A 107,255-nucleotide genomic window follows, 5' to 3' on the forward strand; every position below is an offset into this window, starting at 1 on the left:
TAAGGATTACATAGAATGTATGGACATTTTTTAATAGTTTGTTTTTTCAAAAAATTTATTAAATAAGCAATGTCCATATCACGTTAAATAATTCATGGACATCTTTGCCGATAATGTCCATGAATTATTCTGAAATTTTCTTCAGAATAGATTAGGTTGATATATACCAGTTACCTTTATCAGCTACCTAATAATTATGGGTAGTCCACTAATTACACTTAAAAATTTCAAATCTCAAAATAAGATGCTAAAAATTCACTAATCGGTTTATCTAACGCCGATAACCAATCATGTAGTTCTAATACATCAATTCGTCTGTCCAAGTTTTCAACTTTAGCTATGTATGACTGTGGCTTTTTTAAAGATGTAGCAAGTTCTACCTGAGTTATATTTTTCAACTCACGTATTTTGATTAATTCTTTGATCAAATTTTTGTATCGAGGGTCATGTATTGAGCTCATAGCTCAAGATGTTGTACTATTAATGAAAATATCCCAAAATAGGATATTTCCTTGTTCAATTGTTTAATCGGTATATCTATATGTCTACAAATCATCAGCTAAAAAACTGTTTGTTTGATTTTTTGTCAGATAGAACATTTTCAGGTTATGAGTTCAAAGACTTAAGAGGACTCTTTATCTTTTTTTACCCTGAATTTAGCTCAAAAAGATATTATGCAAAAATTTATCAATTTATTAGGGAGCTTGTTTCCGTAGATTTAATATTAGCTGATACATCTACTTGTACATATAAATATTCCTCTAACTACACCCGCTCCGAATTACTAAATTTTAGAGAATCAAATGACTCAGATCACGTTAAAAGCAAGTTGCTAGTCGAATATGATAAAGTTTTGAAAAGTATTGATCACCTTCGTAACGAATTACATATTTACGAGTTGTATCTTGATAAGTTCCCAATACTCTCAGAGATTATTATGAAATTTATCATTAAAAAACAAAAACAAATGTCACTTTTGGAATGTGAAATTAAAGCAATTAAAACTCTATTAGAAGCCTGTTAAAGGTTCTAATAGAGTATCAAAATCATAAAATTTTGTTCTCAATTTGATCTAAAATACATATCAATCGTCTAAAAGTAGAAGCATCTCCTTTAGACTTTAAATTATCGAATTCAGTAGAAAGGTAGCTTTGTTTTAATAAATAACAATTCTGTTGAGTTGGATTATTGATTAGCCATAGTGCCAAAAAGTCGATTCTCTTATTTAAGGAGCATTCAGATTCACCGACTTTTTCCAAGGCTATTATTTCTTCAAATGTCCATGCTTTATCAAACTGTCTTGTTACAGATGTTGGTATTTTCTTTTTATAGTGCTCAATGTCAAAGCCTAAAAGTTCTTTCAGCGTTGATTGAATATTCGTCTGTGTTTTGTATATTGGATTTGCCTTGCTGTATTTTTGGACAGGCAAATAAGTTCTATTCTGCTTAGAAAGTTCTGGAAGCACTTGAGTTAAAATATCAGAATCGCTAAAAGGTAAATGATCTAAGATAATATCTTTTAGGATATCCCAACTATTCACACCATTTAATCCAATGCGTTCACCTGATTCATTTTGAGCAACCCCAACACCGACTACGAATTCTAGTTCTGAATTTTCAGCAGTTGCTTCATCGAAATCTTTTACGGCAATACGTCTGTCCGCATCTTCAGTAGTCTTTACAATATTGTAAATTTGCTCTTTTAAAGCACGTAATAAGTGAACTGGAATTTTCCTTTCTGAATGTTGTAGAGCTTTATAAATTTTAGAATAGTCATGAGTCCGAATATGGGTGAAATATAATTTTTTTGAACCAACCGTCATTAGTACAGATTCTAATTGGTCTTTTTCATCATCAGGTCTAGTAACAAAAATCAGATTCTTTGCCAATCTTTCTAATTGCTCCTGAGATTCCATCATGTCTGCAATTAAACCTAACAAGTCAGTAATATTGGTATCAGTAATAGAATAACCTATAAATATGACAGGATTTTCTAAGAATATAGATAGTAGCTTTGCTGCTAAATATGCATTTTTACTATTAAAATTTTCATAATCATTTTTTGTCAGTACTAAGCTTGAAAAATTACTACAACACCCATGTATTTTAAAAATTTCACCAATAGATTGAGGATTTCTGAAAAATAAGTCTGATTGACCCACATATACATTTAATTTTGGAAAAATAGTTTCAAGCAACCTATCCCAATTTGTTGTGATAATTCCATCAATGACTACTTCTGAGCTTAACAATTCTTTTAACTCAGGATTATCGCTAATTTTTGATTCAATTTCGACATTGTTCAAATATTGACTAATTTCATATTTGAGAGGTGTTTCGATAGCATGAATCCAATTTTTAGATTGGTAGATTTCAGGTTTATCTTTATTTGATTTCCACCATTCAGCAGCAAAATCTCCTGCTAATGCTAAAGCTGCACTTGGATAGTCATTACCTGATGTCCCCAAATAGCTATCAAATGGCATTGAAGTGGAAAATTTAGTTAATAAGCCCTTCCAATCTGGAAGATCTAGATATCGCCTAGAAAAGCCTGAACCAATAAACAAAAATGGGGCAGAAATTGATTCACTCAGTATTTCAGCCAGTTCTTTTTCTATATCTAATTCTTGTGTCATATCCTTACCCTATATTGTTTATTAATTAAAGACTGGCATACTTTTTAAAATTTTCCGCTTGTTCGAAGATTTCTTTATACACTTCATCATGATCAATCGGTGGATAGCCATATTCAGCAAGCAATACAATCAGATCGACTTTTAGTTCAGCTCGAATATCTTCTCGATCACTCCAGTCAGGGTAGCTAGATTTATCATCTACTACTGCTTTAACCGCTTTAGCTAAATCTAATAGCTGATTTTCAGGGTAAGTGAAGTCATATTTCACCGCCAAAGATTGAAGAATGTCATAGAATGCTTTCTCTTCAATGCCAATCCCAAGATCGGCAAATGAACCCATTTCTTGCTTTAAATCTTGAAGTAGATTCATGATTTCATTTGAAAAGTCTTCAAGAACGCCACTGACCAAAATACTGTCTTCTTTACGTTCGTTATAGCTATCAACCAAAGCTTTGAAGCGTTTAGAGAAATCAATAGATTTAGTTCTGTTTACCTGTTTGAATTTACCAATAGCTTTAGCTAATAATTTTTGCAGCAGTTTAATCTTGGTGTTTGGGAGCTTAATTTTTTCTAGCTTAGCTAAGTAATCATCTCCAAAAATATCGACCTCAGTAGATTCATCTTCACCAATCTTGAGAATATCGTCCACTCCGTTAGCCTCTAATGCATCAGCAATCATTTTCTGTACTTGAAGATTCATTTGAGCAGTATCAGGAGCATCACCCCTCGTTAACTTAAAGACGATAGAACGTACAGCTAAATAGAAGTGAATGAGATCTCGTTCATCCTGACTAATCTTTTCTGAGCCATTGCAAACGTCATACGCTGCCTTTAAACGCTTCACAAGCTGCATAAAACGATGTTCTAGCTCTTTGGTAAGCTGAACATGCTCTGATGCCTTATTTAAGCACTGAAGCTGTTTTAAAGGCTCTCCTGAGAAATAAGGGGAGGTATCAAATTTATTAAATAGATCCTTCAATAATTCTAGATGATCTTTGACAACAATGATGGATTGCTCAACATCTTCAAAGTTTTTTGCATCAGATTTATTGTAATGAGCTAAAGCCAATTTCATTTGGTTTTTAATACCAATGTAATCGACTACCAAGCCTTTCTCTTTACTTTCAAATTTTCGATTCACACGAGAAATCGTTTGAATTAAGTTATGTTGTTGAATCGGTTTATCAATATAAATGGTGTCTAGGAAAGGAACGTCAAAGCCTGTCAGCCACATATCGACAACAATCGCAATTTTGAAGTTTGACTTCGGATTTTTAAATTGTCGGTCATGTTCTTTGCGATCATCTTTAGTACCACACAGATCATAAAGTGCTTTCTCATCATCTTTATGTCTTGTAGCAATTAGCTTGATTTTCGCATTTGGCTTGATTTCTTTTCTTTCTTGTTCAGTTAAAGCGATACCATCGGCAGCTTCTTTGACTTCAGCCCATTCAGGTCGAAGCGCAATGATTTCTTGATACAGATTAAAAGCAATTTGTCGTGATGCACAAACAAACATTGCTTTACCCATGATTGTAGAGCCTTCACTCACGCGGGTTTCATAATGGTTTACAAAGTCTTCAGCAATAGCTTTAATTCGATCTGGATTACCCAAAATTAACCGCATATTTGCCATAGCTTTCTTACTTTCTTCAACGGCATAAGTTGAAGCACCATCATTTTCTTGACACTTTTTATAATAGCCTTCAATTTCTTGAAGTTTTTTATTGTCTAGCAATACTTTCGCAGCCCGACCTTCATATACAAGTCTTACTGTAATCTCATCTTGTACTGATTCACTCATCGTATAAGAATCAATTACATCACCAAATACGTCTAAAGTCGCATCAATAGGCGTACCTGTAAAACCAACATAGGTTGCGTTAGGCAAAGAATCATGCAAGTACTTGGCAAATCCGTATGTCTTCTTAACACCATCTTCAGTTACACGGATTTTTTGATCTAGATTGACTTGACTGCGGTGAGCTTCATCTGAGATACAGATGACATTTGTGCGTTCAGTCAATAGCTCAATATCTTCGGTAAATTTATGAATAGTTGTTAAGAACACACCACCACTTTTGCGACCTTGAAGTAACTCTCTGAGATGCTGTCTGCTTTCAACGCTTAGAATTGTTTCATCACCAATAAAGCCTTTTGCATTGGTGAATTGAGCTGAAAGCTGATCATCTAAATCTGTACGATCTGTAATAACCACAATAGTTGGGCTTTCAAACTCTACACTTTTCATAATCAAGCGTGATAGAAAAAGCATTGTGAAGCTTTTACCGCATCCAGTTGCGCCAAAATAAGTACCACCTTTACCATCACCTAACGGCTTTCGATGTGTCTTAATATTTTCAAATAACTTATTCGCAGCATAATACTGAGGATAACGACAAACGATCTTATCGTCTCGCTTAGTTGTATCAGGGAAATAAATAAAGTTACGAATGACATCTATTAATCGTTTAGGTTCAAATAAGCCTTCGATCATGGTATGCAAGGAGTCAATACCATTCTTTTCAAGGGTTTCATCACCTATAACTTTGCGCCATGTATAGAAAAACTCATAAGACGCAAATAAAGATCCCATCTTTGTATTTACCCCATCACTGATTACACATAAGGCGTTGTATTTCATGAGCTCTGGGATATCACGTGCATAACGTACAGTTAACTGTTGATAAGCATCATAAATTGTTGCATCTTCACGAATAGCACTTTTAAACTCAAAGACAATTAAAGGTATACCATTGATATAAAGAATACCGTCAGGAATTCTTAGTTCGTTACCTTGAACTTCCATTTGAGTAATAAACTTAAAACTATTATTTTCGATGTTTTCATAGTCTATCAATCGAATATATAAATCTTTTTTAGAACGATCTTCTCTTTTTAATAAAAAACCATTACTTACTAAATCTAATATTATTTTATTTGTTTCATAAATATCAGAAGCAGGCAGTTTAGTTAATCTTATAGTTATATTTTTTACTTCTTGAGGGGTTAAAGAATCATTTTTATAAACATTTCTAATAAACTGTTCGAAATCATCATAAAAAAACACATCTTCACGAGATTTAGAAGAGTTAACAAAATTTAAATGATCTATATTTCTTAACTTTAAAAGATTCGTAATAACTAGCTCTAGTTTATTTTCTGTAAAACTCATGTCCCCCCCTATATTTTACTAAGATTTAGTAAAATTAAATCTTTAATCTTATTCAAAGAATTAATTTGATTATTTAAAATATTTATGTGCCTATAGATACGGTCAAAATAAAAAGATGCCTTGCTTTCAATATTTTTAGGAGGTAAAACTGTTTTTATCTCATAAAGCATGTCATAGCTTAAAAAAGGCTGAGTACTACCTCGAGTCTGCGATTTAAGATCTTTACTCTTCAGTGTCAGATATCCAAAAATTTTTCCATAATTTTCATTTATATTACACATGACACCATTATACGTCACATAATGTTTTCCAAAAGCATATACAAGAGAACCACAAGAGCCAATGTGACCGATCACTGGGGCATCCTGATTATTAAATTGATCATAGTAGCCAATAATTCCATTACTACCATAAACTGGATAAATTCCTCCATTACTTGGATTATTATTACCTTTACCATATTGAAAACTATAAATATCTTCTAAAGTACCACTACTCCAATCAAAAGGAATTTCACTTTCTAAATCATCATCCCAAATAAATTGTCCTTTTGAATGCTTATAACCTTTAGAATCTAGATTAGAGTCAATGAAATTCATTGGAAAATTAAAATTAACAAACCATTCTCTGTATAAATGATAAGAAGTTTGTTCAACTGTGCTTAAAATTCTTTCTAATAATGAAATCCTATTGCTCACAACAAAATATTCATGATAAATTTCTTTTTGTTTTTCAAGAGGAATATATGGGAAATTTAAATCACAAAAACTATCCCAACTGAATCCACCTCGAACACTACTATCTGTAGTGAACCAACAGTTTCTATCAAATTCCTCTCTGCTACACCACATCATCAAATAGTTAAGATCTAAATGATTATGATCTATTATTTCAAAAACTATGTAAGCAGGAGAAACTATAATAGGTTCTTCTTCTTTCCATAATCCAATTGGAAGCATTTTATCACGCCCCACATGCATTGGATTAAATGCAAATTGTCCTTTTTTGACAACTTTATATTTCGATAAATCAGTGCCGTTAATATTAGCTACCGAAGGCATAAATTCTTTCTCAATATTAATGCCTTTTAGATTCATAACTTTTAAGTCTGTATTGCGATTACTAACCTGACGAACATAATCACCAATTTTTTTATAATTTGATTTCATAGCCCAGCTCTTTAAATACGTTCAACAAATCTTGTTTTGACTTTTCTTCAGCTTTTAAAAGCTCAGCAAAATCTGATCTAAGAGCTAACATTTTTTCATCAAAATCAATATTTTCATCACGGTTAACGAATTCGATATATTTACTTGGTACAAGTGAATAATCTTTAGATGCAATCTCTTGAAGTGATGCTGAATAGCAATATTCGGGAATATCTTGGTATTCAACCTCAAATAATTTTTGTTGCCACGTATGGAAAGTTTCTGAAATTTGTTCAATATGCTCATCTGAGAATTGAATAAATTTCTTCTCGAACGATTCACCAATTTTTCGTAAATCCATAAAGAGTACTTCATCTTCACGATCACGGTATTCACGAGTTAGGTCACCATGAGGCACAGAGCGTTCTTTTTTATTACGATTCAATATCCATAAAGAAACACTAATATCTGTTGTGTAGAACATTCGCATTGGTAATACAGCAATCGCTTCTACCAATTTATTTTCAATCAGCTTTTTACGAATCTCTTTCTCTGTGCCATCACCAGATAATGCACCATTGGCAAGAATGAAGCCTGCAACACCATTTTGAGAAAGTTTAGATACCATGTGGAGAATCCAACCATAGTTGGCATTCCCTGTAGGAGGAACTTCATAGCCATCCCAACGAGGGTCTTTAGTTAACTCATCTGCTCCACGCCAATCCTTTTGGTTAAAAGGAGGGTTTGCCATAATGAAGTCAAATTTTTGATCAGGATGTTGATCCTTTGCAAATGTATCGCGAGCCGCTGCACCAAGATCAGCACTAATGCCACGAATCGCCAAGTTCATCTTAGCAAGCTTATAAGTAGCAGTAGTTTGTTCTTGACCAAAGATAGAAATATCTTTTCTATTACCTTTATGGTTTTCTACGAATTTAAGAGATTGAACAAACATACCACCTGAACCACAAGCAGGGTCATAAACACGACCTTTGTATGGTTCAATCATAGATGCAATCAGCTTAACGATACTTTTAGGTGTATAGAACTCTCCTTTACCTTTACCTTCTGCTAAAGCAAAGTTTCCTAAGAAATATTCATATACACGACCAACGACATCTTCATGTTGGTTGGAGATTGTTTGAATGTTATTGATCTCATCAAGTAATGCAGCAAGCTTACTCACCTCTAGATCAATACGAGAGAAGTAGTTATCAGGCAGTGCGCCTTGAAGTGCTTTATTTTTCTTCTCAATGTTATGCAGGGCTGTATCAATCTTCAGAGCAATATCTTCTTGCTTAGCATTTGCAATGAGATAGCTCCAACGAGACTCTTCCGTTAGATAAAAGACATTATCTTGATGATAAAAAGCTTCAATCTCTAGGAATTTCTCAGCATTTGCACCATGCTTTTCGGCAATCTTTGTACGTTGAGCTTCAAAAGTATCACTCACAAATTTCAAGAAAATTAGAGATAAAACAATATGCTTATACTCAGAGGGCTCAACACTACCACGTAGTTTATTGGCACTATCCCATAACGATTCTTCAAAACTTTTTACTTTGGATTTGGTAGGTTTCTTAGCCACAGAATATATTCCTGAAATTTGTGTTTCAATTAAAGCAAATTACTAATAAAAATAAAATTAACCACAGTGTATTTGTTGCCAATTCAACAGTTTCTAATCAATCTTTCCATTTGGATTCAAAATGATCTTTAAGCTTTAAAGCCTCACTTTCATCCTATATTACTTCTCATAAAGGATTAGCTTGATATGACTTCAAAATAGCAAGAGGATGTTTCTCTAGATTCAGCATTTTTTCAAGTCACTCATTAATACTAAGCACATGAAATTACTAGATATATTAGAAATCAATTATCTACAATTTTCTCTAATTGTAGTGATAACTCAATAATCGTTAATTGTGCTTCTAGTAGCTTAGATACAGCCTCATCTCTTTCTTGAGTTAAAATTTCAATTCGGTTTTTTAATACAGGAACTTGATCATTAGTAGCTGAATTTTCCTTTTTTTTAGCAGAAAAATTAGTGTTTTGTGGATTTTGATCTATCCATTCTTGAATTTCATTAACAAGACTAGGATATCTCGATTTTCTAAGAGCTGAAGGGTCAACACCTGCTTCCTTAGCAACATTGTTTTGTGAAACTTTTGATCCTTTTGGCAATATATTAGGTTTATTAGTTTTAAGCCTAATAAATGCTTCATAAAACTGAAGTTCTGCTTTACTCATTTGATTGAATGACATAAATTGCTTTCCGAATTGATGCTAATTGTTCAGTCTGAAAGACTGTCGAGATTGATTCTTTTTCCAGTTTCTTAATCTTCTCAAGATACGACTGTTCAAGTTTAAGCATAGTATTAACTTTTTTCTTATCAAGAAGAACGGCATCACAAGCCAAGGAATTAGAACCACCCATACATTGCACAATATTCGATATCCCACCATAAGGGCATGGTGCACCTGTTTTTGTACATCCACCTAAAAAAGTTTCTCGATAATTTAGATTGCCTTGTTCAGACATTCTTAGAAGTTGAGTGTGATCTTTTTCGCTAATAGCAGAAATTATCTGAGCCTTTCTCTTATGTCCATGTGGAGAGATGAATTTTGGACTATCCAATTCCATATTTTTTCGGACATTATTTTGATGCCATTCTTCCAAGTATATCTGACCAACTGCATCGTCCAACTTGAACTTTAATTTATAGTAGTTGTTGGCATAATATAAGCTCATAATCGTATTAGCATGCTTAAGTTGATACTGCAAACTCTGCTCAGTGATAAGACCTGATGCTAGCATATTTACAGCACCTGTTCTTCTTAACTGATGCCATGCAAAGTGCCATACTTTACCAACTTGATATATTTCTATATCTAAGTTAGGGGTCATTTTACATGCTATATTGAAATCAGCCTGCGTTATTTGGAATTCCTCTTGCTCAAAAATTTTATCAAATGTACCGATTTGATTAGCATAACCAATGGTTGATCTAATTTGCTCTAATCGCTCATTTTTCCCTCTACCGCTACCCCAAGGTTCAAATACTGGACTATGTAGATAAGGTTTATAGTCATTGATATCTTGCAGGATTCCAAATAACTCTTTAGCACAAGAAAATCTTAGCTCACAAATAATTTCTAAGGCTCTTACAGCTTTTTCAACTGATGGTGATACCACCCAACTAGCCTCACCTTTTTCAGTTTTGGATGTAATTCCGTGAATGAGACAAATTTCTTGTCCATCTATGATTGTTTTGGAAAAGCAACCATACCTCAATAAGTAAGCTTCCGAAATTCTCATTAGTGAAAAATTAACGATATATGCGATACTTACAAAACTTACCATACTAAGATATTTTGAAAGATTGGGGGCTTTAGCCGTATTAGAATCGAAGTCAGTCCATTTTTGAAGCATTCCTGTGACATTATATTTATTAAATTTCTCATTAATAAAATTTCTAGTTTTATTATGGTTATCTACAAAGCAATTAAATACAGAAACCACACCATCACTAATAGAGAGAAAATCATCAATACAATTTTCCAATCTTTCTAATTGATACGCCCATATACGAGGTGGAATATAAGGAGTCTGATTTGAATCATTCACAACAAGATATTTTGAAAACTTTCTAAGTGAGTCTTCATCTAGTATGGTAAAACCAATATCCTTACTAAGAGAAACGAGTTCCTGTAGCCCTATAGCTCGTCTTTTTCCTTTGTATTGTGCAGCAATTTCCTCATAAATTTCCTCATGGTTTCTCAATTCAGAAATTAGAATATTATGTTTTGAACAGACATAGAACAGAGGTTTTAAGATGGTGCAACGGTTTACTATTGTAATAGCACTGACCTTTGGGCTTGCACCCCACAGCCAATATGCAACTATGATTTTAAACAACTGAATATTATCTTTATCAATAATATATCCCTTAGTCTGGTTGCTACCAAAGTTAAATTTCATTGGTTTTATACAGTAAGGTGTAAAATCCCAAATATCATCAGAAAAAACAGAAATTACATTACCTTCTTTATCGCAAGTTATAGGAGTATTATCAAGAGGTAACCAATTATCCAAAGTATAATTTGGCATAGCAGGTGTAATAATGTCAGAAATAATATTTATTGATTTTAAAAACATCTCTACACCATCTCTTGTAAAAGTAAGATGTAATCCATCCAATCAGGATGATATTCTCCCGATTGAACTTCCATTTGAGCTTTTACTATCCATTTTTCTTGTGTTTTACTTAAAGATTTCAATCTATCAATTTTTTCGTTGATACGTTCAATAAGAAGTTTTGCTGGATGGTTTTCAAGAGATGGATTTAATGTCATTTCAAGACGTTTTAAATGAATATGAGATATTAATTTAAAACAATAATCATAACTAATGACATCTTTGTGATAGACACAGAATAAACAACCTTCAGGATTCACACAGTCAGGTTGAGCAATGTTACTTTCAGTCTCAATACTTTGTGGATTTTCACAATTATTTGAGCACAATCCGATAGCTAATTGTTTGAGATTTTGGCTATTGAAACTACTTAATTCTTTTAGAGCATTTACTTTTTTTACTTTCTGATAATTTTTCCTAAAAGTACCTTCTTGATGAGACATCAATTGAATAACATTTGAAGCGTCATCTCCATTTTCAAATAGCCAATTTGCTTTAAACTTACGCAATTGTGTGGAAGATACATATTTAAAATCTATATCTTTGCAAAAATTTCTAACTACATGTAATTTACGCTTAGTTTCTTTTGCTATAAGTTTTTCCCTAGCCATAAAAGGAAAGAGGCTGCTATCATCACAAAAGCCAACGTCTTTCACCCACTGTAAATATCTTAGAAAAATATCTCTATAGGCTTTGTGACACCTGAATGTTGCCTCGCCTTGTTTGCGATTTTTATAGACTGTAAAAACATGATATTCGTCATCCTTAATCATCCATCTAAAATTAGTTATCTTTAAATCAAGAGCTTGTGATAAATTCATATTGGTTTGACTGATAAAAATTATCAACTCTGCTTCAATACGAATATTTATTAGATTGCTTCTTCTATATTTATCTAGTAACGATTCATTTTCAGATAACGCACGTCTACGCTCTAAAGCTAATCTTTTATCTTTAATTTTTTCATAATTAATATTAACCTCCATTAAATTACCTTTTAAATAAGCATTTTTATCATTTGGTAGTTTTATTAATAATGGTAATTCACCTCTGACCGCTTCGATAGTTAATTGATCAACTAAAGCCTTTAACAATTTACCAAAGGCAAAAGCATCATGCTCACTAACTAGTTCAACTTCTTTTTTTTGAGGTCTTTCGGTTAAATTTGTTCTCAAAAGTAAAGTTTTTGTTTTAGGATATTTCTCTAAATTCTGTGAGCTTACAAGAATATTTGCAACTACTGTATATTTCTTATAAGCACTGTACTCATCTTGATTATTTTGTTGAACTGCTAATATCCCATGATTAACCCAATCAATAAAACATTCAGCAATATGCTCTTTTGAAATATACTTGTTTTTATACTCGCACCACCTTACGAATAATGACAGTTTCTCTAATTCAGAAATAATCGTTCTTTGAGATATACCAATTGTTATTCTATAGTCAAAATATTCAAATAAGTTGGATACAAACTCAATCCTTTCACTTAATATTTCACCGTACTTATTGGCTTTTATAGAATTCAAGACAGTTCTTCTATTTTCTAATGCTGCACCTTTATAAAGAAATACAGATAAGTTCCACTCATTTGAGTGTGAGCCATAAGAAAGCTTGTTCAGACAAAATGAAAGAGATTCCATTTTCACAACCCCAAAAATGCCTTTGTATATTCATTAGATATTTTTGCAAGTTGTTTGTTTTGCTCTATGAACTTTACATATTTCAAAGTCGTTTTTTCATCTTTGTGTAGACAGCAATCCCTTACTAACTGAACTGCACTAGTCACATCCATTTTCTCTAAGCAATATTGCATTAAGACTGTTGCAAAAGTTGCTCGAGTTCGATGAAAATAAAAATCCTTAAATTCATAAACTCCATTTTCTAAAGCAGATTTTCTTAGTCTATGAATTGCGACATTGATTGACTTTCCTTCGTTACCTAAATACTTATTCCCCCTTGAGGTTAAAAATAAATTCACAGAATTTTCCACTTTTTTTATTCTTTTTAAACGTCTTACATCATAAGCATATTCAAGAAGCTCATTAACCAACTCAGTTGGAATAATTATGTTGCCACTTTTTGAAAACTTGGTTTGTACTGGTGGAATAGCATCTAAACCAATTCTTATAGTTGCCATGGACATATCATCAAGATAAGAATAATTCTCAATAGTAGCCAACTTGAGGTCTGTAATACTTCCAATACGCATACCCGTGAAAAAACCAAGTTTAAGCATTAAGTAAATTTCGATTGGTGCATGTGTTTTAGCGTATTCTAAAATTTTTGGAACATGTTTGGGATTAATTGGTGATACACCATCCTCTAAATCTATATTTGAACTATTTGCTCTTAGTGGAATAGCTAAATCTGTTGTAAGAACATCGAATGAGTGCTCAAATCCAAACTTGTTAATTACAGTGATTTTCTTAAACTTATTTTTCCAAAGTTCAATATCTTTATTTATTAAGTTATTACGCTGAATCCAACGGTAGAATTTAATTACGGCACGCATTCTATGGGTGGCTGTGGATGGTGCTAGCTGTTGGTTATTTCTTTGTTTAATTAAATATCCTTTAAACACAAATACACATCTTTCACTTTTTTTGTTTGGGAAATGCCACCATGTCAAATTGTCTTCGGTCTCCAACCAAGAAGCATAAGCATTGAGATGTTGCATATCTGTTTGGATTGTTTTTAGCTGGACTCGTTCATTAACCATTAAGTCATAGGCATATAAATTGGCAACATCCCAAGCTTTATTATTAGACCAATAGATTTGTGGAAGATTTTGGGATTCAAGATTAGTAGATTCTTTGAAGATAACTTGATTATCTTTGACAATTATATTTTGAGGTTTGATTTTAACATTTTCGATCCTAGACATAATAATTTATCTATTCAATCATCATGTCCATACTTTATTAAAGTAATACTTAAATGTCAATGAAGAAATGTAACCCTTACCACATGCCATAATAAGCTTGCCACGATCTGCCTCAGCTAATCCATATTTGACTGCCGACAATGCGGGGCGTTGATGATCTTTTAAACTATTTTTTTTACGAAATATAGGCTTCACATTTGAATCAAAATTAAACTGTGACCAGTCAATTAAACTGCCTTCTAAATCTAATAATGAAATAGTTGCAACAGGTGGATTTGCATCCACTAAAGTTGATTTAGCATTATCAGTCCAATCATCCGTTGAAGCTACAATGTAGCGATATGCAAAATAAGATTTACCAGAGCCGCCTAAAAAGCTATCAATATCTTTCTTCTGAATTTTTGTAGTGTTGTAATTTTTACATTGGATTGGATGGAACTCACCATCAATAGTTACCGCAACAAGATCAATACCATAGTCACGTTTATCAGTAACTTTTAACTTTTCACCGTACTTTTCAACCCAACCAGAATATGACAAAACTTCTGTATAAATTTCGGCATATTTAGGTTCATTTAAGAAATATTGAATCATCAAATTCTCAAATGAAGTACCTTTATCTCTATTTGTAAGGCTAATTGTTTCAATCGATTGAAGTAAATTTGTTAAAGCTGACATTCAGACCAAGCTCCAAATTATAAAGTGCTTTTATCACTTAAATTTTAAAAATGTATTAATGTGGAATTTAACATATTTTAAAAAAAAGCATTTAAAAATATGAGGTTTTTGGACTTTGAAATAGTTTTTAGTGTGAAGAACTCTTGAATGATAGATCAGGCTACCTAAATTAAACAAACTGTCTCCGATAAAACCAGTACAGTTCAGCCAATAATGAAGCCAATTACATTCATACCAACAACTTAACAAAAAATAAGGGAGCCGAAGCTCCCAATCATTAACGACTCGCTAACTTAGATTCAATCCATTGATTGATTTCCCAAGCTGACCATCCAACACGACCAACAGTTAAATTCGTCTGTTTGGGAAATGTTGGATCGTATTGCTTATGACGCTCATCCATAATGTTATAAATCGTTGCGCGACTTAACCCTGTAATTCGCATAACTTCTTTCAAGTTGATAATCTGATTCATCTGAAAAGTTTGACCTGTGAACGCATTCATGATGTTTACTCCTAATCACTGATGCGAGCGGTGATTCGCTCAGATAATAGGGCAGTCCAATAAAATTTTACTGAGTCCAATCCCATCTAATTCACAGCCCGTACATTCTGCTGTAAACCTTTCTGAATATCTTGTACAAAGCCCCCTCCTTGATTGAATCTAGGCTTAGCCCTACCTTTAGGCTCAGGCTGTACTTGTTCAGATTCAACAATCTCATCCGTATAAAACTCCTCCACCAAATCCAACCCCTCCTCACTATTGACCTCAAATCGTGCATTGCTATAGCCTTGCCGTGCCATTTGATCTAAAGCCTGTTGATTAAATCCTGAAGCTTTGCTTTGTTGGTCAATGTCTTTTGCTGTTTGAATGGCTTGTTGCAGATTGACACCATCCCTGAGTGTCAAATCCACGTAATACACAGGTGTACGATAGCTTTGTGTGGTGGACTTGCCTCTCAAGGTCAATTGCAACGGTAGGCAGGACAGTAAGCCATTGGATGCAGCATGGTAATAACTCAATCGTGCTGCCAAGGTGCGAATGCTATTAAAGCCTGTAGTCCTAAAAATGAATGTTCCAAGTTCATCCGATTCATCTAAGTTGACATGCAAACGCCCATAAGGCTTACAGTTACCCCCTTGTGCCAAAGGACAGAGATCAGGTGACGGACATGGATGTTGCTCAACCCCTTGATTGGTCAACCGTTGACAGGTTTCACCATTGCCAACACACATGGGACGTCCTGTCTGACGATCAAATAAGCTGTACTCAGCCCGCAGATTAAGTTCAGGATCATTAAAGATCATCCGCACAGGAATGGTTCTAAGTTTCTGGTTTTGCGCTTTGGCACGAAGCTGTTCATCTAAGGGATGCTTCACCCATCCTTCTTTGCCTTGGATTTGGCTGGTAATGGTGAACTGGTCATCCTTTTCGGGCAGTCGTTTGCCATTCTTTTCTACCACTTTACCAATACTGATTCTGCCGAGTATGGGTGGCGTGATTGCTAAACCTTTGATCATGGTGATTTCCTCTTTTGTGTAAATGAAATTTGCATAAAAAAATCCCATACGCTGAGGCATGGGATTTTGGTTTGTGGGGTTGGATATTTTGCTTAGGCTAAATCGCTTTCAATCATCATTGGTATAGATGTTGAAACGTCGTGAACCTTGTTTGCTTTGTGGAAATTGATTCAGATATTCAGGATACTGTTTCAGTAAAGCCTTGCTGTCTAAGCTGATTGAGTCTTTTGACTTTTTCCACGTCACTGAGCCTGCTAAGAATGTTGCGCGTTCTGCCTGTTGCATCTTGGCTTGAAGTTGATGCTTCAGCAGATCGAACTGCTCCTGATGCTTTTCGATTTGGTTACGTGCTTGAATCAACTGTTCAAACTGTTGATTGGCATGTGTATCTTCGGATAAGTCTGTGGTGCTGAGTGGCACATGTTCGGGATAAAGCAGTTGCAAAGCTTTGGCTGCCGATTCACTGGCATCGGCTTCAGGTGGCATATCCTTTTCCACACATTCCCAGAAGTAACGCTCTGCATTGATGATGTGTTGAATCACCGATTCAGAACGAGTCACTTTAAAAATGCGAGTTTCATGCCCACAAATCAGTACACAAATATGGGCTGCTTTCTTACCTGTCACCGCCAATTGATGTTGTACCTGACACAGCACGTATAAAGGCACACCATCTCGCCACAGTTTGGCGCCATATTCCCCTGCGGTTTTACACTCTAAAATTTGCACATCTGCATCACCTGTTACGGAGTAATCCAAGTTGGCTAACATGAAGTGTTTATCAGCTTCAGGATGTTGTAACACTGCATTGACTCGACGAACTTTATAGTTGGTGTGCATGCTGTAGTATTCAGCCACTAAAGGTTCAAGCTGTTTCCCCCAGTACAAGGGTGCATGTCCCTCGCTTTCATCTTCAATCGATTGTTGAATCCGCCCTGTTTTAATCATCCACAGTTCCAGCATCGACATATAGGGATTGAGTCCACAGGCTGCGGCACAGTCACTACTACCGATGCCTTGCCGACGTACTTCTAACCACTCGGCTTGGCTAAGTTTCTTGGTATCCACAAAGCGTTTGGCGGTAAACAGTTTGGGACGATTGGCATGGATATTAACCATTGGATTCGGTGTTACGTTCAGCGGGGTGTTTAGTGCTGTATTCATGATCATTTCCTATTTTGTAAATTGCGGGCATAAAAAAGCCACATCTGAAGATGTGGCTGTGAGTTATCTAAGATGTATTGGTTAATTGATTTGTTAGGTTGGTTGGGCTTAAATGTTTGAGCTCAGGCAATCATTCTTAAAGCCTGTTCTAAGCCACGTTGTTTTAAGCCTGCCCCCGCACCAAACCAAGCTGAATCCAGTCGATGATCCTGACTCATGGCTCGACGTTCGTGATCGCAGAATTCTGTGATCGAACACAATAAGCCATAAGCCGTGTCTTTAGCTGAACTGAGTTCAGCCCCTCGTCCATGCCCGTTAAACATGGTCATGACTTTAGACATCGCTCGTCCATTCGGTTCGGCTTTTGTGGTCTCAGTCTGATTAGCAACATTACGATAGAACTGAATAATGCTGTCATCCTGTTCGGCAATACTCAGACTGGTATTGTTAAACACGGCATCAAAGTAGGCTGCGGCTTCCTGTTGGGTGACTTTACGTTGACTCAGTTGCTTCATTTCGTACATGTGTTCTTCCCATGCACGCACGGAAATACCCAGTTGCTGTTTAATTTTCTCAGCATCGAATTTGGTGCTGTGTGGCACTTTGACCACGCCTGCACTGCTATTTTGTCCTTTCAGAGCAATCGCTAAAGTGTTATTACACACCACTCGAATCGAAGTAAATTGTGCTGTAGTGGCGAGTGTTCCATCACAAGCAGTGGCAAGGAGAATATAGCCATTGCTGACATCTTTACCCTTGAGTGATGTTGTTTGCCCTGTACGTGCCAATGCCCAGAATTTCTTGCCACCTTTCAGTACGCCTGCGGTTTCCAGTTCAAAGCCTGATTGTTCAGTCAAATCTTTGTAGAAATTTAGGATTTCCATGGGTTGGACTTCCTGATAACGCTGACTGACTACGGATAGCGGTGCATGGGTATCGGAACGATATAACACCCGTTGTTCTTCATAGGGCATGATGATACTTTGCCCTCGTTCATTTTGTGCCATGTAGCTGACATTGGAAGATTCAATCCTCCAGTCCATGCCTGCCTGCTGTGCCCAGACTTCAATCGGTTGGTTCTGCGTGAGTTGGTTGCCTAAGCCATGCCAAGGGGTTTCGCCTACATACGCCATTTGTTCAAGTTGATGTACCATAGATTTTGTCCTTATAAACAAAAAGGCTGCTGGACTTCATTCCAATCAAGGGATGAAGTCCAGCAGCCTGATTCAGATTAGTCTTGTGAATATGCTTAATTGAATCCTGCGTGTAATTGGACTCAATAAACGCATTCTGTGTATTGATTCATCTTTATGTTATATAAGTGAAATTTATTTCAATCTGTTCAAAATCCTCGACGATTCAACTGTATAGTGCGTGGTGCGTATGTAGAATAAATATCGCATTCAGCTTATTGCGGTGACATCACAATTTCTCGGCCATCTTTCAGTACCGCAACCACCTCTCGGACATTACGTGGATCACAATTTAAGAAGAAGCGCATGGTTTTGCCGTACAGAATAGGATTGGCACCATCACGGTAATCTGCTCTACAGTTCCCCCGATTCACCACCACTCGATCCAGTGTAATGCTGTCAGAAAGCGATATTAAATGTAGATAGGCTGTTTCAACCTCATGCTTTCCACCAAAGACCTGATTCTTAATTTCAATCCGATATTGCATTGAAGCATCGCCTTGGTCGGATGGTGCTTGCTGTGCGTCCTTCTCCGCTTCTTGTCTATTCAGGGTTTCCCACTCCTCCCAACCCTTGGCAATAAATTCTCGTATTTCCGTAACGGGCGTTACTTCCAAATTACTCAGGTAATAACCTGCTGTAGCTGCCGTTTCTTCACTGGGTGATTTTTCTAGGGACTCTAAATCCTGTAGTTCTTTCTCAGTCAGTTTTTCTGTTTGAAGCTTTGCTTTGACTTGCTCAGTTTGAACTACGCTATTCTGCGCTCGTGCTGCTTCTGGTTGCTTTTCACAACCGACCGTCAACATGGCGATGGTTGCCAACATTATGATCTTTTTCATTTTATCTCTTCCCCCTGTTCCCCATATGCTTAGGTATTCACATCAAGGTGCTGGTCTATCCATACATTGTTGGTAATACTTGTCTTTGAAGACTTGTTTGGTTTTTTCAAAAGTCGCTGTCCCACCGCGACCATATTCGAAGGCATCATGAATCATTGGTCTGAGTTGTTCTCTCAGCTCATCGTTATCACCTGCGAGCATATAGGTCGCTTCGGCAAAACCACCGTAGGTCAAGCGCGCCTGCATCACAGTTTCAGCTACATTGGCTTCTTCCTGACAGGCTTTTTCTTGTTTGGAGCTACAGCCTGTAAGCAAAGCAACGACAATGATGAAAAGTAATTTTTTATTTAGCATGTTTCTACCCTCTGCATTTGCCCACGGTATAACCTCTGGCAAAGTCCAGACGACGTCTGTCTTCATCATTGCTGATTGGTACTGTAAAAAATGGCTTGCCGTATTGTTCACGAATGCTGTCATAGCGACAGCTACAGGTTTCTTCATTTTCAACTGCGGTTTTAATGGCAGAATTTGGATACATGCATTGTTCGATATAGGCTTTACGGTCTTTGCTATCCGTAGATGAACAGGCAGATAAAATAGGTAAAAGGAATACAGCAAGCATGCTGAATGTTTGAATTCTCATAAAGCTCCCCCCTCTGGTATTGTTCTGTATTGAAATCAAAATTTAAGACACAACGACGCATGCTCCCGAGTCAGGAAGATGTGCGAATATGAATAAAATGAGACGAAAAAATCCCATCAACTGCTTAGTAAAAAGTCAGTTGCTTGAAATAGAATTCAGTACAGTAAGGGAATTTTTTGAATGACCATGACGGACTCCTAGATGTAATAGAAGTTCTGCCGAATCACTGCTATTTGATTATGGTGGCAGAACGAAAGGGGGTTAGCAGACTGATCATCTAGTATCAGCACGCGCGAACGCGTCCCCCTCCCGTTCTACCGCAAAGGGGGACGAGAAGGTTTCGCACAAGACTTATACTCAGGAAGAATATAAGTACCTGATACGCTAGATGGATCGGTCTGCTAAAACCGACTGACAATGTAGGTCAGCATGCTAAGAATAATGGTGAGGTGGATTTAAGTCAATTCAGATGGTTAGGGATACAACTAGTTTTGTATTTCTAAATTTTATTTCTACTAACAAAAATTGTGGAACAATGGTTAAATATGAATCGTGGAACCTAAATAATCATGAAAAAGTCGTTCCAGTTCGCCAAATCCTAGAACAATTTCAACTAAGATATTGATGTTTATATGAAAAATTTAAACATTTCGTATAAGGTGTATTATGTTAGTTTTTAGGAATACCTAACATAAATATACTAGAGGCTTTGTAAATAGGGTAGGTAAAATAACTATTTAAAAACCATATATAATTTTTGACCACTACAACCATCTATTCTTGATCTAGTTTTAAAAAAACTATAATGTGTAGTCACTGAGGGTTTTTAATTAGGAATTAGATGTCTTTATTACAAGAAATTCAAAATGATGTGACAAATTCAAACGTTAGTGTCTCTAATTTATTACGTAAATGTAAAATTTTAGCCTACAAGTTAGGAAATGAAGATTTTAAAACTTGGGTTGAATATGAACTTAATGGCTATCCTAAAGATAAGAAATTTTTACCTAATTACAGAATACTAAAAAATGTTTACTCAAAAGGTCACTTTTCAGGTTCTTTTGGAAGTGGGTTACAAAATGCAGACGTGCCTACTTTTAATTTACCAAAGGAGTTACAAGAAAATTTAACAACAGCTAATTTTTTCAGTCCAATTGCTACATTAGAAAATTTAACTACTACTACTGCTAGTACATTATCACAAGAATGGGGAGCAACGGTTTTAGCTTTACATGGGAATAACATGTATGAAGGTTATGTTTGTATGCAAGCATGGAAAGTAATCCCAACATCATTTGTTATAGGCATAGTAGATACAATAAAAACTAAAATATTAAATTTTGTATTGGAAATTGAAATGATTGATAAAAATGCTGGTGATGTAGCTATAAATTCAAATCCTATTCCTCAAGATAAAATCAATCAAATTTTTAATATCAACATCACTGGAAATGTTCAAAACTTAGCCTCAGGTAATAATCAAAGTACAATTGATCAAAAGGTTTTTAGTGATGATATTTCTCAAACATTGTGATGTATACTGAATTAGCAGGAGAATGAAGTTATACAACTTCATAGCTAAGTAATATGAAAGCAATTATCGCATTACAAAAATTAGTTTTAGATCCATCATCTCAAATCAGCGATATATTAAGACATGCATATTTAATTGCTTGTAAATTGAATTTGGATGATTTCAAAAAATGGTGTGAATTAGAATTAAATGGCTATCAGTCTATCGATGATTCCAATATTCCTGAATATAGATATATTTTTGGTTCTTTATGTTTAAAAAATTCATTATCTGGACAAACTGCAATTTTTAATGCTGAGGCAATATTTTCTGGTCAAATTATAAAAGATGGCATTTCTTTTTTTGAAGGTGCGATTAAAAATAAATCAGATAGCGTCACTCTTGAGGTAAAAAGTGATATAGATAAAATTCTCAGAAAGAACAACCCACAGTGTCAAGAGAGTCATTTTATATTTCAAATTCGAACGAGTAAAATTCCTTTTCAAAAAGCATTAGATACAATTAAATTTAAAATCCTAGAACTATCCTACCAACTTGAACAAGAAGGAATTTTAGGAGATGATTGGGAGTTTACAGCAACTGAGAAAGAACATGTCTTAAATGTTAATTATAATATTGGGACTGTAACCCATATGGCAAATCATAATATAGATTCATTCATTGATAGAAATTAAATACCGAATTATGAGTTATTAAATAAAGTTATGCTACTTCAGAATGACCTAATACTTGGGAAAAAAATGACTACTTCCTCTTCCGTTATTAAGCTTCAACAATTAGCTTTAGATCCAAATATTCCTATTAATGAACTTTTAAGCAACGCATACGTAATTGCTTTAAAGCTAGATATTAATGATTTTTCAGCTTGGTGCCAAAAAGAACTTCATGGGTACCAAGAAGATGATCAGATTCCTGCTTATAGGATTTTTCGAGGCAATATGTATGCCTCTGATTCATCAGGGTATAAACCTGTTGTTTTGTCAGGAGAAAATGCAGAATATTATGAAATGAAAATTATTCGTGATGCAATTACCAATCTACAAAGCCTTAAGTCAACTAATGAAAGTCAAATTCTTTTAAAATTAGACCCTGAAATTGAAAAATTTTTTATAGAAAAATTTACCCAAGATGATAGACAACGATTTAGTCGTTTAGGTCTTACAAACAATCCATATTATGACTTAGTTGCACCAACTTATATGCCTGTTTTAGCTATTAGTAAAGCCCAAATTGAACATGTTTTTGTAATTATACGAAATACTATCTTAAATTGGTCTTTGTCTTTAGAAAAACAAGGTATTTTAGGTAACGGTTTAATCTTTACTAAACAGGAAAAGCAAATGACACAGCATGTTAATTATAATATTGGTAATGTCGGAAATATGGCTAACCATAATGACAACTCAACAATCAATCAAACATCAACAAATACTGTACAAGTGATCAAAGGCGATTTTAATTCTTTAGCAAGCAAGCTAAAAGATTATGGTGTTGAGGAAACGGATATTCAAGATTTAAGAAATGTTATTGATGTTACACCAACTCCAACATCTTCTGATGAACTAGGAGAAGGAGTTACTAATTGGCTTGGTAAGATGTCTTTGAAAGCATTAAAAGGGTCTTTGAAAGTTGGAAAAGATGTTGCGATGGGAGTTCTAGTTGAGGCTATCACTACTTATTATTGTGGTTAATTAAATGCCCACATAACACTTGACAGTAAGATGCTTTATTATCAAACCATCAAGTACAACACAAATGATTTAAATGAATTAAGGTAACATCCAAATTTTACCTATAGGAGTTGAGCCGAGTATGACTCAATTCCTTTAAAAGCCCCAAATAGCTGTTTTAGCTAATAATGTATAACTCTATCCTACTGTATTGAGGTGTATAGCCTTTTACTCAATCAACATGAAGAACAGCCAAAAGCCCTCATACCTTTCATACGGACTCTAAGACGTTGCTCAATCTTTTCAGCAGTCATACGAGCTAAATAGCTATACACAGCTTTAAGCCTTGCTAATCCCATTGGATCGCCACGACTGATCATACCCAGCCCATTCAAATACTTGTAACGTTGAACTTCTTGAGTACATCCTGTATTTACTCGCTGTGTGTCACTGTCTTCCAAATCTTCATCTGCATGTTTATTCGTATGACAATTCCAATAATAGCCAAGCCCTTCCGTGATTTCATCCATCCATACTCTACCCACCCATCTAGCGAGTTTACAGTCATACGTAGATGCAGAACCATCGTAGATCAAAAACAAATGAACATGATAACTCCCTAGCGGAGCCTGCTCTAAACACCAAGCATTCAGTTTCAGGTTTTTAAAACACGTATGCTTATTTGCCATACGGCTACGAAGCGTTTGAACATGCAGATTAAACATTTCAATATCAACCATATGCTGTTTATCCACGTCATACTTCAAATCTACCCTGACAATGAGATTACGGCTATAGCGGTGAAATAATATCTCTACCATTGTTCGAAGTTTTCCAAATCTCCTCTTAACACCAAACTTATACTGGCGAAGATCACTCAGAACCTTTTTCTTATTAACTTGGAATGACCAGCTATAAGCATCTAATAACCAATCACTGATTTCTAAAAGCGATGCATAGGTGTATTGACCATCTTGCATTTGCTTAAAGTCATAAAACTCATAGCTAGCTAAGAATTCAAATAAACCAACATAGTCTGCATACACATGATTACAGGAATAGATCTGTTCAAAGGCATCTAGCAATCTAACCAGTTCAAGTAGATCTTTTCTCTTTAAACCATCATTGATAATCCTCTTGGTAAAAGATTCAATTTCAATCAGTAGTCTTGGTTCATGGAGAGTATGTTGGTAAAGGTTCATGATGAGTAATTCCGTAATATGCTCATCAGATCAGGTGTTTGAGTATTTTTTAATTCTTAATCTTTAGTTATATAATTCATATATATAATAATATTTACTACAGCTTTTCAGACAAGAAAATGCCCTAGGATTCATTGGAATATAGAAACATTTCAATCTATTTATCCTTGGGAATGTTAGGAAATTGAGCATTTTCAGCAAAGCTAAAGTTATTCAACGCTTATGGTCAAATCTTAAGGAGAAATCACGCAGAACATACGCAATCAATCATGACTATTGGCTGTCCTCTGTGGTTGAAATTTTCTTAGCTTTGGGTTCCTGCCCTTTCGTATAACGTTTGATTTTCTTACCGTTTTCCATGTCCACCCATAGTATGAAAAAGTCCAAAAAGTAAAAATAAGGTAAATAGTATTTCAGGAAGCTATTCCGAAGGTCTTTATCAATGGTTTCAATCTTTAAGACTTCATGCCTTAACTCGGCCTTTGGAGCAAAAATATTGCAACTACGCATGCTGTAATGTATTTCATTCGCTGAGTTACTCAGTTTCTTCTTTTCGTTATAGCGTGCGATAAAATTAGCCAAATACTGCTTTAACTTCTCTGGCAAATTGACATCTTGCAGTTTGGATTGATATTCAAAAAACAAGGTTAAATCTGCATAAGTTTGTCTGCTCTGCCGCTGTACACATTCATATTGATCCCAACGCAACAAATAGCCTCTAAGCCAACTTAGTGGTTGTGCTGACTGACCTACTCGTAAGAATTCAGTCAGAATCGAGGATTGCTCTGTTTGATTCAAACTTTTGTTTGGGATATTCAATTCAATCTGTATACGCAAGGCATAAACATCTTTGGCTAGCAAATAACGAGTGTACTTGGTGAGTTTTTTAAAATTGCCATCTAAACTTGTCTTAGTTTTTATAAAATCGTGATGTAATAGTTCATTCTTTAAAATGCTCATTTTTTCATTGAGTTGAACCATGATTACGTCATTCAATGGCTGTAATTGAAACTCTTGCAACACACTCCAATTTGCCTGCAAAAAACTTAAAAAGGACAATACATTTTGAGATCGAAATGGTGCGCTTGATAGGTTTTGAAAAAGGTCTGGCTCATCAAGTAAAGTTTTAAAAATACTCAACCACATCCGTCCCAATCGAGTGTGCATTTTTGAATATTCTTCAGGTGAGAAAGTACCTAATAATGCTTTATTCGGAATAATAAATAATTCAGGTTTTACTGCTCTAAGGGTTTCACAAAACACTTCTATTCGCCCCAACAGAGGACCTAATGTTAAATGTCCACCGTCACTCCCTGACAAGTATGGATATACAAAGTAAGTGAGATCAGCATAACTCAAATATTGCTGCACAGGTTTTGCTAAATGTTTTCGATGAGCAAAGATCCTTGTATCCTGCTCACTTAGGTCATTGAGGGTACAATAGTCTTTGGATAACGACTCTAAATTCTTATTAGAGGTAGGTAGAGATGATGACTGCAGAGCCAGACATCCATTTATTATCTGGTGTGGGTTAAAACCTAAATTAAATTTGAAAACCTGTTCTACAGCAAAGAAGCAACTAAATATCCAGTACCAACTTTCGTTTACGGCCGCTACATCACTTTTTTTGATTAAGCCAACTGCCTTTTTACTAAATTGCTTGCGAACAACATCATTCCAATTTCTAACAGTGTACTTATCCGCCAAAATAGAAAAAATACCTGCCAACTCTTTCTTGAATTTTAGGATAAATGTATTCTCAGGAAAGTACTTGGTTTCCTTAAGAATCAAGACAAAATGTAAATTCAAACCAAATTCCTGACTTGGCTCTATTCTAACCAAGTAATGAATAAGTGTGTTTAATCCATCAACTTTCTGCAAGATCGCTTTTATTTTACCCTCATAGTCTAAATACAATTTTAGGTAATCATCCTCCCTCTTTGGCTGGTCTCGATGAATTGTCACATCGAAGCAAAAGACATAAATCTGCTCATGTTCATCTAAAGTTTTTTTGAATGTTTGCTCATACGACTCCTCATAAACACCTAAGCCAAATTGTTCATCAACAGAAGAGTCTGTTAATACTTTCGGTTTCAATTTTTCCAAAAAATCAAAGAAGACATCAAGCTCATAATCACCAACTTCACTTGGTACAAGCGGATGAGAATCTATACACAACCTCATTGCACTTTTCCCTAGATGCATATTCAAATTTCTAATTATTCTTCGGCTAGGTAAATCAAGCGCATGACTCAACCCCAAATATTGTGAAATTTTTCTAAAAACAAAAAAGTCTAAATGATCCTTTTCAGTTAAAACATTACGAGGATATCTGAGGCTATTAATCCCTTTATTCAGTTGTACACGCTGCTCGTTCGTCAAATATGGAAGTTTATCAAGTGTTGGTTCCTGATCATTTTTAAGCATCAGCAACAACTGATCATAATTTTCCAACAGATCAATTGTCTCTCGCAAAATAACAATTTCATGTTGCTGATTTCTTTTTGACACTCGTTGAAATGACAAAGGATATTTATAGCGAAGCATCTTATACAAATCACTCTTTGTTATTCTTTTAAGAAAATGGTACTTTTCCATACTAATCCTTTATATTTAGAAGACTATAATAAAGTCTTAATTTTATTAATCAGTATTTATTTTACATTAAAATCATTATTTTAATAGATCATTATTCACTATAAAAAATGAATATTAATTAACACCAAAAACAACAATTCTACGTATAAAAACTGGCTATATCCGTTATTGCTTGGAGTAAAGAATAATAGAGGCCTAAGACCTGAACCAAGCTTTCAAAAAGTAAGTGAGTTATGCTTTTAAAGTATGGTAGAGAGCAATCAAGAAATTTGATAAAAGATAGACTTTGCAATTGATGCAAATTAGCTTAAATGGTTATTGTTTATTATTTCTAATCAAAATAAAAAATTTCAGCAATAATGTACCCCACATTCAATAGAGGTACATGAGTATAAATGAGCTCATTAAGCATTAGATTCAACTCATTTATTGAGCCGAATATATGTTATATTTAGCTCATCTTGGAAAGATTCTAAGTGGAGACTAAGATGCAAGATTGGATTTGGCAAAGTGAAAACTGGGTAAACTTCACATGGGACGATGAAATCATCTTTCCCAAAACCAGACAGATTCATCAAAAAATTGGAATTTTACTTGGGCAAAGTCAACATGATTTAGCCAAAGAACAATTCACCCTAGATACTCTACTTGCCAACCTTGTAGCATCATCAGCGATTGAAAATGAGACCTTGAATGTTTATTCATTACGCTCCTCACTTGCTCGTCGTTTGGGTGTTACTCTTGAACATCCTTATCCAAGTTCAGACCGATCTGAAGGCTTAGCCAACATCATGCTGGATGCTCTTAACGACGTAAAGCAACCGCTTACTGTTAAACGTCTTATGCAATGGCACCAATGGCTTTTTAATGATCCTGATTGGACAATGCAGCGTTTACGTATTGGTCAACTCAGAGGTTCAGAACCAATGCAGGTTGTCTCTGGTCGATTGGATTATCCGACAGTTCACTTTGAAGCACCTCCTAGAGAAGGACTAGAAGAGCGTTTAGAAGCTTTTATAAATTGGTTTAATCATAGTCTAAGCAATGCTTTGCTTGACCCGCTACTTCGTGCAGGCATTACTCACTTATGGTTTATCACACTCCATCCTTTTGATGATGGTAACGGTCGTATTACCCGTACCCTCACAGACCTTGCATTAGCACAAATGGATGAACAGAGTATTCGCTTGTATGCAATGTCTCCCGTTATATTAAATAAACGCAAAAGTTACTATGAAATTTTAGAACAAACCCAAAAAAATGATTCCAATATCACCAATTGGCTTGTCTGGTTTTTAGACACCTTAAATGACAGCCTTGAAACGACGCTAAAGCAAATTCATCGAACATTGTTAAAAAGTCAGTTTTGGCATAAGTATTCAAACTTAGATCTCCATGAAGGACAACGCAAGGTATTGAATCGTTTATTAGATGGTGGCGAAAATGGCTTTGAACATGGTATTAGCGCCTCACAATATCAAAAGGTTGCTAAAGTCAGTAAAGCAACGGCTACTCGTCACTTATCTAACTTGCTCGAAAAAGCGTGTATAATCAAGTTGGAAGGTGGTGGGCGCAATACTCGCTATCAGATCAATACTCAATTATAAATAGAGTGCTTTTATTTTTTACGGTATATTTTGCGGTAAAATTAATTTAATGCATAAATTATTAATTTAAAATTCAATTAGATAATCTAATAGTTCGAGTCCCGCAGGGCGCACCATTTTATGGTGGATTTTAGTCTTTAACGCTCTAAATTAAATATAAACGGAAAATAGACCTTATATTTTTAGCCAATCTAACAAACCTACTCCCTTAACCACATTCAATATTTAACAAATAGAAAAAAAGTCTATTCACGACAATTTTATTAGGATGAAATCAAATGACCATTTGACATCATTAAGTCATAATTTTTGCCATACAATAAGCTTAGATACAGCAATCTTTAAATTATTCTAAAAGTTTTCAAATCAATTGCTCATCTCTGTTTCTAAAACAAATCAGAAATAAGCTTTGTTAACGATTAGGTTCATATCTATTTTGTATATATTCTTTGCAGAAAATATGATCTACTGATTATAAAAATAAAATATACTTAACAAAATATGTTGAGTATATAACATGAAAACATCTTTACTCATCTCTTCACTTCCTACGCAAAACACAACGACACGTATGAGGGTATGGAGATCTCTTAAGGCAAGTGGTGCTGCAACCCTTAGAGATGGAGTCTATGTACTCCCAATTGCACATCGAGAGAAATTTGATGCTATTGCCAATGATGTTATTTCTGAGCAAGGTACTGCTTATATATTCCATACAGAGTCACTTTCAAATCTTGATCTTTCGAGTATGTTCAGTCGAAAAGAAGAATACGATTCTCTTTATAAACAACTTACAGCATTAAAAGGCCGCCTGACCAAAGATGCAAAGAAAGAACTGCTCAAGCAAGTTCGAAAGCTCAGAAAAGCAGCCAATGCGCTTATAGAAATTGACTATTACCCAGATGAAACGCAAACACAGGTTTTACATGAACTTTCTTTATTAGAACTTTCTATTGCACGTTTGGGTGAGGTGAATGAACCTCATGCAATACAAACCCACATTCAACTTTTAGACAAAACAGCTTATCAAAACCAGCTTTGGGCAACGCGGAAAAGACCTTGGATTGATCGCCTAGCCTCTGCATGGCTGATTAAGACTTTTATCGATGCCACACCGACCTTTATGTGGTTAGAAACCCCCACTGATTGCCCCGAAGAAGCCTTAGGTTTCGATTTTGATGGCGCGAGGTTCAGCCACGTCAATCACTGGGTCACTTTTGAAGTTCTTTTACATAGTTTTAATTTAGAAACACCAGCACTCAAGAAAGTTGCTGAAATTGTGCATTACCTTGATGTCGGCGGGATTGAACCACCAGAAGCAATAGGGATTGAAAAAGTCATGCAAGGTCTTCGAAGCCAAATAAGCAATGATGAACAATTATTTGAATTATCCAATCATATTTTTGATGGCCTCTATGCCAACCTATCCAGAGAATAATCATGGAACAAGAACGGATTACATCCCCCGAAGCAGAAATACATGCTATTCCATTTTGGCAAGCCTTTCTGTTTTGGCTTAAATTAGGGTTTATTAGTTTTGGTGGTCCCGCAGGTCAAATCGCGGTCATGCACCAAGAACTGGTCGAACAAAAACGTTGGATTTCCGAGAAACGTTTTTTACATGCACTGAACTATTGCATGCTCTTACCAGGCCCTGAAGCGCAACAGTTAGCGACTTATATCGGTTGGTTAATGCATAGAACTGCTGGGGGTTTAGTTGCAGGCATTCTTTTTGTACTACCATCACTTTTTATTTTAATTGGCCTTTCATGGGTCTATGTCAAATTTGGTGATGTTCCTATTATTGCTGGACTGTTTTACGGTATCAAACCCGCAGTCGTTGCTATTGTTTTTCATGCAACACATCGAATTGGGAGTCGATCACTCAAAAATAAATTCTTATGGTTGATTGCAGCACTTTCATTTATTGCGATTTTTTTCTTCAATTTACCCTTCCCTTTAATTGTGTTATCGGCTGCGATCATTGGATATCTGACCAGTAAAAAGTATCCAACTCTATTTTCCAGTGGCAAAGCTCATCAGCAGAGTAAAAAAGATTATGGGCGTGCGTTCATTGATGATGATACACCTACGCCCGAACATACCATATTTAGCTGGAAACGTTTGGGCAGTATTTTACTGATGGGAGGGCTACTGTGGTTTCTTCCGATCCTAAGTCTAAGCTTAACGCTTGGGTGGAATCACGCCTATACGCAAATGGCTTGGTTCTTTACTAAAGCGGCCCTGCTCACCTTTGGCGGTGCCTATGCCGTATTACCTTATGTTTATCAAGGTGCTGTTAACTATTACGGTTGGTTAAGCCCAACTCAAATGATCGATGGCTTGGCATTAGGCGAAAGCACACCTGGGCCTTTAATTATGGTGGTTGCTTTCGTTGGTTTTTTGGGGGCATTCAACCATGCCCTCTTAGGTCCCGATCATCTATTCTTGGCAGGTGCGATTGGAGCAACAATCGTGACTTGGTTTACCTTCCTATTTTCCTTTATTTTTATCCTCGCTGGTGCACCGATTATAGAATCGACACATAATGAGCTCAAATTTACTGCGCCCCTAACCGCTATTACAGCAGCGGTTGTCGGCGTGATTCTTAACCTCGCACTATTTTTTAGTTATCACGTACTCTGGCCAACAGGATTTAGTGGCTCTTTTGATATTGTTGCTGCTTCAATCGCACTTGCAGCCCTAATTGGACTGTTCTATTTTGAGTTGAAAGTCATGTATGTCCTTGCTGCTTCTGCGTTAATCGGCTTACTTTGTTTTAGCTTTCTTTAATGTATATCAATTGAATGAAGGCCTTCTTTTGTGGGATGTGATTGAATCAATTCCACACTATTTTTAAGCCCCTTATCTTCTATTATTGAAGTTGATCGTTAGGATTCACCCAGAAAACGCAATCCCACGCCTGCAATAGTAAAAATATACTTTGGGTTCATCGCTGAATCTCCGATTTTGGTTCGGAGTTTTTTCACCAAGATTCGAAGATAATGGGTATCTTCTTCATGCGTGATGCCCCATAACTCCGTCATGATTTGTTTTTGCGTGACAATCTTCCCCTGATGGCGAATTAGCAGTGCTAACAGTTGAAATTCCTTTTTGGTCAGAACAATTTCTTCATGGGCTAACTTCACCACATGTTCAGCCACATCCACAGATAATTGACCATCATCAAACACAATGTTCAATCCAGATTGCTGTGGTTTATTGCGAAACATCACCCGAATACGCGCACATAATTCCTGAATGCTAAACGGTTTGGTGACATAATCGTTTGCGCCTGCATCGAGCAATTTAATTTTTTGATTTTCATCAGGGCGTGCAGATAACACAATCACAGGAATGTCCGACCAGAGTCTCATCTCGGTCAACACCTGCTGTCCCTCCATATCAGGTAAGCCCAAATCTAAAATCAGTAAATCCGCACCACGGGTTGCCAAAGTCTCTAAGCCTTGCATGCCATTTTCAGCGACATGTACCTGATAGCCTTGTGCGCGTAAGGCAATGTCCAAAAATTTTCGGATTTGAGGCTCATCATCAATAATCAGAATTGATGCATTCGGATGGATTGTTTGTGGCATAAAAATGTTTTTAGTCCTGATGTAACGGTAATCGTATGCGAATTAAGGTGCCTTGACCATCTGTTCCTCCAAAAGCTTCGATACTGCCCATATGAGCGCCAATAATGGCTCTGACAATCGCTAGCCCTAAACCTGTTCCGGTTTTCCCGCGATCACCACGCTGCATGGTATAGAACATATCAAAAATTTGTTCACGTTCATCTTCAGGAATGCCGATCCCCTGATCGATAATGTCAATTTGCAGAAATTGTTGCTCTTGCTGAATCTTTATTTCAATCGGAACATTCTCTGGTGAGAACTTGGCTGCATTTTCCAAGACATTAAAAATGGCTTGTTCAATTAAAGCAGGATGCACATACAATTGCGGAAGTTCTTCCGCCAAAGCAACCTCGATTTTCACCTCAGGCTGATAGCGTTTCAGTCGTTGCATTGCCGAGCCAATCAACTCATCCACACCGATCCAAGCACGACTTAAAGTCAACCCTTGATGACCTAATCGAGTCATATCCAACAGGTTTTGAATATAACGATCCAGTCGTTCACCCTCAATGTGAATGGTGTCTAATAATTCATGCCGATCACTTTCAGGCATTTGTTCACCATAATATTTAAGCGTATCTGCTGAGCCAATCATCGCGGCTAAGGGTGAACGTAAATCATGCGATACCGAAGAAAGCAAGGCGGAACGGAGCTTTTCCGTTTCAGCCACCACACGAGAATTTTCTAACTGTAAAGACAGCTGAACCCGAGCAACAGTTTGCGCAATGTCTTCAATCATCAACTCAGTTAAACGTTGCAATTCAAAACTGATGGTTTGAGCGTTTTGATGAAAGCGAATTGCAATCACCCCATATTCTTTCACCAAATTTAACGGAATAAACCACCAATCAGAATTGGTCAGGGTATTGGTAAAACGCCCACAGGGTTTCGCATTCTTTTGTGTCCAATCTGCGGCAATCTGATCTTTTTCATTTAAAGCAGAGAAATCGCCTAAAGACTGATTTTCAACTTTTAACCAGACCGTGGCATTTAATGAAGTTTCCAAATGTTGTTTGGCGACATTTAACACCTGTTCAATATCTACACAGGTCGATAGCTTGCGCTCTAATTCTTGTAATTGTAACGAGACTGAATTTGCTGCGCGTAAACTCAACACCTGAGCACGTAATTGATTGGCTAAACGCCCGACCAGTAAGGCTGAAATAATGAACGTGATAATGGTAATCACGCCGCGTTCAGCACTGATCATAAAGGTAAAGCGAGGTTCGATAAAAAAGTAGTTGTAGAGTAAAAAACAGATGAATACGCTGATAATTGTAATCAACATGCGGGCCCGTATTGCAACCAATAATACAGTCACAATAAAAATCAAGGCTAAGTCGCTATACCCAATAAAATGATCACTGATTGCCGCCACAATCAGTCCTAGCAATACAATGAGAGTACTTTCAAACACTTCACGTTGAGTAAATGCCAAGCCTTGTTCTCGCCAAGATGAATGAGCTGTATCGTTCGGGCTGGTCTGATTATTTTGAGCTTTTAAAGGTTGAACAAAAGTGATTTCAAAAGGATGCTGTTTTTCTAACAGTTGGTCAGCAATATGATCTGAAAATAAGCGTTGCCATAGCGATTTTTGAGGGCTTTTTCCGAGTAAAATATTAGATGCACCATAATCATAAGCCGCCTGTAAAATAGTCGATGCAATATGATTGCTATAGAGTAAATAAGTATCTGCACCAAGCTTACGTGCTAGATTAAAGGCTTTAGTCACTGCAAAGGCTTGGGTCGTTTCAACCTTACTTTTTTGAATCGAAATGACACTCCACGTTGCATTGCGCCTTTCCGCAATCCGATGCGCACGGCGTACCAAATCTTCAGAGAATTCAGAACCATCTATCGCCAACATCACATGATTTTGAATCGGAATAATCTGCCCTTGCGCAACAAATTTTTCTCGATAATCAATATCGACCTGCCCTGCAACAGTTTGAATTGCCAGATCACGTAACGCCGTCAAATTCGCAGCTTTAAAAAAACCTTGTAATGCATGGGGTGCAACATCGGCGAAATAAATCTTGCCATGATTCATCCGTTCTAATAGTTCGGGAACAGGTAAATCAACCAGTCGAATATCTTTCAAACGTTTAAGTAGTGCATCGGGGACAGTTTCAGTTACCCGAATCCCCGTAATTTGAAAAACTACATCATTCAGACTTTCCAAATGCTGAATATTTAAGGTGCTATAGACATCAATGCCTGCATCCAACAACTCATTGACATCTTGCCAACGATATTCATGCCGACTATTGGGTACATTACGATGGGCCAATTCATCAACAAGCACAATTTGAGGCTTTAATTTAAGAATTTGGTCGAGATCCATCTCTTCCAACATTCGCCCCTGATATTCCACAGACTTTCTTGGAATAACATTCAGCCCTTGAATCAAAGCTTCGGTGTCAGATCGACCGTGGGTTTCCACCACGCCAACCACCACATGCTGCCCTTGTTGCATCAATTCATGCGCTCGGGTCAGCATGGCATAGGTTTTCCCCACCCCAGGTGCTGCACCCAAGAAAATGGTCAAACGTCCAGATTGTTCACGTTGACTATGTGCCAACCATGCATCTGCTTTGTTATTACGGTCGATCTGCATAATTACGCTCTATCAACGTGTGGTCGATGACAATTGATCTAAGGCCAAATTTAGCTGTAACACATTCACTCGGGCTTGCCCATATATGCCGAATTGTGCAGGCTGAGTTTGTTGTTGTACCAAATCACGAACTTGCTGCTCAGGCAAATGACGTTGTTGCGCCACTCGCTTCACCTGTAACAATGCACTCTCAGGTGAAATATCAGGATCAATCCCACTACCTGATGCAGTTACCATCTCGTTCGGCACGTGTTGCTTAGTAATCTGATTATTTTGGGCAAATTGTACTGTTCGCTCTTTAATTTGTTTTTGCAAATCAGGATTAGAGATTGCCAAATTACTGCCTGCCATACCATCGACATTGTAACTTACCGCACTTGGTCGTCCATGGAAATATTGTTCACTAACAAAGTTTTGCCCTACCAAACTTGACCCCACTACTTTACCATTCAGTTCAATGACACTGCCATTGGCTTGTTTCGGAAAAATCAACTGCGCAATAGAGACGCTTGCTGTAGCGTACAACATGCCTGCAATCAAGAAACCAACTGCAACCAAACCGAGGCTTGGGCGTAAAACTGAATGAACAGGATTCGATAATTGAAGATTTTGTTGGTTCAATTGCTCATGCTTCAATAAAGTATTCATATCTCACTCCTAAATCCACAATGACACAATAAGGTCAATGAGCTTGATCACAATAAATGGAAAGATCACCCCACCTGCCCCATAGATCAACATATTACGGCGTAACAATTGCAGCGCACTGGCAGGTTTGAATTGAACGCCTTTGAGTGCCAATGGAATGAGCATTGGAATAATCAAGGCATTAAAGATCAAAGCGGAAATCACTGCACTGCTTGGACTACTAAGTTGCAAAATATTCAATACCCCAAGTTGTGGAATTGCCACCGCAAACAATGCAGGTAAAATGACAAAGTACTTAGATACATCATTTGCCAAAGAAAAAGTGGTTAATGCTCCACGAGTAATCAATTGTTGCTTACCAATTTCGACCACATCTAGCAATTTGGTTGGATCAGAATCTAAATCCACCATATTGCCCGCTTCTTTGGCTGCTTGAGTACCTGAGTTCATAGCTAAACCAATATCTGCCTGTGCCAAGGCTGGTGCATCGTTGGTGCCATCACCCACCATTGCGACTAATTTTCCTGCTGCTTGTTCGTTACGAATACAAGCCAATTTATCCTCAGGTCTCGCTTCTGCAATATAGTCATCCACCCCTGCTTCGGCCGCAATTGCAGCCGCAGTCAATGGATTGTCTCCTGTGACCATAATGGTTTTGATGCCCATCTCACGTAACAGTGCAAAACGTTCTTTAATGCCTTGTTTGATCACATCCGACAGTTCAATCACACCCAAAATATTGTGATTCGAAGCCACTACGAGTGGTGTTGCACCTTTAGAAGCCACTTGCTCTACACGAGTTTTAAGCTCAATGTTGTCTTGAATATTTTGATGGGTAAAGTTAAGAATGGCATCGACAGCACCTTTACGAATCGTTTGTCCAGTTGCTAGATTTACTCCTGAAAGACGAGTTGAGGCACTAAACTGAATGAATTCGGCATCTTTCGGCTCTTGGATACTTTCACCTAATTCTTTCCCAAGGCTGATGACCGACTTCCCTTCAGGCGTTGGATCAGCAAAAGAGGTCAGCATCGCTGCTTGGCGTAACTCACTGGGTGTCACACCTGCCAATGGATAAAAAGCAGTAGCTTGGCGATCTCCATAGGTGATCGTGCCTGTTTTATCCAACAGCAACACATCAATATCACCCGCAACTTCAACCGCTTTACCTGATTTGGCTAAGACATTGGCTTTTAAAGCACGGTTCATCCCTGCAATCCCAATTGCAGGCAGCAAGCCGCCAATCGTGGTTGGAATTAAACACACCAACAGTGCAATCAGCAAAACCATACTGATTTTGATCCCAACCATTGAACCAATAAAAGGTAAGGTTGCCACCACTACAATAAAGGTGATGGTCATAATATTGAGTAAGATACTCAGTGCGATCTCATTCGGTGTTTTTTGACGATTAGCACCTTCAACTAGGGCAATCATACGGTCTAGGAAGCTATGCCCTGCCTCATTACTGACTCGAATAATAATTTCATCTGACAAAACCTTAGTTCCACCAATCACACCTGAACGGTCAGTATTGGCTTCACGCAGTACGGGCGCAGATTCACCTGTAACGGCTGATTCATTAATCGTGGCAAAACCCTGAATAATCTCACCATCCGCAGGAACAATTTCACCAGCTTTGACGACAACTAAATCATCCTTTTTCAGTAAATTTGCAGAAATCACTGTCGGTACGGCATTCAGGTCGGCAATTCGATTAGCCGTTAAGTTTTCACGTGCCTGACGTAAAGATGCAGCTTGTCCACGTCCCTTAGCTTCTGCAACCGCCTCGGCATAATTGGCAAATAAGACAGTGACCAATAAAATCAAGCTTAGGGCTAAACCAAAACCTAAACTGGTATTTCCCATCAAAGTGGCAACAAGGGTTAAAACTGTTCCCACCCACACACATGCCATCACTGGATTTTTAAACGCGTGTTGAGGCAGCAATTTATGGAAAGTTTGCTGAATAATTTCTTTATTCAAGATATCCATCTGTTGTGTCGCATTTGAATGTTTCATTGTGCTTGCTCCACGCTTAAACTTTTATCGATAAATAGTCAGCAATTGGCCCAATCACCAACACTGGCATGAATTGCAACAAGGTCAGAATCAACACGATCCCGATTAAAGTCAGGGCAAAGGTTGGAGATTCGATCTGTAAAGAACCTTTGCTTTCGGCTGCTTGCGGTTTGGTTGCTAAACTCACTGCAATCAAAACAGGGATAATCAACACGCTATAACGCCCTGCCAATAACGCCACACTGGCACTTAGGTTCCACCATAAAGTGTTATCGCCTAAACCTTCAAAGCCCGAACCATTATTGGCATAGGCAGAAACATACTCATAAAACACTTGGCTAATGCCATGAAAAGCTGGATTTGAAGTCCCTGTCATGGATGGAAAAGCAATGGCGATGGCCGTCAAGCCAAGAATCACCACAGGCTGTAATAGAATCACCAACGCTAATAACTTAATTTCAGTGACTTCAATTTTTCGACCAAATAGTTCAGGAGTACGTCCTGTCATCAAGCCTGCAATAAATACTGCCAGAAACAGGTAAATAAAGAACTGTAATAGCCCACAACCAATCCCGCCCCAAATGGCATTGATCAGCATATTGCACAGTTCAACCAATCCCGTTAAGGGTGAAGCCGAGTCATGCATCATATTGACCGAGCCGTTATTCACTTGTGTGGTCAAACTGCCCCACAGTGCAGATGCTTCGGCTCCAAAGCGAGTTTCCTTACCTTCCATCCATGCCATATTTGGAATTAATGAGGATTTTTCTGTCCACAGGGTGAATAGTGTTGAAGACAAAGACATCAACAACATGCTGCCAAAAATCATCCACATCAGTTTTTTACGTTGAATAAAGCGTCCCACCATAAACACCGCTGAAAGTGGAATCAGTAAAATCGCAATCATCTCAATCACATTGGACAATGGGGTTGGATTTTCTAAAGGCACAGTACTGTTTGGTCCATACCAACCACCACCATTACTACCCAGTTGTTTAATCGCCACCATCGGGGCAACGGGACCCAATGGAATATGTTGAGTTCTGACTTCTGTGCTTTGCTCTAAAACCTGCGCTATTGGACCCGCAGAAAGGGTTGCAGGGACACCCTGAAAAGTGAGCAGCAAAGAAAAAATAAATCCTAGTGGAATGAAGAATCGAAATAAGGGACGGATGATATCCATCCAATAATTGCCCAGATTAATGCGATTCCATTTGTTTTGCTCTGAGTCTTCTGCTTGGGCTGATTGTAAAAATAATGCTCTTAACATGGCGACCAGTAAGGCAAGCCCCATTATTGGCGACAAATATTGCAATCCTACAATCACGGTCATTTGTGATAGATAAGACAATTGTGCCTGCCCAGAATAATGCTGTTGGTTGGTATTGGTCAGGAAGGAAATAGTAGTGTGTAAAGCCAAGTCCCAATTCATATTGGGAATATGGTCTGGGTTCAATGGTAACCAGGCTTGAGTCATTAAAATAGCGACACTTACCCCCAGCAATAAAATATTGCTCAGAACAAAAGCACCCAAATATTGTCGCCAGTTCATCCCGCTGCGCTTGACGCCGAGTACCGCATAAATCGGTTGCTCAATCCATTTAAAAAAATGGTCACTTTTCATTGGCTTGACTTGCATCACATCCGCAAGATAAGCACCAAGCGGATAAGCCAGCAACAATGAAAAGACAAATACAGTAATAAATTCCCACATAGCAAATGCCATTTAAAATAGGTCATCATTAGTATGGAAATTGAGGGCGTAAATTCTCTATATTGAAAAAAGTCAGCTGCGTAAATTTCGCGTAAATTTTTAAATGATTCAGATTAGGGATAAAAAATTGACTTTAAATAAGAAGGGAAAAATCATCAGTGAACTAGCGCAGAGAATGTCTACAATCGGCACATTGGTTATTACTCATCACCAACAAAATGTTAGAACAAAGGGGTGGAAAGCTAAAAATCAAAATTTCAATGTTAAAAATACGCTCTAATCTGTTCTGCATCATTGAAAATATCTATATTACAGTTTTTACCCAAGATTTTACTTGAATAACTTCTGCATCTGCTTAGTCGCATCAAAATCACATATTACATCTGTTTAAAATTAATCGAATAATGACACATTCTTCATGTTTGAATTTGAAACCAAGCATTCGCTTGAAATGAATACTGAATTAAGCAGAATGGAGGGCAAACCAAATGATAAAAAATTATTTATATAAATTACTTACTCGAATATAGGTTCATCCGTTTAGAGCAAACTGAATTCATGTCTAAAATACCAGAACATGAATCAAGTTTGCTCAAAGCGTTCAATATTTTTATGATTTAGGAACAGTATTCATCACGCTGATTTTCAATCAGAGAAAGCGCAGCATTCCATGCTTTCAGCATTACCATCTCAATAATGTCCGCCTCAAATTGTTGTGCAGTATGTTGACGTACCGCTTCTGACGGAACATGTAACTCTGCTCCACCTGCCATGGCTTTAATTTGTGCCTGACACGCACGCTCTAAAAAATAGATTTCATGGAAAGCACGCTGAATGCTATCACCTGTGGTTAATAATCCATGATTACGTAAAATCATGGCACGATTTTGCCCCAAATCTTTTACCAAACGCTCACATTCCTCTGTACACAATGCCACGCCTTCATATTCGTGATAACTCACTTTGTTATAAAATTTTAGGGCATGTTGAGAAAGTGGTAATAAACCATGTTTCTGAGCAGAAACCGCAATACCATCTGCTGTGTGAGTATGAATGACGCAATGCACATCTTTACGTGCATGATGGATGGCTGAATGAATCACAAAGCCAGCCGTATTCACCATTTTACCTTGGTCATAATCTGCGACAGTATTACCGTCATAATCAATCTTAACCAAATGCGAAGCCGTCATTTTTTCAAATGGAATACCATATTGATTAATGAGGAAATGACCATCTTCATCAGGTACACGCAAACTGATATGTGTATCAATTAAATCTGTCATACGGAAATGTGCAATTAAACGGTATAAGCCAGCAAGCTGGCAACGTGCTTCCCATTCCGTTTCAGATACGACATCTTTTAGACTTTTCATTGTTTGTAAACTTGTCATCCCTTAATCCCTGTTTTATATCGCTGACTCATACTTGAGTGAATTAGAAAAAATAGTGTCAACCCATTATTTCAAATAAAGTTAGTTCTTTATGCTTTCACTGACCGAACCTTCAAATGAATCTTTCGCTTCTTAACCATTCTGCATCTGTCCATCGACACTTTAATGAGCTATCGCAGTAACAATCCATGCTTAAAAACATTCTTTATCATAGCGTTGTTTGAGTCTTGAACGATTCTGCTATTTTTTAATCTTATTGTCTTTGAATTGGCATCGTCATTCGTATTCTTTTACTGTGGACATGATGCGTATTACTTTTATGTGAATATAAATTGCCCTTTATCCCTCAATAGCAAAATAAAACATCCGCCTTTAAACTTGAAAATCTAATGTCTAAAACAGAGTCATTAAATTGCTGTGAAATCATTTACATGTTAAAAATAAAGGACTTTATAATTTTATATATGAATCCCAATGAATAAATATATTGCTGCAACTTTCATCTGCGCAAGTGTGATTAATCATGCTGCATTTGCCACTTCTCCACCCGCTCCAATTCAACAGCAAAAACAAATCGCTGGTTATTACCAATATCAAGCGGGTGATGTGCAAATCACTGCTCTTCTTGATGGTACAAACTTTATGTCACCGACTCTTTTTAAGAATCTGCCTGAAAAAGAAGTCCATGATATTTTAAAGAAATACTATGCCGACCAAGCTAAAGGCATACAAACCTCTATCAATGCCTTTTTAGTCAATACAGGCAATTCACTGGTTTTAGTGGATAGCGGAGCTGCGAGCTGTTTTGGTTCACATTTAGGTTCAGTCGTAAACAACTTAAAGGCTTCTGGCTATAAACCAGAACAAGTCGATACGATTTTACTTACGCATTTACACCCAGACCATGTTTGTGGGATCAGCAAAAATGGTGTTGCCAACTTCCCCAATGCCACAGTTTACGTATCAAATGATGAAGCCAATTTCTGGCTCAATCCAAAGCAAGTCGAAAAACTACCGAAAGAGAAACAAGCAGGCTACTTAGGAACTGTAGAAAAAATTCAGCAAGCTATAGCCCCTTATCAAGCTAAACAGCGTTTTAAAACTTACAAACTTGGCGATAAGATTCAGGGTTTTGATGTAATAAATACTGCTGGACATACCCCAGGGCACTTCAGTTATGCGCTAAAAACGAAAGATGAAACGGTGGTATTTATTGGTGATATTGTGCATTCACATACTGTGCAATTCGATAAACCTGAAACCGCTATTGAATACGATATTGATCCTAAACAGGCCGTTGCGACCCGCTTAAAGCAGTTTGCTGGATATGCAAAAAATGGGGAAACCATTGCTGCACCACATTTACCATTCCCAGGAATTGGACACATCTATTCAGTAGATGGAAAAAGCTATCAGTGGATTCCTGTGCATTTTAAGGACTAGTCTATAACTGAACCACCCTCTCCGTTTAGGAGAGGGTCAACGGTGTAAAACTGTTACTTCATTCCAAAAATAAGTTTTAACCCAAGTAAAGTCATAACCCCACCTGCTACACGGTCAAAAATCGCTTTCGATTTTAAATAAACTTTCCGTGGACCTTCTGCTGACAAAGCAACTGCCACCAATGAATACCAACCTGCATCAATAAAGAAACACAACATCGGTAATACGACATAAAAATAGGTCGGAATATCTTTTGGCAATAAAGCGGTGAAAATACTGGCCAACACAATCGCAATTTTTGGGTTACTCATTTGTGTAATTAAGCCCAATCGGTACGCTTGTTTATAGCTCATTGGAGCTGTTTCACCATTCGTGGTTTCCATTGGCTCCTTAGCATGCTTAATAATTTTAAATGCCAGCCAAAGTAAATATAAACCACCACAGATTTTTAAAGCGAGATATGCCGAAGGCACGGCTAATAGAATGGCTTGTAAACCCATCACCGCCAATAAACCGAACAACGCTGCACCTGTTCCTGTACCCAATGCAGTAAACAAACCGTGTTTACGCGAAATCGCAATTGAGTTTTTCGCCACATAAATAAAGGTCGGCCCAGGGCTAATTGCGCCTAACATTAAAGCTAAGGTAATTGAACCTAATATAATGAGCGATTCCAAAGCGCACCTCGATGCATTGGGATAAAAATGGGTGCATTATTTTAGACAAAATTTGCACCAAAACCTATCAAAAAATGTGTTTAGCGCAATAAAAAACACTTTAAATCGTATTATCTCAAGCGCCTCTGTTCCCTTTAGTGTTGTTATTTAAATACACATGTAAAGTATTTATTAATGCCAAAACAATGAGCTCAATTAGATTAATTATTCAATATAATATTTATTATCATATACTTAAAATTATAACACAGGAATTTTACATTTTAATCTAATTGCTTTTTTCCCCATAAAACCATTTTTTTAATCAAAATTTCACATTAAATTTTCACATTTCTTTCCTAGTATTTTTACACCAACAATCACATACTAAAAATATGGTTTTAATTTACTTTCTGATAAAAATGACACAAGAGGGTTGATCATGCCGAATAAAAAAACATTCGACGCTAAACACACACATCTCTGGATCGTGGGGGGTGGCATTGCAGGTATGGCAGCAGCAGCCTTTGCCATTCGTGATGCGCAAGTCCCTGCCCAAAACATTCATATACTAGAAGAATTAAACCTTTCGGGTGGCTCGATGGATGGTGGTCAAACTCCTGAAGCTGCACATGCATGGGTTACACGTGGTGGACGGATGCTGACTGATGAAACCTATTTATGTTTATGGGATTTATTTTCGAGTATTCCCTCTTTAGAAAACCCAGACATTTCTGTACGTGAAGAATGTCGTGAGTTTAATGAGCAAGTGAAAACCCACGCCAATGCACGATTAATTGACGCCAAGCATAATATTTTAGATGCGGAAAAATTAGGTTTAAGTAATTTGCATCGAGCTCAAATGCTACGCTTATTAGCATCAAAAGAAGAGCGCATTGGCAGCCGCCGTATTGATGAGTTTTTTGATGAATCTTTTTTTCAAAGTAATTTTTGGCGCATGTGGCGAACCACTTTTGCCTTTCAAAAATGGCATAGCGCAGCTGAATTAAGACGTTACTTCTTACGCTTTATTCAAGAACTGCCTCGCATTCATACTTTGGCTGGGGTAAAAAGAACCAAATATAATCAATATGATTCGATGATTCTGCCGTTACAGCGTTGGTTAGTTGAACAAGGCGTTGATGTGCGCTTTGGCAATTATGTCACCGATGCTGATTTTAGTACGGATGAAACCACACAAGAGCGTCGTGCGACCAAACTTTATGTCACATTACCTGAAGGCAAAGAAGAAATAGAGCTAAAGCAACATGATCTTGCCATTTTTACATTGGGTTCAATCACTGCCGACTCACGTTATGGCAGTAATGATGATGTTCCCGCATTAATTCGAGATCGCCAAGATCATGGTTGGCGTTTATGGGAAACGCTTTCCAAAAAAGCACCTGATTTTGGACGCCCTATGAGTTTTTATGGCAATGTAGATGAACACAAGTGGGAGTCATTCACGCTAACCATGAAAGATGATGTACTGCTTAAACGGATTATTGACTATACAGGCAATCAACCTGGTACAGGTGCGTTAATGACATGGTTTGAATCAGGTTGGCATTTGTCGATTGTGGTTCCCGCACAACCCCACTTTGCCAATTTGCCACAAGGGACTTTTACCATATGGGGTTATGGTTTCCAAATAGATCATCAAGGTGACTACATCGCTAAACCTATGAGCGCATGTACAGGCAAAGAAATTTTGACTGAATTAATTCATCAATTAGGTTTCGAGGACATCTTAGAACACGTACTTGCTAACACTGAGGTCACAACAGTCATGATGCCGTATGCGTCAGCCCTATTTGCTTGCCGTAAATCTGGAGATCGTCCTTTCGTGATTCCCAAAGGAGCCCAGAATTTTGCATTCTTGGGGCAATTTGTAGAAATTGAAGATGATGTGGTCTTTACTGTCGAATACTCTGTACGCGGCGCCATGCTTGCGATCTATGAATTTTTCGGCGTAGAACGAGACATCCCTGAAATCTATAATGGTTTGCTCGATCCTAAAGTTGGATTAAAGGCTTTAGAAGCGGTTTTCCACTAATCATTTAGATTAAAAAAAAGAGCGTCTTTCTGATGCTCTTTTTTCGTTTCATCTGTTTTGAATCACTCTTGCCTTCTCAAGTTCAGTGAAACTCATCAAGCTACCTATCACACTAAGGTTGCGAATGATCGACATGAGACCTTTGGTCACGCGCAACCGATTGATAATCATGATCAGCTACAGGCACTCCCCCAATGACCATGGTTCTAACCATCGTTTGAGGTTTATTCAGCTCATCTTTTGCATCACAAGCTGTGAGCAACCCTGTCAGAATACAGATCAGCATCAAGGATATTTTGTTCATCACATCCCCTTTTTTTCTTTCTTATTGTTTATTCAGCATAGCACTTTTATTTTTCCAGTCCTATTAACTTTGTTACAACTTTTATCCTTCGACATGAGCAGTTTTAAGGTATTTAATTTCTTTTAAAAATATTAATTATATATAGTAAAAACAATAATATAAGCAAATTAAATTAGAAACCTATAAAGTCACTTACAAAATCTTACAGGACTGAATATTTACAACGGACATTTTTGTCCGTTAAATTATAGTACTCCCAAATCAAATGAAATAATCACCATGACCAGTCGTCAACAGCGTGCTGCACAAAACCGTGAAGAATTACTCGAAGCCGCGATTCAGGTTTTTCGCACTCATGGGATAAATGCACCGCTACAAATGGTCATTGATGCAGCCAACGTCGGACGAGCAACTTTTTATCGTAATTTTGAAGACCGTCGTGCGTTGGCGATTGCACTTATGGAACAAGCTTTGGAACGGCTTGCACTCCGTGCTGAAGCATTTTCTCAGTATGACGATGGCTTTATTCGTTTAATTGAAAACCATGTCTACAACTTACCTTATTTAACCGCACTGATGGAATATTGGCGGGTGATTGATCGTGATGATCCCATCATGGTCGATATTTACGCACGTCGCGATGCAATTTTACAGCCTTTGATTGATCAAGCCATTCAGCACGGCGTGTGTCGCCCCGATTTGACCACAAAAGATTACGCCATGATTACGGCTATTTTAAGGACTTCATTTCAAGGACTGACTGATAAAGAGCAACAACAACTTGCGCAACGTGCGATTGAGCTACTCCTCAATGGTATTCGATCATAAGGGGCTCCAATCATGACACAGCCCCCACGCCTCCTCGAACCTGCGCCAAACTGGACGCCTGAAGAAAAGCCAACCCTACCTGGTTCCCCAGCCGTAATTGCTCACTCCAATACCAAACGTATTCTATATTTTTGTATTGGCTTGTTTATCGCACTGTCTGCGAGTCTGAGTAATGGTTTTATTACCGCGAATTTGCCCTTAATTCAGGGTGAATATGGACTCACTCCTTCTGAAGTGGCTTGGATTCCTGCTGCTTATGTCATGGCAAACGTCAGTTCTAACTTAATTTTGTTTAAAGCCCGCCAACAATACGGTTTACGTCTCTTTTCTGAAATTGGCCTACTCATTTTTATTGTGGTTTTGGTTTTACATGTCTTTGTGCATACCTTTGAAATGGCAGTGTTGGTACGTTTTATTAGCGGCATGGTTGCAGCACCTCTCAGTTCTTTAGGTATGTATTACATTATGCAAGCCTTTAAGCGAGAGGATTTTGGTCGCAGTATCTATTTGGCTTTAGGTTTTCAACAGCTCGGTATTCCCTTGGCGTGGATCATTTCTCCATACCTCATTGATGTGAATAACTGGAATGTCCTATACACCTTTGAAATTGGTTTAGCTCTGTGCTGTTTCGCAATGGTGGTGTCTCTTAAATTACCCCGCAGTTTAAGAGTAGCTGTTTTTGAAAAACAGGACTTTTTCACCTTTGCTCTGCTTGCACCCGGTTTTGCCTTTTTGTGTATCGTGTTAACCCAAGGACCAATCTTGTGGTGGTTTGATGTGAAATGGCTGGCTTACCTTTTAATTGCAGGATTCAGCCTAATTGTGCTTGGTTTGGTCTATGAGCATTATCGGGTCAATCCACTGATTATGACCCGTTGGCTGGGTACATCATCCACGGTGCGTTTTATCATTGGTGCCTTTGCAATTCGCTTCTTAATGTCAGAGCAAAGTTATGCTGCGGTAAGTTTTCTCAAAACCATGGGCATGGGACCCGATCAATTTGTTCCGCTCTATATAGTGATCTTTTTAGGCATTGTGTCTGGAACCTTATTTAGTGCGATCACCTTTTCACGTGAACGGATTATTTGGCACTTGCTGTTAGCCGAAGTTTTGGTATTGATTGCTTGTGGACTGGATTTCCATCTCACTAGCGATGTTCGTCCTTCCAACTTTTATGGCAGCCAATTTTTGGTCGGCTTTGCCAGTGGCGTATTTATTGGTCCATTGCTGGTTACAGGAATTTTAAGTGCCATGCAAAAAGGCCCCACCCATATTGTCACGTTTATTGTACTTTTTTCAGCAACCCAAACTTTTGGTGGTTTAGTCGGTTCATCCTTTTATTCCACCTATCAACAGGTTCGAACCCAAAACTACCGTGCCGAAATCATTCAGCAGCTCCCAGAAACCAACCCTTTAATTGCTCAACGAATTTTAATCTATCAGCAAAGCTCACAACGTTACACCCTCGATCAGCAATTAGAACAACAACAAGCCTTAAAAAACTTAAATCAAGTGGTAACTCGAGAGGCCCAAGTACGTGCCTATAACGATGTGATTAGCTTCAATGGCATTGTCGCCATGCTGCTGTTGCTATGGGGGACATTCCTGATTGCACGGAATCAATACCAACTGCGGCAACAAGCGAAAATCGGTCAAACCTAATGCCACCGCTCCCTATTTATTTGAGAAATTGTTATGTCTGATGATCAAAAACCAGTAGCTCCCGCTGAAACAAATGTAACTTCTGAAAATACGCCTGAGACTGAACAGCCAACTGCAACAGCACCCCCTACGCCTCCATCCAGCAAACTGATTCCAACAGCGAAGCGTACCTTGATTTTGATGTTGTTAGTACTGATCATCGGTATTGGTATTATTTTATGGGCATGGAAAATTGGACCTTTTGACAGTGCAGTTGAGTCTACTGACAACAGCTACATCAAAGGCAAAACCACGGTGTTATCATCTCAAATTAACGGCTACGTCAAAGATGTATTGGTTAGTGATTTTGATCACGTCAAAAAAGGCCAAGTATTGATGCATATTGATGCCACAACTTATGATCAGAAAGTGACGCAGGCGGAAGCTGGAGTAGATCAAGCTAAAAACAACCTATCCAATCAAAGCCAAAATATTGCACAGCGTAAAGCCGATATTGTCGCAGCAGAAGCTAAAGTCGAACAAGCGCGAACAGCCTACCAACTATCATTGGCACAACAACAGCGCTATCAACAGTTAGGAGACTCTGGTGCAGCATCTAAATCAGAACAAGACAAAGCCATTGCAGATACGCAAAATAATTTAGCCCTATTACAACAGGCGCAAGCCAATGTCTTGGTGGCAAAAGAAGCGCTCAAAACCGCACAAGTGGCTGAAACAGGTTTGAAGGCACAAGTCACAAATGCTGCGGCACAACTGGATCAAGCCCAAACCACCAAAAACTACAGTAGCATTATTGCACCGATGGATGGCCAACTCGGTGAAGTCAACCCACGCGTGGGACAATATGTAGCGGCAGGTACACAGTTGCTCTATCTGATTCCACAACAAACTTGGGTCACTGCCAACTTTAAAGAGACTCAAATTGCCAACATGAAAATTGGGCAAAAAGCGTGGTTTACGGTAGATGCCCTCAATCATCAAAAATTTACAGGTCATATCGAGCAAATTTCCCCTGCGGCTGGCTCAGAGTTCAGTGTGCTTAAAGCCGATAATGCTACAGGTAACTTTACCAAAGTGGTACAACGTATTGCAGTACGTATTGCGATTGACCCGAATCAAATGGGTATTAAAAACCTACGTCCTGGCATGTCCGTAATTAGTTCAGTCGATACCCACTCTGCACAACATTAATCTTGTGCAGAAAAAATTTATTTTCACTTACACTATGCTCTAAGCCGAGTTGATAAAAATTCTATGTTTGACCAAATTGCCCAAACTATTCCCTATCAGCAAATTACTGTCGAAGGATTTGAGATCAGCATCAAACGTTTAGACTTGGTTCATCCACATATTTCAGGTAATAAATTTTTTAAACTCAAATACAACCTGTTAGCGGCACAGCAACAAGGCTATAAAAAACTGCTGACCTTCGGCGGAGCCTATTCCAACCATATTGCTGCGACTGCCTATGCAGCACAGTTATTTGGATTTGAAAGTCTAGGCATTATTCGAGGTGAAGAGCTAGCCAGTAAACCCTTAAACTCAACTCTACATACGGCGCAACGATTTGGTATGCAGTTGCAGTTTGTAACGCGAGAAGCCTATCGTCACAAGCAAAGCTCAGCCTACTTAGCACAGTTACAACAAGATTACCCTGACTATTATGTGATTCCTGAAGGAGGGACAAATGCCCTTGCCATTCAGGGTTGTACAGAAATTCTCTCTGATGAAGATCAACAAAATTACGACCTGATTTGTTGTGCAGTCGGTACAGGAGGAACGATCACGGGGTTAATTGAAGCCAGTCATTCACAACAACAAGTTTTGGGTTTCTCCGCGCTCAAAGGAGATTTCTTGAGCACAGAAATCAAGCAACTCACCCGAAAACGGAATTGGCAAATTACCGATCAATATTGTTGTGGCGGTTATGCCAAAACCACGCCTGAACTACTGCAATTTATTCAAGACTTTGAGCAGCAATATGACATTCCACTGGAACAGATTTACACAGGCAAAATGCTGTTGGGTTTAACCGATTTAATTCAACAAGGTGCATTTCCACGAGATCATCGCATTTTAGTGATTCATTCTGGCGGGCTTCAAGGTCGTTTAGCCGCTCTTTAGATAGTCCTGAAAAAGCAAAAAAGATGGTCTATAATGCCCTGCTTTATTCTCCCGTGAGTGTGTCATGTCCACAAATCAATATGATGTCTTAGTTTTAGGTGCAGGTGCATCTGGCTTAATGACAGCCTATATGGCAGCTCAACGCGGACGTAAAGTCGTGGTGGTAGAAAAAGCCAATAAAGTCGGCAAAAAAATTCTCATGTCGGGTGGTGGTAAATGCAACTTTACCAACCTCTATGTCGAGCCAAGCAACTTTATTTCACATAATCCGCACTTTGTAATTTCAGCCCTGACCCGCTATACCAATTGGGACTTTATTGGTCTCGTTTGTGAGTACGGCATTGAATATGAAGAACGTAAACATGGTCAACTCTTCACCATCAATGGTGCTAAAGAGATTTTAGCCATGCTATTGAATGAGTGTGAAAAAACAGGTTTGGTCGATATTAAAACCAACTGTGAAGTGAAGGCTATCACTGCACTTGATGAGCAAGGTTTTCAAATTGCCACTACACTGGGTTATTTTGAAGCTGAATCTGTCGTGGTTGCATCGGGTGGCTTGTCCATTCCAACCTTGGGAGGGTCAGGCATTGGTTATGAAATTGCGAAACAATTTGGTCATCATGTTTATCCGACTCGTGCAGGTTTAGTGCCTTTCACCTTCTCGGACAGCTTTAAAGAAGTAACCACTCGCTTAAGTGGCAACGCGGTCGATGCAACTTTATCGAATGATTTAAATTCTTTCACCGAAGCTCTTTTATTTACCCATCGAGGACTCAGTGGGCCAAGCTCGCTACAGCTTTCAAATTATTGGGATGTGGGACAAAGTTTCAAAATTGACTTTCTACCAAGCGTAGATTTGCAAGATTACTTAAAAGCGAAAAAACAGAGTCAACCTAAAGCCCTACTGCGTACTTTACTGGGTGAGCATTTCCCTAAAAGCGTGGTGGTTGAACTGCAAAACCTCATTTGGCCTGAACTGGCTGAAACTGCGATTGGCCAATTGTCGGATGAAAAACTAGAGCACATTGCAACGCGCTTACATGCATTTGAAGTCAAACCATCAGGGACAGAAGGCTATCGTACCGCAGAGGTCACTTTAGGCGGTGTAGACACTACTGAGGTTTCATCAAAAACCATGGAAAGTAAAAAGCAAAAAGGCTTATATTTTGTGGGTGAAATACTCGATGTCACAGGACATTTGGGAGGGTTCAACTTCCAATGGGCATGGTCATCAGCACATGCTGCTTCGCAATATGTTTAATCTTTCTCAAACAAGAACAGGCAACAGATGATTTCTGCTGCCTGTTTTTGTTTGACCCAAATTTCAAGTGATAGATGAAATATCAACCTTTACTCTAAATAGTCCGTACGCAATAAATACACTTGTTGATTGGTATGCACACGCTCAATCGCTTTTTGCATCCGATCTAAATTCTCTTCTGTATTCGCAACTTTAGTCAATGCATTTAAACGGATTAATAAGAATTTTAACATTGTCATTCCCTTCCTTATCTATTTTTAGTTCTAAATTTAATTCAGAAATATGTCAGCAGTATTAAACTAAATACTAAATGATGCTGAACACTTTCTATCAATAGCACAACCAAATTTAAAATGCGACTATTTCAGCATAAAATATTAGGATTCCTGTTTTAAGGGATCCTCTTCTTCAGTGGCATTCGCTTGTGTTGATTGTTGGGCAAAAATAAATTTATAGGCACTCACTAAAAATCCGAAGGTAATTCCTGCAATAATGATTGGGGCAATAATCGTATTTGGTCTTTTAATTTTCATCATTTTTCCTCATTTACAAGATCGACCCGCCTAAGCATGATCGATCTTGCTAACATTAAACACGTTATTTCGGGTCATCTTTTGGCTGAATATCGACATCTTCTTCAGCTTCTCCCGTAGAACCATATGGGTTATTCAACGGTTTATGCTCAGGATCGACCAATAGATCATCTGGAACAACCTGATCTGTAGGTGAGGTTTCAGCGGTTTGTGGCTTGACCTGTGTAGATGCCATTGGTGTCGACGTTTTCGGTTGAGGATTAGGTTCTTTGGCCTGCTTTTTCGCACAGTCAATCAAGTCAGTCAAAATACGTTCCGCAGGTTGACGACCTCCCAAACCAAATGCCAGTGCAAATGCCACAGCGACAGCACCCAGAGTTAAACCAAATGCCAGATTTACAATTGAATCGGCAATTCCCATTGCTCTTAAGCCCATGGCAACGACCAATCCCATAATGAGCACACGAACCAAATTGGCTAACCAAAGCGAACTCTGATATTCACCACGTTGTACAATATTTGCCACCAAATTGGCCAACCAAAATCCAATCACTAAAATGACAGCGCCTAATAGAATATTGGCACCAAACTGAATAAACATGGAAATCAGTAGGCTAACCTGCTCTAAGCCCAAGCGATTGGCTGCTTCAGACACCGCAAACAGCATGGTAAAGAATACAATCAGATAACCCAGCACACATGAAATTTTCGTAGTGCCTAAAAAGCGCTGTAGATCAAGTTTGGCAGGAATATCATCCACGCCAGTTCCAGAAACTACATCTACCACCAGATTTGCCACAAAACGCGAAACCACATAAGCAATAATCAAAATTAGCCCAGCCGCAATAATCTGCGGAATCGCATTCATAATTTCGTACAACATAGCTGTTGCGGGTTGCGAAATTGAATCAATACCCAAGGCTTCAAATGCAATAATTAAGGCGGTAATAATAATAATGGCGAAGACAAATGATCCCAGTACATGAGCTAAATTCGAATTCTTAAACAATCCAATTTTTTGCGCTTGTTTTTGTAGATCTAAACTTTGTATCAAGCCTTCCAGAATACCTCGAACAATTTTTGCCAAAATATAGCCGACAAAAACAATCACAATGGCAATAAATAAATTCGGTAAATATGAAATGGCTTCATTTAACATATTTTGAATTGGGAATAGCAAACCATTTAAACCTAAAATCGACAGAACAACCGGTAAAAATAGCAATAGAATCAGCCAGTAAACAATCTCACTGATATTTTGACTGATTGGACTGACACCTACATCTTCACTCAATTTTTCATCGAGCTGAGTTCGATCCAATAATTTTTTCAGTCCTACTTTCACTAAGTTGGCAAAAATCCAACCAATAAAAGCAACGGCTGCCGCTGCCAAAAGTTGAGGAATAAATAATAAGAACTGCTGAATCATATTACTAAATGGACCACTGACGCTGGTCAGATTTAAAACATTCAATGCACCAATCACGGCGATCAGCAATACAATCCAAAAGACAATTCTAGACACGATGTTTTCAATATTGGAACGATGTCCCGTTGCACCCGAAAGCTTTTGATTGGTGCCTAATTTAGATAATACTTTCTTCACTGCCGCAGCGATCACTAAAGCAATCACCCAACCAATAAGTAAAATAGCAACAGCAGACAAAATTGGATGCAACTGATCCCAGTAATACATTCCATTCATTTCAGGGGTTCTCATTCCCCCTTCAAAAAACTCATTCATGTCTATTCCCTCTTCTTATTTCTGTTCATAACCGACTCCATTAGGAGCTTGATTGTTGTTGTATTCATAAAAGCATGGAGGTACTTAATCACCTTAGGATTTGTACTTTTTTTAATCAACACTCATATGCAGAATTACAACAAAAGGGCACATTCCAATAGCAAAAAAGCCCTAGCTTATTGAGCTAGAGCTTTTATTGAATAAAAAAATCATTTAGTTAAATCATCTGCTTAACTCAAGCAAATCCACCCCGAATTATTGCATCGAACCCCGTCTTCTCACAGTGTTTCGAAGACTTTCCCCGTTGCACATTCTTAACTTGGCGTTCCGCTTGAAAGCATATAGACCACAAGTGCCAAGAAAAAGATACCGACTAAGATTAGCATGTACACTGGTAAGCGTTTTTTTTGTCTTATTTCTTCAGCACTCGTGACATGAGGCGGTTTATTGAAATCATGTACCATGTTCCCCTCACAAAACTCATCCCTTGTTGAATTTTTATACTAACAACAAAAACTATAAGATTGTGTGACAAAGCATTATTTGATCGTGAGCGCTTGTAAATTATCTATAGAAAAATAACTTAGCTTTCTTTTCTGTAGAGTAGGATCTCGCTTTTTTAAAAAATTCCATGTAGCAATTGGGGTTGCCCCTGCTCAATCACCATTTCATGTTCATCCTTTAAATTCACACCAGAAAATTGTAATTGTTTGGACTTCGACATGAGGGCAACAAGGCGTTGCACCGCTGTGACTTCATCTAAGCCTGCTGGGCGCACATTCGAAATACAATTACGCATGGCATCATGACAGCCTTTTTGTGCTTGCCATGTATAGTAAATACCCATGCTATCTGGAGAACTCAAGCCTGGGCGCTCTCCAATCAACATGACCAACATTTGCGCATTTAAAATTTGGGCAATTTCATCCCCCAAAGCCACCCGACTGCCTGTTGCGATAACAATAGGGGCGATGCTCCAACCTTGTTGAGCACACGCTTCTAACATTTTAGCAATAAAACTCACCGCATTATCTTCAATCGCACGTGCAGATAAACCATCACCTGCCACAATTAATACATCATATTGTGTTTGCTCAGATTGCATAGCTGTAAGCATTTGCCTTGAAGTCGCCGAAAGTTCTCGCCCCAAATCAGGACGTTTCAAATAGGTATCCTTATCGGCTGCACAACTACTGACTTGCACAAAAGGAATGGTCTGCTGCTTAAGTTGCTGGCTTAATAATTCAATATCAAGCGGTTTTAATACAGCATCTTTGGCTTGGGCATGGGCCAATTGAAACTCTAACAGTGGACGAGTCGGAAGACTTCCGCCTGTGCGCCCCAAGGCAATTCGAGCATCGGTAAACTGTTTCAGTTGTTCCCAACTGTTTTGTTCAAATTGCTGTGGATATTGAACATCATAATGTAACTTCATCCATATCTCCCCAAACTAAGACATCAGCAAGCGCGAAAATCTTTCAGGCATGTGCTGTGGCCATTCCAGTCTTGAACTTTGCTGTTTTAAAATGCCTTGCTGTTCAAGCCAATTAGTAAATTCAGGTGCTGGCGCAAGTCCTAAAAGTTGACGAATGTATAAAGCATCATGAAATGATGTGGTTTGATAATTCAACATCACATCATCTGAACCTGGAATGCCCATAATAAAGTTAATACCTGCATTGGCTAATAATGTGAGCAGAATATCCATATCATCCTGATCTGCATCGGCATGGTTGGTATAGCAAATATCACAGCCCATCGGGACACCAAGTAATTTTCCGCAGAAGTGGTCTTCTAAGCCTGCACGTATAATCTGTTTGCCATTATATAAATATTCAGGGCCGATAAACCCCACTACAGTATTGACTAAAAATGGCTTGTACTTGCGTGCTACCGCATAAGCTCGGGCTTCGATGGTTTGTTGATCTACCCCATGATGGGTTTGACTGGAAAGCGCGCTGCCCTGACCTGTTTCAAAATACATCACATTTTGTCCTACGGTTCCTCGCTTTAAGCTTAGTGCAGCCTCATAACCTTCTTGGAGTAAAGCTAAATTAATCCCAAAGGCACTATTGGCTTGTTCAGTGCCTGCAATCGACTGAAACATCAAATCTATTGGAACATTTTTATTCGCCAGTTGAATACCTGAGCTTACATGCGTCAGCACACAAGACTGCGTCGGAATATCATATTCTTGTATAATGTAATCTAGCAGCTTTAATAGTTCTGACAGGTTTTGCAGGTTATCAGTTGCAGGGTTTATCCCAATCACCGCATCACCATTGCCGTACATCAAACCATCCAAAATACTGGCAGAAATCCCCAATACATCATCGGTGGGATGATTGGGTTGTAAGCGTGTCGACAAATGTCCTTCTAAGCCAATGGTATTGCGAAACTGGGTAATCACACGACATTTTTTTGCGACTAAAATCAAATCCTGATTGCGCATAATTTTACTTACAGCAGCCACCATTTCTGGTGTTAAACTCATCTGTAGTGCAGTCAATTTTTCTGTAGTAGCATCGGCACTCAATAACCAATTTCGCAAGTCACCTACTGTAAAATGCGAAATCGGATAGAATGCTTCAGCCTCATGTTCATCCATAATCAGTCGGGTCACTTCATCCTGTTCATAAGGAATCAGCGCTTCATTCAGAAACTGTTTGAGTGGTACATCTGCCAAACACATTTGTGCCGCTACACGCTCTGTTGCATTTTGTGCTGCAATCCCTGCAAGCTGATCACCCGAACGTTCAGGTGTCGCCTTTGCCATAAGTGTTTTTAAATCTGAAAAAACATAATGTTGATGTGCAACATCAATCCGATAGATCACTGCCCAGACTCCTTAAGTATTGAGTTCTTGTTCTGCTGCCTGAATATTGGCAAATTCTTCTTCTGGAGTGCCTGCGACCAAATGATGACGGCTATAAATTAAGAAATACAGGATAAAAACCGTGTAAATTGCGGCTGCCATAAACCACACTTTTGGGTCGACCACAAAGCCTGCAACCGTCGCTATTGCTGCTAAAACTAAGGCAATCGAAGCGGTGACAATACCACCAGGGGCTTTGTAGGGGCGAGGCATATGTGGTTTAGCAATTTTCAATTTAATATAAGCCATCATCATCAGTACATAAGAAATGGTGGCCCCAAAAACTGCCATCAAAATCAATAGATCACCTTCACCTGATAAAGACAGCATAAACCCAATCACCCCAGGAATAATGATGGCTAAATGTGGTGCATGGTTTTTATTTGTTAATGAAAGTTTCTTAGGTAAATAGCCTGCGCGAGACAGAGCAAAAATCTGGCGTGAATAAGCATAAATAATCGAGAAGAAGCTCGCAATCAAGCCTGCTAACCCCACAAAATTAACAAAACCTGCTAACCACGTATTTTCGCCATAGACCACTTTTAATGCATCTACCAATGGTGCACCAGACTCTTTTAAGGTATCAGCGCCTGCGGCACCTGCACCCAAAAATAAAATGGCTAAGGCAAACACAGCTAAAATCAGCATTGAACCGATCAAACCACGTGGTAAAGATTTATGTGGCTCCTTGGCTTCTTCTGCCGCCAAAGGCACACCTTCCACCGCCAAGAAAAACCAGATGGCATAAGGCACAGCCGCCCAAATGCCTAAATAGCCCAAAGGCAAAAATGCACTAGCCCCAACTGCATCGGTTTTGACAGGAATATTGAGTAAATTCTGGCTGTCAAAGTGCGGCAACATCGCCACAATAAAAACCAGTAATGCTACGGCAGCCACGGCGGTAATAACGAAAATAATTTTTAAGGCTTCTCCCGCACCTTTAAGGTGAATGCCCATAAAAAACAGATAACAAAGTAAATAAACGAACCAGCCACCAACCCCAAATAAAGATTCACAATAGGCACCAATAAACACGGCAATTGCAGCAGGAGCAATCGCATATTCAATCAGGATTGCGGTTCCCGTTAAATAGCCACCCAAAGGTCCAAACGCAGTCCGTGCAAAGCTGTAACCTCCTCCCGCCGTAGGCAGCATGGTCGACATTTCTGACATGGCTAAGCACATACATAAATACATGATGGCAACCACAATCGTGGCAATAAACATGCCACCCCATCCGCCTTGTGCCAAGCCAAAATTCCAGCCTGCAAAGTCCCCAGAAATAACATACGCAACGCCTAACCCAATCAGTAATAGCCATCCGACAGCGCCTTGCTTGAGTTTGCGTTGAGCAAAATATTCGGTATTGGAATGATGATCTGAATGAGTGTCAGCAACTACACTTTTGACATTTGACATAGGCACCTCGCATTTGCTTGATGCTAAAGAACAATGCATAAGCCATACCAATTTTGACTTTTTGTTCAAATTGATTTGTATTTATAAAAAAGTAGATGGTCTGCTTTAAAACATAAACTTTTTTTGCTTGATGAGGGATATCGTTACAGCTCAGCGCACGTCAAAGAATATGTAACCAATCTGCCGCAATATGGCGAAACTAGAGTATAATTATGCACCTCATTTTAAATGCTCCTAATCTTTATGGCGTATAGTCAACAAAGTGTCACACTTGATCTTGACACCGACGTCACACATCAATGTTCACTACACTACACACGTGATCAGCATCTGATTGGTATTATTGAATTTACCAAGCCAAGCTATGTGCTGAAATGGGGTGATTTAGAATATTTCCGTCGTCGTACTGAAGAATTTTCAGTCATGCCTTTTCCAGAGTGCGTGAATGCAATGATTGTGGACATTCGCAATATAGCGGCATTTTTAGACAATGAAGTGCCAATTTTGCCTTGGCGTTTAGTGGAAGAAGAATGCCCTGTCCGTTTAGTGGTGCCACAAGATCGTCTGGAATATTATGCAGGCTTTTTTGAACCAACATGGCTCAGCACAGATTTAGACAGTGCCATTTATGAAATTCGCGATTTTATGGACATGTTCGTGCACTAAGTTTTAGCGACAAAAAAATCCTCCTAAATGGAGGATTTTTAATGTTCATTCAAAATGCTAATAACCAATCAAATTGGGATTTACCAATAATTTTCTACCGCGATATTGCCCTCACCACGGCGATTCATGGTTAAACCCCGCGCTTTCAACGCTTCTTTGGTATCTTCTACCATTTGCGGATTACCACACAACATCACATGACTTGTTGCAGGATTAAGTTGGCAGCCAACAGCTTGTTCAAGTGCACCATTCTCGATCAATATTGGCAAACGATCATGCAATACGGCTTGCGGATCACGGGTCACAATCGGCACAAATTTAAAACCTGTATGCCCTTCACCAAAAGTCTGCGCAATCTCTTGAATACGCTCAACATAAGCCAATTCGGAAGCAGTACGAACACTATAGACCAAATAAATATGTTGATATTTGCTCCATGTGTCAAAGTCTTGCAGCATGGAAACAAAAGGGGCCAAGCCTGTGCCTGTTGCCAATAACCATAAATCCTGAGGTAATGGTAACTGATAACGGGTAAGTGTTAAAAATCCATAAGGGATTTTTTCTAAATACAGTTCATCACCCACTTGTAAGTGTTGCAAGTTGGACGTAAATGCCCCATCAGGTACTACAATTGAAAAGAATTCTAAGGTTTCATCAAACGGTGAAGACACAATTGAATAGGCTCGAACCACCAACTCATCGCCAACTTTTAACCCAATACGGGCAAATTGACCTGCGGTAAACTTAAAATGTGCAGGACGTGTCATGGTGAAACTAAATAAAGTATTGGTCCAGCGCTGAACAGATAAAACCTTTTCTACGCTAAATTTTTCAATTGACATGATTTCGACGTGGCATCAAAGACTGCGCTCATGTTAGCATGACAATATAATTTATTAATATTTTTTAAATGTTAAGGCTACATTCATGCGCATGACTTTACGCCAATTGGCTGTTTTTGTAGCAGTCGCTCAGGAAGGCACCGTCACCAAAGCCAGCGACGCGGTGAAGTTGACTCAAAGTGCTGCAAGTATGGCACTGGCAGATCTGGAAGATGGTTTAGGGGCTCCTTTGTTTGACCGTTTGGGTAAGCGTCTGCAATTGAATGATCTAGGTCGTTTCTTATTGCCACAAGCCCTTGAAATTTTAGGACGCTGTGAAGCCTTTGAACAAGCGGCAAAAGGTGAATTACAAAGTATCGATTTGCGTTTAGGGGCAACCTTAACCATCAGTGATTACTTAATGCCTGATTTAATGGCAGATTTTTTACAAATTCAACCACAAGCACATTTACAACTTCAGGTGGGTAATACGCGCCAAATGATTGAAGCAGTCAACCAATTTCAGTTAGATCTGGCTTTAATTGAAGGTTCATGCCACTTACCTCAACTCCAATGTATCCATTGGCGGGATGATGAACTGGCGGTCTGTTGTGCCCCTAATCATCCCTTGGCACGCTTGAATCGTGAACTCAGTCCTGCTGACTTTGATAATGTCGAATGGATTCTACGCGAAGAAGGTTCGGGGACTCGTGAAGTGTTTGACAATGCCATTTTGCAAGATTTGCCTGATGCCAATATCCGCCTGACCCTTGGACATAACGAAGCAATTCTTAAAATTGTTGCGGGTGGTTTGGGCATGTCCTGTATTTCTAAACTCGCGATTGAACCTTTACAAGAAAAAGGACACTTAGTGGTACTGAATACACCATTCTGGCAACTCTCACGACCATTATTCATGTTAGTACATCGCCAAAAGTATCAAGGGCCTGGTTTAAAAGCCTTTATGAAGTTCTGTGAAGGTTAATCTGCTATTGTAAAAATGCTCCTAGACAGGAGCATTTTTTATTTCAGAATTTATCTTCTAAACTGCTTCTCACATGGCTCACCATCATGATTGCCATCCATTTGTGTATTTGGGCAATTTCTTATGAAAAATACGGCTTCATCATAAGATCGCATCTGACTACAGTGTGTGCGTCCATCACATTTAAAATCAGCAATCGGCTCATTTTTTTGTACAATAGCTAATTTTGAAGCTTCAGATTGGGGCGATACACTTATATTCCTCTGTTGCGTATTCACCGCATATCCAACTGTATCTAAGTTTTTGCGTCCCTGAACCGAGAGAATTCGATCAGGTAAATGACCCAATGCTTCTCGCTGTTGCTCCACAATTCGCTTTTGTTCTTTAATGAGTTGTTCTGCTTTTAATTGTTTGGCTACGCGATGATCCTGCACTTTTTGATAGGCGACAAAACCTAATCCAGCAATGACAATCAGAACGAATAAAACCATGTATTTTAAACGTGATACAGATTTTCTTGGCAGAACAATTTTCTCTGCGGGCGGTATTGATCTGTAATTGAAACTATGCTGCTCAAGAAGCGGTTGATCTTCTGGCTTTAAATTTAGGCGCACGATATCAGATGCCTTAAATTCCCCCTGTTCTTCGATTACGCGAAACTTGAGCAGTTCTCCCTCATTGGGCTTAATGTGCCAGCTTGGGAAATCTTTAATGTGGAAAAAGATGTCTTTCGGCTCATCTTCAACCTGAATAAAACCAAAACCACGTGTAGAATTGTAGTGCTTAATCTTCCCCTCAAGAAACATAATTTGCCCTAAAATTTTTTATTTTTTCTATTCTAATCAATAAAAAAGAGACCCTAAAGCCTCTTTTTAAAATTCAAAAAGAAATAATTCTATGATTGCGTGATTAACGTCTAAAGTTTGACAATAAAGCTGAAGTAATCGATTTATTGTGTGTCGACACTTTAGACTTTTTCGCTTTGGCAGAATTGTCTGCTACACGTTCAATTTTAATTGCTTTGAATTTGTTGCCATTCTCGACGACTAAAAATTTCACCCGTTCATTGCGTTTCGGCTCACCGTCTGCAAGCGGAAAATCAGAGATATGAAAGAAAATATCTTGCTCAGGCGTCGTAATAAAACCATAGCCTTTATCTGCGTTGTATTGGGTAATTTTCCCTTGTTGAAATTCAGATTTCATTCATTTCCACCTATTCTGTCAACATGCTGGATACAGTATATAAAAAAGAGGCTGTTACAGCCCCCTTTTTCAGCCATAACATTATTAATCTTTTTGCACTGAGCCAAAGATTTTGTCACCAGCATCACCTAAACCAGGCACGATATAGCCTTGTGCATTCAAACCTTCATCAACAGAAGCTGTAAAAATCGTCACATCTGGGTGCGCAGTTTCCACCTTTTTAATACCTTCAGGCGCCGCAACCAAAACCATCACGCGAATGTCTTTACAACCACTGGCTTTCAATACATCAATGGCCGCGACCAATGAAGAACCCGTCGCCAACATTGGGTCAATGATCATCGCAATACGGTTTTGAACATCTGGAACCAATTTTTTATAGTAAGTACGTGCTTCTAATGTTTCTTCATCACGCTCTAAACCCAATACTGAAACTTTCGCACTTGGAATCAGGTTTAAGAAACCATCCAACATGCCAATCCCTGCACGTAAAATTGGTACCACGGTAATTTTTTTACCCGCAATACGTTGTGTCGTGACTTTACCCGCCCAACCATCTACTTCATGATCTACCACAGGTAAATCTTTGGTTGCTTCATAAGTCAGTAACATGGTCACTTCCTGTGCCAATTCACGGAAATTCTTTGTACTAATATCAGCACGACGCAATAAACCAAGTTTATGTCGAATCAGAGGATGACGAATTTCATGAATAGCCACGGGAGTACACCTAAAAAGATCTAAATATAATTCATCTTATTATAAATGTTTTTTATAAATCTTATAAGAAAAAAAGCCTCCGACTGGCGGAGGCTTTTTAATTAACACAATAATTTTTCAATTATTGACGCGTTAACATGAAATGCAATGGAGATAAAATCTCAGCTTGTAAAGCCATTTTGATAATTGGATCTGGATAGATACCAATCACCAATACTGCAAGTGCTGCGAGTAATACCATAATACCACCCACTTTTTGACCCCAGTGATCAACAGCATCAATACGTGGTGTATCTGGTGGAGTCATGTACATCACAACCATGACACGGAGGTAGTAGTACAAACCAATACCCGAACCTACCACAATCATCGCAGCCAAGAACCAGTGTTGGGTTGTTACTGCGGCCATCACCACCAAGAACTTACCAATGAAGCCTGCTGTTAACGGAATACCCGCTAAAGACAACATCATCACTGTTAATGTCGCTGTTAACACTGGACGGCGCCAGAATAAACCACGGTAATCAGCTAGACTTTCTGCTTCATCAACGTTGTTGTAAGGGCTAGACATTAATGCAACTGCACCGAACGCACCAATTGTCGTTAATACATAAGTGATCACGTAAACTGATACGTTGCCCAAGCTTGCATAGGTCATGCTGATTAAACCAATCAACAAATAACCAAAGTGTGCAATCGATGAATAACCCAGAATACGTTTCAAGTTCACTTGACGTACTGCCAAGAAGTTACCCACTAAAATCGAAAGCACAGCAATAATGGTAATGATCGTAACTAACGATTCAACCAAAATTGCACCAGAAGTCAGTAAGTAACGTACAAATAAACCAATCGTCGCAACTTTTGCAGCAGTTGCAAGGAAAGTAGCAATCGGAGCTGGCGCACCTGCGTAAACATCAGGCGTCCATTTGTGGAATGGTGCCAATGAAAGCTTAAAGCCCACTGCAAAAATAATCAGCGCTAAACCAAGGAGTACCATTGGTTGACGGATATTTTGCATTAATGCTTGGAAAGATTCGTAGAATGACAATGAACCTGTATAAGCATAAATATACGCCATACCCATCAGCAACATTGCCGAAGCTGTTGCAGAAAGAACCAAATATTTAATACCTGCTTCTAATGAGTTTGCACGCTGATGCGTATAAGCCAACATACCGTAAACAGGAATCGACATTAACTCAAGGCTAATGAAGAAAGACGCATAGTGCGAACTTGCTACCATTAACATTGCACCCGCTACCGAGCACAGCATCAAGATATACAGTTCTTCACGGTTATCTTTATAAGTTTCAATATAGGCATGTGACAAAGTACAACATGCTAACGATGCAACCAAGATCACCAATTGGTAGAGCATGGTGAACGGATCCACCATGAACATACCCATCACGTTTGATGGCACAAATTGCCCACCAAACATGTTCAATAAAATATTTGCCGCAGCAAGGTTTAAGCCGACCACAGAAGCTGTTGCGATTAAATTATGGTTACGTTTAATCGAAGTGAGAATCATCACAACAATCGCAGTCAACGCCACGATCATTACAGGAGCTAATGGCATAAGCTCAGAAAAAGACATTGTGAAGTTCATGGCTTATTGCATCTCCACATTTTCGAGTTGAACAGATGCTTGATGCACAACGTCAACGACTTCTTGAACTGGAATGTAGCTGTTTGCTAACCACGCCATGCTTGAATTTGAAATATCAAGGAAGGTTTGTGGATAGAGACCAAGCCAAAGCAGACCAAATGCACAAATTAATAGAATACCAACTTCACGCGCATTCAAATCTTTCAGTGGACTTGCATAATGCTCTTTTTGTGCTTCATTTGGTGTACCAAATAGAGCTTTGTGAATCAAAATTAGACCATAAAGCCCAGCGAATACTAAGCTGATTGCAGCCAAAATCGTGAATACTGGGAACTTGGCATAAGAACCCATCAAGATCAGGAACTCACCAATGAAGTTACCTAAACCTGGAATACCCACTAACGCCGCTACGAAGAACATGAGGAAGAATGAAAGGTATTGGAATTGACCACGAATACCACCCATTAAACGCATGTCACGTGTATGTAAGCGCTCATAAACCTGACCACACATAATGAACAGTGCAGCAGAAGATAAACCATGCGCCAACATCATGATCATCAGACCTTGGAAGGTCAAAATGTTACCTGCATACAATGCAAGTAAGATGAAGCCCATGTGTGAAATTGAGGTATAAGCCAACAGACGCTTCATATCGGTTTGCTGGAAAGCACACCAAGCACCGTAGAAAATACCAATTAGACCCATGATGATTGCGATGTCTGCAAACTGTGCAGAAGCCGCTGGGAAGAACGGAATAACGAAACGAAGTAAACCGTATGCAGCTGTCTTAATCAAGATACCCGCTAAGTCTACAGAACCTGCTGTAGGTGCTTGCGCATGTGCATCTGGTAACCAGCCGTGTAATGGGAATACAGGAAGTTTTACTGCAAAACCCACAAACAAACACAACATGAAGGCATAAGCTACCGCAGGAAGCTGTGCATCAAGCGTATTCGCTACACCTAACAAGTAGTTGTAATCAAAGCCAATCATACCTGTCATCATGTATCCATAAACCACTAGGCCTAGAATACCGATGAGCATGATTAAACCAGCAACTTGTGTATAGATGAAGAACTTGGTTGCAGCGTAAACACGTGATTTACCATCTGCACCACGGTGTCCCCAAAGTGCAATCAAGAAGTAGATTGGAACGAGCATCATCTCCCAGAAGAAGAAGAACAAGAACATATCAATCGAAATGAATACACCGATGACGCCGCCCAATGACCATAACAGGTTCAAATGGAAGAAGCCTACGTTCTTTTGAATCTCACCCCAAGAACAACCAACCGCCAAAATACCTAACAGCGCAGTTAAGCCCACCATTAATAATGATAAACCATCAACTGCTAAGTGGATATTGATGCCGAGGGTTTGAATCCACGGCAAGAAAAACTCTGCAGACCATGTTGGGACTTTTGCACCCAATTCATAGCTGTAAGTACCCGTTTGCCATAAAGCGACAGTTAAGCCCAAAGTAACGAGCATACCTACAAGCGCAATATAGCGTGGTAGTTGTTGGTCGAGCTTATCGACCAACCAACATAAAAAACCTGCAATGAACGGTACGAGGATCAGCGCGGGCAAAACCATGTTGTTTGTGATTTCCATCTTATTTCCCCACTACCTGAATCACGACTAAGATCATCAGTAGAACCACAATGCCCAGTGACATGCTCGATGCGTATTCACGCAATGAACCTGTTTGACGAGAGCTTGTAAAGCCGTTACCAGCTTTCACAATTGCAGGTAATACCAGCCATAAACCATCAATTGGGTCACGGCCACAAATCTTAGCAATCAGTAAATATGGTTTTACGAAAATCAGGTCATACAAAGTATCGAAACCTAGTGCATTGCGGCAAATATTCGCCAAACCTGCACCCAATGAAGTTTTCGCAAAACTTTTCACTGCACCGTAAGCAAAAGCAAATAAGATCACACCAATCACAAGACCAGCAAGCGCGATACCCACGGCCATATGTTCTGCACCGTGTACACCTGCTTCCATCGCTTCTGGAATAATCACTGCTGGAATTTTTGCAGCATTCAAAATGCTTTCTACTGGTGCTTTAAGTGCTGCACCAACGAAAGTTGAAAGAACCGCTAAAATTGCCAAAGGCCCCCAGTAAGTCACGCCTTTGATTTCGTGATATGGCGTATTTTCTTTACCAAAGAATACAACCCAGATTAAACGGAATGTATAGATTGAAGTTAAGAAAGCACCTGCAACACCTGTCCAGTATAAGCAGTCATATAAAGCCACCGCCTGACCTTTCATCCATACTGCACCCAAGATCGCATCTTTCGAGAAGAAGCCAACAGTAATGAATGGAATTGCAGCCAATGCACCACCACCAATGGCGAAGCAAGCAAACAGGAATTTATTCTTGTAGAACAAACCGCCCATTTTGAAAATGTTTTGTTCGTGGTGGTAAGCCAAGATCACCGCACCAGAAGACAAGAATAATAATGCCTTAAAGAATGCGTGAGTCAACATGTGGAACAGACCTGCTTGGTATGCTTCAGCACCCACTGCCATAAACATATAACCTAACTGACTCATGGTTGAGTAAGCCAAGATACGTTTGATATCGGTTTGAACCAATGCTGCAAAACCAGCAACCAACAAAGTAACAGCACCCGTAATCGAAATGAACATCATCACTTGAGGAGCCATTTCAAATACAGTGTACATACGGCAGCAAAGGTATACACCCGCAGTTACCATTGTCGCTGCGTGGATCAATGCAGATACTGGTGTAGGACCAGCCATCGCATCTGCCAACCATGTCTGCAGTGGAATCTGTGCAGATTTACCTGCAGCACCGAGGAACAACATCAATGCTGTCCAGATTGCCATAGATGAACCTTGGGTTAATACTGTAGGTGCCGCAGCAACCACTTCTGCAATGTTTAAAGTACCGAACTGTTGGTAAATTAAGAACAATGCAATCAGTAAGAACACATCACCGACACGCGTTACTGTAAATGCTTTGATTGCCGCAAAACCATTTTCTGGGTTTTGGTAGTAATAACCAATCAGCAAGTACGAGCACAGACCTACACCTTCCCAACCTAAGAATAACAATGCCAAGTTATCGCCAAGAACCAGCAACAACATGCTTGCAACGAACAAGTTGAAGTAAGAGAAGAAACGTGCAAAGTCTTCTTCACCACGCATGTACCATGACGCAAAAACGTGAATCAGGAAACCTACACCTGTAATCATGCCCATCATCAACAGTGATAAGCCATCTAAGTGCAAGCTAATGCCTGGTGCGAAATCGCCAACTTGGAACCAAGTCCACAAGTGTTGTACTTGTGGCGCAGAACCATTGTTAACGAAATCCATCCCCGCAATAAGGGCAAATAAAGCAGATAGACCTACAGCCCCAACGCCAATAATCGCTGCAACTTTCTCAGGTAAATTCTGGCGCCCCGCCGCTAATAAGACAAAACCGATTAGCGGGAATAAAACTGTTAAATATAAATAACTCATCCGCGCATCTCACTAGCAGCATCCACATCCAAATGATGGAAGCGATGATAAAACTGAAGGACGATCGCAAGACCGATACAAGCCTCTGCCGCAGCAAGGGTCAAAATCAGAATGAACATGATTTGTCCGTCTGGTTGTACCCATGCGCTACCCGCCAAAACGAATGCCAACGCAGCAGCATTCATCATAATTTCAAGGCTCATTAACATAAATAATAGGTTGCGTCGAACCATTACACCGTAAAAACCCAGTGCAAAAAGAATGGTCGCAACGATCAAACCATGTTCTAAAGGGATGTTGCCCATTATTCTTTGTCCTCTTCTGCACTTGGCTCACGTTTACCTAAGTGGAATGCTGCAACCAGTGCTGCAAGCAATAACATCGCGGCAACTTCTACCAATAATAAGTAGTGAGTAAAGAGTGCTTGACCAACGGCTTTCGGACCAACAATTTCAGTGCCCATCACAGGGCCTGCTGTAGTGTAGTCTGAACCTAACATCCAAACTAGAATCAAGCCCATTAGGAAGCTCATAAGTGCTGGATAAGCCCAAGCAGATGATGTTAACCATTTGCGCTCTTGATCAACAGTATGTTGACCAAGGTTCAGCATCATCACCACGAACACGAATAACACCATGATCGCGCCAGCATAAACGATTATTTCCAGTGCACCAGCAAATGGTGCCCCTACAATCATGAACATCCCTGCAACAGCAAGCAAAGACACGATCAAGCTAAGTAACGCATGTACAGGGTTCGCGTTAGTAACTACACGAACCGTAGAAACGATGGCCACGAGTGCCATCAAATAAAACGGCCACATCATGGTAATAGACTCCGTACATCAACAGGTGCGCTTTCACGTTGCGCCTGACCTTTTTCTTTACCTGTTACAGCCATACCTGTTACACGGTAGAAATTGTAGTCTGGATATTTACCAGGACCTGAAATGAGTAAGTTTTCTTTCTCATAAACTAGGTCTTGACGAACGTACTCACTTAATTCGAAATCAGGTGTCATCTGAATCGCAGTGGTTGGACATGCTTCTTCACACATCCCGCAGAAAATACAACGCGAGAAGTTAATACGGAAGAATTCTGGGTACCAACGACCATCTTCTTTTTCAGCTTTTTGTAGTGAAATACAGCCAACTGGACATGCAACAGCACATAAGTTACATGCCACACAACGCTCTTCACCATCTGGATCACGCGTTAATACAATACGACCACGGAAACGTGGTGGTACGATTTCTTCAGCTGGTACTTCTGGATATAAAATCGTGTCACGTTTACGCGTCACGTGGCTGAATACCATCCACAATGAACGTACAATTGACCCAACTCCAGCTAGAAACTTAAACATTTTGTTCTCCCTGCTGTCTTAGGCCTGATTCATCAGAATCACAGCACCAGTCACAAGTAAGTTGACCAATGCCAATGGCAAGCAAATTTTCCAACCAAAGTTCATTACTTGGTCATAACGTGGACGCATTAAAGAACCACGCGCCAATACAAACATCATTACAAAGAATGCTGTTTTGATAATGAACCAGAATGCTGGTGGAATGAACGGAATTTCAAGGTTGAATGGCGCTAACCAACCACCGAAGAATAAAGTTACGATGAGTGCAGAGATCAAGACTACGTTCACGTATTCCGCAACGAAGAACATCCCCCATTTCATACCTCCATATTCAACATGGTAACCTTCTGCCAATTCTTGTTCCGCTTCTGGTTGGTCAAATGGATGACGGTGAGTTACCGCAACACCTGCAACCACGAAGATCATGAAGCCTAAGAATTGAGGAATAACAAACCAAACATCACGTTGTGCTTCTACAATTTCACGCATGTTGAATGAGCCTGCAATTGCGACCACACCCATCAGTGAAATACCCAAGAATACCTCATATGAAATTGTTTGCGCAGCAGAACGTAGACCGCCTAGTAATGCATATTTGTTGTTTGAAGCCCAACCACCAAATAACACTGCATAAACTGCAATACCTGCCATTGCCATAAAGAACAATAAGCCAATGCTCATGTCTGCCACACCCAAATATGGGCTAACAGGAATCACCATGAACGAAAGTACCGCAGTTGCCATCGCAACTGCTGGTGCTAAACGGAAAGTTAACTTGTCCGCAAACTTTGGTGTCCAGTCTTCCTTAAACATGATTTTCAACATGTCGGCAACAATCTGGAACATACCGCCAGGACCAACACGGTTTGGACCGTAACGGTCTTGCCATAAGCCGAGCAAACGACGCTCGACAAATGACATCAATGCTGCAATCAGAACCACCACCAATAAAATGACAACGGCTTGAATAACAGAGTACGCAATTGGCCAGTTTTCAGCCCAGAGCGGTGTTTGACGTATAATTTCTTGATTCATGAATTACACTCCTACCGCGACTGAAACTGGTTCTGCTAAAGAAACAGTCGGTGCAAGACCAATTGGATAACCGATATAGCCTGCTGGTAAATATTCAATGACTTGAACTGGCAAGCTAATGCTCGTTTCTCCTGCTTTCACCGTAATTTGTTGTCCATTTTGAACATTCAAACGTGCTGCATCTTGTTCACCCACAGCAAACATTGCTTCAGGAATACGAGACTGCATAGCAGGTGTTTTCACCGTGAATTCACCAGAAGCAAAAATGTGATGCATCGGCACTAGACGGAAGCTTTCAGGGTTAACAACAACCGCTGAAGGTGCAACATAGCTACGTGCTGGACGTTTCGGTAAACGATCGAATAAACGCACACCCGAATCACCACCTTTTAAATGACCACCCACATTGTCTTGGAATTTATTCCATGCTTGTGGAGAGTTCCAACCTGCTGACCATGCAAATGGCACAAGTGCAGATGGAGTTTGTGTCCCCACATAACCTTCCATCGAGAACGTTAATGCTGAGTCAATGTCAGTCGGTTGTTTTGGCTCGTGAATCGATAATGGTGCACGAATTGCAGTACGACCTGAATAACGACGTGGTTCACGTGCAATTTTCAAACCATGTACACGGAAGCCAGCATCTGGTGCAACATCTTCAATTGCTTGTAATGCTGGAACATTTTTCGCAACTGTTTCAATTACATCATCAAGCAAAGTCCAAGAAATTGCTTTGCCTTTTAAGCCAGTTTCAATGGCATGTAACCAACGCCAAGATTCTTTGATCGCATATTCAGGTTTGTAGTAGCTTGGGTCATACACTTGGTAGAAACGTTGTGCACGGCCTTCTTGCGATACGACAGTACCATCGCCTTCAGCGAAGCTTGCAGCAGAAAGTACAATTGAAGCCTTAGCTAAAGTTGCAGTTTCAGAGTGATCCAGTACGATCACATCTTTTGCTTTAGCAAGTGCTGCATCGACCTGAGCTGCTGGTAAACGACGGTAAAGATCGTTTTCAACCACAATCACAGTGTCATAATCTTGTGCAAATGCTTGCTCCAAGCTTTGACCACCTAAGATTGCCAAGCCCATTGAGTTCACTTCTGGAACAGTCAAGGTTAAGCCAGCGTTACCTAAGTTTTGAGCAACTTGTGCAGCAGCTTCCATGATTGCAGGATCTTGTAAGCTTGTACCTGAAATCACTAAAGGTTTCTTCGCTGCTTTTAAAGTATCTGCAATGGTCTGTGCAAATGCTTTCGCATCATCTGCTAAACCAAGAATTGCATCGCCTTTCACTGCCGCAGCAATCGCAAAACCTAAACGTGCGATGTCATTTGGAGAAGCAACTACTTCACCTGTCGCAACATCCGCCAAACGTGTTTGAGTTGCAGCCAAGATATAAATTGGAGATTTTGCATCTTGTGCAATACGTTGCACAGGCTCAGCCAACCAATCTTGGGTACGACGTTCTGCCGCCATTTCTTTGGCTTTGTTTTTCGCTGCTTGACGAACAGACAACGCCATACGTGGTGCAGTTTGAGTTAAATCTTCACCTAAGATTAACACCGCGTCATAGCTTTCAATTTCACGCATGTTCGGGTTGTAAACACCCTCGGTTTGCATGATTGAAGCAGCTAATTCAACCAGATTTTGCTCTTTTTGAGACATACCCGTTGAATAGTTGTCTTGACCGACTAATTCGCGAAGTGCGTAGTTCGATTCGAGCGATGCACGTGGAGAACCAATACCTAAGACTTTTTTGCCTTGGATATTTGCAATCACGGTGTCTAATGCTTGATCTACAGAAACAACAGTTGCTTCAGCACCATCACGGAATTGTGGTTGACGTGGACGATCTGCACGGTTTACATAACCCGTACCGAAACGACCTTTGTCACACAAGAAGTATTGGTTTACTTCACCGTTGAAACGGTTTTCTACACGACGTAATTCACCATAACGCTCACCCGGTGAAATGTTACAGCCTGAAGAACAGCCTTGGCATACGCTTGGCGCATACTGCATATCCCATTTACGGTTGTAACGTTCAGAATGAGTCTTATCGGTGAATACACCTGTAGGACAAACTTCAGTCAAGTTACCTGAGAATTCAGATTCTAAAGTTCCTGATTCTGGACGACCAAAGTAAACGCGTGATGCATTTGCATAAACGCCGAAGTCCGTACCGCCAGCATAGTCTTTGTAGTAACGAACACAACGGTAACATGCGATACAACGGTTCATCTCGTGCGCAATAAACGAACCTAATTCTTGGTTGTAATGCGTACGCTTGGTGAAACGGTAACGACGACGGTCATGTTGAGTCATTACAGTCATATCCTGTAGATGACAGTGACCACCTTCTTCACAGACTGGACAGTCGTGTGGATGGTTCGTCATCAAAAACTCAACAATTGACGCACGGAAGTCTTTCGCTTCTTTGTCTTCAATCGAGATGTAGGTATTGTCAGATGCAGGTGTCATACATGACATGACCAAACGACCACGCGTATCTTCTGGATTCGCGTATTGAGTCACAGCACATTGACGGCATGAACCGACAGAACCTAAGGATGGATGCCAACAAAAATATGGGATGTCGATGCCAAGGCTTAAACATGCTTGCAGCAAGTTTTCAGAGCCGTTGACTTCATACGATTTTCCATCGACATGAATTGTAGCCATAGTCGAATTCCTTAAGCTTGTTCTACGTTGCTAGTTCGAGCGGCAGCATCTACTACCTTGGCTTCAAACTCGCTACGGAAATATTTAAGTGCGCCCATTAACGGTTCCATTGCACCTGGAGCATGTGCACAGAAAGTTTTACCAATCCACAACTTACGCGTCAGTTCTTGTAAGTGATCGATATCTTCTTTCTTACCCGTGCCATCTTCCAATGCTTTAAGCGCTTTAACCGCCCAAGGTAAACCATCACGACAAGGCGTACAGAAACCACATGACTCACGTGCAAAGAATTCTTCTAAGTTACGTGTAGCAGAAACCATACATTGAGTTTCATCAACCACCATCAACAAGCATGTACCTAAACGTGAACCTGCTTTCATGATGCTCTCCGCATCCATAGGAAGGTCAATGTGTTCAGCAGCCAAGAAGTCTGTAGATGCACCACCTGGTAACCAAGCTTTTAACTTAAGACCATCACGCATACCACCCGCATGCTCTTCGATCACTTCACGTGCAGTCGTACCAAATGGAAGTTCCCATAAACCAGGGAATTTAACCTTACCTGATGCACCATAAATTTTGGTGCCTGGATCTTTCGATTTACCAGCAGAAAGGTTGATATACCATTCAGGACCACGCAGCATGATTGCTGGTAAGTTGTTGTAAGTCTCTACGTTGTTGACAATCGTAGGACGACCCCAAGCACCTGCAACTTGCGGGAATGGCGGTTTAGTTCGTGGGTTGGCACGACGACCTTCAAGCGAGTTAATCAATGCAGTTTCTTCACCGCAGATATAACGACCCGCACCGGTATGCACATGCATTTCGAAGTTCCAGCCAGTTCCAAGGATGTTTTCACCCAAGTAACCTTTGGCACGGATTTGCTCTAATGCTTCATTTAAGTATTGAGCAGCTTCAATGTATTCACCACGGATGAAGATATAACCATGCGTTGCTTCAAGGGTATAACCCGCAATCAACATCCCTTCGATCAATTGATGAGGAAGTTTTTCCATCAACAAACGGTCTTTAAAGGTACCTGGTTCCATTTCATCGGCATTACAAATCAGGTAACGTGGACCTGAGTTGTCATTTGGTGCCATCAGTGACCATTTGATCCCTGCTGGGAAGCCCGCGCCACCACGACCTTTAACGGTTGCAGCTTTAATAACTTCAAGCACATCTTTTGGCGGCATGGTTAATGCTTTTTTAAAGCCCGCATAACCTTCAAGCGCTTCATAGTCATCTGCACTACGAACAAACTCTTGTTTACTCAAACGCCAAGTTAATGGATGAGTTTCTGGGTTACCGTCGCCATAAATTGGTTTTGGTTCGGTATTCATACATACTTCTCCAATAACTGTTTCACTGAAGTCACTTCAACTAGACCGTGTGTGTCTTCATCAATCATCAGTGTTGGACCCTTGTCACAGTTGCCTAGGCAACAAATTGGTAACAAAGTAAAACGACCGTCTGCAGTCGTTTGACCAAACTGAATACCCAACTCACGCTGGAATGCCTCAGCCAATGTTTCCGCGCCCATCAAGAAGCAAGCAATCGAGTCACAAAGCAAAATTACGTGACGACCTACTGGTTGACGGTAAATACGGTTATAGAATGTTGCAACACCTTCAAGATCTGCAACGCTCATGCTAAGCATTTGAGCAATCGCATTCATTTGCGCATCATCTACCCAACCATTACGGCGTTGTACACACTTCAGCGCGTCAAGGCAGGCTGCACGTGGGTACGGATAGTGATCAATGTGATGTTCGATATCGTGAATTTCTTCCGCAGTCAAAATTCCTTCAACGTTCACACGTGGCTTTTTATCAGTCAAAATCATCATAATGCGTTACCCCTTAGCGATCCACGTCAGCCATTACGACGTCAATTGTCGCCAAATAAATGATCAAGTCAGATACCAGACTGCCGTTAATCACTGAAGGCATTTGCTGTAAATGGGTGAAAGTTGGTGTACGAATACGGGTACGGTAACTCATAGTCGACTTGTCAGAAGTCAAGTAGTAGTTACTTGCACCTTTCACCACTTCAGCCATCACAGAGGCTTCACCAGCAGGCATTACAGGACCCCAAGATACGCTTAAGAAGTGCGTAATCAAGGTTTCAATATCTTGTAAAGTCTTGTCTTTTGGTGGTGGAACAGCCAATGGGTGATCCGCTTTGTATGGACCAGATGGCATGTTATCCAAGCACTGTTTGATGATTTTCAACGACTGTTCGATTTCACGGTAGTGAACGATAACACGCGCATAAGCATCGCCTTCGTACTCTACTGGCACTTCGAAGTCATAGTTTTCATAACCACTGTATGGGCGGTATTTACGAACGTCAAAGTCGATACCTGTTGCACGAAGACCTGTACCTGTTACACCCCAAGCTAATGCAGATTTTGCATCGTATTGCGCAACATTACGGGTACGACCTTCAAATACAGAGTTTTTAAGCGCTGCTGTATGGTATTCCTTCAAACGTTTAGGCATCCATTCAAGGATTTCACGAATCAAGTGCTGCCAGTTGTTTGGAAGATCATGTGCCGTACCACCGATACGGAACCATGCTGGGTGCATACGGTAACCTGTAATCGCTTCAATTGCGTCATAGATTTTTTGACGGTCAGCGAACATATAGAATACAGGGGTCATACCACCCGCATCCTGAATTGCAGTACCAATATATAACAAGTGGTTATTGATACGGAACAACTCAGACATCATGACACGGATACATTGCGCACGATCAGGCACTTGAATGCCCGCAAGCTGCTCAACACCCATCACGTATGGCATGTTTTGCGCACAACCACCTAAGTAGTCAACACGGTCTGTATACGGAATGAATGAATGCCAAGTTTGACGTTCAGCCATCTTTTCCACACCACGGTGGTGATAACCGATATCAGGCACACAGTCTTTCACTTCTTCACCATCTAACTGCAAGATCACACGGAATGCACCGTGCGCAGATGGATGGTTAGGACCTAAGTTCAGGAACATGAAGTCTTCGTCAGCATTTCCGCGTTTTAGACCCCAATCTTCAGGGACAAAACGCAAGTGCTCTTGCTCGAAGTCTTGTTTCGCTTGGTTCTGCATGTACGGTGTATATTCCGTAGCACGTGCAGAGTATTCCTTGCGTAGCGGATGACCTTCCCAATAGGTTGGCAACAAAATACGACGGAGCATTGGGTGCCCTTCGAAATTAATGCCGAACATATCGTAAGCTTCACGCTCGTACCAGTTTGCATTTGGCCAGATATTAGTTGCAGTTGGAATATTGAGATCACTCTCATTCAATGCAACTTTAATACGAATATCCGTATTGCGCTCTAATGACAATAAGTGATAGAACACTGTAAAGTCAGACGCAGGCAAACCGTCACGGTGAGTACGTAAACGCTCATCTACCGCAGACAAGTCAAACAGCATCACGTAAGGACGTGACACTGTACGCAAGAACATTAAAACTTCTTGTACGCGTGCGCGCTCAACCCAGACCGTTGGAAAATCTTCACGAGTCGTTTGCACATAGAAGTTCTCACCAAATTTGGTTTTAAGTTCTTCTATGATTGCAAATGCTGGGCGTGAATCAACTGCTGTTGATTCTGGCATAGCAATGTCAGTTTCAGCCATTGGCTTGGCTTCCTATTTAATACAAATTCAGTCAACCTTAACGACAATTACACCCATCTCGGGTGCATCAAACATTCATCGTTAAAATTATTTAATTTCATCCATAGAGCGTAAGTTTTTCACCGCAATACGCTGTGCATTCTTACGATCGCGCTCTGGCATCATCTTTGGCTTATATACTGGCTGAAGATCATCACCAATCACGGCAGATAGCGGACGACGCTCTAATTGAATTTGGTCCTGTAACAACATTAATGCTTGGATTAATGCTTCTGGACGTGGCGGACAACCTGGGATGTACACATCGACAGGAATGATTTTATCGACACCTTGCACTACAGAGTAGATGTCATACATACCACCTGAGTTTGCACAAGCACCCATTGAAATTACCCATTTAGGCTCTAACATTTGCTCGTACAAACGCTGAATAACAGGCGCCATCTTAACAAAGCATGTACCTGCCACAATCATCAAATCTGCCTGACGTGGTGAAGCACGAATTACCTCAGCACCAAAACGTGATAAGTCATGCACACCAGTTAAGGTCGTTGCATACTCTACGTAACAGCAAGATGTACCAAAGTTAAACGGCCAAACTGAGTTCTTACGTCCCCAGTTTACTGCTGTGTGTAACACGTCTTCTAAACGAGTCATGAACACATTCTTATTCACTTCTTCTTCAAGCGGATCGGTAACGATCTGACGCTCCTGAAGTGGATATTGATCAGCATTCGGATTCGCACGGGTTAAGGTATATTTCATCCCGAGTTACTCCTTATCAGATGAGACAGTCGGTGATTTTGCTTTCACGCGACCAGATGATTGAGCTGGGATATGACCCGTAGGGTCTGTTACCAATTCTTCAATAGAGTTAAAACGTGTAATGTCAGCAATATTCATATTTGGAGAGCCAACTTTAATCACTTTACCAGCAGCTTTACGACGGTCTGTAGGTGCCCAATTCAACGCACCCACTGAAACTGCATAAACCAATGCAATCAATAAATCGACCACAAAAATTACAACAGTTGTAAAACCAAACCAGCCCACTTCACGTACAGAAGTAGACCATGCGTAAAGATAAAGCGCTTCTAAGTCAAAAACCACGAAGAAAATAGCAACCAAATAGAACTTTGCAGACAAGCGAATACGTGCACCACCTGCACCCACTACGCCTGACTCAAACTGCTCTTGTTTAGCACGGCCCCATGACTTACCCCCAAGGAGTAATGGAACTGTGAGCATAAAAGCACAAAGAAATGTAACGCCGATCACGAAGGCAATAATTGCCCATTCGTATGGAGTAATGGCACTCATGCGGGGATAACTCCTGGCAGGCCTATTTATTAACAAAGAATGTATGTATTGGCCTTCAAATACACCAAACACAAAATTAATCCCGCCAATTGTACCTGATTTATGATTTCACTTGCTAGTTTATAGGTCTTAGTCTTTTGGATGATTTTTTGAGCTTTTTTCTATATTTCTACGCATAAAACACTGAAACCCACCCCACTATCGCTTTATTGAATAAAAAAATAAAATTCCATCATTTTTTTCAACATGGCTTTCATTTAATGTGGATTTCTGTGCAAAGCTGAATTGCTGAAATCCTTTATTTGTCGAGCCAGACAGCAAATTTTGACAATACTGGTAATTCAGAAATAATCCAATATCACACTCTAGGTGTTTTATAAATTTGGAGTAAAAACTACCAAGATGACGGAACCACTTTTAAACAAATTCTTTTTTTATTTACAACACTGCTACACGACTAAAATTACGCAAAGATCATGATTATGGTATTCCTATATCATCATGTAAAACAAATAATAAGGAGCAACCATATGAATTTAGAATTCACTCATAAACCAAATTATTACTTGTTTGCACAACTGCTCATTCGTCATATTGAAAACTATATTACAAAGCATCCTGATGCAAACAATGCGATATTTGATCTACGTGACGTCTATGAGTTATTCCGTCAGGATCGCGCTTCAACTACGACCAATTTAGACGGAATATTCAACATAGTAGATGACTATAAAGTGGAAACATTAAACGGAGACCAAAAATTAATTACAGGTCACTCTATTGATACAGTAAACAATTCGTTATTAATCGATTTCAATCAAGAAGCATTAGAAAGTCTCAAGAGCGGCAAACAAATTATTGAACCAGACGCCAGCATTTTGGACTAAAACTCTATAAATACAAGTAGATAAAAGCCCAGTTAAACCTCTTTAAGAGCAATACTGGGCTTATCAATAATTTAAAAATAAGAACTTAATTATCCAAACTTTCTTTGGACCCTAATTTCTTTTTATTCGTCTTCGCGAAACGCTTTGCAGGCCAACTCATGGTGAATCTAGCACCTTTTAAAGTTGGGCTCGCATCAACTTCTATACGTCCACCAAACCAATAAGCAATACGACTCACAATAGAAAGCCCCAAACCGTAACCACCTGAGGCACGGGTACGACTATCATCCAAACGAGCAAAAGCCTCAAAAATGCGTTTACGGTCATCTTCAGCAATACCAGGACCATCATCTTCAACGCAAACATAAGCCATGCCCGCATCGGTTATGCCACCACTGATCACAACCTTATGATCACAGTAACGTACTGCATTTCCCACCAAATTTTGCACCACACGATGTAGGTAACGGCGCTCTGCATCTGCAACAACAGTTGGTAAGGGAGCTTCTACAATAATTTCTTTTTGTGTTTTCAATGCTTCCGTTTCTGTAGCAACTTGCTCAAGCACTTCAGCCAACACAATTTTTTCAAAATCAAGCGAAGGTGTGCCCTGCTCCAACTTGGCATAAGTCATGATTTCATCAATTAAAGTATTTAGTGCCTCAATATCTTTATCAATCATGTCGACTTGCTGTATGCGATACTCATAATCATCTTCCTCAGCCAGCATTTCCATACCGAATCGAATACGTGCCACAGGCGTTCTGAGCTCATGCGAAACTGCACGCATTAATTCTCGCTGTGCTTCAATCAAACGCTGAATATGGTCTGACATACTGTTATAGCTTGATGCCAAGCTTGCCATTTCGTCAGTACCATCAATCGGTAAGCGCAGACTCAAATCGCCAGATTTCATGCGATTTAATGCATAGTTCACTTCGCGAATCTTACGCTGCATAGGCAATATCAGACCATAAACGCCCAAGCTCAAGACAAATAAACTGAGTAAAGTAATGCCCGCAGCCAATTGGAATGGCATCCAGTTAAACAAAGGCACTGGTCCAAGCACCAAAACCTCAGATGGCGTACTTGGAATAGGAGAAACAATCGAAATAGTTGTGCCGCGTACTGTGGCACTATCACGATATAAGATAATGCTATGATCTAAGCGTAAACGCCCAATTTGCTCTGAATCTAAAGGAAGATTTTGTACTTTCTCAATTTCAATTGGATAGGAAAAATGCTTCTGAATTTTCTCCAGATATTCTTTTTCCTGTCCTGGGTAGTACACCAGATAATCCAGAATAAAAATAGGCAGCGCTTTCATTTGACGCTCACCAATTTTATCTACCTTTACATATAGATAGTGATCGGTATCATTTTTTAAGCCGATAATAATATAAGCAATTGAGTTTTGCGCATCATAACGCACAGCAGCCTTTTGCTGACTAATACGTTTTTGTTCAGCTCGCGAAAGGTCAACCTTGTTAGCATCGACATAATAAATCGGCAACTCTAACAAGTCTGAAGCATCAGAAATCCAGTCTACCTTTTGTTGGACTGTCTGCTGACGCGCAATCCCCTCACTGATAATAAATGAAATACCATCAGTTAAAGACTCACGATATTCTTGCGCACGCTGGTAATTAATAATTTGCACCAGCAAATAAGCAAACAGCGCCACGATTGCAACCAGCACAACCAGACCTGCATAGATGCGCAAGAATATACTGTGTTTAAACACGAAAATGTCCTGTGTGAATCAAGAGTGATGTAAATTACATTCCGTTGGTTTCTTTAACAAAAAGATAGCCTTTACTACGCACAGTCTTAATTCGTTTCGGATTTTCTGGATCATCGCCAATTTTTGGACGAATACGCGAAATACGAACATCAATTGAACGGTCTTGACCATCGTATTCAATACCACGTAGACGTTCAAAAATGTCTTCACGCGATAAAATACGTCCTGCATTTGAAGCCAACAACCAAAGCAAGTCATACTCAGCGCTGGTAAAATCAACCAATTCACCATTTAACGTGACTGAACGACCACCGTTATCAATCACCAAATCGTCAAATTCGATGCGTTGTGCCACTTCATCTTCTGGAGCTTTATCGGTACGACGTAATAACGCACGGATACGCGCAAGTAAAACACGCGGCTGAACTGGTTTAGCCACGTAGTCATCTGCACCCATTTCCAAGCCAAGCACCTGATCCATATCTTCAGTACGAGCGGTAAGCATTAAAATTGGTTGATGATAATGTGGACGCACTTCACGACAAATGGTTAAACCATCTGCACCAGGTAACATTACATCGAGCACCACTAAATCTGGTTGCTCAGCAATAATACGACGAATGGCACGGTTGCCATCTGGTTCTACCCCAACTTCCAATCCATTACGAATTAAATACTCTTGGGTTAAACGTGCAAGACGCTCATCATCTTCTACAATTAAAATTTTCGGTAACTTTTCTTCTTGGCTCATAAACTGCCCCTTCAATAGGATGAAGCGTATCTTTTAAAAATCCGACAGATACGACGTAATATAATTTTGCAATATACACACGTTTACATTGTAAACAAGATGCTATTCACCAAACTGATACATCTAAGTAGCTTTTTGTAATATTTTTTAATCGTTGAATTAATTGGCTTTTTCAGTTTGTCATTTTTTGAACTCAATTACACACATCTCATTACAAAATGAATAATTATTAATCAAATCAGGCAATTGATCATAAACTGTCTGATCAGTTTTATTCTTTTTTACTTATCCACAAGGTTATCTATAAGCAGATAAATAGAGCTTTGCTATGCTATGCCCTTGTCTAATAAGGCTTAAACCATAAGCATAAAAATAGGGAAATTTGAGCTAATTTTTTTTGACAGGAATCAGAAAAATTTTTAGCAAAATGTCAATATTGATCTACCCTCAATTTTCCCGTATCTTGTGTTCAATTCAATTTTAAACCACTAAGTCTTGTGTTTATTCCTCAAACACTGTGGCACACTTTTTGCCCAGTTCAAATGGTCCATAAACATAACAATAGATGACAATGGAGCTATGCTGACATGAGCGTAATCACATCCACCCCTGGGCAACTTCAGGTGATTAAACGAACTGGTGATGTTGCTGCTTTTGATGCCGAAAAAATTTCTGTCGCAATTGGTAAAGCCTTTTTAGCGGTAGAAGGACAACAAAGTGCCGACTCTAGCCGTATTCATGACCGCATTTCACAACTTACTGAAATGGTGATGAATACCTTTAACCGTCGTTTACCTTCTGGCGGTACAATTCATATTGAAGAAATCCAAGACCAAGTGGAATTGGCACTCATGCGTACTGGCGAACAGAAAGTTGCGCGTGCCTATGTGATTTATCGTGAACAACGTGCATCTGCTCGTCAGCAAACAGGTGCTCATCATCATCCGACCTTGCAAATCACTGCACAAGACGGCCAACTTAAGCCATTAGACTTGAGCGCGCTCCAAGCTAAAGTCAACAAAGCAGCTGAAGGTTTAGAAGGTATTGATGCGCAAGCCATTATCGATGAAACCATTAAAAACCTTTATAACGGTGTAAAAGAATCAGACATCTCGACTACGATGATGATGGCAACGCGTACCCGTATTGAGCAAGAACCAAACTACACTTACGTAACGGCTCGCCTACTTCGTGATGAGTTAGTTGCAACAGGTTTAACCTTCCTTGGCTTGTCTGAAGATACCGTTGAAGGTGATGCTCTAGAAACTTTCCTTAAAAAAGGTATTGAGCTAGACCTACTTTCACCAGAACTACTTAACTTTGACCTTGCAAAATTGGCTGCTGCGATTCAACCTGAACGCTCAAACCAATTTACATACTTAGGTCTACAAACTTTATTTGACCGTTATTTCATCCATTCAGATGGCGTACGTTTCGAATTACCACAATTATTCTTCATGCGTGTTTCGATGGGTCTTGCCCTTAACGAAGAAAACCGTGAAGAACGTGCAATCGAGTTCTACAACTTATTGTCAAGCTTCGATTACATGGCATCTACCCCGACGTTATTTAACTCAGGTACGTTACGTCCGCAGTTATCAAGCTGCTACTTAACCACGATTGATGATGACCTGTATGACATTTATGGCGCGATGCGCGATAACGCAATGTTGTCTAAATGGGCTGGCGGTTTAGGTAACGACTGGACACCTGTTCGTGCTTTGAACTCATATATCAAAGGTACAAATGGTAAGTCACAAGGTGTCGTTCCATTCCTTAAAGTAGCAAACGATACCGCTGTTGCAGTTAACCAAGGTGGTAAGCGTAAAGGTGCCGTGTGTGCCTACCTAGAAACTTGGCACTTGGACATCGAAGAATTCCTAGAGCTACGTAAAAACACAGGCGATGACCGTCGTCGTACCCATGACATGAACACAGCAAACTGGGTTCCTGACTTGTTTATGCAACGTGTGTTTGAAGATGCTGAATGGACACTGTTCACGCCGTCTGAAACCCCAGACCTACATGACTTAATGGGTGCGGAATTCGCTGAGCGTTACGCACACTATGAAGCAATTGCAAAAGAAACAAATATGTTGCACAAGAAAATCCGTGCAAAAGATTTGTGGCGCAAAATGCTGTCGATGTTGTTTGAAACAGGTCACCCGTGGATCACATTCAAAGACGTATGTAACTTACGTTCACCACAACAACATGTGGGTGTAGTTCACTCTTCTAACTTGTGTACAGAAATTACCTTAAACACAAGCAAAGATGAAATTGCAGTATGTAACTTAGGTTCAATTAACCTTGTACAACACGTTCAAGGTGGTGTGTTAGATCGTGAAAAGCTAGCTCGTACCGTGAAAACTGCGGTTCGTATGCTCGATAACGTGATCGACATTAACTACTACGCGGTTCCACAAGCGAAAAACTCGAACTTGAAACACCGCCCTGTCGGTATGGGTATCATGGGCTTCCAAGATGCACTATACGAAATGCAACTGGCTTATGGTTCTGATGCAGCAGTAGAGTTTGCTGATGAGTCGATGGAAGTCATTAGCTACTATGCGATTCAAACATCAAGCGACCTTGCACTTGAACGCGGCACTTACGAAACATTTAAAGGTTCATTATGGGATCAAGGTATCTTACCAATTGACTCACTTGACCTCGTTGCAAAATCACGCCCTGAGCGCATGTTTGAAGTTGATCGCACACAGCGTTTGGACTGGGACACTTTACGTGCAAAAGTTCAAAAAGATGGTATGCGTAACTCAAATGTAATGGCGATTGCCCCAACAGCAACCATCTCTAACATTTGTGGTGTATCACAATCGATTGAACCAACCTTCCAGAACTTGTATGTGAAATCTAACCTTTCAGGTGAATTCACTGTGATCAACCCATACCTAGTACGTGCGTTGAAAGACCGTGGTCTTTGGGACTCTGTAATGGTTAATGATCTGAAACACTTTGAAGGTTCAGTTCAGAAAATTTCTCGTATCCCAGAAGAGCTTAAAGCAATCTTCGCAACTGCATTTGAAGTTGAGCCACGTTGGATTGTAGATGCTGCATCACGTCGTCAAAAATGGATCGATCAGGCACAGTCTCTAAACCTTTACATCTCTGGTGCGAATGGTAAGAAACTTGACATCACCTATAAGATGGCATGGTTACGTGGTTTAAAAACGACTTATTACCTCCGTGCATTAGGTGCAACTTCGGCTGAGAAATCGACCATTAACACAGGTGCATTAAATGCGGTTAAAGCAACTACAGTCGCAGCGCCTGTTGCAGCAGTAGCGGAAGAAAAGCCAGTTGCAGAAGATGAAGGTTTTGAACAAGCGGCACCAGTGCCAATGGCATGTTCAATTGACAATCCTGATTGTGAGGCTTGTCAGTAATAACCTCCTCTAACCCCTCCTAAAAGGAGGGAATTACACCAAACTTATTGAGGTGTGAAAGTCCCTCTTTCTTAAAGAGGGATTTAGGGAGATTAAGAGTTTTGAAAGAAAAGAGTAGTGATTATATTAAATAGTCACCTCACTCAGATGCGAAGCAACTCCTACTGCAAAGCTGATGAGAAAAATTTAAACAAAAAAAAAAGGGAATCCTCCTACAGATCCCCTTTCCAGTCTAAGAAACAAGTTCTTCGACATATTGCTTCGCAAAAAGCAGGTGAATAATCGCCTGATCTCGCAATATCGTCAAGGACTTTTAAGTAACAACTGTCCAACATATATGCGAGGTAAAGCAAAATGACAGTTTATTCTGTAAGTTATGACTTAAATAAAGAAGGTCAAAATTACAAAGATTTAATCGCTGAGATTAAAAGTTTCAACGGTTATTGCAAGGTAATGGATTCATATTGGTTTGTTTGTTCTAAAGGTAATGCTTCCGCAGTATCAGAAAGACTTAAAAAACATATGGATAACAATGACTCTTTATTAGTTATGGAAACCTCTACCAATCGACAAGGTTGGTTAAATAAAGATATCTGGGAATGGCTGAAGCAGCATCAGACTACTTCAGTTTAGTCCAGATAAAAAGGAAAATACCATGCTCCATATGACTCATAACTACCTGTTAGGACTCGCGGTTTTGGTCTTTTCCTTTGTTTTCTTTTACGTGCCAATGGTCTACGCATTTGTAGCCATTCGCAATCAACAGCGTAAGCAAAATAAGTAGTGGGGACACTTGCTCTACCGAACAAAATTAGAGCATTTATCGACAAAACTTAATTTTGCTTACACAAATTAAGCGTATAGTAGGACATCTTCTTAGTTGAGATGTCTTCATAAAAGATATAAAGCAACGAAGAGAGAATTGATATGTCTATCCTAAGTTGGGACGATTTAGAAGATGATTCGCAAAAACCGGCTGCACCTGAGCACAAGTCTGCGCCCGTCGAACCGCAAAAAGCGCCTGCTGCGCCGTTGGTATCTGATGCAGAGCAACCACAGAAGAATGTGGCAGCTCCACAATCCGCTGGAACCCGTTCAGTGCGATCAACAGATCCAGCCGATCCGTTGGCAAGAGCATCTAACGCTCTAGAAACCTTAGACGTTGCGCCTGGTCTTGAAGAGCTTGAGATGGGTGCTCAGCGTGTACAAGTTGATGATAAAGCTATGATTAACTGTCGTGCTGACTTGAACCAACTTGTACCGTTCAAATACGAATGGGCGTGGCAGAAATATCTAGACGGTTGTGCAAACCACTGGATGCCTCAAGAAGTCAACATGAACCACGACATCGCGCTTTGGAAGTCTGAAAATGGCTTAACCGAAGATGAGCGTACCATTGTTATGCGTTCTTTAGGTTTCTTCTCGACTGCGGATTCATTGGTTGCAAACAACTTGGTATTGGCAATTTACCGCCACATTACCAACCCAGAATGCCGTCAGTACATCTTACGTCAAGCATTTGAAGAAGCGATTCATACTCATGCTTACCAATACTGTATCGAATCTTTAGGCATGGATGAAGGCGAAGTCTTTAACATGTACCGTGAGGTTCCATCTGTAGCGCGTAAAGCAGCGTGGGGCTTAAAGTATACTCAATCTTTAAGTGATCCTTCTTTCAAAACAGGTACACCTGAAAACGACCAAATTTTGCTGCGCAACTTGATCGCGTTCTACTGCGTACTTGAAGGGATTTTCTTCTACTGCGGTTTCAGCCAAATTTTGTCAATGGGTCGTCGTAACAAGATGAACGGTGTTGCAGAGCAATTCCAATACATCTTGCGTGATGAATCGATGCACTTGAACTTTGGTATCGATATGATTAACCAAATCAAGATTGAAAACCCACATCTTTGGACGGCAGAATTCCAAGAAGAAATCATTCAGATGATTCTTGAAGGCACTATGCTTGAAATCGAATACGCTCGTGACACCATGCCACGTGGTGTATTGGGCATGAATGCTGCAATGATGGAAGAATACTTGAAGTTTATCTGTAACCGTCGTTTAAGCCAGTTAGGCTTACCTGAACAATTTGCTGGTGTGAATAACCCATTCCAGTGGATGTCTGAAATGATGGACTTACGCAAAGAGAAGAACTTCTTTGAAACGCGTGTGACAGATTATCAGACTGGCGGTGCGTTAAGCTGGTAATTAATTCGTCACGCGACACATTGTTTGTCATTTGCGACGCATAGTTTGTCATTGAACGACACATTGTTTGTCATTGAAAAAATAGAGCCTAATAGCTCTATTTTTTCTTATATAACCTAAATTTTAGTTTCTATATATTTACGTGATACAACAAAATAGACCATTTAAAAAAACCAGCTAGTCTTAGTGGTTCAGTTTCTATTTAAAATTAGTAACTAAATATGAATCAATTATAAAAACAATAAATTACAGATAGATATAAAAAAAATAAAGGGATAAAATATATACAAATTCAAAATATACTATTATTTGAGTAAATATTTAAATGTCAAAAGATAAACGCAAAAAAATCTGGAATGAAATAAAAATAACTTATGCAAAAATTAAAGAAATTCATTCAGCACCTCAAATAACTTCTACAGATCAATATTTGTCTTTAATACCAATTACTAACGCAGATGAAGATAACGCTTATTCTGATATGCTCAAATTTGCATTATCACAGAATAAAACTAACAACATTGCTATAACTGGGCCATATGGTTCAGGTAAGAGTAGTGTTTTACAAACTTTTCAAAAAAAGAATCCACAATGGAAATACTTAAATATTTCGTTAGCGACATTTAAAGATGATTTAGAAGTAGAAAATGCTAATAGTAAAGAAATTGAAATTGAAGCTATAGAAAAAAGCATACTACAACAACTCTTTTATTCAGTCGATCAAAAAACATTACCCCGCTCTCGACTAAAGCGAATCGTAACTGTTAAAACTAGAGAGCTAATTACCAATACACTTTTTATTTTCCTATGGGCTTTTCTAACACTATTTGTATTTTTTCCACAAAGTATTTTTTTTGATAAGTTTAGTATATTGGCTAGTTCAGACCAACTGGCTATAACAACCGCTTCATTATTATTCTTATTATTCTGCATCGTTGGATTATTTACTGGAATAAAATATATTGAAAAGCTTAAAGAGCTTAAACTAAAATTTCAAGATACTGAAATCACATTAAATAATGACCAAGTAGAGTCCATATTAAATAAGCATTTAGATGAAATTTTATATTTCTTTGAAAGAACAGATTTCGATGTAATCGTAATTGAAGATCTAGACCGCTTTGAAAATTCTGAAATTTTTATTCGACTAAGAGAGCTCAATACCCTTATTAACAATTCGAAGCAAGTAAACCGTCCTATAGTATTTTTATACGCTATTAGAGACAACATGTTCAAAGATAAAGATCGATCTAAGTTTTTCGATTTTATCATCCCAATTATTCCTGTCATAAACCCAACAAATGCTTATGATTTAATTCGAAAAAACTATATTAACGAAGAAAATGATAGTCAACTACATAAAGAAATTGAAGATATATTCCTACATCAGGTCTCACTCTATTTTGATGATATGAGACTTGTAACCAATATTTTTAATGAGTTTAGAATCTATATTCAAAAACTTAAAAATCCAAATCTAAATAAAAATAAATTACTTGCTTTAATTATTTATAAAAACTACTACCCTGCCGAATTTGCAAACCTACACTCTAATAAAGGTGAAATATATGAAATTTTTACAATAAAAAAGAAAAATATTATTTCAAATCAATTAGAAAAGATTAAACATGAAATTGTCGCTTTGGATAAGAAAATTCAAGAATCCCAATTAGAAAAAATTCAAACCATCACAGAATTAAGAAAATTATATATTTATGAAATTCTTAGCAGGATGCCTATTGTCAAAAATTTTAATCGTTCTGGCTATAGTATACAGCATAGCCAAATTTCTTATTTAATAAAGTTAAAAGCTGACAGCTTGGATCTTGATCACCAGAATCTCACAAGTGATGAAAACTTCGAAGTTATTCAGAATTCCAAAAAACTGGAATGGAATGTTGAAATTCAAAATAATGATCAATATATGCGCTGTGAAATTACAAATATTGAAGATACTAAATTTACTTTCCAAACAATTGAAAACATAGTTAACCTTACGATTTCATATAAAGAAAGAGAAAATAGAATTAAAAATAGTGAAACAACGAATCGTGGAAAATTATTGGAGGAAAAGCAAGATTTAGTTAATCAAAGAAATTATCTTAAGCAAAATATATTAAAAGAGTTACTCACTATATACTCAAGTGAGGAATTCTTTGAATCTGACAGACATCCACCTCTACTTCAATTTTTAGTTAGAGAAGGTTACATAGACGAGCACTATTCTGACTATATTTCATTCTTTATTGATAGTGTAATAAATATTACTGAAAGAGACTATGCTCAAAGTGTTATAAACCACATAAATTCAGATTTTGATATAACTTTAACTAATGTAGAAAAAATATTAGAAAAATATTTAACACCTAGACAATTTTTACATACAAGCATTCTTAATTTTAGTTTAGTAGATTTCATTCTTGAAAATCATGATAAATTCAATGATCATTATAATAATTTATTCCAATTATTATCAAATCTGGATGAGCGTTCAATTCAATTTATTTTCGAATATATCGATAGAGAAAAAAACTTACCCCTATTCATTAATCAAATAGTTAAAAGCTGGCAGAGTTTTTTTGAGCATATTCATACATCAATGGCAGCTGAAAAAGTTGAAAGCTATCTTCTGCTGATATTGAAAAATTTAAAAAAAGAAAATATTCCTTTACTTAACAAAGATGAAATTCTAAAAAACTATTTATCTTCTAAAAGTAATTTTATCGAATATATCAAACATGCCTATAGTACTGAGCAAGAAATTCTTAATTTTCTACGGCTTATTAAACCTGTATTCGAGTATTTAGATTGTAATAATCAAAATGATGTAAGTATATTTAATGAAATATGTAGAAATGAATATTTTGAATTTAATGAAAAAATGATATTACAAATTATATATATAAATAATGAAGATCAAAAAATTGATGAAATCCAAGATATTTTTGCTTCAAAACCTTATGGATTTTTACAAGACTTTGCAGCAGACTACTTGAAAAAACAGGTAGACCAATCAATCAATCATTTCTTTGAAGAGGTGTATATTTCATCGTCTGAAAATCTAAGTGAAAACTCAGATAATTTCATCAAATTAATTAATAATGAAGATTTAGATAATACTCATAAAGAATGGTTAATTGAAAACAATGAAGTTCAAATTGACTTAATTTCCTATATTCGCGAAGCCCAATTCTGGAAACCAATTTTAGCTAAGAACAAAGTAAAACCTAGCTGGGATCCTTTGATTTCATATTATCAATATAATGACTGCACTTTGGATGAAGTAATTTTTAACTATATTAATGAAAATAATATATTGCTAAAAGAACAAGAAATCTCAGCTTCTGAAAGTAAAATAAATATTCCTGATATTACTGAACAATTTGAAGTTGGACTTCTAGAATCGGACTCTTTGTCTGAAACTGCTTACAAAGCAGTAATTTCCTCAAGAATGTTCAATCATGATTCGCTTAATCTTTTAGATTTATCTAAATCAAAGATTTCTCTCTTGATCAATGAAAAAGTACTTTCATTAACTTCTGAAAATATTGAAAATTTGCGTAAAATATCTACTGATTACATCAGAGACATTTTTGTCCAAAATTTAAGTACAGACTGTACAGAGCTCAATGACGAAATAATTTTAGAAAACGACGAATATGAATTACTTCTTCAATCATCAGAACTCACACATGAGCAAAAACTGATAATCGTTAAAAAACTTGGAATTGATTTTTATCAAGAATCAAATGTTCAAAACATAATTAATCAAATTTTCAAAGCTAATAAGCTATGTATTCCAGTAGATTACATTAATAGCTTCTTTGAAAAAACATATTCAACTCAGACTAGACTTAAACTGCTAATTTCTGAAATTTCTAATCTAGATCACTCCAACATTTCTTCTTTGTTAAATATGTTAGATGAACCATACAGATCGATTCCTACAGCAGGTAATCATACGTTAAGCTATAGCGAAGAAAATTATGATCTAACTGAAGCTCTTAAGAAAATTGGTTATATAAATCGACACAGAATACATGAAAAAAAATCATTTCTTGGAGTAAAGTCTAAATCTAATATAACTTTTACAACAAAAGCATAATGTATTTAGTTTGGCTATTTTATACTTTCAATGAAATAGCCAAAATTTTTTTAAGGTTTAACTCTTCAAATCCTATACTTAAAGCTGTCAACCAATCCATTAACTCTATCACATCAAGTCTTCTTTCCAATATTTCAACTTTGGAAACATACGATTGAGGCTTATTCAAAAGACGTGCAAGCTCCACCTGAGTCACATTTTTGGACTCACGAAGTTCTATAAGTTTCTTAATTAGGTCTTGATACCTAGGATCGTGTATTGAGCGCATAGCTCAATATCAGTTACAATTAAAAATATCCCAAAATAGGATATTTTCATTTAACTCCATCTGTTTATTGATTTTTTTATTTTGGATAATGATTGAACGATAGTTTAGGAACTCAATGTGAAACAAAAATATTCTGTAACCCAAATTAATAACATTGTTAAAAAGCATTTAGCTGGTGCCACTATCGAACAGGTTTGTCTGGAATATCAAATTAGTGTGGCAACTCTCTATCGTTGGAAAGCAAACTATTTAGACGTAAGTGAGCAAATTCTCACCCGTTTAGATAAGTTAGAGCAGGAAAATCAAGTTTTAAAACAAATGTATGCGGAAGAAAAATTATCTAAGCGTCTAGAAAGGTAGAGCTTTTAATGCACCTATTCATTTCACGATTCAATAACTCTCGTTAAAAATCTCGAATGTAAATTTCAAAGATAATTTGCATTCGAAGCATCCCATATAGCATCTATTGTCAAAATATTAGCCCCGTCAAACAGACTTATAACCTGTTTCTCATGCAATAAATCTGATAATACTCTTACACTTTCCTTTCTTGTAATACCCAGCTCACCTTTATCTTCCATTGATAACAAAAGGTTTATCAAAATTCTGACATTTTTCGAAAAACTATCCACAAAATTTTTACCCAATACTTTCTCTGTTGAGCTAACCAAAGAGAAAACATTTGAATTAATTAATGAAATAAAGTGCTCACGATAATTAAAAAATGGAAGTTCAGTACAAATAATAAGTAAAGTCCTATAAATAGACTGACTTAATGCAGAAGTACACTCTTCTCTTTTAACAGCTAATTTAAAAAAAATTATCTGTGCTGCCAATGCATCCAATCCAGCTAAACACTCTAGCTGGCGTAATTTTCTTTTAGAGAGGTGCGTGACTAATGCACTCCCACAATCGTATTTGTTAGCTTTATAAAGAATACGTTGGACTTCCCACGATAGATTTCTAAGCTCATCACTTAATAGCGAATCAATACTAATGGAGTTATTCATTACTTGCCAAAGCGTATGTTTGAGAAGCATAGAGCTGCCTTGTACATGAGATTCTGCTTGGCCTATAAGCATAGGACTTGGAGTATGTTTACCTAAGCGATAACCTCGCCATTTATTATTATGATAAGCATCACCATGCTTATTTTTATTAAAAGCATCTGGCTCAATTACTTTTTCAATTTGATAATCTGAATTTTTAGATAAATTGACCCGGATATACCAATACCATAATGAAACTCGAACGATATCCAACTCACTTCTTTTTTCCATTTTTGTATTTTTCATTTTTTAGTCAATCTCAAAAAAAATCCTAGTTATAGTTATTTATAATTTAAAAACAATAAATTAGAAATTTGTATAGAGTAAAAGATTGAGCTGTTTTTACTTTCTACACAACTTTTTTTAAAAGATATATGCTTCTGTTGTGACAGGACAATACAAGACACCCTATGCAAAACCATTTAATGCTTGATGCAACAACAATAGAAAAAGAGCTATTTGACCGTTACGGCCCACTAATAGCTGATGATGCTTTAAGAATTGCTTTAGGTTACAAAACTACAGATGCTTTTCGTCAAGCATTAACACGTAAAACTGTTCCTATTCCTATTTTCACTTTCCCAAATCGTCGTGGAAAATATGCGTTAGTAAAAGATGTTGCTACATGGCTAGCAAACCAAAGAAACTCATCTTTAGATCCGAACCATAACCACTAAATTTTCATTTTTCAAAAAATTATTATGGAGTCATCATGAAAAACTAAACCAAAAATCAATAAAAAACGGACCCTAAAAAGGATCCGTTCGTGACTTTATATAGAAGCATATAAAGACCTGAGAATCATAGTATCTTCTCTATATCGTCACCAGTCAAGTAAGTGCTATTCAATAGTAATAGTGCAGATTAACTCATTCTCAAATATCTATTGAGAATAGGATTACTTCTGGATAAACAGATATGTCTTATAAAACAGTTTTTTCAAAAACTGATATTCAAATAAATATCCTTGAACAAATCAGGATTGCATTTGAATCAACAGCAAATGTAGCAGCTACACTTCATGGACAACGTAAAATCTATCAAGGTGCTTTTGGCCGTCGAACGTCCCTATTCCCTAGTCAAAAGTGTTGCGGTGCAATACCACTAGAAAGCCGTCTTGAACTGGCTCATGCGATCAGTTTAGAACAAAATCCAAACGTCATTAATTATCGATCACAAGCATTAAAAATTTTACTTATCAATGAACAGTATTGTTTTCCAGATTTCTTGGTTCAAACCAAAGAAGGTGCTTATGAAGTCCATGAAGTCAAACCATCCATTGCATCATTGTCAACTGATGACTTAAACCGCTTTGCGATACTTTCTGAGCTACTACATTCAATTGATATTACTTTTAAGCTAATAGATCACACAGACTTACCAAGTGAATCAGAAATTTCGCAGCTACTTTACTGGTATCAAAGAGGACATAGATTCAATTGGAACACCCTCGAAATCAATTACGCCTTACGTCACTTAAATTTCGAAAAATTTTATACCTCACAGCAAGTCTACAAAACACTTGAATCAATAGGTCTTAAACAAGAACTAGCTGATTATTTATTTTTTCATAAAAAAATTAAGCTCCGCTCAGAAAATATGAATAGTCGAAAGGTCTATTAATATGGAAAACTCTCTTTTTATACCTCAATCTGGTTTTCGTTTTTATTTTAAAGCACATCCCGACTATATTTTTGAAATCGGATCTATAACCTATAATGCTATTCGATATGCTGCTATAGCTGGTGGAAAATCATTTTCAATAACACCCACCGAATTCGAAAGCCGCTATAAATTAGGTGAAATTTTATGCGTATTTGCACCTGAGAAACTCATAATCAACTCCAAATATAGCTCAGAACTTCATCGCAAAGAACGCTATGTTATTAATGCATTACAACTATTGGAGCACCCTACAAGTATTAATCTGCTTTCCAAATTAATCCCCCAAATAGCTTCCGACATTAATGACCTTAACCCACCTTCGTGCCGTACTGTAGCAAGATGGATCAATAAATATCAAAGTTCTTCTCAGAATAAACTGTGCTTGCAAAATAAACATTCAGGTAATCGCAGTTTACGATTCTCTCCTGAAATTTATCAAATTCTAAATCAAGCAATCAATGAAATCTATTTAAAGCCTGAATACAGAAGTGGTAAAGACGTACTTGCCTATATGCTTGGTCGATTCATGGAACAAGGCATCCCATTAGAACAGTTACCAACACTTCGTAGTATCCAGCGACATATCAAAAAATTAGATCCTTATATTGAATTTAAAATGAAAAAAGGGTCCCGAATAGCGAAGAAAAAATTTCAAGCTGCTGGCAAAAGTATCATTAGTCCATTCGCTCTTTATATGGTCGAAATTGATACACACTATTTAGATCTAATCGTGATTGATCCGAAGACGAAACTTGCCTTAGGTCGACCATTTCTCGCATGTGCAATTGATATCTACTCTAGAGCCATTGTTGGAACTTATATCAATATGTACCCCCCTAGTGCTGCAACTACATTAGAAGTCATCAAAGATATGATTACTCGGCCAAACCAAAAGTTACCAGGAGGAATCCCAAGTATCGTCATTCCAGATAATGGAGTGGAGTTTAAAAACAATGCTCTCGAACGAGTATGTGAACAGCTGAAAATTACTTTGACTCCTTCCCAAGTAGGTACACCTAATAACAAACCTCATATTGAACGTTTTTTTAGTACGCTCACACATGGGATTATACAAAAACTACCGGGTACAACTTTTTCTAATCCAACGAATAGAGGTGAATATAATTCAAGTAAAATTGCACAATTAACTTTAGAACAATTAAAACAATATATAGATACTTGGATTCATGAGGTTTATCACCGATCTATCCATCACACGACAGGACGTTCACCTATCATCATGTGGCAAGATGCCATTGAAGATATACGACCGAGTTTTCTTACAGATATAGATGCAAAAATCTTATGCCGTAGGCCTATTGAAAGAAGCATTAATCACGGTCAAGTACGTGTAGATGGTATTAGTTATTTTTCACATGCTCTAACTACACTACAAGCTAAAGGCATAAAAAAAGTTACCGTGCTTATAGATGATTTAAATTTAAATGAAGTTTTTATCATTGATCCCAACAAGCAAGATGTAGTCATTCAAGCAGATTCAACCAATCAAGACTATACATTTGGATTAACACGAATAACTCATCTTGAAGTTCAAAAACTAAAGAAAATTCAATCTCGATCTGATAAACAAAAAATTGGTCCGATGTCCGATTTATATTATCTGTATAAGCTTATGCATGAGATTCAAACTAATCTTGTGAGACGAAAGCCAAGATTGAAACCAATTACTCTTGAACTTCCGAAGCAGCTACAGAGGATCGAAGAACAACTATTCTCAAAAGACAAGGATATTGTTGAACAACCTGCTTCCACAATAAATGTACCTACACCAATTAATCAATTTGGTTCATTGGAGGTATTTAAACATGGAAAAATTTGAGAATCGTTTTGAACAAATTCGATCGATTAACAATATTGTTATCACTTCCAATGAATTCATGGTCGCTTTCACAGGCATACAAGATTGCGTAAAAAGAAGTATTTCATTTAGCGAACCAGTTGGATGTATGCTTCTTGCTGAAGGGGGACTTGGAAAAACAACCCTCTGTAAAACAATCTTGAGTCTTATGCCTCGTACAGAAAAAATTGAGAAGGATCATAAGAAAAATATCATCCCTGTATGTTATGTAGAGGTACCATCGCCTGCCACAGTTAAATCATTAGCAATAACGATGCTCAAAGAGCTTGGCGATCCTACTTATGAAAATGGGTATGGCACTACTGAATACTTAACTAGCAGGCTTATTTATTTACTCGCACAATGCGAAACTAAGCTTATATTCTTAGATGAATTTCACCATTTATTTGAGCGTAAACCAACATCTACAAGAATGAATCGGACTACAGGCAATTGGCTTAAAACGCTAGTAAACCGAACAGGGATTAGCTTTTGTTTAGTTGGTTTACCTGAGTTTGTCCCACTACTTCAAGTTGATAGCCAGATTGCTCGTAGATTCCCTTTCATCTACCACCTAAATCCATTAACTGTTGATCCTTCAAATGGCGGGAGCATGTTTGCATTTCTTGCTGAAGTTGCAAGAACACTCAATAAGCAAAATATCACTTTCTCACCACCTCTAAATAGCCAACTTGTAGGCATGCAAATTCAACTAGCAACAAAAGGCTATCACTCATACGTAATGAGCCTGATTAGAGAAAGTATCGCACATGCTTTACATGATAATAGGCAAGTAATAACTCCCCTTGATTTCAGTTATTCATGGAAATTAGGCATCACGCTCTACATTAGCAAACAAAATAAAAATCCATTTGAAATGAACATTTCACAAATCATTTCATTAATTTAATAGTCAGAATTATGCAAAATCCTCTTTTAATACAAGCAATACCTCATGAAGATGAGTCACCAATGAGTTTCTTGTTAAGAACAGCAGAACTCAATGCACATAGTTCAATTTTTAATTTAATAGGCAAAGAAAAGTATAAATCTATCATTCGTCAGTCTTTGAATTATCATATTTCTGATATGAAACGCTTCACTCAAGTGTTAGAAGTATTAAATCTTGATAGTTCTTATAAATTTCTAGCTTTTGAAAGATCAAGGCCAACCAATAGATCTCCTATAATGATTGGAACAATTGAAGTCCCCCATGAATTATTAGAATTAGAAGGTTTACGCTACTGTCCTACTTGTCTTTCTGAAAAAGCATATCTTAGAAAAATATGGACATTAAAGCCTATACATGCATGTCCAATACATTATTGTTTGTTAATTGATTCTTGTCCTGAATGTAAGAATTTTCTTCTCCCCAAAACAGGGGTTCTAAACTGTTCTCGCTGCGGTTTTAAATTAGATAAAGGACCTGTACAAAAAGTAAAATCAATGGAAAGTATCTATTGGTTTCTTGACATACTTACGCATAGTTCAAATGAAGTTTTTTCAGATTTTGCATCATGCTGGAAAGCATTCAATTCTTTCTTAAAAGATGATAATTCCAATACAAATGAAAATATTTTTTTTAAAGTGTATGAATATTTTTCTGACCCAGAGACTTCTGCCATAAAATTAAGTGAAAATATTAACAGTAGAAGTGAGAATTCTCATCCACGTATTCTATTGCTACCATTTCTAAAACATAAAAAACTTTTCAACAAGCATATTAAAATCACCGAAAAGAATTCTTCAGAATATAGAATTAGTGAAAATAGTATTTCCAAAAATCTTAGAAATTATGAAATACAACTGATCTTAAATATTTCTCGATTTGAGCTTGAGAAATTGATAGAAAATGACTTTTTGAAGCTTGGACAGAAAGAACTCTATAAAGGAGATATTGCTAGCAGAGACATAGAACACTTCTTAATTGATACATATTCTCAACCTAAATCTACACTTCTCACTAGCATCGAAGCACCTGCAGACAATGATAGTATGCAATTAAAGGATGTTGCTAAGTTGTTAGATATCAATTATGACCTTGCTAGAAAACTAGCAAAATCTGGATGGTTCAAATTAGAGAATACAAATGAAATACCACAGACTTTCAAAAAATATTCAAAAGAAAAGGTGAATGAATTCAAAGAAAATTACATACTCGTTAGTCCACTAGCAACACAACTAAAGGCATCTCCAACTAATCTAGTGGAAAAATTAAGGGCTTTAGGTATTACTCCTACTAATGGTCCACATATAGATTCAACTGCAATTAATATTTTTTTAAAGACTGATGTCCAAGATATAAAACCAGATGACTTAAGTATGATTAAGAGCTATCCAACTCGTTCTGGAAGACAAAAAAATGCGTTAAAAAATGTGCCCCAGAGTACCGAGTATTATTCTTTAAAAGATGCTGCTTCCACACTAAAAATCAGCTCTAACAAAGTAGCTGTACTTGTTCACAGAGGGATTCTTGTGAAAGATGAGAACAATCCTTTATCAATTCAGATCCAAGAAAATTCGCTGTTAAATCTTAAGAACAAACTCAATAGCGAAAATTATATTTCCTATGTAGATGCAGCAAAGCAATTAAATTGTCCTATTAATTGGATAAAAAAATATTGGTGTGATACAGGTTTCTTAAGCATTGAAGATTTAGTCTATTGGAAGCTCATTCCGCGAGAAGAACTCAGTGAAGTACTTAAATTGAAGGAAGTCTATATGACAGGTACTGAAGCTAGTAAGTTACTGGGAATGAGACATTCACATATAACGAACCTACATAAACAAGGTTTAATTCGCCCTTATTATCTTGGTAAAACTGAGACTAAAATTAGGCTATTTAAAAGAGATGATGTCATATGTATCAAAAATGAGAGCTCTTAATTTAGTAAGAATTCTCATTTGTCAGCGACTATATGATCTTCTAACAACTAAAAGAGAATCGTTTGGAATTTCCACTTTTACTTTTATCTGTACATCATTACCTTGGTAATCCTTAGCTTTAGACTTGTATTGAACTAAGGCATTTTTACCTATGCCTCTAAGTAAGATTTCAGTGTTTTTTAATTCGACATATTCCCCTTTTCTCTCACCAATCTTTGATTTAGGAAAAAGATCTTTTAGTCCAAATTTTATAAAAATAATACTTTGTTTATCATCTTCTCGTATTGAGGCTAATGTTGAATTTATAAGAAAATTATTTTGCTTTTGACTATAAGCAAGATATATAACACTTGGAATAAGCAATATAGACATAAGCATAATTGCAAGTTTTACATGCTTCTTTTCAGTATTTTCTACTAAGAGTTCATCACTATATGAAAGATTACTCCTAAAGAATTTAATGAATTCCTTAATAAAACATGCTAGTAGTATGCTTAAAAAAATCATCAATAATAGGTTTACTGATTTTTCATTATAAAAAATAAATACTAAGGCAAATCCAATAATGTAAAAAATAAATTTTACGAAATACACAGAAAGTTTATCCATATATTTCATTATATTAACTAAAGTCACCATTTCTATATTTAAATAATTTTTTAAAATTTTTCTTATATTAAATAAAAACATAATAGAATTTAAAATACTTTTCACAATGAAAATTATTATTCTCCCAAATGCATAATGAGTACTTAAAAACAATACATAAACTAGTAAAAATTTTATAGTTATTACTAAAAACAAAAGACCATCACCTAATGATAGGTCTGTAGGGAAATAGTCAATATAAATAAAATAGCAGAGTATAAGACATATGCCAAAACCAATGATGAACTTAGTAATTAATCCACTATATTCAATAAGAACCTTAATTTTATTAAACAGAAAAAGAGTAAATTTCACTTATCCCTCATATTAATATTTTACCTTAATTAACGATAATTCTCATCTTCTGTTACTGGATGTTTCTCAAAACTTTCTGGTAAATCCTCTAAGAGTTCCTTAGAGTAAAAATGCAATATGATTTCTCCCTTGGTCAGTCTTTCTGTCCAATATTTACCTACTAGTTTTTGTTTCGGATTCTCAATAATATTAAATACAGCTGTTCCATCATGTGGAATACTACGTTCATTTAAACTTAATCTTGGCTGACTAGAATAAGAATATGCCATGATTTTAATTTGTCGATCAGAATCTATAATAAAACCTTCCGAATATGAGGAACTTTCCATTTCACTTGTTCTCATTTTACAATTAATATGAAAAAAAGATTGATTTATAGTAAGCATTACAGGGATTGGATCTGGTTTTTTACCTGTTTTTGGATTTTTCCAATCTGAATATATAAACCCTACCCAACTTCCATTTAAGTTAGGAAATGGGACCAACCATCCTCTAAAAATTTTAAATTTCCAGCCCCATTTAACAAATGCTGCAATCACTAAAAGATCAATACTAACTACTTTAGGTATTAGTCCAAAAAAGTCTTTTATTTTTGATAGATCGAGTTCATTAAAATAGGCTAGCAAAAACCAAGAAACTGCAGAAACCCCAATGAGAAGATATATCGAGCTTTTAAGGGAGGTATTACTCATGAATTAAATCCCATATAGTTCCAAGCTGTCTTAGCAAACTCACGCCCATCTTTACGGGTCCATTTCTGTTTAGAATGAAATAAGTAAATACATTCATTTACTTCCATCCAACGATTTATTTCTGGCTCATCGCCTTGGAGTGAATTCCAGATATGAAGAAGCATTTCTCTAAGGCACTTTGTCCAAGTTGAATGTAAGAAAACTTCATCTGGACAGTTATAAGCTAAGCATTCAATAAAAAATGAGGGTAATTCATGAAATACATGATCCACTTCCATTGCATTTTCAATTCGTTTTAAAATGCGCACACCTTTTTTATAGGCATAACCAGTCCGATTATTTTTAGCTATACCATTTTCTTTTTGTTGGAATGGATAGTTAACTATACTAGTTCCATCTGTCTTAAATATTTTAGTTCCATCTCTAGAGCCATTTTTCATGTAATAACGATAGCTAAAACATGGAACGACATCAGCATTTATACGCGCTGAATTAGCATTTATTTGTATGGCAGTAGAGCCTGTCGCATCAACTTGATCTGGAAATTTTTTTTCCAAAGCTAAAATTAGCTCTGCTCGTAATTTAGCTGGAGTCCAAATTCCTTCGTAAGGTTTCCCTGATTGACGATTTCCTTTTTCAGATTCTTTCCAATATTGAACCTCGGTACACTCTACAGCAATATCTACATCACTATCTGACCGTACGTTAGTATTATTAGCATATGATCCTTTCGCATAAATTTTCAACGAACAATTATTAAAATTTTCATGCGCACTTATCGCCTGACGAATCATTCGCTCTGTTCTATCTTGTTTATCCTGTTCAGTATCACTTGAGGGACCTGTCCATCTAATTAGCTTATCTTCCAAACTCATTTTATCCTCTAAAAATTATTCGTTCTTAATTCTACTCATTGGAGCATAATGCAAATTAATAAAATAAAATTGATTTACAAATTGCACTTACACTAAGCTTCTCTAATATGTCTTGCCAAGTCTGATGCAAGCTGGACATATGATTTCGCATCAGTTTCACTCAATTGGAGCTCTTGTGCATGCACTGCTTTGTTTCTTAAGTCTCGCAATTTATTGAATATTATAAGTTGCTTCTCATCTATGACTTTACATTGCAATAGATATTCTCCAAGTCTTGGCATATTTCGAAAAGTATCAGTTGGTGGTTGTTGCCAAAATGAACTCGCAACACTAATTGCAGCAGATTCTACTTCTAGCCATGCTTCCATAATTGCAGCACGAGTAGAAAATGTGACTAGATTAAGTAAATTTGAAGAAGTAGATAAAACTTGTAGTGTATTCCTTTCTGCTCCTTGCTCTACAATCATTGCCTCAGCTTTGAGTTCAGAAATTTCCTGAGCAAACTCTAATTCCAATTCTTTATATTTTAATCGTCGTAATAAAGGGAATAATTCAAGAATTGGATTTCTAAGTAGAATAGCTAATAAAATAACTGTTATTGGCCAAATAACCGCTTTAGTCAATTCTGATATAAATGTAAATATGTCCATAATTTTTTATATCTAGCCTTTAAAAATAAAATTCTAAAAACGATTAAATAAATAATATTTTTGACAACCCAATAATAAATACCATTTAAATTTAATACCTCGTAACCTCTTCAATAATAAATGGAATATCATCATAATCTTCGTACCATATAATTGTTACACCTAGCTCTTTCATAAGCTCTTCATTAAGATTATGGTGCCTTTGTAAAAATTTTTCTGCCCCTTCAAGATTATCAATGACAGGATTTTTTGTGCTTTTATTATCATAAGCAAAACTTTTTAATGCTAAACGCTTCATAAAAGCATAATGCTTACTTCTTTCAATATTCCTGGCAGATATATCTAGCAACCTACGAAGATTTGGATCAGTCATAGAAAGACCAATCATTAAACAATTATTTTCTCTAAGACCATTTAATTGAACCAAATTAGACCAATGATATGTATCTGAATATATTTGATGATATCCCTCTTCAGAGAAAACTAAGGTTGAGTTATCAAGCCCCTCGTATTTATTACGCTCTTCAGGTAAGAAACCATGAACATGATAAACAGGTAATTCATCAGGATCGTAGCTTTCCCTATCAGAATATATACAACTGTGAAGTATATTATTCGATGTTAATTGTCTTTCAAGAAGATCATCAAAATTATAGGTGATAATTGACCTTACTTTAGCCCCAGTCCTCCGCGGTATGCACATGCAAGCAATAGATTTAATTAATCTTGAATTAATTTCAAAATTCGAATCTCGAAGTTTATAGAGATTTTTGGTGATTGCATTTTTGAATTCCTTGGCTTCAGTAGTATTTTTTACAAGTCCTTTTCTTAAATATCTTGCAGCCATTAAAGCAGAAGGCTCATCCACAACATTCAAACGATTTACTAACTCACTAATATCTTTATCAGAGACATCGACATCACTATCAAATTCTTGCGTTAAATAAGTTACAAACAATGAACTCAATAAGGTGTTCCAATCAGGCATACCCGCACTACTTGATACACCAGCGCCTAAAAAAAGTGAAAATTGCCCCTTTTGATATGATTCTTTTAAACTAGTAACAACCTTGTCTCTTTCAGATTTCCAGTCAATGGTGGGTTTGCTAACAGCTGACTCTAACCTTAAAGCAAATAAGTTATTTGCTATTTCATTCACTCTGGCCCTATGCTGACTCGCAATTTTATTTATCTCTTCTGGCCCCCAAATATGTATTCTGAATGGTACGGATTCCTGCTCAAATCGAGTTAAAATTTTTTCTCTTATCTTTTCGGGAACAGACTTAGCTGAGATGATTATTAAATCTGATAATACCACCTCTTTAATCATAGAAGAAATGTGAGCACAAAGTTTTGATATTATTACATTAATAGGTTGTGCAGCTAAGTTGAATTTTATTTCTATTAGTGTAGGTCCCAGAAAATTATCAAACCCTTGAGGAGCTAATCCATCACCAGCATAACTAGGTTCAATTTTTACTAGAAATTTTTTATTTTGCTTTTCAATATGATATTTCAACAAATGAACTATAAAAGTTTCAAATGAATAATAACTCCTTGGCCCGCCCTCATCTATTCTTTCAAGAATATTATCTATTAACACTTCTGCTTCCATTTAATAAATTTAGTCAAATGAATTTTAATTTTTCATATAAGTAGTATAGTAAAAAACAGATTAATTGTGTTTAAAATCAATAGATTGAGATTAAAAATTCAGCAACATAAAATATACAATAAAAACAATTACTTATAATTTCACCATTAGCTACAATGTAAATGCCATAAGCTATGATGTGTTCTCCTCAAAATGTCATTAGTTGTGACGTTTTCTTCTCAGACATCAGTTGTGACGTAAAGCTATGTCATTATGTATCGCCAAAAGCTCTAACTATTTGAATTGTCAAAATTGAAAAATGACACAGGTTGAGTCGTCTTACACTCATAATGACATCAGTTGAGTCGCTGTATAATGTCATTATGGTTCGTTAGAAGAACTAAGACACTGATTTGATTATCATGCTAATGACAACTTATGTGTCGCATGACGTAATTTAATAAAAAATCCCGCCTTGATGGCGGGATTTTTTATATTAAGTACTAACTCAAAAAACCAACTCAATAAAGAAAAACCTCCCCGATAAATCGGAGAGGTTCATGCAGTGATTCAAATCAAATAAGACGGTTTGCTGATCAACTAAAGCACAATCACTCCCATACCATTCACAATATCATTGTCCACAAATACTGTGTTTGCGCCGAGTGTATATTGCGTCATCGTTACACCGTTAATGGTAGATTCTGCACCTTTAATCGCGCCAATCATTTGTACCTGATCATGCAAATCCCCAAAAATTTGTAGTGTATTTGATCCAGTAACTTCCAGAACATCAGCGGCAGTTAACGTCAATTTCGAACCTTCTGAACCATTACCCAAATCGATACGTTCAATGTTGGTAATATTATTCGATGTCGTTAAATCTAAGTCTATTCCATCCAATAACGTTAAAGTATCTGTACCCGCACCACCATCAATAGAAACAAAGCTTGTTCCTGAAATAACGATTACGTCATTGCCATTACCTGCATTGAAGGTATCTGCTCCATTCCCATCAATCAGTAGATCATTGCCGTCACCACCATTTAAGGTGTCATTCCCTGCTCCACCACGGATTAAGTCATTTCCAGAACTACCATTTAGCGTATCATCACCATCGTAGCCATAAAGACGCTCATGAATAGTGCCTGATGCACTATTATTTAATGTATCGTTTGCAGAAGTTCCTTGAATAATATCAGGATTACCTCCCGACCCTAACAAGTTCTGTAGCACCTGAGCATTCAGTAATGATGAGAAACTGTCTGAATCTGTTGCACCGTAACTATCGGTTGCAGTCACAGTAAAACTACCCAAGGCGCTCACACTCAAACCTGCAACCAAACTGAGTAAATTTACATCGGAATTGAGCTGAATCGTGGCTAATAATTCATTCACAGCTAAATTATCAATATTTCCACCATCTGCCGCTGTAATGGTTATTGTTGATGTTGCTCCAACAACACCCAATATCCCCGATGTATTGTTAATATGAATTTCGAGTCCCAAATCTGCTGCTAATTGAGCTGAAGCAGAGAAACTAAGACTGCCCAAATTCACTGTAAGTAGACCATTAAATTTTACTTCTACCGAACGCAAGTTTTGATTTTGATCGACAGCAATAAAAGCCTGTTGATTCAAGTCAATGATGCCAAGCGCATCTACACCAATTAAGCCCAGTAAAGTCGCATCGGCAGCTTGTGCAATCGGTGCTACATTCGGTTGTGTTGAGGTAGATGGTGAAGTTGAGTCAAAAGTGATATTGGTTGAAGCAGTATCACCATCATTATCTACTATCACCACATCAAAAGATGAGGAACCATTTAAATCCGTGTTCGTGGTTGCCTGATCTACCAAGAGGTTTCCATTTTTAAGTAAATTCGAAATAATCTCTTGCTGGGTGGTATAACTACCCACTAAATCTACATTCGTAAATGTAATGTGCTGATCAGAAGTTGTAGTTGGTGTTGCAGCCGAAAGCGTACCCGCGGTATTGATATAAAGAATTGTATTGGTACCATCAAAGACAAAGTATAAATAGTTTGCCAAGTTTCCAATACTTGTCCCTTTCGCCAATTCACCGACTAATAAGCCACGTAAGTCGAGAATATCCCCTCCACCCGCAACAGGTTGTTTAGAAAAGTCAGTAATGGTATCTACGGCTGGTGCCACAACAGTCCCCTGATCCCCTTTCTCCCAAAGGAAGGTGTCATTGCCTGAGCCACCCGTTAGGGTATCATTTCCTGTACCACCACTTAAAATGTCGTTACCAGCACCGCCATTTAAAGTATCGTTACCCGCCCCACCGCGAAGTAAATCATTCCCTTGGTTACCCTTTAAATTATCACTTCCAGCATAACCATATAAACGATCATCACCATTGGTTCCATTGAGTGTATTTGTAGCGCTTGTGTCCTCTACCACACCTGCTGGGTCGTTACTCGGATCTAATAGGCTTACACCAAGCAAATCAGTATAAGAAGTGCTAGATGTCACTGGTTGACTATCTGTTGCAGAAATAGAAATTGTCGGTGCTAGACCTAATGCTAATAAATCCAAACCATATTGGTGAATGTAAACAGTTGCTAAAAACTCATTCAATTTTAAGTTATCAATTGAACCACCATCTAAAGATGTAATTGTTAGTCTTGAAAATGATTGAGTTGTAAGTGTCGGGATACCTAAAACGTCTACGACAAGAATGTTATTATTTTCTATAACATTTAAACCAAATTCAGCTGCCATAGCAGTTGACCAGTCCAATTTATAATAATTACCTAAACCAACACTAATGACTGAGTTTGCATTGACTACAACTGATTGAATATCGTTATTCGGATCAATTGCAGTTAAAAGTTGATTCGTACCAATCCCGATCAAATCTAAGGCCTCTGCATTTACCAGCCCTAACAGACTGGCTGATTTATTAATGCCTACAATCGGTGCTTGAGCTGCTGTTGATATCGCTAATGAGGAATAACTGTAATGCCCCGTCAACATATCTACGACCAGAACTTCACCCGTACCTTTGTTGATAGTTAACTCATCATTTGCAGCATTAAAGCTATAAGTAATTGAACCAGCCGCTCCTGAAGCTGAAACTAAATCTGTTGTAGATGAATAGGTTAAAGTATAACCATCAACCGTGATACTTTGTACATAACCATGATCTGCACCATAACTTACAACTAAATCTCCTTCTATGGCCGCAGGTTGGACATCAACATTATGTATGGTATTAGGTGCGGCAATTGGTGAATCATCTTCAACATTAATAACTAAAGTTGAATTGGTTGTTCCAACAACATCAGTTGAGGCAATGGTAAAACCAAGACCTAAAATGTTTTCAAGTGAAGCTATTGAGTGGTCTAGCGGTTGTTTCAAGGTAAAGGTGTAAGCCCCCGCAGTTGAAAGTGTGAGTACCGCGACCTCTTTTCCTCCTGCTGTTCCTGTTAATGTATAAACGCCTGCCGTAATCGAACCATTCCAAGTCACTGGCTGCCCCTCAGACGTGATACCCGATGGACCAGTTACAGCCACATTAGTTAAATTACCAAGATTTAAAGTTCCTGATACCATTGTTGAATTTGTTGTATCCTCAGGGTTACCGACAGCATCAGCATTTGCTCCTGCCAAGCCTTCTTCTGAGACAGAGACGATCACGACATCGCCTTTGGCAGTATCGCTATCGATGGCCACATTTGAAGAAACATCAAAACCATATGAAGTAACTACGCTCCCATCTTTTACAGCATCTTGTCCAATGGTGACCACACCCGTAATTGGATCTATACTCACACCTGTTGGCAATGGGGTTGGTATTGGGTTTGCTGCCAAACTCCAAGTACCATCACCTGCTTGTGATGCAGACAAGACAACAAGATTATTTTCTTCATCCGTATAATAAATTTCCTGCTCAACATTATCCGCACCCGGAGTTACAGTGACTGAACCATCATCCAATGCAACCACGTTAGGCTGGTCTGCAGCACTTGGTGTCAAATCATCTGGGTATGCTATACCAGTGTCTTGAGCAGTATTACCCAGTAAATCTGTACCAATCGAAGTAACAAGGCTGCCATCTTTTACGGCATCACGTCCGATACTGACTACACCCGTTGTACTATTAATACTGACATTCAATGGGGTTGTATCCAAACTCCAAGTTCCATCAGGTGCTTTAGTCGCAGTTAAAGTTACATCAACATCCGATTCATTCTTATAAGTGATGACCTGTTGAACATTATCACCACCAGGAACAATACCCACTGAACCGCCCAATACTGCAATAACATCTGGTGCATCAGCAACTGTATCAATAACCACGTTCTGACTGGTCGTACTCGCAGTATTCCCTGCTGTATCGGTCACGGTGGCAATCACTGGATAGGTACCATCAATAAAAGGACTGCCCGTTAAATCTAGGGTCCAGTTGCCTAAGCCATC

The 107,255-nt window shown here is 38.1% G+C and carries 88 protein-coding genes; 28 read left to right on the forward strand and 60 right to left on the reverse strand.

From position 1 onward, the window contains the following. Positions 1-227: 227 nt before the first annotated feature. Positions 228-461 (reverse strand): helix-turn-helix domain-containing protein, encoded by a 234-nt coding sequence (locus I593_RS02300; protein WP_016165290.1) that lies wholly within the window; start codon positions 459-461, stop codon positions 228-230. 80 nt (positions 462-541) lie between these two features. Between I593_RS02300 and I593_RS02305 the strand changes: the two genes are divergently transcribed. After that, positions 542-1,024, forward strand: coding sequence for a hypothetical protein (locus I593_RS02305; protein ID WP_016165291.1), 483 nt, complete (start codon positions 542-544; stop codon positions 1,022-1,024). 22 nt (positions 1,025-1,046) lie between these two features. On the opposite strand, the gene I593_RS02310 is transcribed toward I593_RS02305, so the two are convergent. The 16 genes from I593_RS02310 to I593_RS02385 all read right to left on the reverse strand — a co-directional run bounded on the left by I593_RS02310 (position 1,047) and on the right by I593_RS02385 (position 20,082). Beyond that, the gene (locus I593_RS02310) at positions 1,047-2,636 is read right to left on the reverse strand and encodes an SIR2 family protein (protein ID WP_016165292.1); all 1,590 of its coding nucleotides are present in this window, start codon (positions 2,634-2,636) and stop codon (positions 1,047-1,049) included. A 25-nt stretch (positions 2,637-2,661) separates the two neighbouring features. Continuing rightward, a complete protein-coding gene (locus I593_RS02315) occupies positions 2,662-5,811 on the reverse strand; it encodes a type I restriction endonuclease subunit R (protein ID WP_016165293.1) in 3,150 nt (1,049 codons plus the stop codon). Positions 5,812-5,819: 8 nt separating this feature from the next. After that, the gene (locus tag I593_RS02320; protein WP_016165294.1) at positions 5,820-6,980 is read right to left on the reverse strand and encodes a restriction endonuclease subunit S; all 1,161 of its coding nucleotides are present in this window, start codon (positions 6,978-6,980) and stop codon (positions 5,820-5,822) included. Then, on the reverse strand, positions 6,964-8,547 hold the full coding sequence (locus tag I593_RS02325) for a type I restriction-modification system subunit M (protein WP_016165295.1): 1,584 nt from the start codon (positions 8,545-8,547) through the stop codon (positions 6,964-6,966). The genes I593_RS02320 and I593_RS02325 overlap by 17 nt, the downstream gene beginning before the upstream one ends. Positions 8,548-8,831: 284 nt before the next feature. Next, positions 8,832-9,224, reverse strand: a complete 393-nt coding sequence (locus tag I593_RS02330) for a hypothetical protein (RefSeq protein WP_016165296.1) — start codon at positions 9,222-9,224, stop codon at positions 8,832-8,834. Next, complete coding sequence (locus I593_RS02335; RefSeq protein WP_154661473.1) at positions 9,202-11,160, reverse strand: site-specific integrase; 1,959 nt, start codon at positions 11,158-11,160, stop codon at positions 9,202-9,204. Before I593_RS02335 ends, I593_RS02330 begins: the two co-directional genes overlap by 23 nt. After that, positions 11,121-12,800: a hypothetical protein gene (locus I593_RS02340; RefSeq protein ID WP_016165298.1), complete on the reverse strand. Its 1,680-nt coding sequence runs from the start codon at positions 12,798-12,800 to the stop codon at positions 11,121-11,123. Before I593_RS02340 ends, I593_RS02335 begins: the two co-directional genes overlap by 40 nt. Before the next feature lie 2 nt (positions 12,801-12,802). Further along, a complete protein-coding gene (locus tag I593_RS02345) occupies positions 12,803-14,044 on the reverse strand; it encodes a tyrosine-type recombinase/integrase (protein ID WP_016165299.1) in 1,242 nt (413 codons plus the stop codon). 21 nt (positions 14,045-14,065) lie between these two features. Further along, positions 14,066-14,722: a restriction endonuclease gene (locus I593_RS02350; RefSeq protein ID WP_016165974.1), complete on the reverse strand. Its 657-nt coding sequence runs from the start codon at positions 14,720-14,722 to the stop codon at positions 14,066-14,068. Between the two features lie 277 nt (positions 14,723-14,999). Next, positions 15,000-15,227: a helix-turn-helix transcriptional regulator gene (locus I593_RS02355; protein ID WP_004681576.1), complete on the reverse strand. Its 228-nt coding sequence runs from the start codon at positions 15,225-15,227 to the stop codon at positions 15,000-15,002. An 86-nt stretch (positions 15,228-15,313) separates the two neighbouring features. Further along, positions 15,314-16,243, reverse strand: a complete 930-nt coding sequence (locus I593_RS02360; protein ID WP_016165975.1) for a recombination directionality factor — start codon at positions 16,241-16,243, stop codon at positions 15,314-15,316. Positions 16,244-16,351: 108 nt separating this feature from the next. After that, positions 16,352-17,407 carry a YqaJ viral recombinase family nuclease gene (locus tag I593_RS02365; RefSeq protein ID WP_016165976.1) on the reverse strand — a complete coding sequence of 352 codons (1,056 nt, stop codon included), beginning with the start codon at positions 17,405-17,407 and terminating at the stop codon, positions 16,352-16,354. 122 nt (positions 17,408-17,529) lie between these two features. After that, complete coding sequence (locus I593_RS02370; protein WP_016165977.1) at positions 17,530-18,561, reverse strand: DUF932 domain-containing protein; 1,032 nt, start codon at positions 18,559-18,561, stop codon at positions 17,530-17,532. Between the two features lie 254 nt (positions 18,562-18,815). After that, the gene (locus I593_RS02375; protein WP_016165978.1) at positions 18,816-19,439 is read right to left on the reverse strand and encodes a hypothetical protein; all 624 of its coding nucleotides are present in this window, start codon (positions 19,437-19,439) and stop codon (positions 18,816-18,818) included. Between the two features lie 42 nt (positions 19,440-19,481). Then, positions 19,482-19,793 (reverse strand): hypothetical protein, encoded by a 312-nt coding sequence (locus tag I593_RS02380; RefSeq protein ID WP_016165979.1) that lies wholly within the window; start codon positions 19,791-19,793, stop codon positions 19,482-19,484. 4 nt (positions 19,794-19,797) lie between these two features. Further along, positions 19,798-20,082 carry a hypothetical protein gene (locus tag I593_RS02385; protein WP_016165980.1) on the reverse strand — a complete coding sequence of 95 codons (285 nt, stop codon included), beginning with the start codon at positions 20,080-20,082 and terminating at the stop codon, positions 19,798-19,800. An 841-nt stretch (positions 20,083-20,923) separates the two neighbouring features. On the opposite strand from I593_RS02385, the gene I593_RS02390 reads away from it, so the two are divergent. The 3 genes from I593_RS02390 to I593_RS19710 all read left to right on the forward strand — a co-directional run bounded on the left by I593_RS02390 (position 20,924) and on the right by I593_RS19710 (position 23,307). Continuing rightward, positions 20,924-21,616, forward strand: a complete 693-nt coding sequence (locus I593_RS02390) for an AbiTii domain-containing protein (protein WP_016165981.1) — start codon at positions 20,924-20,926, stop codon at positions 21,614-21,616. Positions 21,617-21,669: 53 nt separating this feature from the next. Continuing rightward, on the forward strand, positions 21,670-22,290 hold the full coding sequence (locus tag I593_RS02395; RefSeq protein WP_016165982.1) for an AbiTii domain-containing protein: 621 nt from the start codon (positions 21,670-21,672) through the stop codon (positions 22,288-22,290). A gap of 66 nt (positions 22,291-22,356) precedes the next feature. Further along, on the forward strand, positions 22,357-23,307 hold the full coding sequence (locus tag I593_RS19710; RefSeq protein WP_016165983.1) for an AbiTii domain-containing protein: 951 nt from the start codon (positions 22,357-22,359) through the stop codon (positions 23,305-23,307). Positions 23,308-23,522: 215 nt separating this feature from the next. Here the strand turns inward: I593_RS19710 and I593_RS02405 are convergent, their stop codons facing one another. Both I593_RS02405 and I593_RS02410 read right to left on the reverse strand, forming a co-directional pair. Then, on the reverse strand, positions 23,523-24,488 hold the full coding sequence (locus tag I593_RS02405; protein ID WP_016165984.1) for a YagK/YfjJ domain-containing protein: 966 nt from the start codon (positions 24,486-24,488) through the stop codon (positions 23,523-23,525). A 273-nt stretch (positions 24,489-24,761) separates the two neighbouring features. Further along, positions 24,762-27,086 (reverse strand): hypothetical protein, encoded by a 2,325-nt coding sequence (locus I593_RS02410; RefSeq protein ID WP_016165985.1) that lies wholly within the window; start codon positions 27,084-27,086, stop codon positions 24,762-24,764. 488 nt (positions 27,087-27,574) lie between these two features. Here I593_RS02410 and I593_RS02415 point away from each other — a divergent pair, with 488 nt between their 5' ends. The 3 genes from I593_RS02415 to chrA all read left to right on the forward strand — a co-directional run bounded on the left by I593_RS02415 (position 27,575) and on the right by chrA (position 31,486). Then, a complete protein-coding gene (locus I593_RS02415; RefSeq protein WP_016165986.1) occupies positions 27,575-28,693 on the forward strand; it encodes a Fic family protein in 1,119 nt (372 codons plus the stop codon). Between the two features lie 517 nt (positions 28,694-29,210). Continuing rightward, positions 29,211-30,131, forward strand: a complete 921-nt coding sequence (locus I593_RS02420; RefSeq protein ID WP_016165987.1) for a chromate resistance protein ChrB domain-containing protein — start codon at positions 29,211-29,213, stop codon at positions 30,129-30,131. Between the two features lie 2 nt (positions 30,132-30,133). Next, positions 30,134-31,486: a chromate efflux transporter gene (gene chrA / locus I593_RS02425; RefSeq protein WP_016165988.1), complete on the forward strand. Its 1,353-nt coding sequence runs from the start codon at positions 30,134-30,136 to the stop codon at positions 31,484-31,486. Positions 31,487-31,584: 98 nt separating this feature from the next. Here the strand turns inward: chrA and I593_RS02430 are convergent, their stop codons facing one another. From I593_RS02430 to I593_RS02455, 6 genes are all read right to left on the reverse strand, one after another. After that, on the reverse strand, positions 31,585-32,289 hold the full coding sequence (locus I593_RS02430; protein ID WP_016165989.1) for a response regulator: 705 nt from the start codon (positions 32,287-32,289) through the stop codon (positions 31,585-31,587). A gap of 10 nt (positions 32,290-32,299) precedes the next feature. Continuing rightward, entirely contained in the window at positions 32,300-34,945 is a 2,646-nt protein-coding gene (locus I593_RS02435; protein ID WP_016165990.1) for a sensor histidine kinase, read from the reverse strand. A 12-nt stretch (positions 34,946-34,957) separates the two neighbouring features. Continuing rightward, positions 34,958-35,593 (reverse strand): potassium-transporting ATPase subunit KdpC, encoded by a 636-nt coding sequence (gene kdpC, locus I593_RS02440; RefSeq protein WP_016165991.1) that lies wholly within the window; start codon positions 35,591-35,593, stop codon positions 34,958-34,960. A gap of 9 nt (positions 35,594-35,602) precedes the next feature. Then, positions 35,603-37,615 (reverse strand): potassium-transporting ATPase subunit KdpB, encoded by a 2,013-nt coding sequence (kdpB, locus tag I593_RS02445; RefSeq protein ID WP_016165992.1) that lies wholly within the window; start codon positions 37,613-37,615, stop codon positions 35,603-35,605. Between the two features lie 16 nt (positions 37,616-37,631). Continuing rightward, on the reverse strand, positions 37,632-39,329 hold the full coding sequence (gene kdpA / locus I593_RS02450; RefSeq protein ID WP_035302204.1) for a potassium-transporting ATPase subunit KdpA: 1,698 nt from the start codon (positions 39,327-39,329) through the stop codon (positions 37,632-37,634). 617 nt (positions 39,330-39,946) lie between these two features. Beyond that, a complete protein-coding gene (locus I593_RS02455) occupies positions 39,947-40,723 on the reverse strand; it encodes a class II aldolase/adducin family protein (protein WP_016165994.1) in 777 nt (258 codons plus the stop codon). A gap of 474 nt (positions 40,724-41,197) precedes the next feature. On the opposite strand from I593_RS02455, the gene I593_RS02460 reads away from it, so the two are divergent. After that, complete coding sequence (locus tag I593_RS02460) at positions 41,198-42,166, forward strand: MBL fold metallo-hydrolase (RefSeq protein ID WP_016165995.1); 969 nt, start codon at positions 41,198-41,200, stop codon at positions 42,164-42,166. 53 nt (positions 42,167-42,219) lie between these two features. Here I593_RS02460 and I593_RS02465 read toward each other — a convergent pair whose 3' ends face one another. Beyond that, positions 42,220-42,801, reverse strand: a complete 582-nt coding sequence (locus I593_RS02465) for a LysE family translocator (RefSeq protein WP_171069569.1) — start codon at positions 42,799-42,801, stop codon at positions 42,220-42,222. Positions 42,802-43,264: 463 nt separating this feature from the next. Between I593_RS02465 and I593_RS02470 the strand changes: the two genes are divergently transcribed. Continuing rightward, a complete protein-coding gene (locus I593_RS02470) occupies positions 43,265-44,878 on the forward strand; it encodes an oleate hydratase (RefSeq protein WP_016165997.1) in 1,614 nt (537 codons plus the stop codon). 112 nt (positions 44,879-44,990) lie between these two features. Here I593_RS02470 and I593_RS02475 read toward each other — a convergent pair whose 3' ends face one another. Next, a complete protein-coding gene (locus I593_RS02475; protein ID WP_016165998.1) occupies positions 44,991-45,182 on the reverse strand; it encodes an NF038215 family lipoprotein in 192 nt (63 codons plus the stop codon). A 279-nt stretch (positions 45,183-45,461) separates the two neighbouring features. On the opposite strand from I593_RS02475, the gene I593_RS02480 reads away from it, so the two are divergent. From I593_RS02480 to I593_RS02500, 5 genes are all read left to right on the forward strand, one after another. Continuing rightward, complete coding sequence (locus I593_RS02480; RefSeq protein ID WP_016165999.1) at positions 45,462-46,010, forward strand: TetR/AcrR family transcriptional regulator; 549 nt, start codon at positions 45,462-45,464, stop codon at positions 46,008-46,010. Positions 46,011-46,022: 12 nt separating this feature from the next. Then, positions 46,023-47,672, forward strand: coding sequence for an MFS transporter (locus tag I593_RS02485; protein ID WP_016166000.1), 1,650 nt, complete (start codon positions 46,023-46,025; stop codon positions 47,670-47,672). Positions 47,673-47,705: 33 nt separating this feature from the next. Then, the gene (locus tag I593_RS02490; RefSeq protein WP_016166001.1) at positions 47,706-48,863 is read left to right on the forward strand and encodes an HlyD family secretion protein; all 1,158 of its coding nucleotides are present in this window, start codon (positions 47,706-47,708) and stop codon (positions 48,861-48,863) included. 63 nt (positions 48,864-48,926) lie between these two features. Then, positions 48,927-49,796 carry a 1-aminocyclopropane-1-carboxylate deaminase/D-cysteine desulfhydrase gene (locus I593_RS02495; protein ID WP_016166002.1) on the forward strand — a complete coding sequence of 290 codons (870 nt, stop codon included), beginning with the start codon at positions 48,927-48,929 and terminating at the stop codon, positions 49,794-49,796. A 64-nt stretch (positions 49,797-49,860) separates the two neighbouring features. Continuing rightward, the gene (locus tag I593_RS02500; RefSeq protein WP_016166003.1) at positions 49,861-51,060 is read left to right on the forward strand and encodes a BaiN/RdsA family NAD(P)/FAD-dependent oxidoreductase; all 1,200 of its coding nucleotides are present in this window, start codon (positions 49,861-49,863) and stop codon (positions 51,058-51,060) included. Between the two features lie 89 nt (positions 51,061-51,149). Here I593_RS02500 and I593_RS20315 read toward each other — a convergent pair whose 3' ends face one another. The 6 genes from I593_RS20315 to eat all read right to left on the reverse strand — a co-directional run bounded on the left by I593_RS20315 (position 51,150) and on the right by eat (position 57,631). Beyond that, positions 51,150-51,293: a hypothetical protein gene (locus tag I593_RS20315; protein WP_154653724.1), complete on the reverse strand. Its 144-nt coding sequence runs from the start codon at positions 51,291-51,293 to the stop codon at positions 51,150-51,152. 144 nt (positions 51,294-51,437) lie between these two features. After that, positions 51,438-51,593 carry a hypothetical protein gene (locus tag I593_RS20590; protein ID WP_016166005.1) on the reverse strand — a complete coding sequence of 52 codons (156 nt, stop codon included), beginning with the start codon at positions 51,591-51,593 and terminating at the stop codon, positions 51,438-51,440. A 64-nt stretch (positions 51,594-51,657) separates the two neighbouring features. Beyond that, positions 51,658-53,337: a mechanosensitive ion channel gene (locus I593_RS02505; protein ID WP_016166006.1), complete on the reverse strand. Its 1,680-nt coding sequence runs from the start codon at positions 53,335-53,337 to the stop codon at positions 51,658-51,660. A gap of 619 nt (positions 53,338-53,956) precedes the next feature. Continuing rightward, the gene (gene eutC, locus I593_RS02510) at positions 53,957-54,772 is read right to left on the reverse strand and encodes an ethanolamine ammonia-lyase subunit EutC (protein ID WP_016166008.1); all 816 of its coding nucleotides are present in this window, start codon (positions 54,770-54,772) and stop codon (positions 53,957-53,959) included. A 15-nt stretch (positions 54,773-54,787) separates the two neighbouring features. Next, the gene (locus I593_RS02515; protein ID WP_016166009.1) at positions 54,788-56,173 is read right to left on the reverse strand and encodes an ethanolamine ammonia-lyase subunit EutB; all 1,386 of its coding nucleotides are present in this window, start codon (positions 56,171-56,173) and stop codon (positions 54,788-54,790) included. Positions 56,174-56,185: 12 nt separating this feature from the next. Further along, positions 56,186-57,631, reverse strand: coding sequence for an ethanolamine permease (eat, locus tag I593_RS02520; protein WP_016166010.1), 1,446 nt, complete (start codon positions 57,629-57,631; stop codon positions 56,186-56,188). Positions 57,632-57,874: 243 nt separating this feature from the next. Between eat and I593_RS02525 the strand changes: the two genes are divergently transcribed. Further along, the gene (locus I593_RS02525) at positions 57,875-58,297 is read left to right on the forward strand and encodes a hypothetical protein (protein WP_016166011.1); all 423 of its coding nucleotides are present in this window, start codon (positions 57,875-57,877) and stop codon (positions 58,295-58,297) included. Positions 58,298-58,377: 80 nt separating this feature from the next. Here I593_RS02525 and I593_RS02530 read toward each other — a convergent pair whose 3' ends face one another. Next, a complete protein-coding gene (locus I593_RS02530) occupies positions 58,378-59,139 on the reverse strand; it encodes a ferredoxin--NADP reductase (protein WP_016166012.1) in 762 nt (253 codons plus the stop codon). Positions 59,140-59,224: 85 nt separating this feature from the next. On the opposite strand from I593_RS02530, the gene gigC reads away from it, so the two are divergent. Then, positions 59,225-60,103: a LysR family transcriptional regulator GigC gene (gene gigC / locus I593_RS02535; RefSeq protein WP_016166013.1), complete on the forward strand. Its 879-nt coding sequence runs from the start codon at positions 59,225-59,227 to the stop codon at positions 60,101-60,103. A 50-nt stretch (positions 60,104-60,153) separates the two neighbouring features. Here the strand turns inward: gigC and I593_RS02540 are convergent, their stop codons facing one another. The 16 genes from I593_RS02540 to ndhC all read right to left on the reverse strand — a co-directional run bounded on the left by I593_RS02540 (position 60,154) and on the right by ndhC (position 77,204). Then, positions 60,154-60,909, reverse strand: a complete 756-nt coding sequence (locus I593_RS02540; protein WP_016166014.1) for a cold shock domain-containing protein — start codon at positions 60,907-60,909, stop codon at positions 60,154-60,156. A 103-nt stretch (positions 60,910-61,012) separates the two neighbouring features. Beyond that, the gene (locus I593_RS02545; protein ID WP_016166015.1) at positions 61,013-61,306 is read right to left on the reverse strand and encodes a cold-shock protein; all 294 of its coding nucleotides are present in this window, start codon (positions 61,304-61,306) and stop codon (positions 61,013-61,015) included. An 84-nt stretch (positions 61,307-61,390) separates the two neighbouring features. Beyond that, positions 61,391-62,026, reverse strand: coding sequence for a uracil phosphoribosyltransferase (upp, locus tag I593_RS02550; protein ID WP_016166016.1), 636 nt, complete (start codon positions 62,024-62,026; stop codon positions 61,391-61,393). Positions 62,027-62,147: 121 nt separating this feature from the next. Further along, positions 62,148-63,641 carry an NADH-quinone oxidoreductase subunit NuoN gene (gene nuoN, locus I593_RS02555; protein ID WP_016166017.1) on the reverse strand — a complete coding sequence of 498 codons (1,494 nt, stop codon included), beginning with the start codon at positions 63,639-63,641 and terminating at the stop codon, positions 62,148-62,150. Positions 63,642-63,644: 3 nt separating this feature from the next. After that, on the reverse strand, positions 63,645-65,252 hold the full coding sequence (nuoM, locus tag I593_RS02560; protein ID WP_026441079.1) for an NADH-quinone oxidoreductase subunit M: 1,608 nt from the start codon (positions 65,250-65,252) through the stop codon (positions 63,645-63,647). A 7-nt stretch (positions 65,253-65,259) separates the two neighbouring features. Beyond that, a complete protein-coding gene (nuoL, locus tag I593_RS02565; RefSeq protein ID WP_016166019.1) occupies positions 65,260-67,149 on the reverse strand; it encodes an NADH-quinone oxidoreductase subunit L in 1,890 nt (629 codons plus the stop codon). Next, positions 67,146-67,454, reverse strand: a complete 309-nt coding sequence (nuoK, locus tag I593_RS02570; RefSeq protein WP_004695395.1) for an NADH-quinone oxidoreductase subunit NuoK — start codon at positions 67,452-67,454, stop codon at positions 67,146-67,148. The genes nuoL and nuoK overlap by 4 nt, the downstream gene beginning before the upstream one ends. Beyond that, positions 67,454-67,972 carry an NADH-quinone oxidoreductase subunit J gene (nuoJ, locus tag I593_RS02575; protein ID WP_171069570.1) on the reverse strand — a complete coding sequence of 173 codons (519 nt, stop codon included), beginning with the start codon at positions 67,970-67,972 and terminating at the stop codon, positions 67,454-67,456. The genes nuoK and nuoJ overlap by 1 nt, the downstream gene beginning before the upstream one ends. Beyond that, on the reverse strand, positions 67,972-68,514 hold the full coding sequence (gene nuoI / locus I593_RS02580; protein WP_016166021.1) for an NADH-quinone oxidoreductase subunit NuoI: 543 nt from the start codon (positions 68,512-68,514) through the stop codon (positions 67,972-67,974). The genes nuoJ and nuoI overlap by 1 nt, the downstream gene beginning before the upstream one ends. Before the next feature lie 18 nt (positions 68,515-68,532). Beyond that, positions 68,533-69,549, reverse strand: a complete 1,017-nt coding sequence (gene nuoH, locus I593_RS02585; RefSeq protein WP_016166022.1) for an NADH-quinone oxidoreductase subunit NuoH — start codon at positions 69,547-69,549, stop codon at positions 68,533-68,535. Positions 69,550-69,552: 3 nt separating this feature from the next. Then, the gene (gene nuoG, locus I593_RS02590) at positions 69,553-72,234 is read right to left on the reverse strand and encodes an NADH-quinone oxidoreductase subunit NuoG (protein ID WP_016166023.1); all 2,682 of its coding nucleotides are present in this window, start codon (positions 72,232-72,234) and stop codon (positions 69,553-69,555) included. 11 nt (positions 72,235-72,245) lie between these two features. Then, positions 72,246-73,577 (reverse strand): NADH-quinone oxidoreductase subunit NuoF, encoded by a 1,332-nt coding sequence (nuoF, locus tag I593_RS02595; RefSeq protein WP_016166024.1) that lies wholly within the window; start codon positions 73,575-73,577, stop codon positions 72,246-72,248. Beyond that, positions 73,574-74,083, reverse strand: a complete 510-nt coding sequence (nuoE, locus tag I593_RS02600) for an NADH-quinone oxidoreductase subunit NuoE (RefSeq protein ID WP_016166025.1) — start codon at positions 74,081-74,083, stop codon at positions 73,574-73,576. The genes nuoF and nuoE overlap by 4 nt, the downstream gene beginning before the upstream one ends. A 13-nt stretch (positions 74,084-74,096) precedes the next feature. Next, positions 74,097-75,884 (reverse strand): NADH-quinone oxidoreductase subunit C/D, encoded by a 1,788-nt coding sequence (gene nuoC / locus I593_RS02605; protein WP_016166026.1) that lies wholly within the window; start codon positions 75,882-75,884, stop codon positions 74,097-74,099. An 87-nt stretch (positions 75,885-75,971) separates the two neighbouring features. Further along, positions 75,972-76,649, reverse strand: a complete 678-nt coding sequence (locus I593_RS02610) for a NuoB/complex I 20 kDa subunit family protein (RefSeq protein WP_016166027.1) — start codon at positions 76,647-76,649, stop codon at positions 75,972-75,974. A gap of 6 nt (positions 76,650-76,655) precedes the next feature. Then, positions 76,656-77,204 carry an NADH-quinone oxidoreductase subunit A gene (ndhC, locus tag I593_RS02615; RefSeq protein WP_016166028.1) on the reverse strand — a complete coding sequence of 183 codons (549 nt, stop codon included), beginning with the start codon at positions 77,202-77,204 and terminating at the stop codon, positions 76,656-76,658. Between the two features lie 530 nt (positions 77,205-77,734). Between ndhC and I593_RS02620 the strand changes: the two genes are divergently transcribed. Next, positions 77,735-78,091, forward strand: a complete 357-nt coding sequence (locus tag I593_RS02620; protein WP_016166029.1) for a hypothetical protein — start codon at positions 77,735-77,737, stop codon at positions 78,089-78,091. Positions 78,092-78,176: 85 nt separating this feature from the next. Here I593_RS02620 and bfmS read toward each other — a convergent pair whose 3' ends face one another. Further along, positions 78,177-79,835: a sensor histidine kinase BfmS gene (gene bfmS / locus I593_RS02625; protein WP_016166030.1), complete on the reverse strand. Its 1,659-nt coding sequence runs from the start codon at positions 79,833-79,835 to the stop codon at positions 78,177-78,179. Positions 79,836-79,869: 34 nt separating this feature from the next. Continuing rightward, a complete protein-coding gene (gene bfmR / locus I593_RS02630) occupies positions 79,870-80,586 on the reverse strand; it encodes a response regulator transcription factor BfmR (protein ID WP_016166031.1) in 717 nt (238 codons plus the stop codon). 587 nt (positions 80,587-81,173) lie between these two features. Here bfmR and I593_RS02635 point away from each other — a divergent pair. The 5 genes from I593_RS02635 to I593_RS02650 all read left to right on the forward strand — a co-directional run bounded on the left by I593_RS02635 (position 81,174) and on the right by I593_RS02650 (position 90,309). After that, on the forward strand, positions 81,174-83,993 hold the full coding sequence (locus tag I593_RS02635) for a ribonucleoside-diphosphate reductase subunit alpha (RefSeq protein WP_016166032.1): 2,820 nt from the start codon (positions 81,174-81,176) through the stop codon (positions 83,991-83,993). Positions 83,994-84,347: 354 nt separating this feature from the next. Continuing rightward, positions 84,348-84,626: a hypothetical protein gene (locus tag I593_RS02640; protein ID WP_016166033.1), complete on the forward strand. Its 279-nt coding sequence runs from the start codon at positions 84,348-84,350 to the stop codon at positions 84,624-84,626. A gap of 22 nt (positions 84,627-84,648) precedes the next feature. Then, a complete protein-coding gene (locus I593_RS20750) occupies positions 84,649-84,777 on the forward strand; it encodes a hypothetical protein (RefSeq protein WP_016166034.1) in 129 nt (42 codons plus the stop codon). Positions 84,778-84,920: 143 nt separating this feature from the next. Continuing rightward, entirely contained in the window at positions 84,921-86,204 is a 1,284-nt protein-coding gene (locus I593_RS02645) for a ribonucleotide-diphosphate reductase subunit beta (RefSeq protein ID WP_016166035.1), read from the forward strand. A gap of 325 nt (positions 86,205-86,529) precedes the next feature. After that, the gene (locus I593_RS02650; protein WP_016166036.1) at positions 86,530-90,309 is read left to right on the forward strand and encodes a YobI family P-loop NTPase; all 3,780 of its coding nucleotides are present in this window, start codon (positions 86,530-86,532) and stop codon (positions 90,307-90,309) included. 19 nt (positions 90,310-90,328) lie between these two features. Here I593_RS02650 and I593_RS02655 read toward each other — a convergent pair whose 3' ends face one another. Next, positions 90,329-90,577 (reverse strand): helix-turn-helix domain-containing protein, encoded by a 249-nt coding sequence (locus I593_RS02655; protein WP_016166037.1) that lies wholly within the window; start codon positions 90,575-90,577, stop codon positions 90,329-90,331. Positions 90,578-90,694: 117 nt separating this feature from the next. Between I593_RS02655 and I593_RS02660 the strand changes: the two genes are divergently transcribed. Beyond that, positions 90,695-90,937, forward strand: coding sequence for a transposase (locus I593_RS02660; RefSeq protein ID WP_016166038.1), 243 nt, complete (start codon positions 90,695-90,697; stop codon positions 90,935-90,937). A gap of 65 nt (positions 90,938-91,002) precedes the next feature. On the opposite strand, the gene I593_RS02665 is transcribed toward I593_RS02660, so the two are convergent. Next, a complete protein-coding gene (locus tag I593_RS02665; protein ID WP_016166039.1) occupies positions 91,003-91,872 on the reverse strand; it encodes a hypothetical protein in 870 nt (289 codons plus the stop codon). Between the two features lie 164 nt (positions 91,873-92,036). Here I593_RS02665 and I593_RS02670 point away from each other — a divergent pair, with 164 nt between their 5' ends. The 5 genes from I593_RS02670 (at position 92,037) to I593_RS02690 (ending at position 98,035) form a co-directional block, all read left to right on the forward strand. Next, positions 92,037-92,303 carry a hypothetical protein gene (locus I593_RS02670; protein ID WP_004999044.1) on the forward strand — a complete coding sequence of 89 codons (267 nt, stop codon included), beginning with the start codon at positions 92,037-92,039 and terminating at the stop codon, positions 92,301-92,303. 241 nt (positions 92,304-92,544) lie between these two features. Then, complete coding sequence (locus I593_RS02675) at positions 92,545-93,249, forward strand: TnsA endonuclease N-terminal domain-containing protein (RefSeq protein WP_016166040.1); 705 nt, start codon at positions 92,545-92,547, stop codon at positions 93,247-93,249. A 1-nt stretch (position 93,250) separates the two neighbouring features. Beyond that, positions 93,251-95,131, forward strand: a complete 1,881-nt coding sequence (locus tag I593_RS02680) for a Mu transposase C-terminal domain-containing protein (RefSeq protein WP_016166041.1) — start codon at positions 93,251-93,253, stop codon at positions 95,129-95,131. Then, a complete protein-coding gene (locus I593_RS02685) occupies positions 95,118-96,059 on the forward strand; it encodes a TniB family NTP-binding protein (protein ID WP_004999051.1) in 942 nt (313 codons plus the stop codon). The genes I593_RS02680 and I593_RS02685 overlap by 14 nt, the downstream gene beginning before the upstream one ends. A gap of 11 nt (positions 96,060-96,070) precedes the next feature. Beyond that, a complete protein-coding gene (locus I593_RS02690; RefSeq protein ID WP_016166042.1) occupies positions 96,071-98,035 on the forward strand; it encodes a TniQ family protein in 1,965 nt (654 codons plus the stop codon). Between the two features lie 21 nt (positions 98,036-98,056). Here the strand turns inward: I593_RS02690 and I593_RS02695 are convergent, their stop codons facing one another. The 6 genes from I593_RS02695 to I593_RS02720 form a co-directional block, all read right to left on the reverse strand. Next, positions 98,057-98,998, reverse strand: coding sequence for a hypothetical protein (locus I593_RS02695; RefSeq protein ID WP_016166043.1), 942 nt, complete (start codon positions 98,996-98,998; stop codon positions 98,057-98,059). Positions 98,999-99,027: 29 nt separating this feature from the next. Further along, the gene (locus tag I593_RS02700) at positions 99,028-99,690 is read right to left on the reverse strand and encodes a Cap15 family cyclic dinucleotide receptor domain-containing protein (protein WP_016166044.1); all 663 of its coding nucleotides are present in this window, start codon (positions 99,688-99,690) and stop codon (positions 99,028-99,030) included. Continuing rightward, positions 99,687-100,565, reverse strand: a complete 879-nt coding sequence (locus I593_RS02705; RefSeq protein ID WP_016166045.1) for a nucleotidyltransferase domain-containing protein — start codon at positions 100,563-100,565, stop codon at positions 99,687-99,689. The genes I593_RS02700 and I593_RS02705 overlap by 4 nt, the downstream gene beginning before the upstream one ends. A 92-nt stretch (positions 100,566-100,657) precedes the next feature. Next, positions 100,658-101,215, reverse strand: a complete 558-nt coding sequence (locus I593_RS02710; protein WP_016166046.1) for a hypothetical protein — start codon at positions 101,213-101,215, stop codon at positions 100,658-100,660. Between the two features lie 91 nt (positions 101,216-101,306). After that, entirely contained in the window at positions 101,307-102,830 is a 1,524-nt protein-coding gene (locus I593_RS02715; RefSeq protein WP_016166047.1) for an SIR2 family protein, read from the reverse strand. Between the two features lie 579 nt (positions 102,831-103,409). Beyond that, positions 103,410-107,255: beta strand repeat-containing protein (locus I593_RS02720; protein WP_016166048.1), on the reverse strand; the 3,846-nt coding region annotated here is incomplete at its 5' end.

Source organism: Acinetobacter tandoii DSM 14970 = CIP 107469 (genome assembly GCF_000400735.1).
Taxonomy (GTDB): Bacteria; Pseudomonadota; Gammaproteobacteria; order Pseudomonadales; family Moraxellaceae; genus Acinetobacter; species Acinetobacter tandoii.

Excerpts from the sequence above, each read along its gene's own strand:
- nuoG (WP_016166023.1), bottom strand. The coding sequence starts at position 72,234 with ATGGCTACAATTCATGTCGATGGAAAATCGTATGAAGTCAACGGCTCT.
- nuoI (WP_016166021.1), bottom strand. The coding sequence starts at position 68,514 with ATGTTTAAGTTTCTAGCTGGAGTTGGGTCAATTGTACGTTCATTGTGG.
- I593_RS02490 (WP_016166001.1), top strand. The coding sequence starts at position 47,706 with ATGTCTGATGATCAAAAACCAGTAGCTCCCGCTGAAACAAATGTAACT.
- I593_RS02620 (WP_016166029.1), top strand. The coding sequence starts at position 77,735 with ATGAATTTAGAATTCACTCATAAACCAAATTATTACTTGTTTGCACAA.
- I593_RS02330 (WP_016165296.1), bottom strand. The coding sequence starts at position 9,224 with ATGTCATTCAATCAAATGAGTAAAGCAGAACTTCAGTTTTATGAAGCA.
- kdpC (WP_016165991.1), bottom strand. The coding sequence starts at position 35,593 with ATGAATACTTTATTGAAGCATGAGCAATTGAACCAACAAAATCTTCAA.
- nuoK (WP_004695395.1), bottom strand. The coding sequence starts at position 67,454 with ATGGGCAACATCCCTTTAGAACATGGTTTGATCGTTGCGACCATTCTT.
- I593_RS02700 (WP_016166044.1), bottom strand. The coding sequence starts at position 99,690 with ATGAGTAATACCTCCCTTAAAAGCTCGATATATCTTCTCATTGGGGTT.
- I593_RS02635 (WP_016166032.1), top strand. The coding sequence starts at position 81,174 with ATGAGCGTAATCACATCCACCCCTGGGCAACTTCAGGTGATTAAACGA.
- I593_RS02385 (WP_016165980.1), bottom strand. The coding sequence starts at position 20,082 with ATGAGAATTCAAACATTCAGCATGCTTGCTGTATTCCTTTTACCTATT.
- I593_RS20750 (WP_016166034.1), top strand. The coding sequence starts at position 84,649 with ATGCTCCATATGACTCATAACTACCTGTTAGGACTCGCGGTTTTGGTC.
- I593_RS02690 (WP_016166042.1), top strand. The coding sequence starts at position 96,071 with ATGCAAAATCCTCTTTTAATACAAGCAATACCTCATGAAGATGAGTCA.
- nuoN (WP_016166017.1), bottom strand. The coding sequence starts at position 63,641 with ATGAACTTCACAATGTCTTTTTCTGAGCTTATGCCATTAGCTCCTGTA.
- I593_RS02715 (WP_016166047.1), bottom strand. The coding sequence starts at position 102,830 with ATGGAAGCAGAAGTGTTAATAGATAATATTCTTGAAAGAATAGATGAG.
- I593_RS02610 (WP_016166027.1), bottom strand. The coding sequence starts at position 76,649 with ATGAAATATACCTTAACCCGTGCGAATCCGAATGCTGATCAATATCCA.
- I593_RS02420 (WP_016165987.1), top strand. The coding sequence starts at position 29,211 with ATGAAAACATCTTTACTCATCTCTTCACTTCCTACGCAAAACACAACG.
- I593_RS02645 (WP_016166035.1), top strand. The coding sequence starts at position 84,921 with ATGTCTATCCTAAGTTGGGACGATTTAGAAGATGATTCGCAAAAACCG.
- nuoE (WP_016166025.1), bottom strand. The coding sequence starts at position 74,083 with ATGATGATTTTGACTGATAAAAAGCCACGTGTGAACGTTGAAGGAATT.
- I593_RS02495 (WP_016166002.1), top strand. The coding sequence starts at position 48,927 with ATGTTTGACCAAATTGCCCAAACTATTCCCTATCAGCAAATTACTGTC.
- I593_RS02395 (WP_016165982.1), top strand. The coding sequence starts at position 21,670 with ATGAAAGCAATTATCGCATTACAAAAATTAGTTTTAGATCCATCATCT.
- I593_RS02355 (WP_004681576.1), bottom strand. The coding sequence starts at position 15,227 with ATGAATGCGTTCACAGGTCAAACTTTTCAGATGAATCAGATTATCAAC.
- I593_RS02305 (WP_016165291.1), top strand. The coding sequence starts at position 542 with ATGTCTACAAATCATCAGCTAAAAAACTGTTTGTTTGATTTTTTGTCA.
- I593_RS02350 (WP_016165974.1), bottom strand. The coding sequence starts at position 14,722 with ATGTCAGCTTTAACAAATTTACTTCAATCGATTGAAACAATTAGCCTT.
- I593_RS02345 (WP_016165299.1), bottom strand. The coding sequence starts at position 14,044 with ATGTCTAGGATCGAAAATGTTAAAATCAAACCTCAAAATATAATTGTC.
- nuoJ (WP_171069570.1), bottom strand. The coding sequence starts at position 67,972 with ATGTGGCCGTTTTATTTGATGGCACTCGTGGCCATCGTTTCTACGGTT.
- I593_RS02640 (WP_016166033.1), top strand. The coding sequence starts at position 84,348 with ATGACAGTTTATTCTGTAAGTTATGACTTAAATAAAGAAGGTCAAAAT.
- I593_RS20590 (WP_016166005.1), bottom strand. The coding sequence starts at position 51,593 with ATGAAAATTAAAAGACCAAATACGATTATTGCCCCAATCATTATTGCA.
- nuoL (WP_016166019.1), bottom strand. The coding sequence starts at position 67,149 with ATGAGTTATTTATATTTAACAGTTTTATTCCCGCTAATCGGTTTTGTC.
- I593_RS02405 (WP_016165984.1), bottom strand. The coding sequence starts at position 24,488 with ATGAACCTTTACCAACATACTCTCCATGAACCAAGACTACTGATTGAA.
- I593_RS02375 (WP_016165978.1), bottom strand. The coding sequence starts at position 19,439 with ATGAAAAAGATCATAATGTTGGCAACCATCGCCATGTTGACGGTCGGT.
- I593_RS02540 (WP_016166014.1), bottom strand. The coding sequence starts at position 60,909 with ATGTTTCTTGAGGGGAAGATTAAGCACTACAATTCTACACGTGGTTTT.
- nuoH (WP_016166022.1), bottom strand. The coding sequence starts at position 69,549 with ATGAATCAAGAAATTATACGTCAAACACCGCTCTGGGCTGAAAACTGG.
- eutC (WP_016166008.1), bottom strand. The coding sequence starts at position 54,772 with ATGAAGTTACATTATGATGTTCAATATCCACAGCAATTTGAACAAAAC.
- I593_RS02530 (WP_016166012.1), bottom strand. The coding sequence starts at position 59,139 with ATGTCAATTGAAAAATTTAGCGTAGAAAAGGTTTTATCTGTTCAGCGC.
- I593_RS02500 (WP_016166003.1), top strand. The coding sequence starts at position 49,861 with ATGTCCACAAATCAATATGATGTCTTAGTTTTAGGTGCAGGTGCATCT.
- I593_RS02310 (WP_016165292.1), bottom strand. The coding sequence starts at position 2,636 with ATGACACAAGAATTAGATATAGAAAAAGAACTGGCTGAAATACTGAGT.
- chrA (WP_016165988.1), top strand. The coding sequence starts at position 30,134 with ATGGAACAAGAACGGATTACATCCCCCGAAGCAGAAATACATGCTATT.
- I593_RS02320 (WP_016165294.1), bottom strand. The coding sequence starts at position 6,980 with ATGAAATCAAATTATAAAAAAATTGGTGATTATGTTCGTCAGGTTAGT.
- I593_RS02475 (WP_016165998.1), bottom strand. The coding sequence starts at position 45,182 with ATGAACAAAATATCCTTGATGCTGATCTGTATTCTGACAGGGTTGCTC.
- I593_RS02680 (WP_016166041.1), top strand. The coding sequence starts at position 93,251 with ATGGAAAACTCTCTTTTTATACCTCAATCTGGTTTTCGTTTTTATTTT.
- I593_RS02655 (WP_016166037.1), bottom strand. The coding sequence starts at position 90,577 with ATGCGCTCAATACACGATCCTAGGTATCAAGACCTAATTAAGAAACTT.
- I593_RS02675 (WP_016166040.1), top strand. The coding sequence starts at position 92,545 with ATGTCTTATAAAACAGTTTTTTCAAAAACTGATATTCAAATAAATATC.
- I593_RS02455 (WP_016165994.1), bottom strand. The coding sequence starts at position 40,723 with ATGACAAGTTTACAAACAATGAAAAGTCTAAAAGATGTCGTATCTGAA.
- kdpA (WP_035302204.1), bottom strand. The coding sequence starts at position 39,329 with ATGTGGGAATTTATTACTGTATTTGTCTTTTCATTGTTGCTGGCTTAT.
- I593_RS02505 (WP_016166006.1), bottom strand. The coding sequence starts at position 53,337 with ATGAATGAGTTTTTTGAAGGGGGAATGAGAACCCCTGAAATGAATGGA.
- I593_RS02410 (WP_016165985.1), bottom strand. The coding sequence starts at position 27,086 with ATGGAAAAGTACCATTTTCTTAAAAGAATAACAAAGAGTGATTTGTAT.
- I593_RS02685 (WP_004999051.1), top strand. The coding sequence starts at position 95,118 with ATGGAAAAATTTGAGAATCGTTTTGAACAAATTCGATCGATTAACAAT.
- I593_RS19710 (WP_016165983.1), top strand. The coding sequence starts at position 22,357 with ATGACTACTTCCTCTTCCGTTATTAAGCTTCAACAATTAGCTTTAGAT.
- I593_RS02545 (WP_016166015.1), bottom strand. The coding sequence starts at position 61,306 with ATGAAATCTGAATTTCAACAAGGGAAAATTACCCAATACAACGCAGAT.
- nuoC (WP_016166026.1), bottom strand. The coding sequence starts at position 75,884 with ATGGCTGAAACTGACATTGCTATGCCAGAATCAACAGCAGTTGATTCA.
- I593_RS02470 (WP_016165997.1), top strand. The coding sequence starts at position 43,265 with ATGCCGAATAAAAAAACATTCGACGCTAAACACACACATCTCTGGATC.
- I593_RS02380 (WP_016165979.1), bottom strand. The coding sequence starts at position 19,793 with ATGCTAAATAAAAAATTACTTTTCATCATTGTCGTTGCTTTGCTTACA.
- I593_RS02665 (WP_016166039.1), bottom strand. The coding sequence starts at position 91,872 with ATGAAAAATACAAAAATGGAAAAAAGAAGTGAGTTGGATATCGTTCGA.
- I593_RS02460 (WP_016165995.1), top strand. The coding sequence starts at position 41,198 with ATGAATAAATATATTGCTGCAACTTTCATCTGCGCAAGTGTGATTAAT.
- bfmR (WP_016166031.1), bottom strand. The coding sequence starts at position 80,586 with ATGAGCCAAGAAGAAAAGTTACCGAAAATTTTAATTGTAGAAGATGAT.
- I593_RS02480 (WP_016165999.1), top strand. The coding sequence starts at position 45,462 with ATGACCAGTCGTCAACAGCGTGCTGCACAAAACCGTGAAGAATTACTC.
- eat (WP_016166010.1), bottom strand. The coding sequence starts at position 57,631 with ATGTCAAATGTCAAAAGTGTAGTTGCTGACACTCATTCAGATCATCAT.
- I593_RS02435 (WP_016165990.1), bottom strand. The coding sequence starts at position 34,945 with ATGCAGATCGACCGTAATAACAAAGCAGATGCATGGTTGGCACATAGT.
- I593_RS02340 (WP_016165298.1), bottom strand. The coding sequence starts at position 12,800 with ATGGAATCTCTTTCATTTTGTCTGAACAAGCTTTCTTATGGCTCACAC.
- I593_RS02370 (WP_016165977.1), bottom strand. The coding sequence starts at position 18,561 with ATGGTACATCAACTTGAACAAATGGCGTATGTAGGCGAAACCCCTTGG.
- I593_RS02360 (WP_016165975.1), bottom strand. The coding sequence starts at position 16,243 with ATGATCAAAGGTTTAGCAATCACGCCACCCATACTCGGCAGAATCAGT.
- I593_RS02650 (WP_016166036.1), top strand. The coding sequence starts at position 86,530 with ATGTCAAAAGATAAACGCAAAAAAATCTGGAATGAAATAAAAATAACT.
- nuoF (WP_016166024.1), bottom strand. The coding sequence starts at position 73,577 with ATGAATACCGAACCAAAACCAATTTATGGCGACGGTAACCCAGAAACT.
- I593_RS02390 (WP_016165981.1), top strand. The coding sequence starts at position 20,924 with ATGTCTTTATTACAAGAAATTCAAAATGATGTGACAAATTCAAACGTT.
- I593_RS02415 (WP_016165986.1), top strand. The coding sequence starts at position 27,575 with ATGCAAGATTGGATTTGGCAAAGTGAAAACTGGGTAAACTTCACATGG.
- ndhC (WP_016166028.1), bottom strand. The coding sequence starts at position 77,204 with ATGAGTGCCATTACTCCATACGAATGGGCAATTATTGCCTTCGTGATC.
- I593_RS02315 (WP_016165293.1), bottom strand. The coding sequence starts at position 5,811 with ATGAGTTTTACAGAAAATAAACTAGAGCTAGTTATTACGAATCTTTTA.
- I593_RS02525 (WP_016166011.1), top strand. The coding sequence starts at position 57,875 with ATGGCGTATAGTCAACAAAGTGTCACACTTGATCTTGACACCGACGTC.
- I593_RS02465 (WP_171069569.1), bottom strand. The coding sequence starts at position 42,801 with ATGTTAGGCGCAATTAGCCCTGGGCCGACCTTTATTTATGTGGCGAAA.
- I593_RS02670 (WP_004999044.1), top strand. The coding sequence starts at position 92,037 with ATGCAAAACCATTTAATGCTTGATGCAACAACAATAGAAAAAGAGCTA.
- I593_RS02365 (WP_016165976.1), bottom strand. The coding sequence starts at position 17,407 with ATGAATACAGCACTAAACACCCCGCTGAACGTAACACCGAATCCAATG.
- I593_RS02485 (WP_016166000.1), top strand. The coding sequence starts at position 46,023 with ATGACACAGCCCCCACGCCTCCTCGAACCTGCGCCAAACTGGACGCCT.
- I593_RS02705 (WP_016166045.1), bottom strand. The coding sequence starts at position 100,565 with ATGAGTTTGGAAGATAAGCTAATTAGATGGACAGGTCCCTCAAGTGAT.
- I593_RS02430 (WP_016165989.1), bottom strand. The coding sequence starts at position 32,289 with ATGCCACAAACAATCCATCCGAATGCATCAATTCTGATTATTGATGAT.
- gigC (WP_016166013.1), top strand. The coding sequence starts at position 59,225 with ATGCGCATGACTTTACGCCAATTGGCTGTTTTTGTAGCAGTCGCTCAG.
- I593_RS02300 (WP_016165290.1), bottom strand. The coding sequence starts at position 461 with ATGAGCTCAATACATGACCCTCGATACAAAAATTTGATCAAAGAATTA.
- I593_RS20315 (WP_154653724.1), bottom strand. The coding sequence starts at position 51,293 with ATGTTAAAATTCTTATTAATCCGTTTAAATGCATTGACTAAAGTTGCG.
- kdpB (WP_016165992.1), bottom strand. The coding sequence starts at position 37,615 with ATGAAACATTCAAATGCGACACAACAGATGGATATCTTGAATAAAGAA.
- I593_RS02710 (WP_016166046.1), bottom strand. The coding sequence starts at position 101,215 with ATGGACATATTTACATTTATATCAGAATTGACTAAAGCGGTTATTTGG.